Raw genomic sequence first — 92570 nt, forward strand, 5'->3', positions numbered from 1 at the left:
ACTAGCACACCTAGTACAAACTGTCAAGAAAAAGTTTTAAAAAAAAGCCGTCGAACGAAGGACGGGGCTTTAAACCCAATTTTTTTGGTAAGACATCTATACGATACCAACAAATCCTGACCAGTGGCCTGATTCCCCTAATAGCGCTGAAAAAGAACCCTGACTTCAACACGGTAAGCCAGGGCTCTTTCTCAGTCAAATCTTCTGGTTTTCCCAACCAAACTAACTTCTGTTAGGATTGGTCTCCCTTAGAATTATCCTCTGGATCATCGATCTTTGGTACCCAATTAGGAGTGTCTGACCCTTCCCAACCAGCAGGACGTTTAGAGTTGTACCAAGCAATCGAGCCAATCACAACTGCTGCCACAAAACCCACAACATACACTAGGGTAAACCACAAGGGAAAACTGCCTGCTTCCATCAATACATACATAGCCAGTTTAGATTTTCTCGTATTTCGGTTATCGTACCATCCAGCATGATGGCTTCGATACCTACTTTCTAGCTGCTGGGGGAGCTAACGGACCTCCTGCTGGCTTGCGTTGAGGCTTAGGACGAGCCACCGGCTTGGGAGCAACTCTGGGTGCTGGTGCTGGTCTGCGCCTTGCTCGTGCTGGTGCATACCTGCGCTTGGCTGGTGCTGACCGTCTCGGGGCAGTGTTTCTAGGCGTATAGCGTCTGGTGGTACTTTTACGGGGATAAGACCGTTTAGTTGTAGCTTTGCGACGGTAATACCGTTTGGGTTGAGAGTTCTTCCTAGACACCCTGACCCGACTACTACGCCGCCGTGTAGAACTGGCTCTTCTGGTTGAACTAGCTCTTCTTGAACTAGTTCTTCTCCTTGACCGAGTTGTGGAAGCGGTAACGGTAGTGGGAACAAATTTTTTGTTAATAACTCGTTTGGGTTTAATCGGCTGAGCTTCAATGGTAGCTTCCCGACCTGATAACTTCCTGGGGCGCTCAGTAAAGGACTCACGGTCTAAGTCTTCGATTACCTCCAACATGAACTGACGCCAGGTGGCAGCAGCAGTTGCACTAGAACCCTTGGTAGGCTTATTATCATCATTACCTAACCAAACCCCAGCTACTAATTGGGGAATATAGCCCACAAACCAGAGGTCACGGGCATCATCCGTAGTACCGGTTTTTCCAACTGCTGGTCGTCCAATTTGAGCCGCTGTTCCGGTACCCCCGGTAACCACACCCCTGAGCATCCAGGTCACAATGGCTGCTGTTTCTGCATCAATAGCTCGCTCACCCTCGAGTTTGTGGTCATAAATCACGTTACCGTGCTGGTCAATAATGCGGCGAATCCCATGAGCATCGTGGTGAATGCCTTGGGCGGCTAAGGTGCCATAGGAACTGGTAAGTTCTAACAGGTTTACCTCAGATGCTCCTAAGGCTAGGGAGTAGGTGGAATGGAGTTTGGATTTAATCCCCATTTTCTGAGCCAGTTTGATGATCGGCTCCCAGCCCACATCCACTAGGGTTTTGACGGCTACTACATTCACCGAAGAAATCAGGGCATCCCGCACTGAGATCGAACCCCGGAATCTCTCACTGTAGTTTTTAGGTTCGTAACCATCTACTATATATCCCGCATCCATATAGCCTTTATAGGGAGACATCCCTGTTGCTACTGCTGCGGCATACACGAATGTTTTGAATGTAGAACCGGGCTGACGCTGAGCTTGGGTGACCCGATTGAGGTAATTATTGCTATCTAGGTCATTAAAATCCTTACCCCCGACCATGGCTTTGATCTGACCATTGCGGGGATCGACGGCAACTAGTGCAGCTTGTCCAAACCGTTGGTACCGACCATAGGTTTTCATGGTCTTTTGGACAGCAGTTTCAGCAGCATCTTGCCACTCTAAATTAATTGTAGTTTCAATAGTCAGCCCTTTCTGAGCCAGTACTTCTTTGGAAACGTATTTGGGCAATTCTTGTTGGATGTATTCAGTGAAATAGAATGCTTTACGCTCCAGTCGCTTCGGTTGGCTTGGCTTAATACTCAGGGGCTCGGCCATGGCTTTGTCGGCTTCAGCCTGGGAGATGTAGCCATTTTCCAACATCCGCTGCAATACTACATCACGACGCTCTTTGGCTGCTTTTTGCCTAGAGCTATTGATTTTGCCCTCAAACAATGGCGAGTAAACACTAGGAGCTGGAGGTAATCCCGCCAGTGTTGCTATTTCTCCCAAGGTCAGGTCTTTTACGGGTTTACTAAAATAGACCCAAGCCGCATCAGCAATGCCGTAAGCACCGGAACCCAAATAGACTAAGTTTAAATAGCGCTCCAGGATTTGATCTTTGGTCAAATCCTGCTCAATTTTCTGCGCCATGCGCATTTCTTTGAGTTTCCGTACGATGCTGCGTTCGTGATCAAAGTAGACAATTCTAGCGAGTTGCTGGGTAATCGTGCTACCTCCTTCTACTACTCCCCCAGCTTTCAGGTTAGCCACAGTAGCACGGAGAATACCCTGGGAATCTACCCCTTTATGCTCTTTAAAGCGTTGGTCTTCAATAGCAATGAAAGCTTCCATCAGGGTTTCGGGTATTTCCCAAATCTTGAGGGTCTCATGGGTAGCTGGCCCAATTTGCTGGATAATAGTGCTATCGGCAGCTTTGATGGTGATGGTGTCATCTCGAACATAGGTCAAGACATCCTTAGTAGAATCTGGCAGAGAGCTTTCTAGCTTTTGCCAACCCCAACCCAATGCGATCGCACTGCCACCCACCCCTAGTCCGATCCAAAACCAGGAGCGACGATAGATTGCTTTTGGTCCGATTAGCGGTTTGATAACTGTAGTAGATACACGCTTGATTCCGTTGAGAGTTTGGGCAACTACCCTCGACCGCTTCCGCCGTCTTGGCTTTGATGAGGGGGGCTTGCCATTATTAGACACAGCACTCCTATTCAAATCCGATTTCTCCGTCAGTTTCTTTGAGGGATTCGGAGGGTGGTGGCTATGTCGATCTTGGGGCTTCGGGGAAAATATTGACACATCAACTCCTTAGCAATACAAAAGCAGCCATAACTTGTTGTCTTATAACTTGTTGTCTATTTTAGGGCTATAAATCTTAAATTTAGTGAATCTGTCACTTTTTTCTTTCTGCTTGCCTAAAATCCGGATTTCTACGTACTAGGTAAGCATTCAGCTATCAGCATTCAGCTATCAGCTTTTGAATAAAACAGGTAAGCATTCGGATAATGCTGAGTTACCTCTGCTGGGATGGGATTCATAGTCTTTGGCTAATAGTTAAGTTAAGATCTTCTGCCAGTAACAGGTGATCTTCAAGTTCACTGGCTGAACCCATAGCAATTTGAAGGAAACGGGCTAGTTCGGCAACTCCGTTGCCTTAAGCATTAAGCTAACTGCTGACAGCTGACGGCACCTCAAGTAGCACCATCTGTAGCGCATATGCTTACTCATGAACCAAAGCATAATGGAAATAATAAAATAAACGTTATTTTTTGCTATTGTTCAACATGATTCGTCAACTTTAAACCCTGTGGTATTTTCCTCCGAGCGTCTTCTGTTTACACCAGCCACTCCTGACTCCAATGCCATTCCTACTATCTTTGCCTTTCCTAATCAATACAACGTCGGTATTACTAGTCTTGGCTATCAGATAGTGTGGGCATCTTTAGCCTTGCGCCCTGACCTAATGGTCAGCCGCTTATTCACCGATTACCATGAGCCATTACCGAGACAGCCAGAATTACTAGGTTATTCTATATCATGGGAATTGGATTATGTCAATATCTTAGCGGGATTGGAATTTTTGGAGATACCCCTATACTCAGCACAACGAGACTCTAGCCATCCCCTAGTGTTTGGTGGCGGTCCCGTGTTAACGGCTAATCCAGAACCCTTTGCTGACTTCTTTGATGTGATTTTGCTCGGAGATGGGGAAATCCTGCTAGATAATTTTATCGATGCTTATCAAGAGGTTCGCACTGCTGAACGTAATACTCAATTGCAGCATCTGGCTCAAGTCCCTGGAGTTTATATACCCAGTCTATATCAGGTAACCTACCATGACCTAACGAGTGCGATCGCATCCATTCAACCAGTGTCTGATCAGATTCCTGCCACGGTATCTAAACAGACCTATCGGGGCAATACCCTGTCTGCTTCCACAGTGGTCACCGAAAAAGCCGCTTGGGAAAACATCTACATGGTAGAAGTGGTGCGCAGTTGTCCAGAGATGTGTCGTTTCTGTCTGGCCAGTTACCTGACGTTACCATTTCGTACTCCTAGCGCTATCGATTCGTTGATTCCAGCTATAGAAAGGGGATTAAAGGTAACAGACCGGATTGGCTTACTGGGAGCATCCGTCACCCAGCATCCCGAGTTTGATGTTTTGTTAGATTACCTAAATCAGCCACAATACAACCATGTGCGCTTGAGTCTTGCTTCAGTGCGAACCAATACAGTTACCGAAAAGCTAGCCCAAACCCTAACTAAACGGAACACCCGTTCCATTACGATTGCAGTGGAAAGTGGCTCACAACGGTTGCGCGAGATTATTAATAAGAAACTCACCAATGACCAAATTATCCAGGCAGCAGTCAATGCTAAAGCAGGGGGATTAAAACGTCTGAAACTCTACGGGATGGTAGGAGTTCCCGGAGAGGAAATAGCAGATGTTGAAGAAACTGTAGCGATGATGGAACAGATTAAGAAAGCAGCCCCCGGTCTAGGCTTAACCCTCGGTTGCTCCACCTTTGTTCCCAAAGCTCATACACCCTTTCAGTGGTTTGGTGTCAATCCCCAAGCCCAGAAGCGCCTCAAGTTGTTGCAGAAAAAATTGCGATCGCAAGCCATAGACTTTCGACCAGAAAGCTACAACTGGTCAGTAATTCAAGCACTGATTTCCCGAGGGGATCGTCGCTTATCCCAACTCTTAGAACTAACCAGGCATTATGGGGATTCCCTAGGCAGTTTCCGCCGTGCCTTTAAACAATTGCGAGGACAGTTACCTGAACTAGACTTCTACGTCTATACCGACTGGTCAACAGAGCAAGTCTTGCCTTGGAGTCATCTGCTTGGGCCACTTCCTATGGCCACCTTGCTTAAGCACTTAGGTGCTGCGACAGCCCTGGGGGTAGGGAATGGGGAATAGGGCGTGTGGGAAGTGTGTGGTGTCAGTTATTTTATTTGATAGGATATCTATTTGATCCGAAGTTCGCTATTCCCTACTCCCTACTCCCTACTCCCTACTCCCTACTCCCTACTCCCTGTTCCCTTTACTATTTATTACTGTTACTAATTACAACCTATGCTTGAGATATTCAATGAAATACAGAATACATGGCAGGATCTAGTCCTACCTGTAGATAAAAGTAAAGATTGTTGGACAGTTAGCCAACAATTCCGTGATCATGTAAAACAATTTTTCCCGAAAAAAAAATCTACTTTATTAGAGGTGGGATGTTACAAGGGCTTGACCGCAAAGCACCTAGCTGATCACTTCACTCAATATCTGGGTTTAGATGTTAACGATAGGTACCTGAGAGTAGCAAGACTAAACAATCTTTTGAATTTTAATGTAAAATTCAAAAGATTTGATGTGTATAATTCTGATTGGAATGAGTTAACCTTTCCTGCTGATGTGGTTTTAATAGATGCACGTCACAAATACGAGTATATCAAACAAGATATTGATAACTGTTTAAAGCGATTTAAGAATGCATTGATCATTTTTGATGATTACGGAGCATGGGAAAGCGTCTTTAGGGCAGTTAATGAAGCGATCGATGAAGGTAAGTTAGAGGTAGTTAAAGAAATTGGAGTTGAGAAAGGCCAGCAACTGTGGCCAGATCAGAATAATCCATACTCTTACACACATTTTGGATCAGAAGGATTGATTTGCCGTAGTAGTAGAGCGGTTTTCAATTAGGTTAGGTTTTGAGGGAGTAGGGAGTAGGGAGTAGGGAGTAGGGAGCAGGGAACGACGACTGTTCCGAAGATTCCTGCTCCCTAAAACCTAGGATTAAATTACCTCACTCGTCCTGAGAACTGCTATATTATTCTTCAGCCAATCTTCTCCTGAATTTTTAATTTTGCAATCAAGGTTTGGCGTAAGTTGAATGCATGGAAGATGCTTAAAATATCACATTGCCACTCAGGCAAGAGCAACGTCATCCCAATCTCTTCTAAACTATTGAGCAGACAAAGGGCGATTGCGAACCACAGGGTTTTAGCATAGTCAAAACCAAATAATCCCACCGTGGCCACCAGTAGCGTTAACCCCCATATTTTCGCAGTGTAGGTATGGAAGCTAGGGAATTTTCTGAACTTGATTAGACTGATTGTGAACAAAGTAACTTGGGCAGCGATCGCTAACAATAAAGGGATTTGGAAATCTTTGATAACCTTGGGGTATACCAAGCAGGTGCTAATGGCAACGCACAAGTATAGACAGATATCTGCCCAACTATCTGCTTGACGAAGTTGGACTGTACTAACCTTTAATCGACGAGCAATGATGCCATCAAAAATGTCTGACAGTACGGCAATGATATAACCAATAATAAACCAATAGCTGATGTTACGATCCAGGGCATCTAAAAGGAGTAAGGGAGCAATTGCAAAGCGAATCCTAACTAGAAGGCTAGGAATATGTACTAGTTTGATCATCATCCTAAATTTGCTACCTCTAATTTTTACATTAAGACTCTAGGGAACCTAGTATCTATAACACGCCCTTATTGCCCACTAATTATGATTGGGCGCTGGCTTGATACTCCCTTATAAAGTATTAGCAGCACAGTTTACTCACAATAGGATCATAGACCAATTTCTCAATTGTCTGTACTAGCAAAGTGTTAACTATGGAAAAATAAGGTTTTATTTCCGTCAGCTTTAGAACTGCTGATCAACTGGCACTGTCTCCAATTACTCCAACTGTTATTTCGGTTTTACTACTAAATCAGAACCGTTGATGATTGAAGAAAAGAAATGAAAAAAGCAATGTTCTGATTAGCTACAGCTGCTGCAATTGCCGCTATTTCAGAGCATCGCGTTACTTTTGAGAGGGTAATCATGGGTACGCTTTACTGTGGAAAGGGTAATCATGGGATCACATTCCAGTTGACAGGGGAATTATGCGTTCGCGTAGCGGCTCTTTGCTGAGCATCGCGTAGCGGCTCTTTGCTGAGCATCGCATTCCAGTTGACAGGGGAATTATGCGTTCGCGTAGCGGCTCTTTGCTGAGCATCGTGTAGCAGATCCATTGGAGTTACCCCAGCCAAGCTGCGTGACCAAAGCAAAACGGATTCAACCGTGTCTAGCAAAGTGCGAGAGCTACTCGATTTTTGGCATTGCTGAGGGGCGGAATGAATATGAGTGGGGTGGGCATCCTGCCCGCGCGAAAATGAAACGGGCAAGATGCCCGTTCCACGGCAAGATGCCCGTTCCACGGCAAGATGCCCGTTCCACGGCAAGATGCCCGTTCCACAAAACTATTAAAATCATTCCATTATTAAGCAACGCCCAAAAAAAAGGTACCCTCAAGGGTACTGTGAAGCCAGAGTTAGATCTGACATTCTAGAAATGTGTTGATTGAAATGAATTGCACCAAGAGGTAAACCCCATGGCTTACAAATACCATAAACCCTGTGTGTTCCAAGTTCCGATCAAATTAGAAGTACCCATTGTTCTCGACATCGCTGTCGCTGCTAAGCGCAAGTGTTTTGACAAATATGAGGAAATGGAGCTCGAAGAGGCCGAAGGTAGCGAAACTACTGAGTCACCCGAACCCGTTGGCACTTAGTACCTTTAGGAATATTTGACAGGAATCTCTGACGGCTGGCTTTGAAGTAGCTCATAGTAATTAATCCCTGAAACCCCCCTAGGCTGATCAAGCCAGGGGTTTTTTTTACCAGTCTCCTGCTGATATAGCGCTACGCGCAAGGGCATTGGCAAGAGGCATGCATGCTAGAGTTAATCAAGTAGCGATGCAGCATGGTTTTAGCGGTTTCCACTGCAGTTGCTCATCTCCCCATCTCCCCATTCCCCTCCTGGGAGGGGAATGGGGTGGGTCCCCATCTCCCCATCTCCCCATCTCCCCATCTCCCCACACTCCCTACTCCCTATTCCCTACTCCCTATTCCCTACTCCCTACTCCCTATTCCCTATTCCCCGCCCACAAGACCAGCATAGACCAGTTTCTCAACTGTCTGTACTAGCAACAGTGTTAACTATGGAAAAATCAGGTTTTATTGGTGTCAGCTTTAGGACTACTAATAAACTGACACTGTTTCCAATCACTCCAACTGTTATTTCTATTTTACTAGTAAATAAGAAACGTCGATGATTGGAGAAAACAAATGAAAAAAGCAATCTTATTCCTAGCTACAGCTGCTGCAATTACCGTCCCGACAACTGAGGCTTTTGCTCAGCATACTTTTCCTAGTGAGCGTTCCCACTGTCTAGCCACCCTAACTGCTAACAACCCCAATTCTCGGATCACCTTACGTTCTGGAGCAGGAACTAATTATAGAAGCTTGGGTTATGGTTTAGTGGGTGATAATGTCTACGTCCTGACAGCAACTCCTCCAGAGCCAGATTACAAAATAGACAGCTTTGGCTATGGTTGGCACAGAGTAGGTTTTCCAGTAAGTGGAGCCAAAGGATGGATTCGCGACGATTTACTCAAGGTCGAATGTGCTCCCATTAATGATTAAGTAGGTCTATAGGGAAAAAAGGTACCCTCAAGGGTACTGTGAAGCCAGAGTTAGATTTGACATTATATAAATGTATTGAAATTAATTAAAGCAAGAGGTAAACCCCATGGCTTACAAATACGATAAACCCTGTGTGTTCCAAGTTCCGATCAAATTAGAAGTACCCATTGTGCTCGACCTAGCTGTAGGTGCTAAGCGTAAGTGCTTTACTAAATATGAGGAAATGGAAATCGAAGAGAACGGAGCGGTTACTGAGCCAGCTGAACCCGTTAGCACTTAATCTCTTTAGCAATCTTTAACAGGAAGATCTGGGCATAAATTAATTCCTATATCTCCTCTCTATCCAGGGTAAGCGCATCTTGTTGGGTAACCGGGGGTAGTTCTCAATAAACCCGGCCTTGTCTTGATGCAGTCGCTCATGGGGGAAACCCCCTTTGGCGGCGCTGCATCGCTATTGTGCTTATTGACAATAAATTGCCTATATATAGTGTTCATTGAATTCAATAAAAACTATATATAGGAATAAAAAAATTAGATGTGTTTACCCTGTTCTAGCTGTAGGGATTATAAAAATAAAAGTACAAGAGCTGTTGTTCGTATGTTCTACTTGGAATATTCAGTTTTTGCTCACTTAGAGACAGTTCAAGTAGCTTGCCACTTGAATGTCAACCAAGCTAGAAAAATGCGTTACTTAATTACACTCAATCTACCGCCTCCTAACAATTCTTTGGAGTTCGTGAAGCAACTAGATGGAATCAAAGACTTAGAGATTGATGAAGATTATGGTCTAATTCTCATAAGTCCGAAGCGGGATTTGTATGTCATCCGTGTATCGGGTGACATGGATTCTCAAAAACTGATAGCAATACAACCGTTAGTCAAGGGAGTTCACGGTGATATAAAAATAGCTCCCACAGAATCTCAAGAAGAAGAGGATAAATAACATGCGTGTGTTAATTCAGATGCGATTTATGCCGGAACTCCGTGCTGCAATGACTGCCGAGAGTTTCACTATGACAACAGAGGCTGTTTCTATTGATGGCTTTTCACTGGATCAAAGTTATACACCTGTTTTGGTGCCTAATCGACAAAGACGAGAAGAGGTTGGAGTCACAGAAGTGGGACGACTATTTTCCTTTGATGCTCGCCCTGAAGTTTCCACTTATCTGTTAAGAGGTGAGGTGGCAGATGAGGCACTAGAGCCTTTAATAGCGGCAGTTGAACAAGACCCTAATGCGATTGGTGTGTTTTCAGATCCACGAATTAGTGCGATCGCTATTTGTCCAACTGCTTCAGTGGGAACCCATCGAAATGTGGAGAATTTACTGCAATTTCCACAACTTCAAGCAAAAGGAATGGATGGGTCTAACGTAATGGTGGCGATCGTTGATAGCGGAGTCAATCTATCCCATCTAAACAGTAAGGGTAAAACACCTCAATTCGATGGGAGCAAAAGCTGGACTCCAGTATCTGGACTTACCCCAGGTAATATGCCTGTCGGTCATGGAACAATGTGTGCCTTTGATGTCTGCATTGCTGCGCCAAACAGCACTCTTCTCGACTATGCCCTTCTCCGATCGCAGACACCAGGTGGCTCGCTAATGGATGGGTTTTTGAGTGATGCTGTCAAAGCTTTCAGTAACTTGCTGCAAATACTCTCAACAGCCCCAGAACCTAAACCAGCTTTGGTAGTTAATAATAGTTGGGCAATGTTTCATCCCTCTTGGGACTTTCCGGTGGGCCATCCTGGCAATTACAGTGATAATCCCAATCATCCCTTTAACATCATTGTTGAAAGTTTAGAGGATGCTGGTGCTGATATTCTTTTTGCTGCTGGTAATTGTGGTGCAGAATGTCCTGATGGAAGATGCCAAGGCGTTACTAACAGACCCATTTATGGTGCGAATTCTCATCCAAGTGTCCTTAGCATTGCTGGGGTGACAGTTAATAAAGAGCGAGTTGGCTATTCTAGTCAGGGACCAGGACATCTCGACTCTCAAAAACCCGATCTTTGTGCCTATACTCATTTTGTTGGCTCAGGAGTTTATCCAGCAGATATTGGCACTTCAGCAGCTTGTCCTGTTGCGGCTGGTGTTGTAGCATCGATTCGGACGAAGTATCCGCCTTCGGTTCTCTCTCCCGCTGAACTTCGTCAACTGTTGCGCCGAACTGCCGAAGATTTGGGTGTGGCAGGTTTTGACTACGATCATGGGTTTGGGCTGATCGATGTTCCAGCCATCCTCAATGCCCTAGAGCGGATAGAAATACCGGAATTACAAATAGGAGAGGCGGTTTCAGGGCATTTAAAGCAGACTGGCGATTCTAGCTTATATCGGGTGAGGGTCGGCACCTCATTGAGCCTTGAGCTAGATGGACCCGATGGTGTAGATTTCGATCTCTATGTCAGAAAGGCATTGCAGCCAACTATCAGTGAGTTCGACTATCGTGGGTATACCAGTTTACCTGACGAGAAAATTAGTATCCGACCTTCAGAACCAGGTGAATATTTTGTTATGGTTCGTTCTTTTCGTGGAGCAGGAGATTTTTCTCTGAAAGCTAGTGTGGAATCCATCTTGAACGTGTAGGTGTTTGAGTAACAACTGTACCTGAAGGGGCGACGAAACAGGCTGAAATACTTGGTATCTAACGCTATAGCATTTTTCAATTGGGTGAGGTACAAAGTTCTAGGTTTTAGGGAGTAGGTAGATTCTTATCATCCCTTGTGTCAAGCCTGATTGAGATGCTCTTACCTTGCCTCTATATCCTCCATTCTGACCTCAGGATGGAGGAGTTTTTATTTATTCGTTAAGCGATAATAATCCCCACCAATACCGAGGCTAAGTTATGCCATCTTATTATCAGCTGCTAAAAAGGTACCCTCAAGGGTACTGTCAAGCCAGGGTTAGATTTGACATTATATAAATGTGTTGATTGAAATTAATTACAGCAAGAGGTAAAACCCATGGCTTACAAATACCATAAACCCTGTGTGTTCCAAGTTCCCATCAAATTAGAAGTACCCATTGTGCTCGATCTAGCTGTAGGTGCTAAGCGTAAGTGCTTTACTAAATATGAGGAAATGGAAATCGAAGAGAACGGAGCGGCTACTGAGCCAGCTGAACCCGTTAGCACTTAGTCTGTTTAGGAATCTTTAACAGCTGGCTTTGAAATTTTGGGCATAAATTAATTCCTATCTCTCCTCTGTTTCCTCCCTCCTGAGCTCAGGATGGAGGAGTTTTATTGTAGAGCTTAACCTATAATCACCCCTAAGTTATGGGAGACTATCATCAGTTGAAAAAAGGTACCCTCAAGGGTACTGCCAAGCCAGGGTTAGATTTGACATTATATAAATGTGTTGATTGAAATTAATTACAGCAAGAGGTAAAACCCATGGCTTACAAATACCATAAACCCTGTGTGTTCCAAGTTCCGATCAAATTAGAAGTGCCCATTGTGCTCGATCTCGCTGTAGGTGCTAAGCGTAAGTGCTTTAGTAAATATGAGGAAATGGAAATCGAAGAGAACGGAGCGGCTACTGAGCCAGCTGAACCCGTTAGCACTTAATCTCTTTAGCAATCTTTAACAGGAAGATCTGGGCATAAATTAAGTCCTATCTCTCCTCTATATCCTCCATTCTGAACTCAGGATGGAGGAGTTTTTATGGTTAACCGATAATCACAGCTAAGTTAGGCTATCTTATTATCAGTCAAAAAAAGGTACCCTCAAGGGTACTGCCAAGCCAGAGGATTATTTGACATTATATAAATGTGTTGATTGAAATTAATTACAGCAAGAGGTAAAACCCATGGCTTACAAATACCATAAACCCTGTGTGTTCCAAGTTCCCATCAAATTAGAAGTACCCATTGTGCTCGATCTCGCTGTAGGTGCTAAGCGTAAGTGCTTTACTAAATATGAGGAAATGGAAATCGAAGAGAACGGAGCGGCTACTGAGCCAGCTGAACCCGTTAGCACTTAATCTCTTTAGCAATCTTTAACAGGAAGATCTGGGCATAAATTAATTCCTATATCTCCTCTTTAGCCTCCATTCTGAGCTCAGGATGGAGGAGTTTTTATGGTTAACCGATAATCACAGCTAAGTTATGGGAGACTATCATCAGTTGAAAAAAGGTACCCTCAAGGGTACTGCCAAGCCAGAGGATTATTTGACATTATATAAATGTGTTGATTGAAATTAATTACAGCAAGAGGTAAAACCCATGGCTTACAAATACCATAAACCCTGTGTGTTCCAAGTTCCCATCAAATTAGAAGTACCCATTGTGCTCGATCTCGCTGTAGGTGCTAAGCGTAAGTGCTTTACTAAATATGAGGAAATGGAAATCGAAGAGAACGGAGCAGCTACTGAGCCAGCCGAACCCGTTAGCACTTAATCCCCTTAGGAATCTTTGACAGGAATTTTTAACGGCTGGCTTTGAATTAGTTCATAGAAATTAGTTCCTCGAATCCCCCTAGGCTTATCAAGTCAGGGGGTTTTTCTTAACCAGTCTCCTGCTGATAACCATAACATTTATATCAAGTCTGGTTGAATAGCCATAATTAAGGAGAGGGTGGGGAGGGTGGGAGGTCTGGGGAGATGGGGAGATGGGGAGATAGGGAGATTTTTATTAAGGGTAATTATCCTGACATGATATTACAAATAGAGCAGGACTCTACATAGGTAAAAGTGACCAGCTATCAAAAAGTTCATACTCATGAGGTACATAATTTTTTCCACTATCACCCCCTTTACCGCGCCCGAAATTACCACTCCAAAAACTTTTAAACCTAATCCCTGCTCCCTACTCCCTGCTCCCTACTCCCTGCTCCCTACTCCCCCAAATTTTGTATCTCACTAAACTGAAACATGCTATAATAAACGTTAACTAAAAGGTACCCTTAAGGGTACCGCAACCTGTTAGTAAATTATGAGACCATTGGGAGAGATTAAGACTACCTGCTAAACTACCTGATGGAGGGCAAATCATGCCTGACGAAAATATCCACGAATCCTCTTACAACTGTGAATTTGAGATTCCGGTCAATTTTTTAGTTCCCTTCTCATTCAAGCCCACATTTGCTCCACAAAAGTGTACTTTCCAACTTTGCAATCACCCTGGTGCTAGTGCCAGTCCGCCACCCTATGGCTTGCGTCTTGATGGACTGCTCACTGGTAATGCCAGAGATATCTATACCTTTGATTTTGAGTACGAGGGGGCAGAAGTATTCCTCGACTACACCAGCACAGGTGAGATCCACATCTACGGAAAAGCCTTCGGTGGACAAAAAGAAGGGAAGAATTACAAAAAAGGGACAACTGACTACTGGGATATCGACTTTAGCTACAAGATTGTGGGACATAAAGACAACGATGCCTATGTCACGGAGAAAGCCTATGGCAAGTACAACATTGGCATGGGTAAGGGGACAATCAAGTCTAAGAAGTTCAAGTCCTTTGATTTAGTAGACTACTTCGGTAAACATCAATACTCCTTCCGGTTTGGTGATGATACGGAGCACCGGGGCTATAAAGGTATCTCTGGCTGGGGCTGGCTGAATCATAGTGGTGCCAAAGATGGTATCTATGAGCACCTAGATTACTCTGACTGGCTATTCGTTGCTAAAATTCCTAAACTATCCATGGCTAAATGGAAGATGATCTGCTGGAGTGGCTTAGCCAGTGGAGTCTGGTGTGAGGATGAGCCTAAGAAGTCCGATGATGATTAGGGATTAATTATAGCGCCGCGCCCAGTGTGGGGAGATAGGGAGATGGGGAGATGGGGAGATGGGGAGTGTGGGAAGTGTGGGAAGTGTGGGGAGATGGGGAGATGAAGAGATGGGGAGATGGGGAGATGGGGAGATGAAGAGATGGGGAGATGGGGAGATCAGCAACTGGCTCCCCAAGACGGCGGTACCTTCCGACTCCCGACTCCCTACTCCCGACTCCCGACTCCCGACTCCCGACTCCCGACTCCCGACTCCCGACTCCCGACTCCCTACTCCCGACTCCCTACTCCCGACTCCCGACTCCCTACTCCCTACTCCCTACTCCCTAAAACCAATAATAACTAACCACTAATAAATTTCTTGATCTGTTCCAGTTTGTCTTTGTAGGGAGCATAGCGCAACTGCAAATCCAGCCAGAAGGACTTCTTCAGCACGCTTTTTTGGTGAGAAAAGGTATCAAAACCAGCTTTCCCATGATAAGCACCCATGCCACTATCACCAACCCCACCAAATGGTAGGGAAGGAACATTTAGATGCATAACTGTTTCATTCAAGCAAACACCACCAGCAGAGGTCTGTTGCAAAACCTGCTGTTGCTTTGCTTTGTCTCTGGAGAAAAAATATAGCGCTAATGGTTTTGGTCTTTGGTTAACTATCCCAATCGCTTCATCTAAATTACTGTATTCAATCACAGGTAGAATCGGACCAAAGATTTCCTCTTCCATCACTTTATCCTCTAAGGAAATATTGTCGATGACCGTGGGAGCAATATAGCGGTCTTCTGGATTAGTTTGTCCACCAATTATGATCTCACCATCCTTGAGTAAGGTACTTAAACGGTGATAATGCTTATCACTGATAATCCGAGCATAATCTGGACTTTTGGCGGGATCGTCTCCATAAAATTTATGGATACAGGCTTTGATTTGTTCGAGTAAATCAGATTTAATCTCCCGATTGACCAGCAGATAGTCTGGTGCAACGCAGGTTTGACCGGCATTGAGAAACTTACCCCAAACAATTCGTTTTGCTGTAGTCTCTATCGGCACATCTGTCTCCACAATGCAGGGACTTTTACCCCCCAACTCTAGGGTGACTGGGGTTAGGTGTTTGGCAGCAGCAGTCATGATAATCTTGCCAACTTGGGTGCTGCCGGTGAACAAGATATGGTCGAATTTTTCTGCTAACAGTTCCTGACTGGTTTCTACTCCCCCTTGCACTACAGCAATATAGCCAGGGTCAAAGTTTTTCTGGATAATCTCTGCGATCGCACCAGAGGTGTGAGGGGAGATTTCAGAGGGTTTGATCACGCAACAGTTTCCGGCTGCGATCGCACCCACTAAAGGAGCAATGGCTAGAGCAAATGGATAGTTCCAGGGACTGATAATCAGTACTACTCCCAAGGGTTCGGGATAAATTTGACCCGAGCCTGGAAAATTTGCCATTGAGACCGGGACTCTTTTGGGCTTGACCCAGGATTTAATATGCTTGAGGGTGTGATCAATTTCCTGCACCAGGATAATTTCGGTAGCATAAGATTCAAATTCCGCCTTGTGCAGGTCGGCTTTCAAGCCTTCTAAAATGGCAGCATCATTTTCTAAAATAACTTCCTTGAGGCGCTTGAGTTGGGCGATCCGGAATGCCACATCTTTGGTTTTACCGGTGCTGAAAAAATTGCGCTGCTGAGCCAAAATATCTTTGACTTGACTGGTTTGTAGTTCAAGCATCTTAAAATTTAACCCCTGAACGGAAAAAAAAAATCATTTTCTTCTGGTTCAAGGTTAGCAATTATTTGATAGGATAGTTTATTGCTAAATACTTGCAAGAGTTTAGCGTAGGGTGGGTTAGGCGGGGAGTACTTTAAAAGCTCACCTTTGAAGAGAGCTGTCCGCCGTAACCCACCAATATTAAGCAACTCATCGCTGTCTATACATTGACTGTATAAACAGCCTCTGAGTTCAGCTCCTTGAAAACATTCCTCAAAACAATCATTTGCCTGAAAACTCCCGATGCCACTAAAAATTTCAGCACTATTGAGCGGTAACAAACCATGGCATCGTCTGGGTTTGCCTGGTTGGACAGTCTCGGTAATTGCGATCGCACTCCTAATTTGCGCACCAGTCCTATTTGTGCTGGGCAGTATGTTCTCCGATTCTTCAGAAGTATGGACTCATTTAGTCTCCACTGTCTTAGGCAGTTACATTGTCAACTCCCTGTGGTTAATCCTAGGTGTAAGTAGTGGAGTCTTAATCCTTGGGGTTTCAACAGCATGGCTAGTAACCATGTGTCGCTTCTGGGGAAGCCGGGTGTTTGAATGGGCGCTACTACTGCCTCTGGCAGCACCAGCCTATTTACTTGCCTATACTTACACCAATATGCTGGACTTTTTTGGACCCGTACAGACCTGGCTGCGGCAGCTGTTTGGCTGGACTAGCGTGCAGGATTATTGGTTTCCCAATGTCCGGTCTCTGTGGGGTGCGATCGCCATGTTGTCTTTGGTGCTCTATCCCTACGTTTACCTAATCACCAGGGTAGCTTTCCTAGAGCAATCCGTCCGTACCCTAGAAGCTGCTCGTTCCCTCGGATGCACCCCTTGGCGTGGCTTCTTCACCGTGGCTCTACCCCTAGCTAGACCAGCGATCATGGCAGGTTTGGCCTTAGCACTGATGGAAACCCTCAGCGACTTTGGGACAGTAGAGTATTTCGGTGTCAGTACCTTCACGACAGGGATATATCGTACCTGGTTAGGAATGGGTGAGAGGTCAGCTGCTGCTCAACTAGCCGCCTGTTTGCTACTATTCATAATTGTTTTAATTCTACTAGAACGCTGGTCTCGTAAGCAATCTCGCTATTATGAGACTGGCAGTAGTTACCAACGAATCAAGCCATTTTCACTAACTGGGGGCCGAGGCATACTGGCGCTGTTAGCCTGTTTCCTTCCCATTGCTCTTGGATTTTTAGCACCCGCAGCATTTTTGCTGCACATGACCATTAAAAATGCCGAGGAAACCTTAGATGATAATTTTTGGCAGCTAGCTACAAATAGTTTACTATTAGCCATTACAACAGCTGCGATTGCCATGGTCTTAGCATTAGTCATGGCTTATGGGCAACGTCTAGTGCCCAAACTAGGGATGCGCTTAGCAGTACGCACTGCTGCCATGGGTTATGCTATCCCTGGTTCAGTGATTGCAGTTGGTGTCTTAATGCCCTTAGGTCAGTTGGATAATACCATTGACAGCTGGATGCGGGCAACCTTTGGCCTATCCACCGGTTTACTTTTCAGTGGCACCATCATTGCTTTAGTATACGCCTATCTTGTGCGCTTCCTAGCAATTTCATTCAATACCGTTGAATCCAGCCTAGGTAAGATTAAGCCTAGTTTAGATGATGCCTCTCGCAGTCTCGGTTATGGTCCTACGCTTACCCTAATTAAAGTTCACGCCCCATTAATGTGGGGAGGATTGTTGACAGCAGCGATGTTGGTGTTTGTGGATGTGATGAAAGAGTTACCAGCAACTCTGATCATGCGACCTTTTAATTTTGATACCCTGGCAGTAAGAGTTTACCAGTATGCCTCCGATGAACGATTAATACAGGCATCAGCACCAGCCTTAGCGATTGTTTTAGTAGGGATTATTCCAGTAATTTTATTGAGTTTAAAGATTGCTAAATCTCAGGGATAATAATGCAGAATGAAGAATTAAGAATGAAGAATGGAGAAGGCAGAATGAAGAATGGAGAATGGAGAAGGCAGAATGAAGAATGGAGAATGGAGAAGGCAGAATGAAGAATGGAGAATGAAGAAGGCAGAATTCTAAATTATAAATTATAAATTATAAATTATAAATTATAAATTATAAATTATAAATTATAAATTCTTAATTCTTAATTCTTCATGGTGTTGGATTCAAAAAAAAGGTAATAGGGAACAGAGAAAAGAGGAGTTTTTGCTTTCTGCGCGCTACTCCCCACTCCCTACTCCCTACTCCCTAATACGACAGTACTTCACCTAATTTACAACTGTTATACCCAACCAGCAATATCCATCAGTTGAACTGCTGTAGCACTATTAGGTCCATATTGGGAAACACTGGTTGGATCTTCCTTGAAGGGAAAACCAAAGCCCGCAAGTACCGGATCAATCGGTGTTCCAGGAACCACTGGATATTCGCTATTAGCTTGAGCAAAGAAGGTCTGAGCCGTAGGGCTGGTTAGATATTCTAAGAATTTGATAGCATTTCCTGGATTAGGAGCTGTTTTCACCAAGCCGCCACCACTGATATTAATGTGGGCACCCCGGTTTTGCTGATTTGGGAAAAATACACCAACTTTCTTGAATATCCCCTGCTTGGCAGGGTCATCGGATTTAATATAGCGAGGTAGATAATAAGTATTTGCGATCGCAATATCCGCAATCCCAGCAGCAACCGCTTCAATTTGGGCTCGATCATTACCCTGAGGCTTGCGAGCAAAGTTACCCACAAAGCTCTCGACCCATGATTTTACTGCTGGTACACCCAGGCTGGCAATCAGTGACGCAACCAGAGATTGATTATAGACGTTGCTTGATGAGCGGATAGCAATGCGACCTTGCCATTTGGGATCAGCCAGATTTTCGTAAGTTGACAGATCCGCAGGGTTGACTCTGTTTTTATTATACATAATCACCCGCGCTCGCTTAGTGAACCCAAACCAGTGATTTTGAGGGTGTCGCAGGTTAGCGGGAATCTTGGCGTTGAGTTCCGATGAATTAACCGGGGCAAAAATACCAGCCTGGTCAGCTTTCCACAGACGACCAGCGTCAACAGTGATTAAGACATCAGCTGGGCTATTCGCCCCCTCACTTTTAATCCGTTCTATTAATGGATTTGCTTTCCCCTCAATCAGATTCACTTCAATACCAGTGATGCGGGTGAAGTTGTCGTACAAGTCATCATCGGTCTTGTAGTGACGAGAGGAGTAGACATTGACTACCTCATTCTGGGCGGCTGCTCTACGAGGTTTACCCAGTTCACCCAAGGTGTAAGCCGCCATGGCTGTACCACCTGCTAGTAAGATATTTCTTCTATTGATGTTCATCAGCAACTACTACTTTCTCTCCTTAGGATTGTCGCTAAACTTATGCAGTAGGTATGGTAATCCAGCACCTGAGTTACCATACCTACTGCTATCGAAATAAATTATCGATTAGTTTGGGAATTTTGTAAACTACCTTAGACGGTCGAATGCCAGATAAATCCTTTCAATTACCTGATTTGACTATATACTTGACCCTATAGTAGATGATTAGGTCAGTGTGTAGAAGAGGAACTTTACTCATTATAATAGAATATTTTTAATGGCTTATCAGAAATTTATCCAAAAATTTTTCAGAGGAATAGAGCTGAAAGTTATAGCGCTGCACCCAGGAGGGAACTTCCGCCCTTAGGAAACAGGGACTGAAAAACCTTTTCAGATAAAGGGTTTAGCAATTCTTCGTGCCTGAAATTTGGCAACACCCTTACCAGCATTACTACAATTGATAAGATTTAGCGGCTACTGACTACTGAGCGAGTCGGGAGTCGGGAATCGGGAGTCGGGAGTCGGGAGTCGGGAGTCGGGAGTCGGGAGTCGGGAGTCGGGAGTCGGGAGTCGGGAGTCGGGAGTCGGGAGTCGGGAGTCGGGAGTCGGGAGTCGGGAGTCGGGAGTCGGGAGTCGGGAAGAGAAAATAGTCGTTAATTTTCAGGTGGGCAGTGCCTAGCAACCTGCATTGCCAGCTTGGTGAATCTGTCTGCGACCCTGCCCACCCTACAGGAACTTTAAACCCAGAATTTTTGGTAATAGGGAACAGCGGATCTGGGAACAGGGAACAAAATTATCACAATTACTACACGGATTGCTATTAGCCTTTTAAGGCAAAATGCAAAATGCAAAATGCCATGCTCAAGAGTGGTTTAAGCGATGCATCGCTTAGTCTATTAATCCTATGTTTACATCTCAAATAAAAATGCTATAGCGTTTTTCCTAGCTATGAGGTACACAGAATTTTTGCCCTATTCCCTATTCCCTGTTCCCTATTCCCTGTTCCCTATTCCCTACCTATTTCGTGAGCGCTGCCCTATAACCCGTCGCCGAGTCTGGAACCACATAGAAATACCTGTAATTGCTAAGGTTAATAAACCAAAGGCATTGAGAAAGGGATAAATCATTTGTAAGTTAATGGCACCAAATTTTCCTTTGTGCAGATCCAAAAGCCAAATAAATTCACTACTTTTATCAGTAATAACTGCCACCTGAAACAAGGAACCTGTAATCACAGTCAACAACACTGGCAAGACCATAATTGGGGCAAACCAAGCGTGCAATTGACGTAAACGGAATCTCTTAATAGCCATAGTAATTATCAATTATCAGGGCACTTTAAGTACAAATAAATATCTATCTTGGTTTTAGGGAGCAGGGATCAGGGAGCAGGGAGCAGGGAGCAGGGAATAGGCAAGAGGCAAGAGGCAATAGGGAAAAAATAATGTGTAGGTCATAGCTATGATAAACGCTATCTAATAGTAATATAATAGTAATCTAAATTCTAGAGAGTAGCTCAATGAATTGTGATAATTTTTGATTCCCTACTCCCTACTCCCTACTCCCTACTCCCTACTCCCTTTGTTATAGTAATAGTATTAGAATAATGGTTGCCAAGTTTTGCCGCTATCTTTAGATTGTAAAATTCCATTCTGATCATTAGCAGCGTATAAAAAATCGGGATTAGACGGGGCGATCGCCATATACAAAAATAAGTCTCCAGTTTCTGCGCTTATGGCTTCCCAAGTCCTACCCCCATCGGTACTTTTAAAGAATCCTCCGGAATCTTCTGAAAGGATGTGAAATCCATAAATTACTGTTTTTTCTGCTTCGGATTTCAGAGCCAGACTAGCAACGAGGGACTCTTGAGAATTGGGGACTAAAATCCAGCTTTTTCCACCATCCCTACTCTCAAATAATCCCAGAGTTGTAGCGGCAAACACGTGCTCAGGATTGCGCGGGTCAACTACTAAGTTATGGGGATTATCCTCCAGTCCCTGCGCTGGTAATTGATTCCAGGTTTTGCCACCATCCTTTGAAACCAACAAGCCTTGTTTTCCAGAAACCGCCCATCCATAAATTACTTTGGGGTTAGCTGGTGCGATCGCTAACGTCAAAAAGTCTACTCCGAGCAGGGATTGGAGCTGCCAATGTTGCCCTTGATTGTAGCTAGTCAGAAAACCGAGCTTGCCTCCTGATGGTGGATGTAAGCTAGCATAAAAGCGTCCGCTATCCTTGGGATGAGCCACAAAGCTGGTGAAATTAGAACGAGTTTTGCCAACTTGCAGCCATTTCCCTGCTTCAGAACGCTGGAGTAACCCATGATGGGTGGCTACGTAGAGAATTTCTGGATTCTCTGGACTGACAGCCATAGCGTGAATATTAGTTTTCTGCCACCACTTCTCAGGAGCATCACTAAGAATAACGTTATTCTTAGTGACATCATTGGTCACTCCTGTTATGGTTGACTGAGTGATATTGGTTTTAATTGTGGTGGGTTGACAACCCATCACCGTAATAGCGACAATACTGTAAATAAACCAATTTTTAACCATATCGTTTATCTCTACATTCATCTATACATCAATTGCTTGATTGAAGCGGGTACAAGTGGCCCTACCACCAGTAATCCTAAGATGAATTCTCCCAATCCCAGGGTTGGACTGGTAATTTCAGTTCTGGTAGTTAACGTTTTACTATCCACTGTTGCTGCTTCGGAAACTGTAGCGGTTGCCACAGGAATAATTATTGATACTGATACCGATTCTAGACCAAGCTGGTTTGATGGTGATGGCGTAGTTGCTGCTCCTGGGGTTTGTTTAGCTATGGTTGTTGCTGATAATCTCCGGTTTGGGCAAGCAAAGGTTCTTTAATGTATTATAGGTCTGGTGTATAACTCCATTATTTGGGAGTTGTCGGTCAGGAGTGGCGAGCTACAATATCTTAAAATATTAGTTAGACATTCCTTGTCTTTCTGTATCCCTTAGGATACAAGCCATGATCGAAATCCGGCAGACCGAAGCTTATTCCAAGTGGTTCAGTGGCTTGCGCGATCGACAAGCAAGGGCACGTATTGATATTCGTATTCGTCGTTTGTCGATGGGCAACCCCGGTGATGTGAAACCAGTGGGAAGAGGAGTTTCGGAACTACGTATTGACTATGGACCTGGCTACCGAGTGTATTTCTTGCAGCGCGGGAGTACCTTGATAATCCTCCTTGCAGGTGGTGACAAGCGCACCCAAGACCGGGATATCAAGACAGCCCTAGATCTAGCACAAAAGTTATAGGAGATGGTGATGACCAACATCAAAACCCATCCTTGGGATGTGGCAGAACATCTGGAGACCAAAGAAGATATGGCTGCCTATCTCGAAGCTGCTCTTGAAGATGGCGATCCTGCCTTGGTGGTGGCTGCTCTAGGAGATATTGCTCGTTCCAAAGCAATGACACAAATTGCTCACGAAACCGGTCTCGGACATGAGAGTCTTGATCAGGCGTTGTTGATGGAAGGTAATCTAAAGTTAGCCACTTTTCTCAAGGTAATACAGGCACTTGGTCTACGGTTGCGGGCTACTCCGATATGAAGTATTGCATTTTTGTTGTTGTGTCTTTTGACTAACTTAGAACGTTTCTTCCTAAACCAATTGGTTACCAAGTTACTCAGAAAAGATTTCAAAATTAATAATCATATCCAGTAGGGATTTCAAAATAAGATGGGTTTCCCCTGGATCAGGCAAGAGATAATAAGTCTTGACCCTGCAGCTTGCTTATTTCCATGGAAACCACTACTCAAGATATGCGTTCGCTTCCATTGCCCCCTGGTAACGTCTGTTTACCCATTATCGGTGAGACCATCAGCTTTTTAACCGATCGAAATTTCCACAAAAAGCGGTTAGACAAGTATGGGCGCATCTACAAAACCCACATTTTTGGTAGTCCTACGGTGACGATGACTACTGCAGAAGCGAATCAATTTCTGTTTACTAACGAAAATAAGTATGTTGCTGCTAGCTGGCCCAAAAGCACAGCAACCTTACTTGGAGCCGCCTCACTAACCAACCAAACTGGAGAATTCTACCAGAAGCGCCGCAAATTAATGTCCCAGGCGTTTCAACCGAGAGCATTAGCTAGTTATATTCCCACCATGGCCAACATTACTAGCAACTATCTGCAGAAATGGGAACAGATGGGAAGCTTAACCTGGTATCCTCAACTGCGAGACTATACCTTTGATATCGCTAGTACCTTGCTGATGGGAACTGATGCAGGTTCCCAAACCGCTCTGGCTCAACTATTTAAGAACTTTTGTCAGGGATTGTTCACTATTCCGATCTCTCTACCTTGGACAAGATTTGGTAAAGCCTTGGGTGCTCGTCAAGGATTGCTGACCCATATCGAAACCATTGTCCGACAGCGACAGCAACAGAAAAATCCCGGAAAGGACGCCTTGGGACTATTGTTACAAGCTGAGGATGACGAGGGGAATTCCTTAAGTTTAGATGACATCCAAGACCAAGTAATTCTGTTGTTGTTTGCAGGTCACGAAACCTTAACCTCTGCGATCGCATCTTTTTGTCTGTTGACAGCGCAGCATCCAGATGTTCTTGCCCATCTCCGTGCTGAACAACAGCAGTTTTCTGCTTCAGAACCCCTAACCATGGAACATCTCAAGCAGATGACCTATCTAGAGCAAGTTCTCAAAGAAGTGCTGCGCATAATTCCTCCGGTTAGTGGTATTTTTCGGAGGGTTATTCAGTCTTTTGAATTTAACGGTTACTTGATTCCTCAAGGTTGGACTATACTGTGCCAAATTACCGAAACCCACAAAAATGAGGAAATTTATCAATATCATCAACGCTTTGACCCAGATCGGTTTGGCCTAGATAGGAAAGAAGATAAACAAAAAACTTTTGGATATATCCCCTTTGGGGGTGGTTTACGGGAATGTTTAGGCAGGGAGTTTGCCAAATTAGAAATGAGGATTTTCGCGGCTCAATTGCTCCGGGATTATGACTGGAAACTAGTGCCAGGTCAAGATTTAGAAATGGTGGTGATTCCAACTCCCCATCCCCGGGATGAACTTAAGGTTAAGTTTAGTCGTAGAGTAAACTCTTAAGGTAAGCATATGCGCTACGCGCACGCTACGCGAACAGACGTGAGCTTTTAGCTCACGCTACTTGAGGTGCCATCAACCGTCAGCTTATTTTTTTCAAAAACTATTCCCGTAGCGTAGCCACAGGCCAAAGGCTGATATCGCGGCGCTACGGGAAAGGCAAGAGGCATGCATGCTAGAGGCAAAAGTTGATGGCAACAGCTTTTGCTGGTTGTATAAATCTCAAACACCTGAATCGGTAGTGCTATATCATCCTTAAGTTAAGCTTAAATCTCAAGTTGTTTAGGGTTTATTTGGTAGAGTAATTCACTATTAGTGCTTAAAAATGGCTAGTCTTCCCTAACCATTGCCATGGAGTGATCCAACACTGAAGATTTTAGTTTCACTGATGATCAATTCAATGTCGAAAGCTGACCATAGCCTGTCTAGGAAAACTCCCGGTGATTTATGGTATTCAGATCAAGAACTTTTGGCTCCATATTTATATCTCGAAAAAGATGGATACCTGGTTTATGTCATGGGTGTTAATGACCAGACTAAAAATTGGACTGAACAGGTTCGCGAAGTGCATAAAATGCACTTAAAAAAAGCAGGATATGATGGATTTAGTAATCGAATCGACAATGAATATCATTTAGTAGGAACCTATTTTTTTGTCATCAAAGACAATGAAATAGTACTAACATCACGAATTAACGATAGAACCAAGTCGAGTAGGTTCCCTTTTGAAATGGGGCAAAGACCTAATGGTGAACATTACGTTTTTCAAGACAAGATTCCGGCAGTCGATATCAATACATACAGCGTGATGCTCAGACACTACAGGCGAGCCATGCCATTACTATTAGCAGCTTTTGGTAAATATATTGATGACTTAGGAGCTAAAAGGGCTTTCTGTTTGGTTGATCGTGAAAACAAAGTTACTCAGAGGATGTATCATGATGATTTCCACTTCTTATACTCAACTACATTTGAGGAGCCGATAGTGTTCCCTTCTTTCCTCAATGGATTGAACCAGCAGCCAGTTGAATGGAAGATGATGGAATGGAATGAACAAACGATTAAGTATTATTCTGAATTGCACCGAATGATAACTATAGAAACGAAATAAAGCACCTAATAGTAAGTATTTATATGGCGGTGGTGCCCAGAAAACATCGTAAGGATTCAGTTCAATAGCTGTAAGTATATCCCTGACGTATTGTTCAGTAATTTGCTGAATTTGAACTCAGCTGGTAATGCCATCGATGTAGCACAAAGATTATTTTGTGAAGGCAAAAAATTAACGAGACTATGGTAGTATAGTTTTGTCAGCTAAAGGTTTAGAAGTTCTTTATGCTGAACAGTAGCAATGCTGTTGTGTAGTAGGAATTTACCTAGCCTTGAAGCTACCTTGGTGAATTGCACCAGTCAAATCTTACTTTTTTATTGATGGAGATTAGCCAACATGCTTACTGAATTTCAAACCAAGAAATGGACGCATTTGTTTAATATTTATGATACTAATAATGATGGTGTTGTAACCAAAGAAGACTTTGAGATTAAAGCCCAGACAGTGGCTAAATTACATAATCTTGAGCCGGGATCCGCTGGTTATGACAAGATGTATGCCGAAGTCATGGCTGATTGGGATCATCTCCAAAAAGATGTAGATAAAAACAATAATGGTGAAATTAGTTTAGATGAGTGGCTCGAACATGGTTACACTCGAATTACCAGCAACGAAATGTACGAGACTGTAAAAAAAGAAGCTGATGAGGTTTTCGAGCTGTTTGATCAGAATGGAGATGGTGTTATAAGTCCTGAAGAATTTTCTAATTTGATCAAAGCCTGGGGAGTTAGCGATGAAGAATTAGAGATTGCTTGCTCTAAGCTAAATCTGAAAGCAGGTAACACTTTGTCTAAGGATCAGTTTAAAGACTTGCTTGAACAATTTCACAAAAGTGATGACCCAGATTCTCCTGGTAATTATCTTTTCGGTTCTTTCTAAGCTCGATCGCTTTTAGCGTGGCCGTAGGCCAATCGCGTAGCGTGACCAAAGGTCAATCGCTTTTAGCGTGGCCGTAGGCCAATCGCGTAGCGTGACCAAAGGTCAATCGCTTTTAGCGTGGCCGTAGGCCAATCGCGTAGCGTGACCAAAGGTCAATCATTTGATATTGTAGATCTCGTAGGGTGCGTTAGGCGAAGCCGTAACGCACCATTATTTTAAGCCGTAACTAACTTTTTGAGTTCACAGACCCTGAAGTTTCAGAACTACCCTTACCTTCTAAGAAGCAACCACAACCATATTTTTCGGTAAAATTAAGCTAAATTTCAAAGGTAAACGTCAGGATAAATAATCGATGCTCAAATTCTACTACAATCCCCTCTCGCCCAATGTTCGTCGTGTCTGGCTAACCTTACTAGAAAAAAACCTTACCTTTGAAACAGTATTAGTTAAATTAGATGGCGATCAATTTCAACCAGAGTTTTTAGACATTAACCCATTTCATCACATTCCCGTTCTGGAGGATGACGGTTTGCGGTTAGTAGAATCCTTGGCAATTATGGACTACTTGGAAGCCAAATATCCCACACCTGCGCTGCTGCCAACTTCACCAGAGGCATTAGCCAAAGTACGCATGGTACAATTGTTGACAGCTAATGAGCTATTTCCCCCAGTAGTTCAACTAATCTGTCAAAAGGAAGACTCACCACAATTTACACGAGCCAAGCAGAAGCTAGATACAGTACTCAAATTTTTATCCGAGTTATTAGGAAACAGCCCTTACTTTGCTTCGGACCAGTTAACCTTAGGAGATATCGTTGCTGGAGCAGCAATATCGTTATTGCTGAAGTTAGAGATTAATCTTACTGATTATCCTAACATGGATCAGTGGTTTAAAAGATTGATGCAACGGGAACCATGGCAGAAAACAGAATTGAGTGCAGAAGATTTTGAAGAATTTAAGCGGCGAGTAAAAGTTCTGGTAAAACTCCGTGCTCGTGAACTGATTGGGGGAAATAAAACACAGTAAACTCAGCTTGCGATAGGGTATAGCGCTATGGGCAAGTCAGAAGTCAGAAGTCAGAAGTCAGAAGTAAGTTATGACTAAGTTTTGGAGTTTAGGAATGTCAAACACCCTAATGCGTAGTGCTATATGAGCTATCAGCTATCAGCCATTGGCCAAGCTACACCGAACAGCTTTTGAATAAGATAAGCTGACGGCTGACCACTGACCACTGACCACTGACTGCTGACCGCTGATAGCTTACCCACTAACACTCATCCCCTTGACTCTCCACTAAACTAGAGAGTTTATCCTTTAACCGTAGGGTTAGAGGATATCATGACACAACAAAGCTTTCGTTTACAAGGAATGAGCTGCGCTGGTTGCGCCAGACGCATAGAAACCCTGATTCAAAGGGTTCCAGGTGTAGTAGAGTGCAGGGTCAATTTTGGTACAGAAGAAGCTAGTATTACCTACAATACCGAGGAAAGTAACCCCCACAAAACTAACCAGCAACTAACCAAACTGATTCAACAGACAGTGAGTGATGCTGGCTACCAAGCTTTCCCGATCGAGGATATCAGTAATGAGCCTGATGATCTCGAATGGCAACGTCAAGCCGAAACCCTTGACCTAAAACGAAAATTCATTGTCGGTGCTGTGCTTAGTACTGTGTTAGTGATTGCTTCACTACCGATGATGACAGGATTATCTATCCCCTGGATTCCATCTTGGTTACATCACCCTTGGCTACAGCTGGTCTTAACCACACCGGTTCTGTTTTGGTGTGGACAGTCTTTTTTGACTGGAGCATGGAAAGCCTGGAAACACAAAACAGCAGATATGAATACCCTAGTCACCCTTGGGACTAGTGCTGCCTATGTCTATTCTCTGTTTCCCACGGTGTTGCCCCCGGTTGTTTTGAAATCATTCCTACCCCAAGGGGTAACTCTCCCTGTGTACTATGAAACCACTGCTGTAGTGATTACCCTGATTTTGCTAGGGCGATTGCTAGAACACCGGGCTAAAGGACAGACATCTCAAGCAATTCGTAAGTTGATGGGATTACAAGCTAAAACCGCTCGTGTGATTCGCCATGGTCAAGCGCAGGATATTCCCTTGGCCCAGGTGCAAGTTGGAGATGTGGTATTAGTGCGTCCAGGAGAAACTATTCCGGTAGACGGCATAGTTATGGAAGGAGCTTCTAGTGTGGATGAAGCCATGGTGACAGGAGAAAGTGTTGCGGTCAAGAAACAGCCGGGGGATGAAGTGATTGGAGCAACGATTAATAAAACCGGTAGCTTCCAGTTCCAAGCGACTCGGGTCGGGAAAGATACCGTACTGGCACAGATTGTTAAGTTAGTACACCAGGCTCAAGGGTCTAAAGCACCGATTGAAACCTTAGCGGATCAGGTGACAGGTTGGTTTGTGCCGGTAGTGATTGCGATCGCAATAATCACTTTTGGAGTTTGGTGGATAACCACGGGAAATCCTACCCTAGCCATGATTAATATGGTGGCAGTGTTAGTGATTGCTTGTCCCTGTGCTTTAGGTCTAGCTACTCCAACCGCAGTGATGGTAGGGACGGGTAAAGGTGCAGAAAACGGGATTTTAATAAAAAATGCCGAGAGTCTGGAATTGATTCATCAACTGCAAACTATCGTGCTAGATAAAACCGGAACCCTAACGGAAGGGAAACCTACGGTAACGGATTTTATTACAGTTGGAGGCATCTATGACTCTTCGTCAGAACTGGGCAGCTTTACCGGCAGCAATGAAATCAACTTGCTGCAACTAGCGGCAATAGTGGAAAGTCATTCGGAACATCCCTTAGCTGAAGCAGTGGTGCGCTATGCCCAATCTCAGGGAATAGGATTGCAATTACCAACACCAGAGAATTTTACTGCTGTTGCTGGCAGTGGGGTACAGGCAATGGTTGATCACAATCATCCCCTCTTATCTTCCGAACCAGCAGGGGGTGGGCTAAAGGGCAAGAGATTGGTGCAGATTGGGACAAAACGATGGATGGAAGAATTAGGGATTGACACAGATGTGACGGTGCAACCGAATCGGTCTTTAGCAGACTATCAGGGGGATTGGGAGGCGAGCCGTAAGACGGTAGTTTGGATCGCAGTTGATGGTAAAATTGAGGGGATTTTGGGTATTGCTGATGCCCTCAAACCTGCTTCAGCTGAGGTGGTGAAATCCTTGAAGCGGTTGGGATTAGAGGTAGTAATGCTAACGGGAGATAATCAACAAACTGCTGATGCGATCGCAAACGAGGTTGGCATCCATCGGGTATTTGCTCAAGTCCGACCAGATCAAAAAGCTAGCATGATCTCTACTCTCCAAAAAGAAGGCAAAACTGTAGCAATGGTAGGGGATGGGATTAATGATGCCCCAGCTCTGGCTCAAGCAGACGTGGGGATTGCCATTGGTACAGGTACTGATGTTGCGATCGCAGCCTCTGATATTACCCTAATCTCGGGAGATTTACAAGGCATCATTACAGCCATTCAACTAAGTCGTGCTACCTTCAGCACCATTCGCACTAACCTCTTTTTTGCCTTTATCTACAATGTACTAGGAATTCCGATTGCGGCTGGTGTGTTATTCCCGATCTTTGGCTGGTTACTCAATCCCATTATTGCTGGTGCAGCGATGGCATTTAGTTCAGTATCTGTGGTAACTAATGCATTGCGATTACGGAATTTTAAGCCCATTTCTGGGTTATGAGACACTGTTATTGGTGGGTTACGGCGGATAGGTCGGTTAAAAGGTCAGCTTTTAGAGTATTCGCCGCCTAACCCACCCTAGCATTGGATGTAAGTAATCTAACCAGCTGTTTGTGTGAGCTACTGTCTCAATCCCAACTGCCCTAAGCCTTACAATCCTGATGGCAACAAGTTTTGCCAAACTTGCGGCACTAAACTCTTGTTAGGACAGCAATACCGCCCTATTAAGCTGATTGCAGCAGGAGGCTTTGGCAGAACGCTTTTGGCCATCGACGAGGGAAAAGCGTCTAAATCCTACTGTGTGATTAAGCAATTTTACCCCCAAGGTAATAATCATCCTACCAAAGCTGCTCGATTATTTCACCAGGAAGCCTTGCGCTTAGAACAGTTGGGCAAACACCCCCAGATTCCTGAACTCTTCGCCCATTTTGAACAAGATCATCACTGGTACATAGTTCAGGAATTTATCCATGGGGAAAATTTAGCTCAAGAGTTGGCAGCAACTGAACCATTCCGAGAAAGTCAGATTCGTAGACTCCTGAGTCAGTTGTTACCAGTGCTGCACTTTATCCACCAAGGTAAGGTAATTCATCGGGATATCAAGCCAGAGAATATCATTCGTCGTCGTATCCTCCGCCCCAGTGCTAGGCAGGAGGTTATCACTCCCCCAGACCTGGTACTAGTAGATTTTGGTGCAGCGAAGTATGCCACAGCCACTACCTTAGCCAAAACTGGCACAACTATTGGTAGTGCTGGTTATGCGGCTCCGGAACAAATCTTTGGTAAAGCAGTATTTGCCAGTGACATCTATAGTTTAGGAGTCACCTGCATTCATTTATTGACCCAAACTCAGCCATTTAATTTATACGATCCGATGGAAAATGGCTTTGTCTGGCGGGATTTTTTGGTCAATAATCCCGTCAGTAGACAATTGAGTCGGATTCTCGACAAAATGATTCAGAGTTCCATCAAGCTCAGGTATCAATCCGCGATCGCAGTGATGGACGATTTAGGAATCACCCAAGAAACCGAAGCTGGTCTTACCTGGGAGCCATTCCACCGTAATCAACTAACTCCCCAATCCACTGGTAAAACTAATCTAAAAACTAACTCTAGGCCACCAAGAGGTAATCCCAGGATTATCGTTTTTGCAGCAACCACTCTCAAAGGTCATTCCGATGAAATTTATTCTGTAGCCTTTAGCCCTGATGGACGTACCCTAGCCAGTGGGTGTAGGGACAAAACTATCAAGTTGTGGGAGTTGAAAACAGCCTGGGAAATCCTTACCTTTGGAGGTTGGTTTTCTAAGCATTCCGCTGAAGTACGTGCTGTAGCATTTAGTCCTAAAGGCAGGAGTCTTGCCAGTGGTAGCGCTGACCACACCATCAAACTCTGGAATGTCCGTACTGGTAAAGAGATGTTCACCTTCACAGGGCATTCCGGTGAGGTTAATTCCATTGCCTTTCACCCCCAAGGATACCACCTTGCCAGTGGCAGTAGTGATGGCACCATTAAGCTTTGGGATGTTCGTAGCCTTACGCAGCTCACTACTCTGACCGGACATTCATCATGGATTCATTCAGTAGCCTTTAGGCCAGATGGAAAAATCCTTGCTAGTGGTAGTGCTGACGCTACCATCAAGCTGTGGAGTGCCTTAAGTGGTCAGGAAATGCACACCTTTGAAGGGCATTCAGACCAGGTGCTTGCGATCGCTTTCACTCCCAATGGACAGACCCTAGCCAGTGCTAGTGCTGACGGTACTATCAAGCTTTGGGATATTGGCACTGCCCAGGAAATTACCACCCTCAACGGACATCTAGGTTGGGTTTATGCGATCGCATTTGACCGTAGTGGCCAAATACTCGCTAGTGGTAGTGCAGATACTACTATAAAGCTATGGGATGTTGATACAACTCAAGAAATTGGCACTCTCAACGGTCATTCAGACACCATTCATGCTCTTGCTTTTGGTCCGAATAACAGAACTCTTGCCAGTGGTAGTTTCGATAACACCATCAAGATTTGGCGCTAGGTAGCTAGGGGGCAACAGGCAATAGGCATGCAGGCAAAATACAAAAGGCAATAGGCAATACGATGATTAAGAACTAATAATTATACTTACGGTAAACATAATAACAAAAGCAAATTTTAAATACCAATGCAACTAATATCTGAAACCAAATATTATTCTACAGAAGACTATTTAAAACTAGAAGAAACAGCAGACTACAAGATTGAATATCGGGATGGAGAAATTATACCAATGACTGGTGGTACTACCAATCATAATCAAATTGCCCTTAATATTGCTACCCTTTTCAAACTTGGTTTAAAGGGAAAACAGTACAAAATTTATATTGGTGATGTGCGTTTGTGGATACCTCGTTACCGTCAGTATACCTATCCAGATGTTATGGTGATTCAAGGCGAACCGGTTTACACAGGTAAGGGGACAACTACAGTAATGAACCCGATGTTAATTGTCGAAGTTTTATCAAACTCTACTAAAAACTATGACCAAGGTGATAATTTTTTATACTATCGTTCTATCTCAGAATTCAAAGAATATATTCTAATCGAACAAAGTGAGTATCGTCTACTGCAATATAATAAAACTGCTACCAATCAATGGCAGTTCACTGAGTATGAATCAGAAAATTCCGTTATTTCTCTAAATTCCTTAGAGTTAAGCGTTTCTTTTCAAGATATTTACGAGGGAGTAAATTTTCAACTTACTCAAGATTAATTTTTTGATTAATCATTAAACTTGCTCCCTTCTGTACTATTTAAATAGTAAAGCTACCCTAAACCAAACAACCTTCAACCTTGGCCAAAAGGCCACGCTACGCGAACAACCAAACAACCTTCAACCTTCAACCTTAAACTGTCAACCTTGATAATGACTAGTAATTTTTTTAGCACAAAAGAAAAGTTCTTTGATCTGTGGGCACCAAACTACGACATCCTGTTCACCACAGTATTTTACCAAGCACTCCATAAACGGCTGTTAGAGTTTGTAGAACTCACAGATCACCCCAATGTATTAGACCTTGGCTGTGGTACAGGTCGTTTACTGAATCGTCTTGCTCAAGAGTTTCCCAATCTTCGAGGCACTGGGGTAGATTTATCTACTCAAATGCTCGCTCAAGCCCGACAAAAAAACCAGCATCGGCAGCGAATAATCTATAGAAAAGGCAATGCTGAATCTCTCCCCTTTGCTGACAGGGAATTTGAAGCAGTATTTAATACCATCAGCTTTTTACACTATCTCAATCCTCAACAAGTTTTTTCAGAAGTTAGTCGGGTCTTGGAACCCAAAGGACATTATTACTTAGTAGACTATACTGTTAGAAAGAGAAAAAAGTCTTTACCAATTTCCCCTAACCAGATTCGTTTCTATAGCCGACAGCAACGGGAAGAATTTGGCCAGGTAGCGGGTTTGTCATGCTTAGGACATCACCATCTCCTCGGACCCGTTGTGCTAAGTATCTTTGAAAAACATTAATAACTATTCCCTCTCCCCATACCTCCAATACATTCCAAAACTCCCTACTCCCTACTCCCTACTCCCTACTCCCTACTCCCGATTCCCTACTCCCTACTCCCGACTCCCGACTCCCTAACTAAAGCGCTATAACTACTGAATCACCTCATAGCACTCTGCCACAGATGCCCGTTTTTCCATAGCAGCCACCAGTGCTTCATAAGATTCCCAGTGTTCAGTAATCATACTAGTCGCTTGACGCTCAGCCCATCGTGCTTTCACTGAGTACTCACTAGCAGAAAAACCTAACCCTTCCAAAGCATCTCGGAGTTTTTCGCAGTCTTCTGCTCCGCCCTCAACACTCTCATAGACTATAGTTTCCGCAGCAATGCCTGCCATCCAAACCGTGCAAAATCGATCTAAGGTTAATCGCATTTCCCGAATACTAGAAGCCTTAGCCGATAGTGCCTCAGTATCAAACGTCACACCACCATTACCCAGTTGTCCCTGCTTCAAAGCTTCCCAAGCACTTAAGGTGTAACCAGTGATTGGAATACCAAGTAAGTAAGCCACCAGAAAATGACCCGCTTCATGGCGAATTATGCGTCCGCGATGTTCAGGATTGGTACTCGCCAATACATCTAACAGCAGCGTTAACCCTTTCCCTTGGAAGCTGAAGCCATCTAGGGTAACAAGACTCAAGACACCAAAAGTAGTTACCGCAGGGATTGCCGGAGAAATATTCAACAGTGGTCCTAGCAAAACCGAAAGGGTCATGCCAAAAACACCAATAGCAATTAAATTCAGCGCAATTTGTTGCATTTGTTCTTGGTTACTTGTTACTTCATTGTTAGTTATATCATGTTTTTGGTAACAATTATGAATAGTAGGAAATAGGAAACAGGGAACAGGGAACATGGAATAGGGAATAGGGAATAGGGAACATGAAACAGATAACCGACAAATAGTAGGGATATTAACTACTTTTTATAAACAAATTTTTTGGATAAATGTTTATATAAACATGAGATAAAATTTTTATGATTAATTGCAATTTTTACTGTCCATCCAAGTATCCAAGCCTTTCATCCTTGATATTTAAACCTTGGCCAAAAGGCCACGCTACGGAACCAGATAACCTACCCTACGGGAACCCTAAAGGTGAACAACTTTTAAGAATTAAGAATTAAGAATTAAGAATTAAGAATTAAGAATTTTACATTCTGCATTCTACATTCTTAATTCTGCATTCTACATTCTTAATTCTGCATTCTACATTCTTAATTCTGCATTCTACATTCTACATTCTACATTCTGCATTCTACATTCTGCATTCTACATTCTACATTCTACATTCTACATTCTGCATTCTACATTCTGACAGACAACCTTCATACTTGATCCTCAAACTTTGGTGTATCCGATGGAGGAGAAGGAGCAGGAGTAGGTTTCTTACCTTTGTAGAACGTTTCCAAGCTCTTGGTATCTCCCACAAACCTCCAGTGCCAAGGCTCATAACTAATTCCTTGGGGATTGTCTCTAGGAAAAGACAACTCAAAGCTGTAGAAAGCCGCATTCTTTTCCAACCACTTAAAGGCTGCCGTATTCTCAAACTCAGGATTAAGGTTAGTAGCTGGTGTCATGCCATCCCCAATATCGATCGCATAACCAGTGTGATGCTCACTGTAGCCAGGAGGAGCACTTACTTCAGCCCGTTTACTAGCCACCTGTCCTCGCTGTTCCTTTACTTGAAAAAACAGGTACTTTTGCTGTTCCACAGAACGGAAACCGGAAATTGGCACTAGGATTATCCCCTGTCTTCTTGCTGCTGCTGCCATTGCTTTGTATTTCCGAGCTGCTGCAGCCTCCAGTTTGATCCGGCCATCACGGGTAATTGGTTGCAGTTGTGAGCTTAGGACTTCAGAGTAGGGTAAGTGTCCCAGAATGTTATTACCATCATTCCCCCTAGTGTTTAGACTAGCTTGTGGATTCTGTGAACTAGCTTCTGTCTCACTTTGAGTCGATGTTGCTTCACCAGACTTGGACTGAGCTTCAGGAGTTGGTTCCATTGGAATCAGGCTAAAGGCGATTCCTCCTATTGCTAATAGTCCAATAATGAGTAAGGTAACCTGCCAACGAGACCGGGGTTTAATATCCTGTCTATCCCTTACTGCCTCGGGAATATCATCTACTGGTACCTCTGTTACCTCAGAAAGGTTTGCTGGTTCGCCCGGGAGACCTGCGTTATTCAATAGTCCACTCCTGCACTGACATCCAAATTATTACATTTATTTATTACATACTTATAGTTACTGAAAATCCCAGCAGTGTCAGCGGATCAACTGGATTACTTGACCAATCGTTCCAGAATTGTTATCGTAAAGATACGAGTTCAGCAACGGTAATGGCAAGGCACAAAACCTTTGACCCAGAAGATGTCCTAGAAAAAGCCATGGAAACCTTTTGGCTTTATGGCTATGAAGGGACCTCAATGCAGGACTTGGTCAAAACCATGGGGATTAACCGAGGCAGTCTATACGACACCTTTGGTGACAAACGTTCCCTATTCCTCGCTGCGATCGCTCATTACAACGATACCTGTGTTAAAAATGCGATCGCATCCCTAGAAGCCCCCACAGCCTCAAAGCAAGCCATTATCGACTTTTTCTACAACCTCATCGAAGGGGCTGTAGACGATAAAGACCATCGAGGCTGCTTGCTCACCAACACCGCTGTTGAACTGTGTCCCCACGATCCACAGACTAAATCCCGGATTACTGCTAATTTGCGCTCAGTGGAAAACGCTTTTAAAAAAGCCTTATCCACAGCAAGGGAGCAAGGGGAAATCACAACCAACCATGACCTTCAGGCATTAGCCCAATATTTCACCAGTAGTATACAAGGGTTGCGGGTTATCTCCAAAGTCAACCCAGACCCAGAAACCCTAAGAGCTATTGTCAAGGTCATACTTTCCGTTCTCGATTGAGAGAGTAAATTGACAGAGTAAATTGACAGAGTAAATTGACAGAGTAAATTTTTTTGCTCTTAATTGGAACGATTGTTCAAATATCATCTAACCAGGAGGAAATCATGACCTTAAGCCAAGACTTGATTAACCTAAATACCCAGCTTCGCGCTAAGCAACCAGAAGAAGCCAAAGCCATCATGGCAAAAGCAGGGGAAGACCTCGCTAATTCTGGCATTGTAGACAATAGCCTCAATGTTGGCGACAAAGTCCCTAACTTTACCCTGCCTAATGCTGTAGGTAAACTGGTAGAATTGCAAGACCTACTAGCCATCGGAGCCGTAGTCATTTCCTTCTACCGGGGTCAGTGGTGTCCTTACTGCAACCTAGAATTACGAGCATTGCAGCAATTCTTACCAGAAATTCAGAAATTAGGTGCAACCCTAGTCGCTATTTCCCCTCAAACTCCCGATAATTCCCTATCCACTACAGAGAAAAACCACCTAACCTTTGAAGTACTAAGCGATGTTGGGAATAAGATTGCCAAAGAGTTTGGTCTAGTCTTCACCGTACCAGAAGAACTCCGACCAGTTTATCAAAGCTTTGGCATTGATTTACCTGCCCACAACGGCGATGAAACCTTTGAATTACCCATTGCCGCCACCTATGTGATTAATTCCGATGGAACCATCACCCATGCCTTCGTTGACCTAGATTACACCAAGCGACTTGACCCAGAAGAGATTGTCAGGGCATTACAAACCCTGGCTGTAGCCGTATAAGTAGCTCAATAAAAATCGTAAGCATTAGCTGACGGCTGAATGCTTACGACACAGCAGCAATTCTTGATATCAAACTACTTAGTGCCAGCCTGTCTTCATACAGCAAATCAATAATGCTGAATTCATCAATATTTCAGTCAACAGTCAACAATCATTCCTAGTTTAGGAGAAATTGAACTATGTCAGAAACAGCCAAATATATTACCCTAAATTACGATAACTTTGAAACCGAAGTGCTCAACAGCTCCATTCCAGTCATAGTAGATTTTTGGGCACCATGGTGTGGTCCTTGTCGGGTAATGAATCCAATCGTCACTGAATTAGCCACAGAATTTGATGGAGTTGTCAAAGTAGGCAAATTAAATGTTGATGACTACGAACAACTAGCCAGCCAGTATCACATTGAAGCAATTCCTTCCCTATTGTTCTTCAACCAAGGTAAAGTAGTTGAACGGTTTGAAGGTCTTGTGCGTAAAGCGACTCTGGTTGACAAAATTAATGCCCTAACTAATCTCATTTCTGTTTAAGGAGGTAACATAGGATTATCGGATAATGGGTAATGGTTAATAGTTTAAAGGTAATAGCTAATTGTCCATTACCCATTACCTTTAGGGAGTCAAAATTTGTGGCAAGCACTTAGATAAATTCAGGGATAAATTGATAGAAAATAATCATGATTGAGCTATATACCTTTTCCACACCTAACGGACGGAAACCTGCTATCATGCTCGAAGAAGTAGGACTTCCCTACACCGTTCACAAAATTGACATAACCAAGGGAGAACAGTTTACTCCCGAATATGTAGCAATCAATCCCAATAGTAAAATTCCTGCTATCCTTGACCAGGATACTGGTATCAAAGTTTTCGAGTCAGGAGCAATCCTAATTTATTTAGCAGAGAAGACAGACAAGTTGTTGCCAACTGATACAGCAGCAAGAATACAAGTGATTGAATGGTTGATGTTCCAGATGGCAAGCGTTGGACCAATGTTTGGTCAACTGAGTCACTTCCGACGCTTTGCCCCAGAACAGATTCCCTATGCTATTGATCGCTATGAAAAAGAAACCCTACGTCTGTTTGGTGTCTTAGATCAGCAATTAGCAAAACAGGAATTCATTGTTGGAGATTACTCCATTGCCGACATAGCTACCTATCCTTGGGTAGCTGCCTATGAGTATTTGGGAGTCACCCTAGATAACCATCCCCACCTCAAACTTTGGGTCGAGACAATGCAGCAGCGACCCGCTGTGGAAAGGGGCATGGCAGTTTAAAGGTTTGTTGAAAGTTGAAAGTTGAAAGTTGAAAGTTGAAAGTTGAAAGTTAAAAGTTGAAAGTTAAAAGTTGAAAGTTCAACCTTGGCCTTTCGGCCACGCGTTCGCGTTCAACCTTCAACGTTATTAATCCTAGGTGGGCAGTGCCTATCAAGCCTATTAACAGCTGATCTGATCTGTCTGGTGCACTGCCCACCCTACATGAACTTACTGAAACTCAAGGATCTACTTTGATTGAACAATTTAAAAGTAATAATTCTGAGTTAAAACTCTTTGAAATAGGGGATGATAAGAGCTACTTTATAAAGTAACTATAAAGAGCTCAAATCCCTTGACAGATATGGATTTCAGGGAACAGGGCTAAACCGAGGCCGAATTCTTGAAAGCCTTGCAGCGCCATGGTTATAGCTTCGTTTACCAATCAGCTCTGAGAACTGTGATAATTAAGCGAATTTCGTTTAAAATTAAGAGCTGATAAACTTTGCTTACAAATATTACAAAACTTAGGTGTTTTTTATTACGCTGTAGATGTAGTAAAGCTCAAAAAAATCAAGTTTTTAGGCTAATTTATATTTCTTTTCACAGAGAAAAAAAGTCAGGAGTGAATCATGGTTACTTTCGCGGATTTAGGCACTTTCACCAGGAATTTCATCAGCCGCAATGGGGAGTTTAGGCTCTTAGACCGCACTGATGTGTTTAAGTTTAGGGTCTCAAACAACGGTCAAATTAAACTCAATCTATACAATATTAGTGCTGGTGATAATGCTAACTTCAGACTCTACCGGAACACTAAGAATAATGGCATCTTGGACTTTGGCAAGCAAAAGGTGGCTAGCTTTTTACAGGGTAGCAATGCTAACGATGTGATCAACTACAGTGCTAGCAGTGGGACTTACTTTGCCCAGGTCAGACCCTACGCTTCTGGTAGCAATGGCATTGTTTCCGATGATTTAGAGTTACCTGAAAGTACTACCACTACTGGAATTACTGCAACTACTAAACCAAATACCTATCAGCCCTTGAGCCCGAACCAAGTCTTTTCCCTCAACAGCAATCCAGACGCAGACCACGTTATTTACCTTGACTTTGATGGTCATACTACCACAAATACCCCATGGAACCAGAACTTCGGGAATTCCATTGTGACCCCTGCCTATGACACGGATGGGGATACTTCAAATTTTTCCACTGCTGAAACAGAGACCATTTGGCGCATTTGGCAACGGGTGGCCGAAGACTTTAGTCCCTTTAATGTCAATGTGACTACTGCCCAACCGTCCGATGACCAACTCAAAAAAACTAGTAATAGTGATTCCCAATGGGGCATTCGCGTTGTGATTGGGGGAGATGGTTCCTGGTTTCAAGAAGGTACCGGTGGTGTGGGTTATATTAATTCATTCAACTGGAACAGTGATACCCCCACCTTTGTTTTTTCAGAGAATCGCGCTGGAGGCAGTGAGAAAGCGGTGGCTGAAACTATTAGCCATGAGGTAGCTCATACCTTGGGTCTTACACATGACGGTAATTTAACCAACGAGTACTACAATGGTCATGGCAATGGCAGTGTCGAAACAGGGTGGGCTCCTATTATGGGAGAGGGCAACGATAGAAATCTAACTCAATGGAGCAAGGGTGAGTATATCGGTGCCAGCAACCAAGAAGATGACCTAGACATCATCACTGGGCAAAATGGTTTTGGCTATCGCCTGGACGATTATAGTAACAGTCTCATCGGTGCAGCAGCGCTATCTTTCAATGATGGTCAGGTGGAAACTTATGGCATTATTGAACAAAATAACGACATTGACTGGTTCACGTTCAATTCAACAACGGGCAACATAGCCCTAGATATTCAGCCTTTTGAGCGAGGACCTAATTTAGACATTCTGGCTAGGCTATATAATGCTTCCGGTCAACTGATTAGCTCTTCTAATCCCATCGGTTCTCTGTCCGCTAGCTTTAATCTTAACCTCTATCCAGGACAGTATTATCTAAGCATTGATGGTACTGGCCAAGGAAACTTAGTTACCGGATATAGTGATTACGGCAGCTTAGGACAATACTCTATTACTGGGACGGTTGCTTAGACTCTGCAATCTAATGCTTTAGAAACTTTCTTCAACATCTTCTGATATCAAAGGGGATGTTGAGAATTTAGACGAGTTTAACGCTTCCTCACCCAACTCCGAAATTATGCTACCAACTGCAAATAATCTTTGGTGTCCACCTCTGCTAAAAATACCTCAATTTACCCTATAGGTAAACCAGGAAAAGCCAAACTTTATTGACAAAGACTATATTCTCGATATCGTAACTGATAAATCTCAAAAGATTCACCATCATAACGCCAAACTTCTGAAACCCCTAACTCTGCATACACAGCAAAACGGTTCATAGAACTACTGGTAATATCAATTTATACTACTAAATCTGGAGCTGGAGCGGGGGAGCATGTCAACTTTGTAATTAGGTACATAGATCCCCCCTAACCCCCCTTAAAAAAGGGGGGAATTAGATTGAAAAGTCCCCCTTATTAAGGGAAACGGGGGATCTGAATCAGGGATTAACAAAACTGACATGCACCCCTGTAGCGGTTTCTAAGTTAATCCTTTTTTTGCCCTTAATTAGGCTAATCTTTTGGATATAAAAGTTTTTAGAGAACTTCGGAATAGGGAATAGGGAATAGGGAATAGGGAATAGGGAATAGGGAATAGGGAATAGGGAATAGGGAATAGAGCAGTTGGCATTCAACATAAGTATTGATTATTGCAAATATATAAGTGGACTGTATCTTTTTTGTCCAATTTTATTAATTAACTTATAGGCAAATGGCTAGATCACCTACATTCAATGTTCTTAACCCTACTCCCTACTCCCTACTCCCTACTCCCTAAAACCCAGAACAAAATTACCTCAACCAATTGAGAACTGCTATCTTACTTCAGCGTCTCCTTAAACCTATCCTCAAACTGATCTTTAGTGATCTTGCCAGCTTCTAGGTCTTCATAGAGGGTTTGAATTTTTTCTGCCAGCTGCTGATCTGCATCTGGGTCTTCAAGCAGGGCTTTTTGCTTTTTCTTAAGGGGACGAAACAACCAAGGCTCGATAAATCCTGACTTCGGTTCTTGCCATAACCCTTTTCCTTGGCGTTCCGCATCTGCCTCTGCCAACAGAAGAGAGATAGCCATCTCACGAGGGCACTTACTAAAATAATCGTAATAAATCAGTGCTAATCCTTCTTTGACTAAACTATGCTGAAGAAATGTGCCATCCAATAAGTAAACTTCGCCAATCCTACGATTGTAGCGAGTGTCGATGTCGGTAATTCTCAATTTAACTTTATTACCATTTTCTTCTACCAACTGTTTGACCCAGTCTTTACCTTCGTTGCCCCACTTAAATTGACTTTGATAGAGGGCATTGTCCTGATTTTTATCCTCAAGTTTTTTGTAACCCCACCCCTTAGGAGTTTCTGGTGCATCAATGTAAACGAAGCGCACTGTAATCTCTTCTCCGGAGCCATCAATCACATCAATGGTGTCAGCATCGGAAACTTTCTTAACAGCGTAGGTCTCTAGGGACTCAAAGTATGGCGGTACTTGAGGAGCAACTGACCCTACTTTACTTAAAATTTCACTAATCAAGTCTGTCATGGCGTAAATCGTATCAGGACTCAGATAAAAGTAATCGGTGAACAGGCCATCAGTGCCTCAAATCAACAGCCGATGCTATTCTAGATTTAAGACTAACCATAGCAAAACACTTACTGGCTGTCCATTCCCTTCAATAATCCCACAACGGGAGCAACGCCAGATGAGGGAGGTCACTTATTTCCCTGTCCGTTCCACCAGTAACCTTCAAGACAGGTGTTACCAGATTGATATATCATAGGAATTCGTGATAATTGTTAAAAACAACACCAAATCGAGAAGCGTTGCTGGTGATCAGGGATTTCTTGATCTCAAACCCAGTTGAAACCCCTTGTGTACAAGCGGCGGGGATAAAAACAAGTTAGGGGCGTGATTCCCCTTGTCTACTAAATTTGTGACGAGGAATCATACACCTCAAAAGCTAGTTGACTAGATAAGGATTTTCTAGCAGTGTTTGGTGCTGAAAAAAAAACCTAGCTGGCTCCCCATCAGGCACTACATCAAGGCTTAAGTCTAATCAAAGTCAGCCTTGGAGTTTTGCTCCGGAGCGAACGGTACGATGTTTTCAATTATATGAAGACTTGATATCGTAGCTTGTTTCCTTCTTGCTTTAGCTGAGGGAGAGTTCAAGTTGGCAGTCGCCAGTTTTTCATCAAGGCTCTTAACTAACTGCTGCTTCCGGTTTTTTCCCATTTGCTCAATGGGTGATTCTGCTGTTTCTAGAACGTTTATCTATAGTTCTGTAAAGTACTCAACTGTAATACCCACTATTGGAGGAAAAACGATGATTCGAGAGTTCATGAACAGAAATTTTCGACACTTTAATGCAGCCGTGTGTGTTCAGGCGGCTGAAGGATGGGTGAAACACCTGGAATCTGGTAATAAAATGTTTCTGACTATGGCTGGTGCCATGAGTACAGCAGAGCTCGGTATCTCTCTGGCTGAAATGATTCGCCAAGACAAGGTACATGCCATTTGCTGTACCGGAGCCAATCTTGAAGAGGATATATTCAATCTGGTTGCCCACGCTAAATATAAGAGATTACCGGATTATCGTTCACTGAAACCAGAAGAGGAAAAGGCTCTTTTTGAGTCCGGTATGAATCGAGTTACTGATACCTGTATTCCTGAAGAAGAAGCGATGAGGAAAATTGAACGGCATCTGCTGAAACTGTGGAAAGCAGCTGATCAATCTGGCCAAAGCTTTTTCCCATACGAGTTCATTTATAAACTTATTGAAAGTCAAGAGCTTAAAGACTATTATGAAATTGATCCTCGTGACTCATGGGTGATGGCAGCATGGCAGAAACAAATTCCTATTTTTGTTCCTGGATGGGAGGATTCAACTCTGGGAAATTTCTTGGTTTCTGAAGTTATTAAAGGAAATATCAGTCGCTTGAATGTTGTGCGGAGCGGTCTTGAGCTGATGGTATTTCTTGTTAATTGGTATAAGGAAAATACCAGAGATTTTTCCATGGGATTCTTTCAAATTGGGGGTGGCATTGCTGGAGATTTTCCCATCTGCGTTGTGCCACTGATCCACCAGGATCTCAAGGAAGACTGTAAGTTGTGGAGTTACTTCGCCCAAATTAGCGATTGTACCACCTCATACGGTTCCTACAGTGGCGCACTACCTAGTGAAAAGATTAGTTGGGGCAAACTTGATACGGACACCCCTAGTTACGTGATTGAATCGGATGCATCAATTGTAGCTCCGCTGATTTTTAATTACGTCCTGGGTCAGTAAAATCATGTCCGGTTGAATACTTACACGCTTGTGCCCAATCGAAGCCATTTGGCAGAAGTAAAGGAATAAGGTTTAATCGGAGATGGTTTTTTATCACTAATTATCCGGACATGATATAAACCTAGAAGTGATTATTTAGGGTAGTTGCGTCAAAGCCTTTACCCCGCCTTCTTTCGTGAAGCGATCGCGTATGGGTTGGGTAGCGCTAATCCCGTTATATAGCACTAAGGTGGTTTGCAGTATAGAAATTTCCGTAGATAGGGCTATTGACCTAACACCTGCTGGAAATTTTCCCCATGGCAATTTCCTTATCCCCACTGCCCTAATAAATTGTATGATAATAGTTTTGGGAAATCTTTAGTAAAGATAGTACACAATATAGTACAGAGGAACTTATATGGCTCGATATAGAGGCCCGCGTCTGCGGGTGGTTCGCCGCCTGGGTGATTTGCCCGGCTTAAGTCGTAAAACACCCCGCCGTGCCTATCCCCCAGGTCAACATGGTCAAAACCGTAGGAAACGCTCAGAATATGCGATCCGTCTCGAAGAAAAGCAGAAACTCCGCTATAACTACGGAGTGACTGAAAAGCAGTTAATTCGCTATGTCCGTAAAGCTCGTCGAGCCACCGGTTCCACTGGACAAGCTTTGCTGCAACTGCTAGAAATGCGACTGGATAACACAGTCTTCCGCATGGGTATGGGAGGTACCATCCCAGCTGCTCGTCAGCTCGTGAATCACGGTCATGTTACTGTAAATGGTCAAGTAGTTAATATTGCTAGCTATCAGTGTCGCCCTGGGGATGTGATTGCGGTTAGAAACCGTGATCAATCCCGCCGTCTAGTAGAACGCAACTTGGAATTTCCTGGCTTAGCAAACCTTCCTAGCCATTTAGAGTTTGATAAGAACACCTTCACTGGGAAGGTGAATGGGATTATTGATCGGGAATGGGTAGCATTACAAATTAACGAGCTACTGGTGGTTGAGTACTACTCCAGGAAAGTCTAACCCGGGTTGAAAGTTAACAGGTTGAACGCGATCGCGTTCAACCTGACTAACCTGTAACCTAAAAAACTATCCGCCAATTTGTGACATCGTCCTTGTATATAAACCATCGGTACCAGAGTCTCTCTCCTTGAAATTGATTTCTGGTTTAATCATCAGCAACTGTCTGACCTGCTCTCTTAAGTCAGCGGTATCAACGCCGCTGCGTAGAGCAGTTTTTAAGTCAACTTGACCTTGTTCATTAAGTAGGCAGGGACGCAGCCAACCATCAGCAGATAGACGCATCCGATTGCAGCGATCGCAAAAACATTCTGACATCTGACTAATAAATCCCAGGGTGCCCTTGGCACCAGAAATCTGGAACACATCAGCTGGGCCATTACCCCGGACACTTGATTCTATCAAACCCCAGCGTTCACGAATCCGTTGCCGTAATTCTTCCGAAGGTACCCACGCCCGCTCACCAAATAGCTGGGAGTTCCCGATGGGCATAAACTCGATAAATCGAACGTGCCAGGAGCGGTCAATGGTTAGAGCAGCTAAATCCAGCACTTCCTGGTCATTAACTCCTGGAATTACCACCACATTCAGCTTTAACGGGTCAAATCCAACCTGATGGGCAGCTTTTATCCCTTCCCAAGTCTGTTCCCAGCGCGAACGTCCCCGATTGCCAATAATTTTGTGAAATGTCTCTCGATTGAGGGAGTCCAGACTAATATTAATCCGCCGTAAACCCGCCTGGTAGAGTTCCTTTGCCATACCAGCCAGTAAAAAGGCATTGGTAGTCATGGCTAAATCTTGTGTTTCGGGTAAAGATGCGATCGCTCTAACTAACTCCACTACACCTGGACGCAATAGGGGTTCACCTCCGGTGAGGCGAAACTTTCTAAATCCTACCGGGATAAACACCTCCTTGAGCAGAGTCAGCAGTTCTTGATCAGTGAGTAATTCTTGCCGTAGGATATAGTCAAGTTCTGCTCCTTGAGGCATACAGTACTGACAACGGAAGTTGCAGCGGTCAATCAAGCTAATCCGGAGATAGTCTACAGTATTCATAATTGCTGGGAGGATGGGGTTTCAAAGGGTTTTGGTAATAGGTTATACGTATTCCGGAATCTGTCTCTTAGCCCTTGTAGCTAATGCTATGCAGCATCTCTTCCCAAGAATCCAGTGATACTGCAACGGTTAGGGTGCATTCCTTTTCTTGCAAAGCCTATTATGTGACCCTCAAGGGATTGTCACAATTGCTTACTCATGGTGTCCTCCCGTACCTAAAATCGAGAAGAAACTACCAGTATCCTAGATTTAGGGGAAATGACCGACAAACCAGATTTTCTTCTATACGCACAACACGGATGGGCGGATAACTCTAAAGCGATGGCAAGCCTTGCCCAATCCTTAGCCACATCCCGCACTGCCATCATTACTCCCGATCTCGGTTGGTTCAAAACTTGGCTCTGGATAGAACCCCTAATCAACCAACTCGAACACATCGTCTTAGATACCATTGTCACTTATCCCCAAACACCAATCCGAATTATTGGTCATTCCATGGGTGGCTTAATTTGGCTAGAACTCCTCAGCCGTCACCGAGACTGGTGGTCACAAGTAGAATCCTTAGTGTTGATTGGTTCTCCTATTGGTGGTGCAGATCTAGCTAGAATTATAGACCCCTTTGGCATTGGTATTGGTATCGCAAAGGATTTAGGTATCAACCGCCGACAACTAGCAGAGTCCATTGGCGCAGTGATTCCCACATTAGTAATAGCTGGTGATAGTGATCATGGTAGCGACGGCACGATAACAATAGAGACAACCAAGTTTTCTCCTAGTCAATTCGTTTGTTTACCTAATCTGCGTCATGCTGCTCTCAAAAATCATCCGTTAGTCGCAGCAGAAATCCAGAAATTTTGGGCGAATCCAGTTATCACACAATCTCCTCCACCAGGAGACTTTATTACTAGCTTAATTCGACAATTACACTCAGTCCCAGGTATGACTGATGGTCATGGTCGAAATTTTAAGCGAGCCAAAACTTATATAACATTTAAAAATGGCATTTCCATTCGGACTTGGCAGAATCCTTTACTAATACACCATGTATTTGTGGCTAGCCCTGAAGGAGACTGTCTCTACAGTGGTTTTGTAGGTTGGATACATACTCAAGCCTTATATCAAACCCTTGGAAATATTATAGCAAAGGGAACAGGGAGCAGGGAGTAGGGAGTAGGGAGTAGGGAGTAGGGAGTAGGGAGTAGGGAGTAGGGAATAGGGCATCAAAAATTATCACAATTCCTACACGGATTAGTATTGTTAGTTTAAAATTGTTACTAAAAAAAATAATTAAAAAATTTATAATAAATCAATATTTACCTGGAATAATACCTTGCCGATAGTGAATGTAAGCAGAAACAAATTAATATCACACTGGATATTATAGGGATAAACAAATCTCAACAGACAGCAAATTAAATAGATTTTTGCCTCTTATTTATAAAAAAAAACTACCGCTAATGTAGATTTTATTAACATTACATAATAAGTAGGTTAAACACTATATAATACAAATAAAGTTAATCACTTATCAACTAGTTTGGGGATTTTTGGTAATTGGTAATCGGTAACTACAAATTACCAATTACCAATTACCAATTAGACAATGAAGAACTAAGCGATCGCAAATTTTACCTGGTTACATGACCACCTCCCTACCTAAATCTGGATATACCTTACCCGTATTCGCCTGTGCCTCAGCAATAGCCGCCCTCCATAAGTTACGCAACGACCAACCTGTGGAAACGGTGTCAGTGGACTTAATTAACCCTCCTGAAACCGTAGACATTCCCATTGAGCAAGTGGCTAGGATTCGAGAAGGGGTAGCGCTAGCTATCACTCACTCTAACCCTGGTGATAACCTTGACCTTACCCGTAATACCCCGATTTGGGCAGTCGTAGAATGGGGTTCCTCCGAGCAAACTAAATCGATACAGTTATTAGGGGGTGAAGGAATTGGACGACAAATCAATGCCGGAGGGAAACCAGCCATCTATGCTTACGCTAAGAAACTATTGCACCATAACTTGAGTTGTCTGCTAGTAGCGCCAGAGAAAATTCAGGTGACGATTATCTTGCCGGAAGGGCGGAAGTTGGCACAGCGTACTTCTAATTCTGCCTTTGGTGTAGTAGAAGGACTTTCCCTACTAGGAACTACTGGCATTTCCCAGCCTCTGAGTGCTCCTGGTCAATTAGCTGCTTACCAGGAGGAATTAAAAGCAAAAGCCAGCAAATTGCTAAAAGAGCAATCCTCCTCACATTCATCAACACTAGTGTTCTGTGTGGGAGAAAATGGCTTAGATTTGGCGCGAGGCTTGGGGATTAATCCCGAGCGGCTGGTAAAAACAGCTAATTGGCTTGGACCGTTGTTGGTAGCAGCTGGGTACTGCCAGGTGCCAGAAATTTTGTTATTTGGCTATCATGGTAAGTTAATTAAACTGGCAGGAGGAATTTTTCATACTCACCACCACCTAGCTGATGGACGACTGGAAATTATCACCGCTCACTGTGCGCAGTTAGGAGTACCAACCCCACTGATCAGGCAAGTATTTGGCAGTCAAACCACTGAAGCTGCTCTCAATTGTCTGCGTCAATGGGATCAGACTCAGGGCACTGATTGGGTCAATCAGGTTTATCATGCGATCGCATTAACCATTGACCAACGCTGCTTTGACTACATCCGCAAACACAGTGAGCACCATATCCAGGTAGGCTCTGTATTGTTCGATCGCGATCGCAAAATTATTGTTACCAGTCCCACAGGTTGCACATTAATTTCAAATTTGTGATAAATTTTTATAAATCTTAATACATTGGCGGGCGGATCTTGTAGCCGAACCCAATGTATGATAAATTAACTTGATTATCAGCTGAAACTTCGCATTTCAGGACATATAGACTGAAACCCTGAAAAATCTCATGACTAGAAGTCACGAGATTGTCAACAGACATACCACTGCCAGGCAGGTCTATGAAGTGCGTGTGGGAGTGGAAACTGACATAACCGTAAACAGATTGAGTTCTGTATCGTCGATGAGAGTCTACGACTCAGACTAACTGGTTAATGCCAGCGCTACCATCCACATCAAAGTGTTGGGGCGTTGAAGGATTAATTTACGGAAACCATCAGCTTTCAACCTATCTGTTCATAGCAATCAATTTATGCTGCCAAGAAGAACACCTAGGCAGCGACCTGTTCGTACATTCACACAACTAAACATGACGAACACAGCAGTAACCCTAAGGACCAACAAACTATCTTACCAGAAAGAGGCATTGGCTGTAGCCTCTCTAGCAGAGCAGTTGAATCGCCAGATGATTGTGATTCTGGACTTCGGCTCTCAATACTCGGAACTGATTGCTCGTCGCATTCGCGAGACTAACGTTTACTCCGAGGTGCTATCCTATCAGACCACAGCTGAACAGCTACAGCAGCTTCATCCCAAGGGCATCATTCTATCTGGAGGCCCCAATTCCGTCTATGACGATGGTGCTCCCCTATGTGACCCAGAAATTTGGAATCTAGGTATACCCGTGCTAGGGGTTTGCTATGGGATGCAGTTGATGGTGCAACAACTAGGTGGAACAGTTACCAGGGCAAAAAAAGCTGAGTATGGTAAAGCCGCCTTACTAATTGATCACCCCACTGACTTACTGAGCAATGTGCGAGACCACTCAACCATGTGGATGAGCCACGGGGATTCCTGTGTGACTTTGCCAGATGGGTTTGAAGTCCTTGCCCATACTCAGAATACCCCTTGTGCGACCATCGCTAACTATCAGAAAAAACTTTATGGCGTGCAATTCCATCCAGAAGTTGTGCATTCAACCGATGGTATTGCCCTAATCCGTAACTTTGTTTACAGCATCTGCGAGTGTGAACCCACTTGGACCACTGCTGCTTTTATCGAGGAAGCAATTCGAGAAGTGCGTGCCAAAGTTGGGGAAAAACGGGTTCTGCTGGCTCTGTCTGGTGGAGTAGATTCGTCTACCCTTGCTTTCTTACTCCATCGCGCCATTGGGGATAAACTAACTTGTATGTTTATTGACCAAGGCTTCATGCGCAAAGGCGAGCCAGAGCAGTTGGTGAAGCTATTTGAGGAAGAATTTTCTATTCAAGTAGAGTATGTAAACGCTCGCGATCGCTTTTTGGATCGCCTTGCTGGTGTCACTGACCCAGAAGAAAAGCGTCGCCGCATCGGTCACGAATTCATTCGCGTCTTTGAAGAAGAATCCCAACGTCTTGGTCCATTTGATTATTTAGCTCAGGGTACCCTATATCCGGATGTGATTGAATCAGCCCATACCAACGTTGATCCCAAAACCGGTGAGCGGGTAGCTGTGAAAATCAAGAGCCATCATAATGTCGGAGGCTTACCCAAAAACCTACGCTTCAAGCTGGTAGAACCATTACGCAAGCTATTTAAAGACGAAGTGCGCCAACTCGGTCGTGACCTCCGCTTGCCAGAAGCGATTGTGCGCCGACATCCCTTCCCCGGACCAGGATTGGCGATTCGCATCATTGGTGAAGTGACCCCAGAACGGTTGAATATTCTGCGGGATGCTGATTTTATCGTTCGAGATGAAATTCGCCGACAGGGGATGTATAACGACTTTTGGCAAGCCTTTGCCGTGTTGCTCCCAATACGCAGTGTGGGAGTAATGGGGGACAAGCGCACTTACGCTCATCCGATTGTATTGCGCTTTGTTTCCAGTGAAGATGGTATGACCGCTGACTGGTCACGAGTACCTTATGAGTTACTTGAAACTATTTCCAACCGGATTGTTAATGAAGTCAAGGGAGTTAATCGGGTAGTCTATGATATTACCTCCAAACCCCCTGGAACCATAGAGTGGGAATAGTTTCTTCAAAGCGTGATTAGTGATTAGTGATTAGTGATTAGTGATTAGCCATTCTTCATTGGTCAGATGACGTAAGCATTCAGCCGTCAGCCCTGAGCCATTCGCGTAGCGTGGCCATAGTCCAAGGCTCACGCTACTTGAGGTGCTTATTTTATTCAAAACCACCTCAAGTAGCGTGGCCACAGGCAAATGGCTGATACGCGACACGCTGATAGCTGATAGCTGATACCAAATCCGGTTATTATAGGTTACTTACCTAAATCCTCAAATCAAGTCTAGGCAAAGACTTTGATGGTTTTGAATATAGTCTTATTAAACCGGATTTGGTATGATAGCTGAATGCTTACCAGATGACTAATCACTAAACAATATAAAACCAAAGTTTCCAGTTTAGTGGAACTTCGGTTGATACACTATGGCAAAAGCAATAAGTAGTCGGACAAAATAAATCGCACTGTATTAAGTTTTGTAAAGGATTGATAAGTCTAACATTACGTGACCCGATGTCAATTTTCAAAAAGCAAGACCTAGAGCAGTTGAAAATCGTAAAAATCTTCAAAAAAACCGGCCATGAAACAAATTAAATCACTTCAATATAACCAGAATCAGACCGAAGCAAAATGACAGAATACTGAGCACATGAGAGTGATTAACTATCCAGTCATTTTCTTAAATCAAACCTCAAAAATTAATTAAATCTAAATCTTTTGACCGCCAATCCATTCCGATTTTGTCTCGTCTGAATACCTGCCATTACAGCGACTGCGCGCTTCGTATTCATCCTCAAACATTTGACCAGCTAATTCATCTTCTTTCAGTCGTTGCTACTCCTTCTCAATTCGATTGAGTTCAGGAGAATAACTAGGTAACAATAATATATAGCGCTACGCGCAAGTCAGAAGTTATAAGTCAGAAGTCAAAAGCAAGCTAGGACTAGGTTTCGGAGTTTAGGAATGTCCTAACAGTAGCGCGTAGTGCTATATAAAGTCCAAGACTCTCCCATTTATCATAATTAGATTTCGTTAATTTACTTGTATGAATAGAACCTTGGTCTTGAACAACAACAGTTATTTTTCCAGTTTTATTTAATCTTTATTCTGCTTGTACTGCTTGCCAATTCATTAATTTGATCTAACTTTCGCTCTCTTGGTGCGCGTTCACGCTTAGCTTTGAAAAAGCCCTGGGTCGCACCGCTTTTAAAACTTTTGAAAGCCAATCCATACTCAAAACTTTTTCCTCTTTATAATAGTCCACATATATTTAATCTTTTACCTTTTTTTTTACCCGGCTCGTAACTACTCAGAGCAAAAAGTAGAGCTTGTTGAGAAAGATGTAAATCACAAGCTCCATCAAGTTAATGGTATATGTATATTGCCAGCTGTTGCAGACAGCGACCAGCCAAAATTAGGGCTTGAAAAGATTGAGATAAATTACAAGCCCTTGAAGTATTAAGTAGATGGCAATCCAGGCGGATCGCGACCAGCATTAGACAACAGTTCACACAAACTGTTAATCGCCGACGAACCTTTTAACCGCTTAGTTTCTAAGAAGCTAAACATTTGAGCAACTAACGAGCGCGCCCCAATCACTTCTAGCTCCACCACTAACTTTGCGATGTACTACTACAGGACGCAACCCTCGCTCGGCATCATTGTTGTCCGGTTTAACTTCGTATGGGAGTTAAAAATGTCAGGGTAAACGCATCTAACTTAAGTAAGTTTTCAAAAATCTATATTTCTCAATTTTAACTAGTAACAATCAAGCGATTGGAGCTGACTAAAAATTTTTGACCGCGTCCTCCCTTAGTTCCCGAAATGTTAACTCATAAATTTGGGTGCATATTCGGCTTATTCTCTTGGATAAAACTTGACTAACAAGTCCCTAGTTATTTACTGGCAGATGCTAAAATTTTGACTAAATAGTTATTGTCCATAGCAGCACGAAGCGCGTTTCATCTTTAAACTTCCTTTAAAGCTGGCTTCTTGTTTCATTATATAGCAATCCTAAATGAATTGTGATAATTTTGTTCCCTGTTCCCTACTCCCTACTCACTACTCCCTGTTCCCTGTTCCCTGTTCCCTGTTCCCTTTGGTATATTTAAAGCTAAACGACTTAGTAAAGCCAAGTTTTCATGAGAATTATCCTTGCGAATACGACTACTCTCTTCAGAGAAGGTGACATCTAATATCCAATGTAAGCTGTTTTAAATCCCCCAATGACTGCGGATAGCTTTAGCAATTTTATCAGCATTATTTTCCAAACTACTTATGTAAAAACGAACTTCAGTGGTTGTTTTATTCCACAAAAGTCGCTCACTGTCTTGATGCAGTCGCGTTCAAACCATGAGCGGCTGCATCAAGACAGAGCCTTTCCTATATATTTTGAATTACTTCCCAAATTAGGGTAAGCGCAATATTAATGAACAGAAAACTGCCCTATCTTCAGTGATGCCACTTTTAAAAAATTATAAAGGTCTATTAGGGGATAGATAATTTTGCTCACTCAAGCTGGCGCAGCATCTCCAGTCGTTGGGTGTATATTTCTGCTTACGTCTTAAGAATAACGAATTTATCGAAGTGAAAAATTATCTTTGGATTCAATTAAATAATTTAGGCGTAACACCAGGATTATCTTTGTTTCTCCAAGGAGTTAAAGTGACAAAAACCCGTGGGTTTATAAGTTTTAATGTCCCTTGTAAGTGGCAACGTAAAATTAAGGGAATAGCCCCAAAAGAAGCCTGGTTTATTCTGACAAATCTTGAGAGCTTAGAGTTGGCGATTTCAGCTTATAAAAAAAGATTTGATTCGTTGGCGAAGCCTGGTGAGCGAAGCGAGGCATGGAAATGTTTAGAGATTTTAAGACAGGTGGTTATAATATAGAGGAGACTAAGGTTGAAGGTAAACGACTTATTTCTCTAGTTTTATTAATTGCGATAGCTTACACTTCCTCAACTATTCAAGGTCAGCATATTAAAGCGATGCAGCAAGGGAACAGGGGAGGCAGCGCGGTCTTGGGGGTCTCCCCCGGAGACGAAACCTGATTACGTTGAGCCTTTATGGTTGGTAGGCTATGCAGATGCATGGTTAAAACTTATTGATTAAGGCGAGCCTGTCTTACGGTAACTATCGTCAAAGGCGACGCTTGGCCGTAGGCCACGCCAAAGGCGAACGCGAACAAACCATGAGCGACTGCCGTGGTTTCCCCCGGAGACAAAACCTTAGATAGTGGAGCCTTTATAGTTAGCAGGTTATGCAGAAAAGGGTTAAATATTTTTTAATAAGGCGACCCTATCTTACGGTAAATTCAAACCATGAGCGACTGCATCAATACACCATTTTTCATTTGTCAGACACGCCAACGAGTTCTTAAAAATTAGTCATGAAGTCATTATCTCATATTTGGTGCTCAACTTAACCTGGGTTGTGTTTAGCACATTTTTGCTTATTTGTCAATCTAATTTAGATGCGTTTGCCCTGCAACTTATCCCAAGTTTACTTAAAATTAATACTTAAAATTAATAGGGCTCTCCTAGAGTGGCTATGATAAATTCTGATCAAATAAGCGCTATAGTGCTTGCCCAGTAATGCTTTGAGTGATTGAAAAATGCAATTTCAATAAAAATGTATTTTTATAGCGGTTTTTCCCCTAATGAGGTACACATATTTTTTTACCTTTTCCCTCTTCTGACTTCACTGCTCCGAAGTCCCTGCTCCCTGCTCCCTAAAACCCGAAAACTTGTACCTTACTAGCTTAAAAAACGCTATAGTTGATTGAATCCCTTGCTATTTAAGGGGTTAAGCTCATTTCAACTACTAATTTACTATAATCAGTCTAGGAGAGCCATTAATACTTAAAATTAATCAGTAGTAACTGCTTACCCTATTAATCATTAACTCCATCACCCGTCATCTCTTCAAAGGGTAATATCTTTTCTGGACGCGCAACTTAGTATGAGGATTAGGTATAGCAGGTGTTAGAAGTCTTAGCCGGATCATTTCTTAGTAACTTATTCAGCTGAAGTTGAGGCGTTGAAATAGGTGTTGCTGGCAGACCCAACAGACAATCTAGACTTTCTGGTGAGACTGTAACAAACTGTAAACCAGCTCTATAGTTTGCTAGGGAATTTCCTTTAGATTCTTTGCACCACATGACTTTAACTGTAGCATTCACTGTGTGATTTTGTGGCAAGAAAAACTGTATTTTGATAACTTGACCGACTGGAATAGCTTTTTCACTGTAAATGCTGCAACCTCCTCGACTAATATTAACGACTGGATGACGAGCTGAGAAGAGACCAGCCAATCGATAAGAAATGGAGGTCTGTTGGCGAGGTGATCTTCTTTTTTCTCGCATGCTGTTGGCATTAATCATACCCTTGACATTGGTTAAGTAAAACGTTTCCCTGTCTTGATGCAAAGCGCAAGTGGGGGTTTACCCCAAGACCGTAATGGTGCGTTTACAGTCGTCGAATTAAATTCGCCACGGGTCGCACCTCTGCATCGCTTTTTATTTGTCCATTGTCTCAACCCCAGGTTTACGCTATGGTTCATCTATCTGTTTGAATCTGTATGGTTTTTGTATGAGTTTAAGAAGACATGAGATAATCGTAAGCATTTAGCGATCAGCTCTGGTCTACTAAGCTTTTGAAGCAAGGAAAACTTAGGCATTTGGCTGAGGACCGTGAGTATATGATTATTCGTGGGACTTCCCTCAAGAACCTGATAGCTGATACGCGACACGCGCTATAGCTGAAGTCAGGAGGCTAGACACTGCTCAGCTGCATGACGCTGTTGTAATAATGGAGGACACAATCTATGGCTTATTTCTGGTTCAAGGCGTTTCACTTCATTGGTGTAGTGGTTTGGTTTGCCGGTCTGTTTTATCTGGTGCGTCTGTTTGTCTATCATGCAGAGGCTTCACAAGAGCCCGAACCTGCCCAAACCATTCTCAAAAATCAGTATGAGATTATGGAAAAACGTCTCTATCACATAATTACTACCCCAGGTATGGTGGTAACGGTAGCGATGGCAATTGGTTTACTGCTAACAGAACCAGAAGTGCTCAAGCAAGGTTGGTTACATATCAAGCTGGCTTTTGTAGCCCTTTTACTGGTCTATCATTTCTATTGCGGTAGGATTATGCGACGGCTGGCTGCCAATGAATGCAGTTGGACTGGTCAGCAGTTTCGTGCTCTCAATGAGGCACCTACTGTCTTGCTGATGGTAATTGTTTTACTGGCAGTGTTTAAGAACAGTTTGCCTACAGATATTACCTCTTGGTTAATTCTTGCGATGATTATAGTAATGGCTGCCTCAATTCAGCTGTATGCCAAAAAGCGGAAGCGGGACAAAGAGAAAAGCTTGGCTACCACGTCCCAAGCAGAGCCTCAGCTTTGATTATCAGCTTTGATTAATAGTCATTGGGGACCGATGTTAGTCCCCACAGCAAAGTATAATCCCAATAGGAAAGTATAATAAGGACTTAATGTTTTTCCCCTTGAAGTTAACCGTTTACCGTTGACTTGAACTGCATCGGCTGGGTAGAATGTCTCGTTTATTTTTACCGACTTAACTTATCAACCACGATTAACAAACAATCGATTACATCTTAGAGTTGCCTTATGTCTGCTATACCACTTAAATTAAATCTTAATGATGGTTCGGTGTCTTTTCCATTCACCGCCGATGCTGCCAAAAAATTGCAAAGTGAGCTTTACCAACTGATGCAGAGTCTGAAAGCTGCTGCTCAGGTATCTAGTGGTGGTAGACCCAAGCCTCAAAAACCGATGGAGTACCAATTTACTGGGGATGTCTTTCTTGAGATTTTCTGCAATCCCAATATCTATCCTTCTCCATTTGCGGCTATTGTCTTAATTACTCTCAGAGATGATCGCATCCGCTTGAGTACGGAAGCTGAACTGACTCGTGTGGTAGAAGATGTTAACCTGTATTTGGAACAAGTCAGCTGAAGGCTTGGGTGTCATTTCCAGCAACTGTTGTCGTGTCAGATCCTGCCTAATGTCTCTCAAGAAACTAAGGTCAGAGGCAACAGGCGGGTCAGAGGCAACAGGGGGAGATGGTTAAGATGGGGAAGAATTTGTTAACCGTTTCGGCTCTTCCATAGCAGATGCACTGCACGTCCGTGGGACGTTCTTAAGAAAAAATTTATGGGAAATCGTTAGTATAAATGAACTCCAACAATCTCCTGGAATTACTGCAAACTGGGTTTCGCGCCTCCTTGGGGGCAACAGCCTCTTTCGTTGAAACCCTGCAAGACCCTGACAAGCGTGAAGAAAGTCTGGCTCAGTTTCAGTCAGATTTCAATCAACAGATGACTGAGTGGGCGGAAAAAGGAGAGACTACTGAACTTGAAGCCCGACGTTTTATTGAGCAGATGTGGAATCAACCAGGTAATTCCGTGGATCCACCGACAACAGGTACCTCCAGTGATCCTACTGCACCATCATCTAACAATCCTGTTCAGTCCAATGCACAGGATGATATTGAGGAACTGACAACACAACTTGCTGATCTTCGTAAGGAGTTAGAGGAGTTGCGTAAATCAGACAGTAATAGTTAGATTTACGCGGAGCGTGAAAAAACTCAGGTCTGAGTGGGAGACTAGAGCGGGAGCCTAATAGGCAAGAAATCAAGCACGGGAAACAGAAACTCCGCTCAATCTCTGACATTTCTGTTCCCATCTAATAGATTTACCCACTCAGCGCTGAGATACCATCAACTCAAGGCTTTTTACTAAAAATGGCAGCTTTGTTACTCCCCAACACCATTCCCTGAAGTTTGCTGAGATCTACTCAACCGCTGACGGTTGCCCAACCAATCCGGTAAGTCACTATAGCCTTTATCGGTGGCATTGATGGGGTTTTGCTGGTTACCGACTTGATCGCACTTTTTTGTCTAAGGATCAGCTTCTATGCTGTGTCACTGAGGTCCCTTAGTCATTTTCCCATTGTTGAGAACCGATCAGGTCAGCAATGCGGTCTCTTAGCAGGAATTCGCACTGCTCTAGCTCACACTCCACACACAGCCATTCTCGAGCTGGAATATATTGGCAAAGAACGTAAATGGGCTGTTGACGACTGACAAATCCTTTATCCACCAAGCGACGTGCTTCGTCTTGGATCACATCGATTGAGTAACGGATAGAAGGGGTAGATGGCACTGTGTTAACACTCATGGATATCTTATCAGCTTGATCTAAAAAACGGGGATACGATTATATTAATCCAAATTTATTTACTGTGAACTAAAATTATTTCAGTATAAGAAGTTACCATTGACCAAGATTTGTTGATAAGGATCTTCAAATACCTTGGGCAAGTTGTCAAAGTCTAACCCATGCTCAGCTAAAATGCCTACTGGGTTATGACTGAGCCATTGGTCATTGGCTGTAGGAGCTACCTTTCTCTCAAGCCCCCTATCTCTATATCGACCACCTGGCTGCCAAACCCTTCTGATCAACCCAATCAGATAACATTGGTTTGGTAATCAGAATATGGGATATATTTTAGAGACTGTTTGTTAAATAAAGCTTAAATGGGTTGGATCGGGGGCGAGTACTTTAGCAGTGCGACCTTGGTCGGGTTTCCCGACAAGCGTGAACGCGCACCAACAGAAAAGCTTATCTTCTAACAGAGCTGTCCGCCGTAACCCACCCATATTCATTACTCTAGCTGTCTTAAGATTTACTTTATAAATAGTCTTTTATAAAGAGTCTCTCAATAATCAGGGAATAGGGGATAGGAGTAAAGCTGGAATTCTCGGTGTTTTTTGAGATTGGATTGGGTATTTTGTCAACTCCTATTAATTGACCAGAGCTATATGGTTATGTTATATTTCCGTCTTTTTTAAAAAAAATCTTTACTATCGGTATTGCAGTAGTTCATATCCATCTTGTCCTCTGATCAAGCTGTAGAGGGGCAAATTGGCAAAAATTAGCTTAAAACTCCATAAAAATTAAATAAATCTCACAAAAGTATCTATTGTTGAGCTTTCGGGTAACAATGCTTCAAGAGCGATCGCTTGAGCTGCTGGCATCTGCCCGTAAGAAAATACATATGGTGTTTCCGGTGGCAACTCGGGCAGGAACTGCTCTAACACATAAGGACTACCGTAAATCACCAGAGCTTGTAAATTCCCAGTTTTTAACAACATCTTAAACCATGCCCTAGCTACTGCTGTCAATCCAGCACTACCCCGAAACGGGTTACCTCGGATAAATAGCTGTAGCAGAGTAGATTTAGCACCAACAAAATTATCTACTACTTCCGAAGGTAGGGTAGTGTGACTATCAACCAGTTGGAGTTTGTAACCCAGCCTTCTTGGTAAAGCGACTGCTGGTGTGTGCTGTCCCAAAAAGTTACAAGCTAAGAGATCATCGACCAAAATTAGATTACGTAACGGTTGATTACTGCTGCTTGGTATTGATGCTGAAGCTAGAAAACCTCTAGTTATCTGGGAAGCCTGGAGAATATCGGCTACAGTCGTTAGGGTGGTTGGTTGAGCTAGTTGCGAGAGCCAATTGGGGTTGGGTTGAAATGTTATCGGTTGTTGAGCTGGATCATCGTCTAAGCCCGACTCCAGGACAGGTTGTGAGGGTGGGTTTTGTAGAGATGGTATTTGTTGTGCAGCGGAGTGTTCGTCTAAACCCTCTCTTTGACAGTGATAGCCCACTTTACGTTTTGCACGACTGATGCGCTCTACTGATGCCTGAATCCGCTCCCGTGAGATCCGTCCTTGTTCGACTGCTTGACAGACTGCCTCAATTGCTGTCTCGGGATTAACGGGCATCAAGAGAATATCAGCACCGGCTTCTACAGCCATGACTGTGGCTTCATCGGCACCATAGCGATTAGCAATTGCCCCCATCACTAGAGCATCGGTCACAATCAATCCTTCAAATCCCAAGTCTGTGCGCAACAGTTGAGTCAAAATTCGCTCAGAGAGGGTGGCTGGGTGTTGGTCATCCCAAGCTGTAATTAGGAGGTGAGCGGTCATGATGGCATCTACCCCAGCAGCGATCGCATTGGTAAAGGGAGGCAATTCGACGGTAGCTAGTCGGGGGGGTGAGTGGGGCAAGACTGGTAAATCCAGATGGGAATCTGTCGCGGTATCCCCATGACCGGGAAAATGCTTGGCAGTTGTTAAGACTGGATAGGGTCGGGTTCCTTGGATAAAGGCAGAAGCCAATTGGCTAACGATTTGAGGGTTATCACCAAAGGACCGGACATTGATCACAGGATTTTTGGAATTGTTGTTGACATCAACAACTGGTGCCAGGATCCAGTTAATCCCAATGGCCAACGCTTCAGTAGCGGTGATTTCTCCCATGGTACGGACATACTGCAAAGCTGGCTCAGGATCGTTTTGGGCAATCGCTCCCAGTGCCATCGGTGGGGGAAACCAGGTGGCACCGGCAAACCTTTGACCCACACCTTCTTCAATATCAGCAGCGATCAGTAAGGGAATTTTTGCCCACTCTTGGAGTTGTTTCGACCTGAGGGCGAGTTCCACAGCACTCCCGCCTAGTAAAATAACACCCCCAATACCTAACTCTTGCAACCAACGCTGCAATTGTTCAGCTGGGGGTTCCCAAATCGGATACTGAATTTGGTGATCAAATAGGTAGCCGGATGCTCGAACCACTACCATTTGCGCTACCTGTTCTGCTAGGGAAAGGTTTTTTAGATCAGGCAGTGACTTTGGGAGAGAATTCAAGCTTGTGCTCCAGAAATATCGTCTTCGAGTTGCTTGCTCTGGCGTTCTTGAGAAAGCTGATTCAGTAAGTTCAGCATCTGATCGCCTCCTTCGAGACCACGGTCTTCAATAAACATGACCTCTGGTGTGCGGCGCAGGCGAATCCGCCGACCTAGTTCTCGGCGGACATAACCTGTAGCTGATTTTAATCCAGCCATTGTTTTAGATCTTGCCTCATCAGTTCCATAGATGCTGACATAGATCTTAGCGTGCTGCAAGTCACCAGAGACATCAACGTTGGTAATGCTAACCATTCCACTACCGACCCGGTCATCTTTGATATCGTTAAGCAACATTTGACTAACCTCCTGCTGAATTAAGGAGGAAACCCGAAAAACACGGCGATTTGTAGTCATGACGTTCCCTTTGTTAAAGTATGGGCATCATCGAAAGCTGCGCGCACCCAGTCTAAACCTAGTCTAAACCTAGTCTAAACCGGACTGAAGCCGAGCATCCCACGTAGGGTGAAAACCATGAATAGAGAAACTCCTACGGCTATGCCAATTAATGCGATCGCAGTTAGGGGGCGGTTCAGTAGTGGTTTTACCAGCAAAAACACGGAATAGAATATCCCTAGAGTAATACTGATTAGATAGCGTGGGTAACGAGATACATTTTTAAAAAAGTCTTCCATTATCCTATAAACTCTTATAGTGCCATTTTTAATACTGGTAGCACTTTTTTAGCTTCTTCCGTACTTATTCTGGTAATTTGTCATAAACAATGCCAAAAATTTCCCCCCTCTTAGTAAGGGGGGATTAAGGGGAGTTAGCACAGGATAAGTAGGGGCTTTACCCTACAATCACTTACTCAACTCCTTGAGGCAAAAGCTCTCGGTTTTCCTTACGACTGACTTGCACCTTACCCTCTTCATTGACATCAACATAGGCAATATCTCCTTCCTTAATGCGACTGGAGAGAATTTCTTCTGCCAGCACATCCTCCAACAACCGCATGATTGCTCGGCGTAATGGTCTGGCCCCGTAGCTGGGGTTGTAACCCTCTTCGATCAAACGGTCTTTGAATTTCTCGCTGACTTCTAGAGTAATGCCTTGTTCGTACAAACGACCAAACACTTCTTTTAACAGAATCTTGGCAATGTCCTTGACTTCTTCTTTGGTCAACTGACGGAAGACGATAATCTCATCTAAACGATTCAGGAACTCTGGGCGGAAGTACTGTTTAAGTTCTTCGTTCACTAGATTCCGAATTCGATTATATTGGGATTCCGCTTGATTATCGCTGAACTCGAAGCCCAGTTGTCCGCCACCCTTTTCAATAACCTTGGAACCGATATTCGAGGTCATGATCAGCAGGGTGTTTTTAAAGTCTACCGTCCGACCCTTGGAGTCAGTCAACCGCCCATCCTCTAGGATTTGCAGCAGCATATTGAACACATCTGGGTGTGCCTTTTCAATTTCATCGAACAGCACTACTGTGTAAGGACGACGTCGCACTGCCTCAGTTAGTTGACCACCTTCGTTGTAGCCCACATATCCAGGAGGCGAACCTACCAACTTACTAACGGTATGGCGCTCCATGTATTCGGACATATCTAGGCGCACCATGGCTTCTTCAGACCCGAAGAAGTAAGCTGCCAATGATTTAGCTAATTCTGTCTTACCGACCCCTGTAGGTCCAGAGAAGACAAAACTGGCAATCGGACGGTTGGGATTCTTTAAGCCTACCCTAGCTCGACGAATTGCTCGGGAAACGGCTTTAACCGCATCTTCCTGACCAATCAGGCGTTGATGCAGGGTATCTTCCATGTGCAGTAGTTTCTCTGACTCTGATTCAGTCAGTTTTTGTACCGGCACACCAGTCCAAGAAGCAACAATGTGAGCAATGTCCTCTTCATCTACAACTGGGCTGTCATCAGTACCCCGAGACTCGCTCTTCTTGCTTTGGGCAATTGAGCGAATTTCCGCCTTTATTTCCATTTCGCGATCACGTAGTTCCCCAGCTCGATCAAAGTCCTGGGAGCGTACCGCATCATCTTTTTCTTTTAGGACCTGACGCAGTTCTTTATCTAGCTCTTTTGCTGCTGGGGGCAACTGGGAGTTAATCAAACGCACTCGGCTTCCTGCTTCATCGATCAGGTCAATTGCCTTATCTGGCAGGTAACGGTCGGAAATATAACGGTCTGAGAGGTTTGCTGCTGCTTCGAGAGCCTCATCGGAAATTTTCAATTTGTGGTGTTGCTCGTAGCGCTCCCGCAAGCCGTATAGAATCTCAATAGTTTCTTCTACTGACGGTTCACCGACCATTACTGGTTGGAAACGACGTTCTAAGGCTGCATCCCGCTCAATGTGTTTGCGGTACTCATCCAAAGTTGTCGCTCCAATGCACTGCAATTCTCCCCTTGCTAAGGCTGGTTTGAGGATATTTGCCGCATCAATTGCGCCTTCAGCTGCACCTGCACCAATCAGGGTATGAACCTCGTCAATCACCAGGATTACGTTAGATGCCTGACGAATTTCATCCATAATTTTTTTCAGGCGTTCTTCAAACTCACCCCGGTATTTGGTTCCAGCGACCAGTAAGCCAATATCGAGGGTAACGACTCGCTTTTCTTCCAAAATGTCTGGAACATCATTGTTAGCGATTCGTTGGGCTAAGCCTTCTGCGATCGCCGTTTTTCCTACCCCTGGTTCTCCGATCAATACTGGGTTATTCTTGGTACGGCGTCCCAATATCTGGATTACCCGTTCTATTTCCTTTTCCCGTCCTACTACTGGATCTAGCTTGCCTTCACTAGCCATCTGGGTTAGGTTCGAGCCAAACTCATCGAGAGTAGGAGTCTTTGTACGACCTTGAGAGGCTCCTGCTGTGACTTCCGCCGTTTCACCCAACATTCGGATAACTTGGGTTCTGACTTTAGACAGGTCTACTCCTAGGTTTTCCAAAACCCTAGCCGCTACGCCTTCTCCCTCCCGTATTAGCCCTAGTAGCAGATGTTCTGTACCAATGTAGTTATGGCCTAGCTGGCGAGCTTCTTCTAGGGATAGCTCCAGAACCCGCTTTGCTCTGGGGGTAAAGGGGATTTCGACAGCAACGAAGCCGGAACCCCTGCCAATAATTTTCTCAACTTCAATCCGAGCGTCTTTGAGATTTACGCCCATAGATTTGAGGACCTTGGCAGCTACGCCAGTTCCTTCTCCGATCAGACCCAGGAGGATTTGCTCTGTGCCTACGAAATTATGACCTAGGCGACGTGCTTCTTCCTGAGCCAGCATGATCACCTTAATGGCTTTTTCTGTAAAGCGTTCAAACATGGCGTATTCCCATCACCTGTTGCATGCCCGTGTAAGCTGATTCTAGCACAGGTAAATCAGCCCACCGTTTATTTTTACACAACTCCCAGCAATTGAAACAGTTATTTACTTACTTCCGATGCCATTTCTAGTTATTAGCCATTAACCAATTTCCAGGTCAATAGCTGCCAAGCGCTGTTTAATTTCCTGGTAACAATCGGCCATTGTTTTCTCAAATTCAGGGCTTTTCAGACCCCCTCGCCATAGAATCAGAGCATCCTCCCCAGTGTCTTTGTAATAGTTTCTACGTCGTCCAGCTTCAGTGAAGCCGAACTTTTGGTAAAGAGCTAGTGCTGCTTGATTAGATGGTTTCACCTCTAAGGTTGCCCACTCTAAATTACGCTGTTTAGCATCCTGTAGCAATGAATAAAGCAGTAATTGACCCAAACCTTGACGTTGGTAGTCAGGATGCACTGCCAGAATAATAATATGGGCTTCCTCCAAAATTGACCAAAAACAACCTAAGCCTACCAGGCAATTGGGTAATGAGGTGATGGGAACACCTGTGCCTTCAAGCAAAGTTTCTTTTTTGTCCCCTTTTGGAGGAGCTTCCAAAGCCAACAACTGACTGTTGGGGCTATCCAACTCTCGCTCGTAACCCGACCGAGTCCAAAGTCCACCAAAACACAGCTGATCCAGTGCCACTGCAGCACTTAGGTGCTCTGCTTTGAGGGGTTTAAGTTTTAAGACAGTCACAGCCTTCAATTGTACACTGATTAACGAGACGCAAGTTCCAACTGTAAAGCAAAATCAGGAAAATAATTACATAATGCTATCGACTCAACCCACTCAGGTTCAGAATTCAGGGCTTCAGTATCTCAATTCATCTATCACTCCAGACCCAAACAATGGTGGGTCAAACCCCTCACCGAATCATAAACTGCTCCCTCTAACCGCCAAAGTTAACAGCCGTGACTGCTTGGAAATTGGTTGTTGCGATGTGACGACTCTAGTCGAGCAATTTGGCTCCCCCCTTTACATTGTGGACGAAGTAACCTTTAGAACTGCTTGTCATCAGTATCGGGAAGCCTTTGCTAACTACTACCCCGGAGAATCTCTAGTCCTCTACGCTTCTAAAGCCTGGAATTGTTTAGCAATTTGTGCGATCGCAAACTCTGAAAGCCTCGGAATCGATGTGGTTTCTGGTGGTGAACTCTACACTGCTCTACAAGCTGGTGTTAGTGCTGACAAACTCTATTTCCATGGCAATAATAAATCTACCAGTGAACTGGAGCTAGCTACCGAGAGTGGCTGCACCATCGTAGTGGATAACTGGCTGGAGTTAAAAGCCCTGGCTTCGTTACCACAAGAGAGTATCCGGATCATGATTCGATTGACCCCAGGGATCGAGTGTCACACCCACGATTACATTCGCACGGGTCACCTAGACAGTAAGTTTGGCTTTGATCCCGATACCTGGGATGAAGTTTTTACCTTTATCAGCCAACACCCAACCCTCAACTTTGTTGGTTTACACGCCCACATTGGCTCTCAGATTTTTGAGAGCCAACCCCATCAAGATCTGGCGAAAGTGCTAGTCGAGTGTATTGTTAAAGCGGCTGACTACGATTTGCGAGTAGAACAGATCAATGTAGGAGGAGGCTTAGGGATTTGTTATCTAGAATCCGATGACCCTCCTACTATTGATGATTGGGTCAAGGGAGTCTGTGACTCCGTTGTTGCTGCTTGCACTTCTCGGCAACTCGTCCTACCGAAACTGCTATCGGAACCCGGGCGTTCCATTGTTGGTCCAGCCTGTGTCACCGCCTACACTCTGGGGAGTTCTAAAGTCATCCCCGAAATCCGGACTTACTTGACAGTTGATGGAGGTATGTCAGATAATCCGCGTCCGATTACCTACCAATCCGTTTATCGCTCTGTGATTGCCAACCGGATGTCAGCTCCCCTAACCGAAAAAATCACAATTGCTGGTAAACATTGTGAATCAGGGGACATTTTGATTAAAGATGCTACCTTACCTCAAACTCAGCCAGGAGATATTTTGGTGGTAATGGCTACTGGTGCCTACAATTACAGCATGGCATCTAATTACAATCGGTTACCCAGACCAGCAGCAGTTTTAGTCAAGGACGGAGAAGCCCAGGTGATTGTGCAGCGGGAAACTTACCAAGATTTAATTCGCCTAGATCGTTTGCCCGAACGACTCAGACCCAGAGCAGAAATTAGCTAAAAGCTAAAAGCTAAAAGCTAAAAGCTATTGGTTGTTGGTGGTTGACTTTTGGCTAACCGCCAATCATTAACCATTAACTTTTTAAGAGCTAATCACTTAGCTGACGCTAAAATCAAGCCAGTTCGACTCCATCTCCATCCTTAATTCTTTCCTGAACGTTCAATGCCTCCGTTGCCGGGTCCTGTTACTGACCATAGCTGGGCTCAGTCATTGTTGCTTCACAGCATCGATGTTGGGTTGGTTCTAGCCCTTACTTATCTTGTGCTCCTCATCATTGGGGAGCGCCGCACCTTATGGATGGTGCGAGGGCTAATTGTCCTGATGTTAGCCGCAGCAGTAAGTAATAGGTTAGGGTTGACGCTATTGAGTTTTGTGCTAGAAAAGTTGGTGGTTGGCTCAGCTGTGGCAATGGCTGTCATCTTCCAGTCAGAGTTTCGTCGATTTCTTGAACAGTTAGGTCGAGGAGAGATTGTGCAGTTGTTTCAAGGACAACGACGTCCCACTCCTAAGCCTGACAGTGTAATCAATGAAATCGTAGACGCGGTCAAAGAGTTGTCTCAAAATCGAGTTGGCGCTTTGATAACTTTAGAAACTAATGGTCCAATTGATGAGCGGGATGTTTCTGTACCGGGTGTTCAGCTAAATGCTGAAATTTCTAAAGAACTACTGCAAACCATTTTCCAAACAACTACGTTGTTACACGATGGAGCGGTATTAATTCGTGGCTCTCGGGTTGTAGCTGCGGGGGTAATTTTGCCTCTTTCTGAGCGCACAGCCTCTCGGAAGCTGGGGACCCGCCATCGGGCTGCGATGGGAATTACAGAACGTGTCGAAAATTGCCTTTGTATTGTTGTATCTGAAGAGACGGGTTCAATTTCTTTGGCGGAAAAAGGAGGATTGTACCGACCACTAACTAGCACGAGACTCAAACAATTGCTAGAGGAACGATTTTCCCCAGTCGTGGATCGTGAGGTAGTTGCTCCAGGTCTACGCAACCTAGGTCGCCAATTCAAGTCCCAGGGACGGGTGCTAGTTTCACGTTTCCTCCGTCTTCCATCATCAACGTCTCAAGAGAAAAAATAACTGCTATGCAAACTATCCTAAACAAATTACCAAGCGACCTTTCACCAGACCGTTTGCCTAGGCATGTGGCAGTGATTATGGATGGTAATGGTCGTTGGGCAAAACGCCGGGGACTACCTCGAGTTATAGGACATCGGCAAGGGGTGGAGGCTCTCAAAAAACTACTTCGTTGTTGTGATGATTGGGGAATCAAAGCCCTTACCGCCTATGCATTTTCTACAGAAAACTGGGGACGCCCCTTAGAAGAGGTGGAGTTTCTGATGACCTTGTTTGAGCGGGTTTTGGCTAGAGAACTTCAAGAAATGATGGAGGAGAATGTTCGGATTCAGTTTGTGGGAAATTTGACCGCCTTACCGCAATCGTTGCAAGCACAAATTGAGCATTCTATGAATGAAACTCTCAATAATACTGGCATTCAGTTTACTGTGGCTACTAACTACGGGGCCCGCCAGGAAATTATACAAGCCTGTCGAGCCATTGCTACTCAGGTCCAACTTGGTCACATCCAACCAGATGACATTGACGAAGCCCTATTTTCACGCCATCTCTACACTGCCAATATCTGTGACCCAGACTTGCTAATTCGCACTAGTGGGGAAATGCGCTTGAGCAATTTCCTACTTTGGCAAATGGCTTATGGGGAACTTTACATCACAGATACCCTATGGCCGGATTTTGACCGTGGACAGTTTCACCGTGCTTTGTCTACTTATCAGCAGCGTGAACGTCGGTTTGGAAAAGTCTAAGATAAGAATGGTGAAAGGTTTTTTAGTTGTTCGCTTTTGGCGTTCCTTGTAGGGTAGGTTTTTTAGTTGTTCGCCTAGGGAACAACCTTATAACTTTCAACCTTCTAACCTTGGCCAAAAGGCCACGCTACAAGGGACAACCTTATAACGTTCAACGACCGCAGACCCTTCACCTACTAAGGACCACAGAAAACTGCATCTTCTATATCTTTGCGGCTGAGGGAATACTTGAAAGATCGTTGAATATCTTGTCCATCTTCCCCAGACTTGACGTAGCGCACGATTAACTCCTCTACCTCAAGGCAAAGTTCTGCTTTCCAGGTAGGTCGATCAACACGCCAGCAATGTAGATCATTACTGTCTTGTTCACATCCTAGTATTTTCAGCCACCTCTCTATTTCAGGTAGAGGGTGGTTATACAAGGGGGTATCACCTGGCGGAAGTGTCATATCGAGTCCGATTAACTATTTATAATTCTTGGTGGTACATCAGTAGAAAATTGAACATTGTCAATGGTCACGTGACAATTTTCAATTAACAATTAAGACAATTAACAATTAAGACAATTAACATTTATGGGATAAACCCTATTATAAGGGATTAACATTATAAGGGATTAAACAGACTTAATATTATAAGTTATTCTTGATCAGTTATTCTGAGAGATGGGTTATCTGGGTATTTTGGGCTGATTGGTTATTAACCGGTATTTGACTATCCAAATTATCAGGTTTCGCCTGTTGAATAAAATTAATCTCGGGTAAGGTAAGCAAATCATTGCCACTGGGTTTAGAAATTAGCAGAGCAGATTCACCTTGGGTTAATCCAATCGCTATGGCTAGTAGTAAGCAGCCTAAAAAGGTTAGTCCTAAAATGAATAAGACAAAAATCTCCCCAGCTGAAAGGGGGCGGTCAGTGGGATCAAGGTAAGCTGAGGACGAGGAGCTTGGTGGCTTTTGATTAACTGGATTGTTTAAACTAGGGGGTGGCTGAATCACATTGAGGCGGGAATAACCAATTTTTTGGTCATAGATTGCTCGTCGCTCTGGATTACTCAGGGTAGCATAGGCTTGGTTCAGCTTTTGGAATTTAATCGTGGCAGTTTCAGTGGGTAAGTCGGTTGTATCAGGATGATAGCGCTTACTGAGTTGCCGATAGGCACGTCGGATAGCTATGGGTGATGCACTAGGGTGCAATCCCAGTATTTCGTAATAACTCGTGGAGTTTGGGCTTTCGCGATTCCTAATGTTTTGTCTGACCCGATCTTGTGCCACTGCAGTTTTATCCTAACTGGTTAGACAACGCTTTCGATTATTGTGACATTTGGAAGGATCCTGATCTTCTAATCATCCCACAAAATCCGACAATTTCGGTAAACTAAGCTTAACTTCACCTATTCTAGGCAACATGGGAACGGTTATCCTGACTCGTGCTTAGACGACTCCTTTTCAACTAAGGTTTAGCTAATTGCAATATCAAGAACTAAATTAGGTTAAATGTGACACGCCACGCCACGAATTGCTGACAACAACAGCCACCCCAAGGTATTAACCCGAAAATCAAACAGAGTTACATCCAGCAGATTGAATAGAGTACAGCTGCCAAAAGCCACCAGATAACTGAACAGAATTAAGTTGTCTTGATGCCCATCTTGTCTAGTGGTAGTGGTCGCAACGGTTGACCAAACCCTTAATAGTTGGATACCTTGTACTATAATCCAGCCAACTAAGCCACTCAACATCAGTGTGCCTGGGATGCCAGTTTCAGCAGTCAACATTAGAGGTAGATTATGGGGATGACCAAGCCAGACTTCCATTTGTGACTGGTAAAGAGGAGTGAAATTGCGTAACCCCCAACCAAACCAGGGACGCTCCTGAATCATTGACCAAGTAAATTTCCACTGGGTTGTCCTCAAGGTAGCGATGGGTCGGTTGGGATACAACTGGTCAGACAATCGCATCCAAAAGTATGCTGGGACAATACTACGCAGCCATTGACGCCCTAGGATTGGACCAAATGATGCCCACAGAATACTACCAACAGCAGCAGTAACTGCTGTCACCAGCCAGTACCAACCTAAGTAAAGGGCAAAGGCAAGGCAAGCCAAAACAGCGATTATCCAAGCATTGCGGGAGTTGGTCAAAACTAATGCGATCGCATTACCGATCACCACCACACTCAAGAACAACAGCGGATAATCGAATCGATGCCAGCTCCAACCCCTAGCTTGAAACCTCTCAATCCACAGCCCTATTCCTAAAATTAATGGTATTTGTAGATAAGCGGCTAGGATATTGGCATACGAAAACACTGAATCCATCCGATCTGGAGGATTACCGTTAGCTACCAAGGTTGAACCAAAGACTAGTGATAATACTTTTGGGCTAGTCCAACCCAAAACCATCTGAGCAAAACCCAGTATAGTTACTGCTAGGGAAGGAATAACTAGAATCCAGGCTAATTGCCTCAGCTGTGCTGGGGTTTTGATGAGGGTAGAGAAAGCAGCGAAAACGGCGAAGAAGGGGATAAAATTCCCTAAACCTAGGAACGCTTCTGTGGGGTTAAAGGCTAAGCTAGCAGTAATGAGCAACCAGATACTCAAAATAGCCAAGCCCCAGTTTAGGGGTTTTGAGATCATACTGGCGTAATTTTGCCGCCAAGTATCTCCCACAGCTAGAACTAACCCCACTGCCCCTAAAGCTGGAAACAGGGGAAAGATAAGAGTTCCCAGCTTAGCGCAGTTCCAACCTATTTGTAGGTGATTGTCTGAATGTCTATTCTTTCCCAATCTAGCCACTAAGCATTACTATGAATAAATCTAAACTGGTTCCCAGCACTCAGCACGAGTCAGGCGGATTTGTGCTAAGGTTAAGATTGTTGGAATAATCCGACCGTAGTTGGTTGCGATCGCTCTCCAGCCTAAGTCAACAAAGAAATAGCTCCACATGATCGGACCTAGGCAGGCAAAAACACTCCTAGTAACTCCATAACGAGCAGCACTTAGTGCCATTCCCTGTCGTGCTGTTTGTAGTGTAAAGTAGTTCTGAAACTGAGCTGCTGCTGCCAAACCTCCCTTCACTAGGGCTTGTTTAGCAACCTGATAGCGAGCGAAATGTAGGGCAAACTGGCGTGCAACCTGTTGTAGTATTATTGGCTTTAGAATCGAGGTCAATGCTAGGGCGCTACCACCTTTGAGTAAAAACTCGATAGGGTTGTGCTGGATTTGTACAGGTAAGGGTTCAGGGAGTTTTGACTTAGCTAAGCATTTCTGTACCTGTACTGTTAGGGATTGCTGCTCTTGGGTTGGTAAGCGTTTCCAGGTTTTCTCCATGAGGTGAAGAAATATTTCTGCTTCCAAGTCAGTTGTAGTCAGACGTTGAGAGTAAGGAATTTTGAGGTAACGACAAACTTGAATCAGGGCTTGTCGGTAGGTTACTTCCCTCGTCCGTCCCTTGAGTACTGTTACTCCATCTGCTGCCAAGAAGCGAAATCGCTCTTCCAGGGAATCCAACCAAGCTTCACGGTTTTGGCTTTGGATATCGATTGGCTCAGGGAGCTGAAGGTAATCTAACGGATTAAACCTACGACAGAATAGAATGTCTGTCACTTGTTGTAATTCTTCAACGGTTGCTAACTCTAACGCAGTTCTCAGCTCATCCAACGTTCTTCCCTCCACAACCCCGTTTTTTGTGCTGTCCTCTATTCTACTCCTATCAGTTTTCTAGTAGGAGTTTGAATCTACTTTGATGTAGTAAGCTGTTAGGCATTTGGCAGCTATGCTGAAGCGACGGGTTGGCCTTTATGGGGGGATTTGTCCCACTCGCGCTTTGCATCAAGACACGGACAAGAGTTTCAGCTTTTTTTTTGATTTAATAAAGCAATGCAGTCGGCTCCACTAGGACAAGGAGGGAATAAGGGAATTCCCGCCATGGGATTCTTGGGTATTGGCAGGTTTTAGAGGTGCAACTATTAGCCTTATAGCTCTCTAAACCTTGTCAAACATTATCCACTGTTTTATAATGAAATAAGTTAGTAACTTGTTTAACTTCGGAACACTACCGCCCAACGAAGAACTAAAAGCTTTGGCAGCTGGTCGTAAGTTAAGCGACGTAAAATAATGGACTGAGTGAAGTTACAGTGCGGTTTGAGAGTAGGCAGCAGAGCCTCCATTAAGAAAATTAGCGCAATGCTTTTGGCATTGCTTTGTCGGCAACAACCATTAGTTAAAACTAATGCTATACCATCGTCCTATCTGCTTGTGAGTAGGTTTGTACAGGTTAAATGTTGCACAAGCAATCGGATATGCTTAGTTTTGGTGTATTAGTATTTTATTGAAACAACACAAGTGTCAATCTCTTCATCTACTTCCCCAGAAGTTAGCACACTCCAGAAAACTTTAGTTACTATCGTTATCGCCATCTCCCCTTTGGGAGTAATTGCTGCGATAGTAGTTATGTTCCTTGAGAAACTGAACGTCCAGCCTCTCGATATTGGTCTTTTTCTCGGGATGTACATCCTGAATTTTATCGGGATTACCGTCGGGTATCACAGGCTTTTTAGCCATCGTGCCTTTCAGACTGGACCATTTATAAGGGCATTCTTAGCCATTGCTGGATGTATGGCAGCTCAAGGACCAGTAACTAGCTGGGTTCACCATCATCGCTGCCATCATATTTACTCTGACCAAGACGGAGACACTCACTCACCCCATCTTCACCAGGGAGGATTTTGGGGATTTATCCAAGGGTTTTGGCATTCCCATATTGCTTGGATTGTGAATGTGGATTGGCAGCCTCCCTATAAGTATGCTCCTGACCTAATCAAGGACAAGCTGATCCGAAGAATAGACAACCTCTACGTCTTTTGGGTATTGCTTTCCCTGTTAATTCCTGGTTTCCTGGGTGGAGTCTTGACTGGTTCTGTATCAGGAGTCTTAGGTGGTTTAATCTGGGGCGGAGCATTTCGGATTTTTCTGGTCCGTCAAATCACCTTTTGTGTCAACTCAGTTTGCCACCTGTGGGGAAAAGAGCTGTTTACTACCTCTGATATGAGCAAGAACAATCCTATCGTCGCCATCTTGACCCTTGGTGAAGGGTGGCACAATAATCACCATGCTTTTCCCAACTCAGCAAGATTTGGACATTATTGGTGGCAACTTGACCTGGGTTGGTTCTTCATCCTGCTGCTTCAGCGCTTAGGACTAGCCTGGAATGTCAAATTACCATCAAAAGACGAACTGCAACCTAGAAGCATCTAATCCCAGGATTAAGAATTTCAGGTGAACTACCCCTCGCTGCGCACGCCCGCGAGGGGCTTTCTAATTCACGGGGGACTGTCTTGTAGACACTTGATAGATAATCTCTCTAGATGTTCCCTCCCCCTGTTAAACTAGAAAAGGCTATGTTGCTCAAAGCTAAGGTTGTAAAGCCTTGGAATTCAAGACCAAGCTGCGCTATGGTCGTGGCTAGGATGTCAAATCCAGGAGAAAAACATTAGTGCTAACACTTGGCGTAAATATTGACCATATTGCGACAATTCGTCAGGCACGGCGCACTGTAGAACCTGACCCAGTGGCAGCAGCGGTTTTGGCAGAGCTTGCTGGTGCGGATGGCATCACCGCACATCTAAGAGAGGACCGACGTCACATTCAACAGAGGGACATTGCTCTGTTGAGACAAACGGTGCGAACTCATCTGAATTTGGAAATGGCACCTACCGATGAAATGGTAGCGATCGCTCTAGAGGTTAAACCCGATTACGTTACCCTCGTACCAGAAAAACGAGAAGAAGTGACTACCGAGGGAGGGCTAGATGTAGCAGGGCAAATGCCTCGCCTTAGTGAGGTTGTAGCCCAGTTACAGAGCGCTGGTATTCCCGTTAGCTTATTTATAGACGCTGATCCTGCCCAAATCGATGCTTCTGCTCAAACAAAAGCTAAATTTATTGAGCTTCATACGGGGAGTTATGCAGAAGCTACTGATGAAGTCAGTCAGGCTAAAGAATTAAAAGTTTTGGCCTCCGGATGCCAACAAGCGATTGCTGCTGGCTTACGAGTCAATGCTGGTCATGGTCTTACCTACTGGAATGTTTACCCGGTTGCTTGTATCGAAGGTATGGAAGAACTCAATATTGGTCATAGCATCATTGCTCGGGCATCTCTGGTGGGTATAGAACGGGCGGTTAGAGAAATGAAACAAGCGATGCAAGGTAAATTTTGAGCTTTCCTCAGTAACTGAAACTATGCAAACTTACTACTACGTTTTAGCCAGTCAAAAGTTCCTTGAAGAAGAACCATTGGAGGAAGTACTTCGGGAACGTACCAGGCACTACCATGAACAGGAAAAAGAAATAGACTTTTGGTTAGTCAACCAGCCAGCATTCTTGGAAAGTTCCCAAATGTCCCAGGTCAAGCAGGAGTGTCCGCAACCAGCAACGGCGATAATTTCTACTAATCCTAAGTTCATCACCTGGTTAAAGCTGCGCCTAGAATTTGTCAAAACTGGTGAATTTCAGGCACCATCAGATAGTATACCTGACCCTCTAGCGTCTCTGGCATCAGTTTGATGGTTAGTTTTTTGCTTCCAAGACAGTGGCTATAGGTCTACTTTCTAATCATCTATGACCAGGGAAACAATACAGTTTATTTTACAAATTTTCTCGATAGCACTGGCTGCTTTAGTTGGTGGTGTCTTTGATTCGGTTTATGCTCAACCAATAACTCCTCAATGCCAACCACCACAAAACGGCGAGTACATTTTGTTAGTGCTTAGCCGAATTAGGAAAAATCACGAACAAATTCAAAGAATTTTACCCAATAGCGCAAAAACTGATTTTTGTCAATATTTGGAAGACACAGTAACTCGGGTTGGCGGTTTCAGAGGCATTAACGATGCTAAAGATTGGGCACGCTATCTGGATCAGGTAGTGGGATACTCAGCTTTTGTAGTTCAATCTCCACCGTCAAGCCAACCTAGTACTACTATACAGCCTACTAATAGAGGTTATACTCCTCAGGGATTGGGTGATGGTTATGCAGTTCTGGTGGACTACTTCAATCAACCAGAAATGGCATCCCGACTAGAGCAACTACTGGGCGTCAATGTTGGCTTGGTTTCTTATGCTCAGCGACCTTACTTACTGACAGTACACACAACTAGTGAAACCCAAGCTAACTCAATCTTAAGGCGACTGAGCGCAGGGGGGTTTTGGGCAATGGTTGTTGATAGTCGCCGAGTTACCCTACTAAAACGTAAGGTGGTTCGCTTTTAACTAGTTCCGTTTGAACTAGGTAATGGCAAATTACTAATTAAAATTACCAAGAAGCGATGGTGAAAGCCCCTGTCTTTTTTGAAGCAGGGGATGAAACCGAGCGAGCCGTCACAGCAGACACATTTATGTGTCCTGTTTATAGTATAATCAGCAATTAGCGAGGAGGTGATGCCAGTGTACGGCTGTCAGCAAGTTTTATTGAGTCCAGATCTTGAGTTATTGGCGATTCTCAACTTTTTATGCACACAATCCCAGAGATTGACAAACATGGGAATCTACTTTGCCCGTCAACTCTACTTTAAAGCCAATCGCTACATCAGCAAGTTTGAGCTAGAAAAAGAATACAAGCCCAATCGTCACTATCAGGCACTTCACTCCCAAGCAGCACAACAAATACTTCGTTCGGTCTACGAGTCCTTTAAATCCTACAAAAGGCTGCAGGACGCATACCGAGAAGGAAAGATTGAGAATAGACCAAGACTACCCAAATATAGAAAAAAAGGAGGTTTGGCATTAGTTAGTTATCCAAAGCAAGCCTTAAGATTAATAGATGGAACCATAAGAATACCATTGGGCAGACAGGTAAAATCCTGGTTTGGCATTGATAGTTTTAGGTTGCCGATGGCGAGCAACCTGGAATTTGATGACATCAAAGAATTAAGAATACTGCCAAGAAATAAGTGTTTTTATGTAGAGTTTGTTTATCAAAAAGAAATAGAAACGCCCAGTGGTGAACCCGAGAATGTACTTGGGATTGACCCGGGATTGGATAACTGGCTAACCTGTGTTTCTAATGTAGGAACTAGCTTTATTATTGATGGCAAGCACATCAAATCGATGAATCGTTGGTATAACAAACAGATCTCAACAATCAAAGAAGGCAAGCCACAAGGGTTTTGGTCTAATAAATTAGCTACGATCACCGAAAAACGTAACCGTCAGATGCGCGATGGAATTAACAAAGCCGCCAGACTAGTTATAAAACATTGCTTAGAAAATAAAATCGGTCGGGTCGTTTTTGGTTGGAATAAAGGAAACAAAAACTCGATCGAGTTAGGAAAAAAAACTAACTCGGAATTTGTGCCAATACCTACAGCTAGACTGAAAGAGAGAATAGCCGGGCTTTGTGAACAGTATGGAATCGAGTTCATAGAAACAGAGGAAAGCTATACCAGTAAAGCATCGTTCTTAGATGGTGACTATCTGCCTAATTATGGTGAAAAACCCAATGATTGGAAACCGTCAGGGAGAAGAACGAAGCGCGGTTTATACCGAACCGCAATGAATTGGTATGTCAATGCGGATTGTAACGGTTCTGCCAATATAATACGCAAAGTAAGCAGAACGCTAGGTATTAGCCTAGACCGACTGGGTAGGGGCGTTTTGACTCGTCCCCACAGGGTATTCCTGTGGTCAGCTAATAAGAAAACAGTGTGGAGTGATGCGGATTCATCCCATCACGAAACATCCTTATTAGAATCCCCCGTCTTTTAAGCGGGGGAGTAGTCAACAATTAACACGATCAATAAGCCGTTGCTGCTATGCAAGAAATAGCGATACCTAACACCAAACCAACAAGCACCTGAAAGGGTGTATGACCTAATAATTCCTTAAGGCGGTCTTCTTTCAACTCTTTGTCTTCGCTAAACAACTCATCGATAATTTGGTTGAGAATTCGAGCTTGCTTACCGGCAGCTTGCCGGACACCAGCAGCATCATACATGACTATGATCGCAAACACTAAAGCGATCGCAAACTCTGGAGAAGCCCATCCTACTGTTTGTCCTACACCAAATGCCAAGGCAGTGACGAAGGCTGAGTGAGAACTAGGCATTCCACCAGCAGTCATCAGTACCCGAAGATTAGGTTTGCGATTTTTGGTTAGATCAACCAAAAACTTAAATAGTTGAGCCACCAGACAAGCAATGAGCGCAACCAGCAACACCTGGTTGTTTAGGATGTCGCTAAAGTCCTGCATAATTATTTACTTTAAATTGGTCATTGGTCATCGATAACTCAGCATTGGGGAAACGATGAAGTATGAAGGATCAAGTATGAATTATGAAGTATGTTCCCTGGATAGCGTCCCTTCTATGGTATAATTAAGGATGAAGTTTGTTTTTGGTGTTCCTGTAGGCTAGGATTAAACACTTCATCCTTTAACTTTCGTTGGCCTTACCCCAATACCAAGTACCTTAATGAGTGCGATTCACAATAAAGTCAGCGATCGCAATCAGGGGTTGAGCCTTTTCCCCAAAGGATTCCATTTGAGCTTTTGCCTCATTCACCAGCTCCTGGGCTTTTGTTTTTGATGCCTCTAGCCCCAAGAGACTAGGATAAGTTGCCTTTTGTGCTTTAATATCCTTACCTGCCGTTTTACCCAGTTCCTCCTGAGTAGCAGTTATGTCTAGGATGTCATCGACAATTTGAAATGCTAAACCAATATTTTGGGCATATTTGGATAACTTTTGTAAGTTAGCTGTCGTTGCCCCTGCCAATATTCCACCACAAACTACACAGGCTTCTAGCAAAGCACCAGTTTTATGAGTATGGATAAAGGTGAGGGTTTCTTCTTTAATATCCAACTTACCTTCTGATTCGAGGTCAAGCACTTGACCCCCAACCAATCCGGATGCCCCGACTGCTTTACCCAACCAAGCAACTACCTGCAAAACTTGGGGAGCTGGTACATTTTTAGTTTGAGCCGCCGCATATTCAAATGCATAAGCTAATAAACCATCACCTGCGAGGATGGCAATGTCCTCACCAAATACTTTGTGGTTAGTTAGTTTACCGCGACGGTAATCGTCATTGTCCATTGCTGGTAGGTCATCATGAATCAATGACATGGTATGGATCATTTCCAGAGCGCAGGAGGTTGGCATTGCCATCTCCACCGTGCCACCCATCAGTTCACAGGTAGCTAAGCACAGAATCGGGCGCAAGCGTTTACCTCCAGCCAAAAGAGAATAACGCATTGCCTCGTAAATTTTGTCGGGCTCCATTCGGGGCAGAGCCTGGTCTAAAGCTGACTCAATTAGAGCCTTTCGCTCTTTTAAGTAAGTTACTAAGTCTAAACTTGGGGATTCCCTCTTGGGGGTAGGTCGCCCCTCCGTCGCTACCATGCCTTGATTCCTTGATTATCTGATTCCTCTAACAATTTTACGGGGCTGGGGGTCTTCTTGAAAGAACCTTCTCTAATTCTCCTGCTTCTCGTTTTATGGACAAAACTCTTTACTGATGGTACTTAGGATTGTCGAGTTTTGAAATTTATCAGTGGCGCTAAACTAAAGTCTAACCCTCTCAAACCCAACATTTAATCTATTCTTAAACAAACAACACAGATTTATAATAATCTTATATTTTATAGCTTTCAGTCTTCTTAATTAGTTCTTTTGTTGACCTAGCCTGCTGTAAACTGAAATTATTTTAATCATAAACAACGGTTTTATTGATTGATTGTTGTCAATTTTAACCAGAGCAAAACTGTTCAAGAATACCTATTTGTATAACTAAGGATCGTGTTATTTAGTAGCATAGCCACTGTCATCGGTCCTACGCCACCAGGGACAGGGGTAATATATCGGGCAGTTTCCTGAACAGAGTCAAAGTGGACATCTCCTACAAGACGAGATTTTTCTTGTTGATCACTAACGCGATTGATACCAACATCAATTACGACAGCACCTGGTTTTACCATGTCCCTGGTAATCAGTTGAGGTTTTCCGACGGCTGCTACTAAAATATCAGCGCGACGTGTCAGCTCCCCCAGATCTTGGGTGCGCGAATGAGCAATTGTGACTGTAGCGTTGGCTTCTAGTAGCATCAGTGCCAGAGGTTTACCTACTAAAATACTACGTCCTACCACTACTGTCTGTTTACCAGACAAATTAATCTGGTACTCTTGCAACAGGTGCATGATCCCTGCTGGTGTACAGCTACGTAAACCAGGCTCTCCCCTGAGCAGACGACCTAGATTAACAGGGTGTAATCCATCAACATCTTTATCCGGATGGATTTGGTGCAGTAATGAAACAGCATCTAGGTGGTCGGGTAAGGGCAGCTGGACCAGAATTCCATCTACACGCTGATCTTGATTGAGGGCGTTAATGGTTTGCTCGAGTTCTGCTTGGGACGTGTTACTGGGAAAATGACGACCAAAAGAAGCAATGCCCACTTTAGCACAGGCACGCTCTTTATTACGAACATAGGCAGCGCTAGCCGGGTTGTCACCTACCATCAACACTGCTAATCCAGGTGGTCGTCCATGTTTCAACGTCAGCTTCTGTGTCTGTTCTTGCAGCTGGGTCTGAATTTTTTTAGCTATGGTCTTACCATCGAGTATGTTGGTCATTGGTCAATTGGGTTAAACAGTGTAGACGGGTGTACAGATGCTGCCTACTTGGGTTAGAACATTGTAGATGCTGTAGATGCATGGAGCGACTTACTTGAGGCTGGGGAACGAACATTTATGTTTCAACCTACTTCCTTTTTCACTCCTCCAAACAGAGTTCATTGGCAACTGACAACTGAAAACATCATAGGATTTCAATATGCCAACTAAGTATTGGTCAACTCTTTTACCGTTTTGGGTTTTACTTGTAGGAGCCGGGACTGTTGGCTGTAGTCCCTTAGCCCATAATGGCATTCATCAGCTTAATATTAGCTACCCTGGTGTAAAGGTCACAAAAATCCGTGATCTACCACAAAATCAGAATACTATCGATACAGTCTACCTTCGGGGTAAAGTTACTAATCAAGCACCACTTTTAGATGCGAATGCTTATGAACTCCAGGATGCTACTAGTACCATTTGGGTAGTCTCTCAGGGAACTTTGCCCAATATCGGTGATCAAGTCTTGATCCAAGGTAAGCCTCAATTTCAAAGCATTCCCATTGCTGGACAAGATTTGGGTGAATTATTTATTCAAGAGCTTGAGCAGCTACAACGGCAAGTCTATCAACCTAAGTCCCCCTTACTTCCAGCACCAACAGATGAGCAGTAAGCAAGTTCAAGTAGCGATCGCTATTCTCTATCGGCAAGGTCAGTTCCTGATGCAGCTACGGGACAATATTCCTAGTATTCTTTACCCCGGTTTGTGGGGTTTATTTGGGGGACACATCGAACCCGGAGAAACCCCTATCGAAGCTCTGAAGCGGGAATTGGTGGAGGAAATTAGCTATGCACTACCCTCAGCATCTTTGTTTGGCCATTATCCTGAACCCCATGTGTTACGTCATGTGTTTGCAGTACCCCTGACCGTGGAACTTTCACAGTTGGTCTTAGGGGAAGGCTGGGATATGGGCTTGTTGACTCCTGAGCAGATTCGTCAGGGCGAGTCTTATTCTGCCAAGGCTGGTCAGGTGCGACCCCTTGGTCCTGCTCATCAGCGTATTCTACTGGATTTTCTGGAGAAGGGATCCAGCCTGGTATAAGCTACTCTATACCGCACACCTGGGCAAGAACAACCGGATAACCTACCCTTCACCGAACGTCAAAGGCGAACAACTGGATCACCTTAAATCTTCAACCCTTCACGGACAGCAAAGCATTATCAAGAATGCTTGTTGTCCTTTTTGTTATTTTGGGCATCTCTCTGCACAACGGCCACTGAAATGCCTTCGCGTAGCGTGACCTACGGTCAATCGCTTTTTAGTACTCACTAATTTGATGTTCTAATTTGATGTTAACGATTGATTAATTGCAATGTGATTAAATAATTAATTCCTTTAATGGGCGTTATTGGTACTTCAGTTGACCTGTTTACACAATAGTTTTACGCAATAGTTTTGAGTCTGGTGGGAAGTAGCTCCGTTGTCGGGATTCTGGTAAAGGAACAGAGTTGAGTCCTGGAATTAGAACTAGGTAATGTATCGGTTATATTTCCAAGTACATAAAGTTGACAGGTCTGCTTACACACCTGAGTTTTTTTTGCATAGGGGTAAAAAAAGACCTATTGTCAACTATCTTTTTAGTTTTATTGCAGGGGCTGTTTTAGGTATATCGCTCGATATCTAATAATTTCTGGTCGATGTTAGCTATCGCATGTTCCCAGTCTGCTATACTAATCATCCGCAAGTCATCTATAGATCCTTTTTTGCAGACTTTGAGCGCGAACCGTTTCTTAGCGAGCAAACCAGTTAATTGAGTGAATTGCTGTCTTACTTCCTTGAGGGACTTTCTCCTAGCTGCCTCACTCGAAGAACTGTTAAAATCTTCGGATCTCGAATTTTTCCTTGAGTCTCTTACGGTAGACATAACGGACGTATACCATTGATCAGAATATCTATAGAACGAATAAATATCATAGATGAGTTTCACTACGTCTGGTTCGGAATGGCGATCGACAGACCACTTAGCATAATTCTTTGCTATACCTTTCAGGTATTCAAAATATGAGTACAGTTTGATTTCTACTCCACATCTTTCACTGAGTCTCTTTGCCACATTTTTTACTTCTCTAGAAGCCCCTTTTGAAACAAAAATAAAGAAAGTAAAATCATCTAAATGTTTTTCTGCTAGTTCGATGTAACCACGAGTAACTATACATTCATTTATGTCATCTATCGTTAGCCAGTCTTTTTTGTATTCGACGACTATGGTTCCTGGCTTGGAGGCAGGATTGACTGAATTTATTACTTCATCGAATTCTCTTTCGCTTACGAGACTAAACCTGCGATCGTCTTTTACTCTGTAATGACGCCTCGAATCTAACGCATCTTGAAAATCCTTGGGAAACAATTCATAATATGAATCAATACGATCCGTCAGCTCTTCCTCTGACAGTTTGACATTAGAATTCCCCAGAATCTCCATAGTCAGAGGGGTTGTCTCTGAAGATATCTTCGATCTGCTCTTCTTTTGAGAGTGGTTGTCCTGATGATAAATCATAACCTTGTTGTTCCAATTTATCTCTTACGTTATTTAGTATCTTGGAAACTGACTCAGCTTTATCCTTAGGAAGTTTGCTGCTATCCGGATGGAACACTTTTATTAATTTCATGTAATTTCCGACTTTGATTTCAGCCTCTGCGATCGCTTCAGCAATGTACTCGGGTTGAGTGCAAATTAATTCGTAAGTAGATGCAACCCTGATTTCGGACTCTTCTGTAGCTGCTTGTTCCGGCTCGGGTTGACTTGCCACAGGAGTAGATTCGTCCACATCAACCAACCTCTTTTTGATCTGCGAGATCGCGTGTTCCCAGTCTACGATGCTCATCATCCGCCTGCCTTCAAGTGAGCCTTCCTCGCAGACGAGTAAAGCTGATCTCTTATTAGCTGGAACCCCGGTTAATTCGGTGAACTTTTGCTTTAATTCTTTCAGTCTGCTAGCCATGGACTTAGAAGGTGGTTTGGGAGATTCTTCAGAGGGTGGTTCAGGAGTTTTCTCCGTGGACTCTATTTCCTCGCTGTTGGGCACATTTTTCTTGAGCCTCTTGATAGCATACACCCAGTCGTTAATGCTATTCATTCGCCTACCTACAAGCGCACCCTTTATACATGCATGGATAGCAAACTTCTTCTTAGCCGGTAGGCCGGTTAGTTCCCTGTATAAAAGGGTTTCAGGTACTTTGGCACTTCATGACAGCTTCTCTAGCATTACGCCAACATCCAGAAGTTGTCTTTTGGGAATAGAGAATTGCTTTCCGGAAATCGTTGGCAATTTTTCTGCCTTGCCTTTGTGGCGTTCAAGGTCAAGAATGGGTTGTGGCTGTGTTGTCGTTTGTGATACTTTCCGGAAAATGGAAGGTTTGGCCACCCTACACCCTATTCCCTACTTCTCACAACCAATTTCCCAGCAAAATAAAAGCCGACCAGTAAAGGGGGAGATTAAATGCCTCGCTCTGCAACAGCTCCAGTTGAGCAAGACGCAGAGCTTCAGCCTTGGTAACCTTGCCTCGTAGGAACCTTATTCGGTATAGTCTAGAAAGAGCTTTGAACAGGTCATACCGATTTGGGAGTGTCAAACTCCCTCTACCCACCTTGGTGAGGTTCCGTAATCACAACGGATACCAGCCCCGGTCAATCTTCACTCCCCTGAGCCTTTCACAGTCACTGCGATCGCTAAAGAACGATACAAAGGAGAACAACCTAGGCTTGCCATACGTCTACCTAATAGCAAAGATAAACCCTAGTAGTGGGCACTTTACCGGCGCATTCAAAATAGGAAAAACAAAGAGGAGTCCAGAGATAAGACTGAAAGAACTCCAAACTGGTAACGACTTCCCTTTGACCATCGAATATGTAATAGAAACAAGCCGACCGAGTGAAGTGGAGTCTAAACTCCATGCAATATTGCGATCTCATGCCAGCACTGCCGGAGGAGGTACCGAATGGTTTTATTTCAGTAACGACGTTGAACTTTCTCGGGTAAAAAGGCTGATGTATAAGCACAGTGATAACTATCGCGTGCCAGAACCAGAACCAAGACCACCACGACCAAGACCAGAAGAAAAACCGTATGTACCCTCGCGTAGACGAAGCAATCCTATTGATCTGACTGATCCCTCATCTATTTTCCTTATGATTCTGGCTGATCCCGTATCTGCTTTATTTATGATGCTGCTTTCTGTAGCTGTGATTACAATACTTTCGTTAGGACTAGTAAACTTATTGATGGTTGATAGTTATCAACAACTCCCACTTGAACGAACACCTCAAAGGAGCCTGATACGCTAGACGCGCGACCAACAAAAGCAAGATTGACACCAGGTGGTTCACGCCATCCAATCCCCAATCAATCGGAATTTATCAACCCAATGGTGCCAATGAACAGGGCAGGGACAAAACAGCTGTTCCCTGAGGCCGTTTCAATCAGGTCGGCATAGGCTCTAATGCCTCCCTCAAAGTCCACACCATCCAGCACTGCATCAATTCCATTGTTGAAATCCTCGTTCAAGGCGTAATGCTAGAGAAGCTATCACGAAGTGCCAAAGTACCTGAAACCCTTTCATACAAGAAACTTCACCATCACTTGGTCATAAATTTCTTGAACTTCCCCTATACTCAGTCTTGAATACACTTCCAATGACTGTCGAGAAGAATGCCCGGAATAGGGTTGGATGAGGGCATCATCAATCCCTTGTTTTTTTCAACCAAGTGAGCAGAAAGTGACGCAACTGATGGGGTGAAATGCGCTTACTGAGTCCCACCTCTTCTGCATACTTTGCCAAATCTTTCTGATTCCCCGGTCGCTATACTTACCTTTCCAGGACTTCCGAACATCTTAATCCCCAGGAGTATTAGTTATACCAAATCCTGTTCCCATACCCCCCTTATCCGCATAGCCATAGATTCCTGGCATACAAAGATTTTGTCGATTTTTATAAAGGGGTTTTGACAAACGGATTTGGTATTACATTGAGAAACGCTTGTATAACGCCGAGTTGGGGGATTATCGGTACTTAAATAGGCTATAATAGTATTAAATGCTTAACAACTTCACGTTAATGGCACCAATGGCACCGTGGATAGTCATACCCCAAACCAAATCACCCCTCAACCTGACCACCTGACCATTACTACAGCAAACCTACTAGAAGCTTTTGCTGATTTCCTCGATATCGATGTGGCAGCAGGAGATGCTGCAGCTGATACCGTCAATACCTACCGCCGCCAGGTTCAGCAGTTTGTGAACTGGTGCGATCGCATAAATCTTCATCCAGCCGCAGTTACTAAAGACGACATTAAGCGTTACCGCCGCTGGATGGTAGAAACTAAAAAATTTAAGCCAGCAACAGTATCACTAAAGTTGTCAGTTGTCAAGCGTTTTTATCAAGCTGCTGTGGAAAAAGGACTGATTACGATTAATCCAGCCCTTGGAGTGAAACCGCCACGGGAAAAGCTGGACCCGGCGGCAAGGATTACCTATTTGGAAAAGCCTGAAGTTGAAAAGTTGTTAGGAGCGATAGTGAATGATGGTAGCCTTAAGGCCAAGCGGGATAAACTTCTGCTGGCAATCATGATATTGGAAGGTCCCCGTAGCATTGAGTTACATCGGGCAAATGTCTCTGATGTAGTTAAGCAGGGGGGTAATCTGGGAATTCGGGTCGAAGGGAAGCGTAATATTAGAATAGTGCCATTAACACCAGATCTTGCTGACTTGCTAATGGCTTATCTTGAAGCAAGGACAGAAAATGGGGAAGTGGTCAAACCATCGAGTCCTTTATTTATAGCTGTTGGAAACAGGGCGGGTGGCAAGCGGATTTCCCGGCGGGGGATTCGGCTAGTTGTGGATAGTTATCTTGAGCAAACTAACCTTAAGCAAACACCAGGAAGAACTATATCAGCCCATAGCTTGAGACATACGGCAGGTACGTTAGCTCTCCGTTCTGGTGCTGAGTTACGCCAAGTGCAAGATTTGTTGGGACATGCTGATCCCAGAACAACTTGTATTTATGCCCATGTAGCAGATCGCTGGGAAAATAATCCAGCATTGAAGTTGGGCATTAACCTGTCTTGATCATCTAGAGGTTCAATGAATAGCTAATTATTCTGGCAACTGGGGAACAGTAACTGGCACTCCTCCTTGGTGAAGGGATTGGCTTAAACAACTGAGAATGTGTACCAATTGAGCACCAACCCAGCCAGATGATATTGATGAAGGTTGGGACAAGCGGACACTGTTAAGAAAGCGATCGCATACTGAATAAAGTGGTTCAAATGATTCGAGATCAAGAACTTCACGATGTTGACCAGCAGGGATAAAGTACTCCCCGTTCTGTTCAAAATAACCATGTTGAATAGTTAGGGGTGCTTGAGCAACCATTTCATCAAAAATCAAGGTTCCCTGTGTTCCTACAATCCCAAGCCGCCGCTGTTTATCTGGATTGAGCCAGCACAGATGAATGAATGCTTGGAAGCCAGTGGGATAGGTAAGTGTGACCTGAACTAAGTCAGCTAATCCTTGAGGAGTTGAAGGTTTAAGGTTATTGGGTTGAAGGTTAGCAGGTTGAAGGTTAGCAGGTTGAAGGTTGGCAGGTTGAAGGTTAGGAGGTTGAAGGTTAGGAGGTTGAAGGTTAGGAGGTTGAAGGTTATCGGGTTGTTGAGGGGTAAGTGATTGACTGCAGCCTTGGTTATCTTCAGAACTTTCAACCGGCAAGTTGCTAACTTGAAACTCTTTTTGAAACTGTAGCCACACCCTACCAGTAGCTTGGACTTGAACAGGTGGCTGTCCTAAGCAATGGTTAAAAATAGCAATGTCGTGAATGGCTAAATCCCAGAGAGAATCGACATCTTGACGTACTGGTCCTAAGTTAGTACGGGCGGCGTATCCATAGCGTAAGTCTCCTAAGCATCCTGAGTTGACAACCTCTTGAGCTCGCTTGACCGCTGGGTGAAATAGATAGGTATGGTCAACCATGAGCTGTAGCTGCTTTTCTTGAGCCAGGTGGCACAATTCTAGACACTCAGCTACATCAAGGGTTAAGGGTTTTTCTGCTAGGACGTGTTTCCCCTGCTGTAGAGCATCCTTAATTAGGGTGTAATGGGTAACTGCTGGAGTAGCAATTACCACTGCCTCAATTGTCGGTAGATCCCGTATCGATTCCCAATCTGTTGCCAAACGTACCTCAGGAGCGAGGTTATATTTATCTTTAATAGCTGCCAAGGTTTCTGGGTATGGATCAACCACTGCCACTAAGCAAGCATCAGGGTGTGCCAAGAAATTCCTGACCAAGTGTTTCCCCCAGCGACCTGCTCCCAATATCGCTACTCCAGTTTGTTTCATTTTTGCCCTCTCAATTCCAGAAATGCCTGTTTGGCTGCTGCTTGTTCCGCAGCTTTTTTCGATCTTCCTGTACCTTCACCTAATTGTCGATTTTGTAGCCAAACTTGGGCAGTGAAGCGGTTGTTTGCCCCATGCACTTGTAGGTTTTCCGTCAGATGATACTTTGGGAGCAGTTTGTAGTGAGCTTGAGTCCATTCCTGAAGAGCATCTTTGTAGTTTTGGCGGGCGGGGTCTTGACGAATTTCAGTAGTCAGTTTTTGTAAGTGAGGGTCTAGCCAAGGACGGACTAATTCTAGGGTATGGGTACTTAAATATAATGCTCCCAATACTGCTTCAAAGGCATCAGCTAACCGGGATGTTTCCCCAGCTTTGTCACCAGCGGCACTATTGGAAACCAGTAAATAACGCTCTAGACCATAGCTGCGAGCGAGTTGAGACAGAATGCGATCGCTTACCAGTACGGAACGAATCGCAGCAAACTCACCAACGGAAGAGTTAGGATAATTTTCCCATAGCCATTCTGAGCTAGCTAAACGTATTACAGCATCACCAACAAACTCCAACTGCTCATAGTTGTGTTCTGCTGAGATACTACAGTGAGTCAGTGCTAAATCTAGCAACGACCAATTCACAGCTGTAGTTTTAGATAGTCCTAACTTTTGAACTAACTTCTCTAATTGTTTCTGACGACGGGGGTCTTTGATGGTCATGGCTGTCTGTTGTCGTGAGTCGGAAAGTCCTTTGTTACTAACCAGAGTCTGGGAGTACTAATGACTAATAGACCTCTTGCAAAAGTAGTTTTCTGATAGTGTTTGGATCAATTCTTGTCCACTGTTCCCTGTTCCCTGTTCCCTGTTCCCTACTTCTGCAAGAAGTCTAATGACTAACGACTAATAGCTAAATTGAGAGAAAGTCGGACATAAGCCGGGTTCTGTTCTCCCTAGCAACCATCAAGAAGCTACTAAAGAGGGTGGTTATCTATCTAGGACGGCTGTTACCAGACGCCTCATGCGGTTCTCCATATCCGGAACTGGTAAAAGACCAACCGTAGTTCCTCTCGACCTTGCTCCCAACCGGGGTTTACCGAGCCAGCACCTCTCGATGCTGCTGGTGCGCTCTTACCACACCTTTGCACCCTTACCTGTGAAAGAATTAGGAAAAAGGCAGGAAGAATAGATTCATCCTGGAGCCTTCTACCTTTATCCTTCCCATCGGCGGTATGTTTCTGTGGCACTATCCTCACGGTCACCCGCACTGGGCGTTACCCAGCAAGTTTGGTCTTTCGGGAGCCCGGACTTTCCTCAGACTCGCAGAAAAATGCGAATCCGCAACCACCTGCGCCTACTTTCTCTCTACTCTAGTTTAGACTTGATTAGGGGTTGGTTGTTAGCTGCTGGAGTTTGAGTTAATCCAGAGGCAGAGAGCATTATCTGTCCCAAGAGCAGCAACTAGGGAAATGGAATGGGCCTTGGAACCGCTACGGGAACGCAAAAGCTAATCCTCTAGAATTTGTTGGATTACACTGTTAAGAGGGTTGTCATCTTTCTGTCTTCCTTTCCAAGGAAGAATGACTAATTTGTTTAGTTAACATTTCACAAGGAATACTTTACAATGTAAGCATGGTAGAAAAAGCTTACCGTTACCGTTTATACCCAACCCCTGAACAGGAGACTCTGTTGAGGAGAACCCTAGGCTGTGTAAGACTTGTTTACAACAAAGCATTAGATGCTAGAACAAAAGGATGGTACGAACATCAAAAACGAATTAGTTATAAAGAAACTTCCGTATGGGTTGACAGGATGGAAACAACAGGATGACTTGTTTTTTATGAATGAAGTCAGTTGTGTTCCACTTCAACAAGGATTGAGGCATCTACAAAATGCTTTTACTAATTTCTTTGCAGGTCGTGCTAAGTATCCGAACTTTAAGAAGAAACGCAACGGTGGTAGTGCAGAATTTACAAAATCAGCATTTAAATGGAAAGATGGTCAAATCTATCTTGCTAAATGCAAAGAACCTTTGCCTATTCGTTGGAGTCGTCAATTACCTGCAAACTGCAATCCAAGTACCGTTACAGTCAGCTTAGATCAATCCGAACGGTGGCATATCTCAATTAGGTTCAATGACCCTAGAGACTTGAGCTTGCCTTTAACGGATAAACAAATTGGTTTTGATCTAGGAATTTCCAGTCTAATTACAACCAGCGACGGAGATAAAATTACCAACCCCAAGCATTTTAAAAGGCTCAAAAAAAGACTGGGTAAATACCAAAAAGCTTTGTCGCGAAAACAAAAAGGATCTAACAATCGTGAAAAGGCAAGGTTAAAGGTGGCCAGGATACACGCAAAGATCAAGGACGCTAGAAGAGATTTTACTCACAAGCTAACCACTCAACTGGTCAGAGAAAACCAATTGATTGCGTTTGAGGATTTAGCTGTAAAAAACATGGTCAAAAATCACAAACTAGCTCAGGTAATCAGTGATGCTAATTGGGCAGAAATAATCCGTCAGGTTAAGTACAAGTCAGAGTGGTACAACCGGAAAGCTGTTTCGATTGATAGATGGTTCCCCAGTAGCAAGTTGTGTTCTGCATGTTTGAATTGCGTCGGATCTTTACCACTAAACATCCGGGAATGGGACTGCCCATCTTGTAACACTCACCATGTTCGCGTAGCGTAGCCCTTCGGGCTAATCGCGATATCAACGCATCAATTAATATTTTGGCGGCAGGGCTTGCCGTGTCAGTCTGTGGAGCGACTGTAAGACCCGTTCGCGTAGCGTCGCCTACGGCGAAAGAGAGTAAGTCTCGGAAGGCTAGTGCGAAAAACTCCCCCAAGGGGAGAAGGAAACAGAAACCTAAGTCGTGAGTCGCGAGGTACCCCCGCTATAATCTACAATTTAGCGGTGGGAAGATGTCAACGTGAGCTTTTACGATGAAGTAGCGAGCCGCATTGAGACAATCAACCATAATTAGACTCGCAAATCTAATGTAAATAACCTTTAATGGTAGCAATTTATAATAATTGCTTGTGTATATCATTATAACTAAAACTACGTCAATAGTACAATTATACTACTAAACTAGGCAAGCTGTTCGCGTAGCGTGGCCGTTCGCGTAGCGTGGCCAAAAGGCCAAAAGGCCATCGATAGCAATCGGATTTGAGTGGTGTAACACCAGAAGAGGGAGAGAGGGGTAAGAAGGGAAAGAATATCACTATTTTTATTAACAAATTAATTTCCTTCGGGTTTGATCAGGTACAGGGAAATCTAGCTTGATGGGATTACTTTCAAATAACTATTGCGGTGACAATACTCTTCGAGGAAAATGCTTCAAGTAGTGCCATTGGTGAATATCGGAATCCAAAGGATAGTTGCGTCAGTGACCAATTAAGAAACAAAGGTTTTGATAACTGTGTTAACTTTGGTTAAGTTAACTGAAACCTGATTAGCAGTAAAAATGGTTCGTATTTTACATTTCTTAATAAATTGATATAAAACTAATTACCAAGTACTAATTACCAAGTACTAATTACCAATTACCGATGAGTCTTGGAGCAGGTACAAAAGCATCTAGACTTGAGTCAGCACTGAAAAACAAGTAAAACCTACTCAAGAGGAGGGTTTGCATTGACTGAAAACCAAATTTCCCTCCAGACAATCTCGCGTAGTGAACTGCGACAGCTGGTGCGTTCTCAGCTGCAGATACTGCTGGAGCAAGGTAATCTTCAGGGTGCTAAGCAAGTGCTGGTACCAGTACAACCAGTAGACATTGCGGAAGCGATTGAAGGATTACCCGAAGCAATGCAAGTGATTGCCTTCCGCTTATTGTCTAAATCTGAGGCCATTGAGGTGTATGAAAATCTTGACTCCAGTGTCCAACAGTCTCTAGTTGAGAAGTTTAAACATCAGGAGGTACTGGATATCGTAGATAAGATGTCGCCAGATGATCGAGCCAGGTTGTTTGATGAGTTACCAGCTAAGGTCGTCCGACGCTTGCAGTCACAGTTAAGTCCCAAGGAGCGCCGAGCGACAGCCCTGTTGTTGGGGTATGAGGAGGGAACAGCAGGGCGAATCATGACCCCTGAATATATTTCCCTCAAGGAAAACTTGACGGTTAGCGAGACCTTGGAGCAGATTCGTAGCTTAGCCAAAGCCTCGGAAGTCGTATATTACCTATATATAACCGATAACTCTCGACACTTGACTGGGATTGTTTCCCTGCGGGATTTGGTGATTTCTGCCACCGAGACCACCATGGGTGAAATTATGACTCGTGATGTGGTATATGTCTATACCTATGCGGGCCAGGAAGAGGTAGCACGGATGATCCAACGCTATGACTTTCTGGCTGTACCAGTGGTTGACCGGGAGCAGCGTCTAGTGGGTATTGTCACTGTGGATGATGTGATTGATATCTTGGAGCAGGAAGCAACAGAAGATATGTACGCGGTTGGTGGTGGTGTCCAATCGGAGGGGGATAATTATTTTCAAACCAATTTATTCACAGTTGCCCGCCGACGGGTAGTTTGGTTATTTGTCTTGTTACTCACTAATACGGTTACGGGTACGATTATAAAGTCTCAAGAGTCTATTTTGCAGCAGGTTGTTGCCCTAGCAGCTTTTATCCCTTTACTCACTGGCACTGGTGGTAATGTGGGCGCTCAGTCTTCTACGGTGGTGATTCGTGGCTTAAATACTGATGAAATTCGTGACTTAGGCCCCGGTCAAGTGATTTGGCGAGAGGCACTGGCGGGGTTATTACTAGGAGTAATTTTGGGTACAATGGCTACTGGATGGGCTTACTGGTTACAAGGAGATTTTTCAGTTGCCCTATCGGTGGGAGTGAGTCTGATTGCGATCGCACTTTTAGCATCAATTGCCGGTTCAGCCCTACCGTTTCTGTTCCGTCACCTAGGCTTAGACCCAGCTCTGATGTCCGCACCATTCATTACAACAGTTGTTGATGTCTTAGGTGTGCTGATTTATTTCAATATTGCTAAATCAGTCTTAGGGCTTTAGCATGCATGCTAAAGGGAACAGGGAACAGGGCACAGGGAACAGTCAACAGGCAACAAAAAACCATAATTTGTACTTAAAATTGTCGCAAATCGCTAAAATTAACTGTATTATTAAATTTATAATTAGGGCGAGCTGAATAAGTCGTAACCCTTGAGTTATTAAGGTTTTGAGGAGATACTCTTAAACCGTAATTAATCGGGATGAACCCGTACAAAACGGTCAAGGTGCAATTTATTGTTGCCTGAGGGAGGAGTGGTCATGCAGTAATTGGAGTTAAACCTGCCACTCGTCTTTCTAG

At 43.9% G+C, this 92570-nt stretch carries 97 protein-coding genes, 1 other RNA gene and 4 pseudogenes; 62 read left to right on the forward strand and 40 right to left on the reverse strand.

Features of this window, described 5'->3' with window-relative positions:
* Positions 1–232: 232 nt before the first annotated feature.
* The 3 genes and pseudogenes from F6K53_RS02635 to F6K53_RS45685 form a co-directional block, all read right to left on the reverse strand.
* Complete coding sequence (locus F6K53_RS02635; RefSeq protein ID WP_293019959.1) at positions 233–433, reverse strand: hypothetical protein; 201 nt, start codon at positions 431–433, stop codon at positions 233–235.
* Positions 434–494: 61 nt separating this feature from the next.
* Entirely contained in the window at positions 495–2924 is a 2430-nt protein-coding gene (locus F6K53_RS02640) for a penicillin-binding protein 1A (RefSeq protein ID WP_293068267.1), read from the reverse strand.
* A 319-nt stretch (positions 2925–3243) separates the two neighbouring features.
* Positions 3244–3342 (reverse strand): annotated as a pseudogene (locus F6K53_RS45685) (four helix bundle protein); the annotation flags it as partial.
* A gap of 174 nt (positions 3343–3516) precedes the next feature.
* Between F6K53_RS45685 and F6K53_RS02645 the strand changes: the two are divergent.
* The 3 genes from F6K53_RS02645 to F6K53_RS02655 are packed head-to-tail and all read left to right on the forward strand — an operon-like array spanning position 3517 to position 5910.
* The gene (locus F6K53_RS02645; protein WP_293068269.1) at positions 3517–5133 is read left to right on the forward strand and encodes a radical SAM protein; all 1617 of its coding nucleotides are present in this window, start codon (positions 3517–3519) and stop codon (positions 5131–5133) included.
* Between the two features lie 5 nt (positions 5134–5138).
* A complete protein-coding gene (locus F6K53_RS02650) occupies positions 5139–5297 on the forward strand; it encodes a hypothetical protein (protein ID WP_293068271.1) in 159 nt (52 codons plus the stop codon).
* Positions 5290–5910 carry a class I SAM-dependent methyltransferase gene (locus F6K53_RS02655; RefSeq protein ID WP_293068273.1) on the forward strand — a complete coding sequence of 207 codons (621 nt, stop codon included), beginning with the start codon at positions 5290–5292 and terminating at the stop codon, positions 5908–5910. Before F6K53_RS02650 ends, F6K53_RS02655 begins: the two co-directional genes overlap by 8 nt.
* A gap of 134 nt (positions 5911–6044) precedes the next feature.
* On the opposite strand, the gene F6K53_RS02660 is transcribed toward F6K53_RS02655, so the two are convergent.
* Positions 6045–6653 (reverse strand): CDP-alcohol phosphatidyltransferase family protein, encoded by a 609-nt coding sequence (locus F6K53_RS02660; RefSeq protein ID WP_293019955.1) that lies wholly within the window; start codon positions 6651–6653, stop codon positions 6045–6047.
* Between the two features lie 431 nt (positions 6654–7084).
* Positions 7085–7246: a hypothetical protein gene (locus F6K53_RS02665; protein ID WP_293046509.1), complete on the reverse strand. Its 162-nt coding sequence runs from the start codon at positions 7244–7246 to the stop codon at positions 7085–7087.
* A 23-nt stretch (positions 7247–7269) separates the two neighbouring features.
* Here F6K53_RS02665 and F6K53_RS02670 point away from each other — a divergent pair, with 23 nt between their 5' ends.
* The 14 genes from F6K53_RS02670 (at position 7270) to F6K53_RS02735 (ending at position 14777) form a co-directional block, all read left to right on the forward strand.
* Positions 7270–7563, forward strand: coding sequence for a hypothetical protein (locus F6K53_RS02670; protein ID WP_293046512.1), 294 nt, complete (start codon positions 7270–7272; stop codon positions 7561–7563).
* Positions 7564–7605: 42 nt separating this feature from the next.
* Positions 7606–7785 carry a hypothetical protein gene (locus F6K53_RS02675; RefSeq protein ID WP_293019951.1) on the forward strand — a complete coding sequence of 60 codons (180 nt, stop codon included), beginning with the start codon at positions 7606–7608 and terminating at the stop codon, positions 7783–7785.
* Between the two features lie 258 nt (positions 7786–8043).
* A complete protein-coding gene (locus F6K53_RS02680) occupies positions 8044–8328 on the forward strand; it encodes a hypothetical protein (RefSeq protein WP_293068276.1) in 285 nt (94 codons plus the stop codon).
* A 13-nt stretch (positions 8329–8341) separates the two neighbouring features.
* Positions 8342–8698 (forward strand): SH3 domain-containing protein, encoded by a 357-nt coding sequence (locus tag F6K53_RS02685; RefSeq protein WP_293019947.1) that lies wholly within the window; start codon positions 8342–8344, stop codon positions 8696–8698.
* Positions 8699–8804: 106 nt separating this feature from the next.
* On the forward strand, positions 8805–8978 hold the full coding sequence (locus F6K53_RS02690; protein ID WP_293046518.1) for a hypothetical protein: 174 nt from the start codon (positions 8805–8807) through the stop codon (positions 8976–8978).
* 318 nt (positions 8979–9296) lie between these two features.
* Positions 9297–9641: a hypothetical protein gene (locus tag F6K53_RS02695; protein ID WP_293046521.1), complete on the forward strand. Its 345-nt coding sequence runs from the start codon at positions 9297–9299 to the stop codon at positions 9639–9641.
* A 1-nt stretch (position 9642) separates the two neighbouring features.
* Complete coding sequence (locus F6K53_RS02700) at positions 9643–11283, forward strand: S8 family serine peptidase (RefSeq protein WP_293068279.1); 1641 nt, start codon at positions 9643–9645, stop codon at positions 11281–11283.
* A 377-nt stretch (positions 11284–11660) separates the two neighbouring features.
* Positions 11661–11834 carry a hypothetical protein gene (locus F6K53_RS02705; RefSeq protein ID WP_293046527.1) on the forward strand — a complete coding sequence of 58 codons (174 nt, stop codon included), beginning with the start codon at positions 11661–11663 and terminating at the stop codon, positions 11832–11834.
* Positions 11835–12088: 254 nt separating this feature from the next.
* Complete coding sequence (locus tag F6K53_RS02710; protein WP_293046529.1) at positions 12089–12262, forward strand: hypothetical protein; 174 nt, start codon at positions 12089–12091, stop codon at positions 12260–12262.
* A gap of 241 nt (positions 12263–12503) precedes the next feature.
* Positions 12504–12677, forward strand: coding sequence for a hypothetical protein (locus F6K53_RS02715; RefSeq protein WP_293046527.1), 174 nt, complete (start codon positions 12504–12506; stop codon positions 12675–12677).
* A gap of 241 nt (positions 12678–12918) precedes the next feature.
* Positions 12919–13092 carry a hypothetical protein gene (locus F6K53_RS02720; RefSeq protein ID WP_293046527.1) on the forward strand — a complete coding sequence of 58 codons (174 nt, stop codon included), beginning with the start codon at positions 12919–12921 and terminating at the stop codon, positions 13090–13092.
* Positions 13093–13413: 321 nt separating this feature from the next.
* Positions 13414–13557 (forward strand): hypothetical protein, encoded by a 144-nt coding sequence (locus F6K53_RS02725; RefSeq protein WP_293068281.1) that lies wholly within the window; start codon positions 13414–13416, stop codon positions 13555–13557.
* Positions 13558–13684: 127 nt separating this feature from the next.
* Positions 13685–14425 carry a hypothetical protein gene (locus F6K53_RS02730; protein WP_293019934.1) on the forward strand — a complete coding sequence of 247 codons (741 nt, stop codon included), beginning with the start codon at positions 13685–13687 and terminating at the stop codon, positions 14423–14425.
* A gap of 58 nt (positions 14426–14483) precedes the next feature.
* Complete coding sequence (locus F6K53_RS02735) at positions 14484–14777, forward strand: hypothetical protein (RefSeq protein WP_293068283.1); 294 nt, start codon at positions 14484–14486, stop codon at positions 14775–14777.
* Here F6K53_RS02735 and F6K53_RS02740 read toward each other — a convergent pair.
* On the reverse strand, positions 14767–16152 hold the full coding sequence (locus tag F6K53_RS02740) for an aldehyde dehydrogenase (protein ID WP_293068285.1): 1386 nt from the start codon (positions 16150–16152) through the stop codon (positions 14767–14769). The genes F6K53_RS02735 and F6K53_RS02740 overlap by 11 nt on opposite strands.
* Before the next feature lie 282 nt (positions 16153–16434).
* Between F6K53_RS02740 and F6K53_RS02745 the strand changes: the two genes are divergently transcribed.
* Positions 16435–18111, forward strand: coding sequence for an iron ABC transporter permease (locus F6K53_RS02745; protein ID WP_293019928.1), 1677 nt, complete (start codon positions 16435–16437; stop codon positions 18109–18111).
* A 340-nt stretch (positions 18112–18451) separates the two neighbouring features.
* Here the strand turns inward: F6K53_RS02745 and F6K53_RS02750 are convergent, their stop codons facing one another.
* Both F6K53_RS02750 and F6K53_RS02755 read right to left on the reverse strand, forming a co-directional pair.
* Positions 18452–19507, reverse strand: coding sequence for a Fe(3+) ABC transporter substrate-binding protein (locus F6K53_RS02750; RefSeq protein WP_293046137.1), 1056 nt, complete (start codon positions 19505–19507; stop codon positions 18452–18454).
* Positions 19508–19970: 463 nt separating this feature from the next.
* The gene (locus F6K53_RS02755; protein WP_293079827.1) at positions 19971–20171 is read right to left on the reverse strand and encodes a hypothetical protein; all 201 of its coding nucleotides are present in this window, start codon (positions 20169–20171) and stop codon (positions 19971–19973) included.
* 266 nt (positions 20172–20437) lie between these two features.
* Here F6K53_RS02755 and F6K53_RS02760 point away from each other — a divergent pair, with 266 nt between their 5' ends.
* A complete protein-coding gene (locus tag F6K53_RS02760; protein WP_293043017.1) occupies positions 20438–20611 on the forward strand; it encodes a hypothetical protein in 174 nt (57 codons plus the stop codon).
* Between the two features lie 476 nt (positions 20612–21087).
* On the opposite strand, the gene F6K53_RS02765 is transcribed toward F6K53_RS02760, so the two are convergent.
* Positions 21088–22044, reverse strand: coding sequence for a F510_1955 family glycosylhydrolase (locus tag F6K53_RS02765; protein ID WP_293065892.1), 957 nt, complete (start codon positions 22042–22044; stop codon positions 21088–21090).
* An 81-nt stretch (positions 22045–22125) separates the two neighbouring features.
* On the opposite strand from F6K53_RS02765, the gene F6K53_RS02770 reads away from it, so the two are divergent.
* From F6K53_RS02770 to F6K53_RS02825, 12 genes are all read left to right on the forward strand, one after another.
* Entirely contained in the window at positions 22126–22362 is a 237-nt protein-coding gene (locus F6K53_RS02770) for a hypothetical protein (RefSeq protein ID WP_293065894.1), read from the forward strand.
* Positions 22363–22486: 124 nt separating this feature from the next.
* Positions 22487–22777, forward strand: a complete 291-nt coding sequence (locus tag F6K53_RS02775; protein ID WP_293053070.1) for a type II toxin-antitoxin system RelE/ParE family toxin — start codon at positions 22487–22489, stop codon at positions 22775–22777.
* A 9-nt stretch (positions 22778–22786) separates the two neighbouring features.
* Complete coding sequence (locus tag F6K53_RS02780) at positions 22787–23074, forward strand: addiction module antidote protein (RefSeq protein ID WP_293065897.1); 288 nt, start codon at positions 22787–22789, stop codon at positions 23072–23074.
* Positions 23075–23286: 212 nt separating this feature from the next.
* A complete protein-coding gene (locus F6K53_RS02785; protein ID WP_293065900.1) occupies positions 23287–24606 on the forward strand; it encodes a cytochrome P450 in 1320 nt (439 codons plus the stop codon).
* 385 nt (positions 24607–24991) lie between these two features.
* Entirely contained in the window at positions 24992–25714 is a 723-nt protein-coding gene (locus F6K53_RS02790) for a hypothetical protein (protein WP_293029954.1), read from the forward strand.
* 336 nt (positions 25715–26050) lie between these two features.
* Positions 26051–26593: an EF-hand domain-containing protein gene (locus F6K53_RS02795; protein ID WP_293065903.1), complete on the forward strand. Its 543-nt coding sequence runs from the start codon at positions 26051–26053 to the stop codon at positions 26591–26593.
* 352 nt (positions 26594–26945) lie between these two features.
* On the forward strand, positions 26946–27620 hold the full coding sequence (locus F6K53_RS02800) for a glutathione S-transferase family protein (RefSeq protein WP_293065906.1): 675 nt from the start codon (positions 26946–26948) through the stop codon (positions 27618–27620).
* A gap of 312 nt (positions 27621–27932) precedes the next feature.
* On the forward strand, positions 27933–30329 hold the full coding sequence (locus F6K53_RS02805) for a heavy metal translocating P-type ATPase (protein WP_293065909.1): 2397 nt from the start codon (positions 27933–27935) through the stop codon (positions 30327–30329).
* 114 nt (positions 30330–30443) lie between these two features.
* Positions 30444–32360, forward strand: coding sequence for a WD40 repeat domain-containing serine/threonine-protein kinase (locus F6K53_RS02810; protein WP_293065912.1), 1917 nt, complete (start codon positions 30444–30446; stop codon positions 32358–32360).
* A 126-nt stretch (positions 32361–32486) separates the two neighbouring features.
* Positions 32487–33074, forward strand: a complete 588-nt coding sequence (locus tag F6K53_RS02815; protein WP_293065915.1) for a Uma2 family endonuclease — start codon at positions 32487–32489, stop codon at positions 33072–33074.
* 153 nt (positions 33075–33227) lie between these two features.
* Positions 33228–33833, forward strand: coding sequence for a class I SAM-dependent methyltransferase (locus F6K53_RS02820; protein ID WP_293065918.1), 606 nt, complete (start codon positions 33228–33230; stop codon positions 33831–33833).
* On the forward strand, positions 33820–33951 hold the full coding sequence (locus F6K53_RS02825; RefSeq protein ID WP_293065921.1) for a hypothetical protein: 132 nt from the start codon (positions 33820–33822) through the stop codon (positions 33949–33951). Before F6K53_RS02820 ends, F6K53_RS02825 begins: the two co-directional genes overlap by 14 nt.
* Before the next feature lie 14 nt (positions 33952–33965).
* On the opposite strand, the gene F6K53_RS02830 is transcribed toward F6K53_RS02825, so the two are convergent.
* Both F6K53_RS02830 and F6K53_RS02835 read right to left on the reverse strand, forming a co-directional pair.
* A complete protein-coding gene (locus F6K53_RS02830) occupies positions 33966–34634 on the reverse strand; it encodes an ATP-dependent Zn protease (RefSeq protein ID WP_293065924.1) in 669 nt (222 codons plus the stop codon).
* A gap of 569 nt (positions 34635–35203) precedes the next feature.
* Entirely contained in the window at positions 35204–36064 is an 861-nt protein-coding gene (locus F6K53_RS02835) for a M15 family metallopeptidase (RefSeq protein ID WP_293029336.1), read from the reverse strand.
* Positions 36065–36216: 152 nt separating this feature from the next.
* Between F6K53_RS02835 and F6K53_RS02840 the strand changes: the two genes are divergently transcribed.
* The 5 genes from F6K53_RS02840 to F6K53_RS02860 all read left to right on the forward strand — a co-directional run bounded on the left by F6K53_RS02840 (position 36217) and on the right by F6K53_RS02860 (position 40919).
* Positions 36217–36798 carry a TetR/AcrR family transcriptional regulator gene (locus F6K53_RS02840; protein WP_293065927.1) on the forward strand — a complete coding sequence of 194 codons (582 nt, stop codon included), beginning with the start codon at positions 36217–36219 and terminating at the stop codon, positions 36796–36798.
* A 104-nt stretch (positions 36799–36902) separates the two neighbouring features.
* On the forward strand, positions 36903–37559 hold the full coding sequence (locus F6K53_RS02845; protein ID WP_293065930.1) for a peroxiredoxin-like family protein: 657 nt from the start codon (positions 36903–36905) through the stop codon (positions 37557–37559).
* 179 nt (positions 37560–37738) lie between these two features.
* Complete coding sequence (gene trxA, locus F6K53_RS02850) at positions 37739–38086, forward strand: thioredoxin (RefSeq protein WP_293079831.1); 348 nt, start codon at positions 37739–37741, stop codon at positions 38084–38086.
* 146 nt (positions 38087–38232) lie between these two features.
* Positions 38233–38832 (forward strand): glutathione S-transferase N-terminal domain-containing protein, encoded by a 600-nt coding sequence (locus F6K53_RS02855; RefSeq protein WP_293065936.1) that lies wholly within the window; start codon positions 38233–38235, stop codon positions 38830–38832.
* Between the two features lie 608 nt (positions 38833–39440).
* The gene (locus F6K53_RS02860; protein ID WP_293065939.1) at positions 39441–40919 is read left to right on the forward strand and encodes a hypothetical protein; all 1479 of its coding nucleotides are present in this window, start codon (positions 39441–39443) and stop codon (positions 40917–40919) included.
* A gap of 469 nt (positions 40920–41388) precedes the next feature.
* Here F6K53_RS02860 and F6K53_RS02865 read toward each other — a convergent pair whose 3' ends face one another.
* Both F6K53_RS02865 and F6K53_RS02870 read right to left on the reverse strand, forming a co-directional pair.
* Positions 41389–41586, reverse strand: coding sequence for a hypothetical protein (locus F6K53_RS02865; RefSeq protein ID WP_293065941.1), 198 nt, complete (start codon positions 41584–41586; stop codon positions 41389–41391).
* Positions 41587–41768: 182 nt separating this feature from the next.
* Positions 41769–42485, reverse strand: coding sequence for a thermonuclease family protein (locus F6K53_RS02870; protein WP_293065944.1), 717 nt, complete (start codon positions 42483–42485; stop codon positions 41769–41771).
* A 781-nt stretch (positions 42486–43266) separates the two neighbouring features.
* Here F6K53_RS02870 and F6K53_RS02875 point away from each other — a divergent pair.
* Positions 43267–44229, forward strand: coding sequence for a deoxyhypusine synthase family protein (locus F6K53_RS02875; RefSeq protein WP_293065946.1), 963 nt, complete (start codon positions 43267–43269; stop codon positions 44227–44229).
* A gap of 135 nt (positions 44230–44364) precedes the next feature.
* Here the strand turns inward: F6K53_RS02875 and F6K53_RS02880 are convergent, their stop codons facing one another.
* On the reverse strand, positions 44365–44547 hold the full coding sequence (locus F6K53_RS02880; RefSeq protein WP_293017902.1) for a hypothetical protein: 183 nt from the start codon (positions 44545–44547) through the stop codon (positions 44365–44367).
* A 79-nt stretch (positions 44548–44626) separates the two neighbouring features.
* Here F6K53_RS02880 and rpsD point away from each other — a divergent pair, with 79 nt between their 5' ends.
* A complete protein-coding gene (gene rpsD, locus F6K53_RS02885) occupies positions 44627–45235 on the forward strand; it encodes a 30S ribosomal protein S4 (protein ID WP_293017903.1) in 609 nt (202 codons plus the stop codon).
* A 66-nt stretch (positions 45236–45301) separates the two neighbouring features.
* On the opposite strand, the gene moaA is transcribed toward rpsD, so the two are convergent.
* Entirely contained in the window at positions 45302–46288 is a 987-nt protein-coding gene (gene moaA, locus F6K53_RS02890; RefSeq protein ID WP_293065949.1) for a GTP 3',8-cyclase MoaA, read from the reverse strand.
* Between the two features lie 258 nt (positions 46289–46546).
* On the opposite strand from moaA, the gene F6K53_RS02895 reads away from it, so the two are divergent.
* The 4 genes from F6K53_RS02895 (at position 46547) to guaA (ending at position 51148) form a co-directional block, all read left to right on the forward strand.
* Positions 46547–47455, forward strand: coding sequence for an alpha/beta hydrolase (locus tag F6K53_RS02895; protein ID WP_293017905.1), 909 nt, complete (start codon positions 46547–46549; stop codon positions 47453–47455).
* Positions 47456–47928: 473 nt separating this feature from the next.
* On the forward strand, positions 47929–49074 hold the full coding sequence (gene cbiD, locus F6K53_RS02900; protein WP_293017906.1) for a cobalt-precorrin-5B (C(1))-methyltransferase CbiD: 1146 nt from the start codon (positions 47929–47931) through the stop codon (positions 49072–49074).
* Between the two features lie 130 nt (positions 49075–49204).
* On the forward strand, positions 49205–49342 hold the full coding sequence (locus tag F6K53_RS02905) for a hypothetical protein (RefSeq protein WP_293017907.1): 138 nt from the start codon (positions 49205–49207) through the stop codon (positions 49340–49342).
* Between the two features lie 162 nt (positions 49343–49504).
* Complete coding sequence (guaA, locus tag F6K53_RS02910; protein WP_364301620.1) at positions 49505–51148, forward strand: glutamine-hydrolyzing GMP synthase; 1644 nt, start codon at positions 49505–49507, stop codon at positions 51146–51148.
* A 30-nt stretch (positions 51149–51178) separates the two neighbouring features.
* Here guaA and F6K53_RS02915 read toward each other — a convergent pair whose 3' ends face one another.
* Positions 51179–51355, reverse strand: a complete 177-nt coding sequence (locus tag F6K53_RS02915; RefSeq protein WP_293040708.1) for a hypothetical protein — start codon at positions 51353–51355, stop codon at positions 51179–51181.
* 1241 nt (positions 51356–52596) lie between these two features.
* Positions 52597–52819: pseudogene (locus tag F6K53_RS02920) on the reverse strand (transposase); the annotation flags it as partial.
* Positions 52820–53155: 336 nt separating this feature from the next.
* Between F6K53_RS02920 and F6K53_RS02925 the strand changes: the two are divergent.
* The 3 genes and pseudogenes from F6K53_RS02925 (at position 53156) to F6K53_RS02935 (ending at position 54373) form a co-directional block, all read left to right on the forward strand.
* Positions 53156–53326, forward strand: a complete 171-nt coding sequence (locus F6K53_RS02925; protein WP_293017909.1) for a hypothetical protein — start codon at positions 53156–53158, stop codon at positions 53324–53326.
* A 184-nt stretch (positions 53327–53510) separates the two neighbouring features.
* Positions 53511–54122, forward strand: a pseudogene (locus F6K53_RS02930) (IS4 family transposase); the annotation flags it as partial.
* A 119-nt stretch (positions 54123–54241) separates the two neighbouring features.
* The gene (locus F6K53_RS02935) at positions 54242–54373 is read left to right on the forward strand and encodes a hypothetical protein (RefSeq protein WP_293065957.1); all 132 of its coding nucleotides are present in this window, start codon (positions 54242–54244) and stop codon (positions 54371–54373) included.
* A gap of 732 nt (positions 54374–55105) precedes the next feature.
* Here F6K53_RS02935 and F6K53_RS02940 read toward each other — a convergent pair.
* Positions 55106–55564, reverse strand: coding sequence for a PilZ domain-containing protein (locus F6K53_RS02940; RefSeq protein ID WP_293065960.1), 459 nt, complete (start codon positions 55562–55564; stop codon positions 55106–55108).
* A gap of 398 nt (positions 55565–55962) precedes the next feature.
* On the opposite strand from F6K53_RS02940, the gene hemJ reads away from it, so the two are divergent.
* The 3 genes from hemJ to F6K53_RS02955 all read left to right on the forward strand — a co-directional run bounded on the left by hemJ (position 55963) and on the right by F6K53_RS02955 (position 57727).
* Positions 55963–56544, forward strand: a complete 582-nt coding sequence (gene hemJ / locus F6K53_RS02945) for a protoporphyrinogen oxidase HemJ (RefSeq protein WP_293017911.1) — start codon at positions 55963–55965, stop codon at positions 56542–56544.
* Between the two features lie 224 nt (positions 56545–56768).
* Positions 56769–57116, forward strand: coding sequence for a hypothetical protein (locus F6K53_RS02950; RefSeq protein WP_293017912.1), 348 nt, complete (start codon positions 56769–56771; stop codon positions 57114–57116).
* A gap of 218 nt (positions 57117–57334) precedes the next feature.
* Positions 57335–57727 (forward strand): hypothetical protein, encoded by a 393-nt coding sequence (locus F6K53_RS02955; protein WP_075903958.1) that lies wholly within the window; start codon positions 57335–57337, stop codon positions 57725–57727.
* Between the two features lie 372 nt (positions 57728–58099).
* On the opposite strand, the gene F6K53_RS02960 is transcribed toward F6K53_RS02955, so the two are convergent.
* The 6 genes from F6K53_RS02960 to rimI all read right to left on the reverse strand — a co-directional run bounded on the left by F6K53_RS02960 (position 58100) and on the right by rimI (position 64931).
* On the reverse strand, positions 58100–58342 hold the full coding sequence (locus tag F6K53_RS02960; RefSeq protein ID WP_070395448.1) for a DUF4327 family protein: 243 nt from the start codon (positions 58340–58342) through the stop codon (positions 58100–58102).
* Positions 58343–59121: 779 nt separating this feature from the next.
* Positions 59122–60882: a glycoside hydrolase family 3 N-terminal domain-containing protein gene (locus F6K53_RS02965; RefSeq protein WP_293065966.1), complete on the reverse strand. Its 1761-nt coding sequence runs from the start codon at positions 60880–60882 to the stop codon at positions 59122–59124.
* Entirely contained in the window at positions 60879–61277 is a 399-nt protein-coding gene (gene rbfA, locus F6K53_RS02970) for a 30S ribosome-binding factor RbfA (RefSeq protein ID WP_008179934.1), read from the reverse strand. Before rbfA ends, F6K53_RS02965 begins: the two co-directional genes overlap by 4 nt.
* A gap of 74 nt (positions 61278–61351) precedes the next feature.
* Positions 61352–61555 carry a DUF751 family protein gene (locus F6K53_RS02975; RefSeq protein WP_075903966.1) on the reverse strand — a complete coding sequence of 68 codons (204 nt, stop codon included), beginning with the start codon at positions 61553–61555 and terminating at the stop codon, positions 61352–61354.
* Positions 61556–61727: 172 nt separating this feature from the next.
* Positions 61728–64196: an ATP-dependent Clp protease ATP-binding subunit gene (locus F6K53_RS02980; protein ID WP_075903969.1), complete on the reverse strand. Its 2469-nt coding sequence runs from the start codon at positions 64194–64196 to the stop codon at positions 61728–61730.
* A gap of 141 nt (positions 64197–64337) precedes the next feature.
* Positions 64338–64931 (reverse strand): ribosomal protein S18-alanine N-acetyltransferase, encoded by a 594-nt coding sequence (gene rimI / locus F6K53_RS02985; RefSeq protein WP_293035787.1) that lies wholly within the window; start codon positions 64929–64931, stop codon positions 64338–64340.
* Between the two features lie 73 nt (positions 64932–65004).
* On the opposite strand from rimI, the gene lysA reads away from it, so the two are divergent.
* From lysA to F6K53_RS03000, 3 genes are all read left to right on the forward strand, one after another.
* Positions 65005–66426 (forward strand): diaminopimelate decarboxylase, encoded by a 1422-nt coding sequence (lysA, locus tag F6K53_RS02990; protein WP_293065971.1) that lies wholly within the window; start codon positions 65005–65007, stop codon positions 66424–66426.
* Positions 66427–66588: 162 nt separating this feature from the next.
* Positions 66589–67509 (forward strand): diadenylate cyclase CdaA, encoded by a 921-nt coding sequence (gene cdaA / locus F6K53_RS02995; protein ID WP_293017924.1) that lies wholly within the window; start codon positions 66589–66591, stop codon positions 67507–67509.
* A gap of 5 nt (positions 67510–67514) precedes the next feature.
* Complete coding sequence (locus F6K53_RS03000) at positions 67515–68255, forward strand: isoprenyl transferase (protein ID WP_293017925.1); 741 nt, start codon at positions 67515–67517, stop codon at positions 68253–68255.
* 176 nt (positions 68256–68431) lie between these two features.
* On the opposite strand, the gene F6K53_RS03005 is transcribed toward F6K53_RS03000, so the two are convergent.
* The 4 genes from F6K53_RS03005 to F6K53_RS03020 form a co-directional block, all read right to left on the reverse strand.
* Entirely contained in the window at positions 68432–68704 is a 273-nt protein-coding gene (locus tag F6K53_RS03005) for a DUF3143 domain-containing protein (RefSeq protein WP_070395455.1), read from the reverse strand.
* A gap of 204 nt (positions 68705–68908) precedes the next feature.
* Positions 68909–69529: a DnaJ domain-containing protein gene (locus tag F6K53_RS03010; protein WP_293065976.1), complete on the reverse strand. Its 621-nt coding sequence runs from the start codon at positions 69527–69529 to the stop codon at positions 68909–68911.
* Between the two features lie 218 nt (positions 69530–69747).
* On the reverse strand, positions 69748–71052 hold the full coding sequence (locus F6K53_RS03015; protein ID WP_293065979.1) for an O-antigen ligase family protein: 1305 nt from the start codon (positions 71050–71052) through the stop codon (positions 69748–69750).
* Between the two features lie 21 nt (positions 71053–71073).
* On the reverse strand, positions 71074–71916 hold the full coding sequence (locus tag F6K53_RS03020) for a YaaW family protein (RefSeq protein WP_293017931.1): 843 nt from the start codon (positions 71914–71916) through the stop codon (positions 71074–71076).
* Positions 71917–72600: 684 nt separating this feature from the next.
* On the opposite strand from F6K53_RS03020, the gene F6K53_RS03025 reads away from it, so the two are divergent.
* The 5 genes from F6K53_RS03025 to F6K53_RS03045 all read left to right on the forward strand — a co-directional run bounded on the left by F6K53_RS03025 (position 72601) and on the right by F6K53_RS03045 (position 77018).
* Entirely contained in the window at positions 72601–73512 is a 912-nt protein-coding gene (locus tag F6K53_RS03025) for an acyl-CoA desaturase (RefSeq protein WP_293017933.1), read from the forward strand.
* A 238-nt stretch (positions 73513–73750) separates the two neighbouring features.
* Positions 73751–74473 (forward strand): pyridoxine 5'-phosphate synthase, encoded by a 723-nt coding sequence (locus F6K53_RS03030; protein WP_293043811.1) that lies wholly within the window; start codon positions 73751–73753, stop codon positions 74471–74473.
* A gap of 22 nt (positions 74474–74495) precedes the next feature.
* Complete coding sequence (locus F6K53_RS03035) at positions 74496–74819, forward strand: MgPME-cyclase complex family protein (RefSeq protein WP_075903987.1); 324 nt, start codon at positions 74496–74498, stop codon at positions 74817–74819.
* A 54-nt stretch (positions 74820–74873) separates the two neighbouring features.
* Positions 74874–75524, forward strand: coding sequence for a hypothetical protein (locus F6K53_RS03040; RefSeq protein ID WP_293017937.1), 651 nt, complete (start codon positions 74874–74876; stop codon positions 75522–75524).
* 168 nt (positions 75525–75692) lie between these two features.
* Entirely contained in the window at positions 75693–77018 is a 1326-nt protein-coding gene (locus tag F6K53_RS03045) for a transposase (RefSeq protein ID WP_293066065.1), read from the forward strand.
* A gap of 28 nt (positions 77019–77046) precedes the next feature.
* On the opposite strand, the gene F6K53_RS03050 is transcribed toward F6K53_RS03045, so the two are convergent.
* From F6K53_RS03050 to folD, 3 genes are all read right to left on the reverse strand, one after another.
* Positions 77047–77502 (reverse strand): divergent PAP2 family protein, encoded by a 456-nt coding sequence (locus F6K53_RS03050; RefSeq protein ID WP_293017938.1) that lies wholly within the window; start codon positions 77500–77502, stop codon positions 77047–77049.
* Positions 77503–77719: 217 nt separating this feature from the next.
* Positions 77720–78649 (reverse strand): geranylgeranyl diphosphate synthase CrtE, encoded by a 930-nt coding sequence (crtE, locus tag F6K53_RS03055; protein ID WP_293065987.1) that lies wholly within the window; start codon positions 78647–78649, stop codon positions 77720–77722.
* Positions 78650–79014: 365 nt separating this feature from the next.
* Positions 79015–79878, reverse strand: a complete 864-nt coding sequence (gene folD / locus F6K53_RS03060) for a bifunctional methylenetetrahydrofolate dehydrogenase/methenyltetrahydrofolate cyclohydrolase FolD (RefSeq protein ID WP_293065990.1) — start codon at positions 79876–79878, stop codon at positions 79015–79017.
* Positions 79879–80077: 199 nt separating this feature from the next.
* On the opposite strand from folD, the gene F6K53_RS03065 reads away from it, so the two are divergent.
* Both F6K53_RS03065 and F6K53_RS03070 read left to right on the forward strand, forming a co-directional pair.
* Complete coding sequence (locus F6K53_RS03065; protein ID WP_293017942.1) at positions 80078–80530, forward strand: hypothetical protein; 453 nt, start codon at positions 80078–80080, stop codon at positions 80528–80530.
* Positions 80520–80960: an NUDIX hydrolase gene (locus F6K53_RS03070; RefSeq protein WP_293065995.1), complete on the forward strand. Its 441-nt coding sequence runs from the start codon at positions 80520–80522 to the stop codon at positions 80958–80960. Before F6K53_RS03065 ends, F6K53_RS03070 begins: the two co-directional genes overlap by 11 nt.
* Positions 80961–81519: 559 nt before the next feature.
* Here the strand turns inward: F6K53_RS03070 and F6K53_RS03075 are convergent.
* The 4 genes from F6K53_RS03075 to F6K53_RS03090 form a co-directional block, all read right to left on the reverse strand.
* Positions 81520–82341, reverse strand: coding sequence for a hypothetical protein (locus F6K53_RS03075; protein WP_075903923.1), 822 nt, complete (start codon positions 82339–82341; stop codon positions 81520–81522).
* Entirely contained in the window at positions 82319–82996 is a 678-nt protein-coding gene (locus F6K53_RS03080; protein ID WP_075903925.1) for a hypothetical protein, read from the reverse strand. Before F6K53_RS03080 ends, F6K53_RS03075 begins: the two co-directional genes overlap by 23 nt.
* A 108-nt stretch (positions 82997–83104) precedes the next feature.
* Entirely contained in the window at positions 83105–83284 is a 180-nt protein-coding gene (locus F6K53_RS03085; RefSeq protein WP_143727848.1) for a hypothetical protein, read from the reverse strand.
* A gap of 22 nt (positions 83285–83306) precedes the next feature.
* Positions 83307–83507 carry a CHAT domain-containing protein gene (locus F6K53_RS03090; RefSeq protein WP_075903926.1) on the reverse strand — a complete coding sequence of 67 codons (201 nt, stop codon included), beginning with the start codon at positions 83505–83507 and terminating at the stop codon, positions 83307–83309.
* Here F6K53_RS03090 and F6K53_RS03095 point away from each other — a divergent pair.
* The gene (locus F6K53_RS03095) at positions 83461–84204 is read left to right on the forward strand and encodes a GIY-YIG nuclease family protein (RefSeq protein ID WP_293079835.1); all 744 of its coding nucleotides are present in this window, start codon (positions 83461–83463) and stop codon (positions 84202–84204) included. The genes F6K53_RS03090 and F6K53_RS03095 overlap by 47 nt on opposite strands.
* 58 nt (positions 84205–84262) lie before the next feature.
* On the opposite strand, the gene F6K53_RS03100 is transcribed toward F6K53_RS03095, so the two are convergent.
* Entirely contained in the window at positions 84263–84424 is a 162-nt protein-coding gene (locus tag F6K53_RS03100) for a hypothetical protein (protein WP_158069812.1), read from the reverse strand.
* A 567-nt stretch (positions 84425–84991) separates the two neighbouring features.
* Between F6K53_RS03100 and F6K53_RS03105 the strand changes: the two genes are divergently transcribed.
* The gene (locus F6K53_RS03105; protein ID WP_293066002.1) at positions 84992–85987 is read left to right on the forward strand and encodes a tyrosine-type recombinase/integrase; all 996 of its coding nucleotides are present in this window, start codon (positions 84992–84994) and stop codon (positions 85985–85987) included.
* 27 nt (positions 85988–86014) lie between these two features.
* On the opposite strand, the gene F6K53_RS03110 is transcribed toward F6K53_RS03105, so the two are convergent.
* The 3 genes from F6K53_RS03110 to rnpB all read right to left on the reverse strand — a co-directional run bounded on the left by F6K53_RS03110 (position 86015) and on the right by rnpB (position 88602).
* Positions 86015–87253: a Gfo/Idh/MocA family oxidoreductase gene (locus tag F6K53_RS03110; RefSeq protein WP_293066005.1), complete on the reverse strand. Its 1239-nt coding sequence runs from the start codon at positions 87251–87253 to the stop codon at positions 86015–86017.
* Positions 87250–87963, reverse strand: a complete 714-nt coding sequence (rnc, locus tag F6K53_RS03115) for a ribonuclease III (protein WP_293055154.1) — start codon at positions 87961–87963, stop codon at positions 87250–87252. Before rnc ends, F6K53_RS03110 begins: the two co-directional genes overlap by 4 nt.
* Positions 87964–88157: 194 nt before the next feature.
* Positions 88158–88602: RNase P RNA component class A (rnpB, locus tag F6K53_RS03120), an RNA gene on the reverse strand.
* A 270-nt stretch (positions 88603–88872) separates the two neighbouring features.
* Here rnpB and F6K53_RS03125 point away from each other — a divergent pair.
* Positions 88873–90120 (forward strand): annotated as a pseudogene (locus F6K53_RS03125) (RNA-guided endonuclease TnpB family protein).
* Positions 90121–90321: 201 nt separating this feature from the next.
* Here the strand turns inward: F6K53_RS03125 and F6K53_RS03130 are convergent.
* Positions 90322–90468: a hypothetical protein gene (locus tag F6K53_RS03130; RefSeq protein WP_293066010.1), complete on the reverse strand. Its 147-nt coding sequence runs from the start codon at positions 90466–90468 to the stop codon at positions 90322–90324.
* 412 nt (positions 90469–90880) lie between these two features.
* Between F6K53_RS03130 and mgtE the strand changes: the two genes are divergently transcribed.
* Positions 90881–92272: a magnesium transporter gene (gene mgtE, locus F6K53_RS03135; RefSeq protein WP_293066013.1), complete on the forward strand. Its 1392-nt coding sequence runs from the start codon at positions 90881–90883 to the stop codon at positions 92270–92272.
* Positions 92273–92570: the final 298 nt, after the last annotated feature.

It is taken from the genome of Moorena sp. SIO4A1, from assembly GCF_010672065.1.
Taxonomy (GTDB): Bacteria; Cyanobacteriota; Cyanobacteriia; order Cyanobacteriales; family Coleofasciculaceae; genus Moorena.

What these genes read in the sequence shown, in the direction of transcription:
- F6K53_RS02635 (WP_293019959.1), bottom strand. Translation starts at nt 433, where the DNA reads ATGTATGTATTGATGGAAGCAGGCAGTTTTCCCTTGTGGTTTACCCTA.
- F6K53_RS02655 (WP_293068273.1), top strand. Translation starts at nt 5,290, where the DNA reads ATGCTTGAGATATTCAATGAAATACAGAATACATGGCAGGATCTAGTC.
- F6K53_RS02660 (WP_293019955.1), bottom strand. Translation starts at nt 6,653, where the DNA reads ATGATGATCAAACTAGTACATATTCCTAGCCTTCTAGTTAGGATTCGC.
- F6K53_RS02665 (WP_293046509.1), bottom strand. Translation starts at nt 7,246, where the DNA reads ATGGATCTGCTACACGATGCTCAGCAAAGAGCCGCTACGCGAACGCAT.
- F6K53_RS02675 (WP_293019951.1), top strand. Translation starts at nt 7,606, where the DNA reads ATGGCTTACAAATACCATAAACCCTGTGTGTTCCAAGTTCCGATCAAA.
- F6K53_RS02680 (WP_293068276.1), top strand. Translation starts at nt 8,044, where the DNA reads ATGGGGTGGGTCCCCATCTCCCCATCTCCCCATCTCCCCATCTCCCCA.
- F6K53_RS02685 (WP_293019947.1), top strand. Translation starts at nt 8,342, where the DNA reads ATGAAAAAAGCAATCTTATTCCTAGCTACAGCTGCTGCAATTACCGTC.
- F6K53_RS02690 (WP_293046518.1), top strand. Translation starts at nt 8,805, where the DNA reads ATGGCTTACAAATACGATAAACCCTGTGTGTTCCAAGTTCCGATCAAA.
- F6K53_RS02695 (WP_293046521.1), top strand. Translation starts at nt 9,297, where the DNA reads ATGTTCTACTTGGAATATTCAGTTTTTGCTCACTTAGAGACAGTTCAA.
- F6K53_RS02700 (WP_293068279.1), top strand. Translation starts at nt 9,643, where the DNA reads ATGCGTGTGTTAATTCAGATGCGATTTATGCCGGAACTCCGTGCTGCA.
- F6K53_RS02705 (WP_293046527.1), top strand. Translation starts at nt 11,661, where the DNA reads ATGGCTTACAAATACCATAAACCCTGTGTGTTCCAAGTTCCCATCAAA.
- F6K53_RS02710 (WP_293046529.1), top strand. Translation starts at nt 12,089, where the DNA reads ATGGCTTACAAATACCATAAACCCTGTGTGTTCCAAGTTCCGATCAAA.
- F6K53_RS02715 (WP_293046527.1), top strand. Translation starts at nt 12,504, where the DNA reads ATGGCTTACAAATACCATAAACCCTGTGTGTTCCAAGTTCCCATCAAA.
- F6K53_RS02720 (WP_293046527.1), top strand. Translation starts at nt 12,919, where the DNA reads ATGGCTTACAAATACCATAAACCCTGTGTGTTCCAAGTTCCCATCAAA.
- F6K53_RS02725 (WP_293068281.1), top strand. Translation starts at nt 13,414, where the DNA reads ATGAGGTACATAATTTTTTCCACTATCACCCCCTTTACCGCGCCCGAA.
- F6K53_RS02730 (WP_293019934.1), top strand. Translation starts at nt 13,685, where the DNA reads ATGCCTGACGAAAATATCCACGAATCCTCTTACAACTGTGAATTTGAG.
- F6K53_RS02735 (WP_293068283.1), top strand. Translation starts at nt 14,484, where the DNA reads ATGGGGAGTGTGGGAAGTGTGGGAAGTGTGGGGAGATGGGGAGATGAA.
- F6K53_RS02740 (WP_293068285.1), bottom strand. Translation starts at nt 16,152, where the DNA reads ATGCTTGAACTACAAACCAGTCAAGTCAAAGATATTTTGGCTCAGCAG.
- F6K53_RS02745 (WP_293019928.1), top strand. Translation starts at nt 16,435, where the DNA reads ATGCCACTAAAAATTTCAGCACTATTGAGCGGTAACAAACCATGGCAT.
- F6K53_RS02750 (WP_293046137.1), bottom strand. Translation starts at nt 19,507, where the DNA reads ATGAACATCAATAGAAGAAATATCTTACTAGCAGGTGGTACAGCCATG.
- F6K53_RS02760 (WP_293043017.1), top strand. Translation starts at nt 20,438, where the DNA reads ATGAGGTACACAGAATTTTTGCCCTATTCCCTATTCCCTGTTCCCTAT.
- F6K53_RS02765 (WP_293065892.1), bottom strand. Translation starts at nt 22,044, where the DNA reads ATGGTTAAAAATTGGTTTATTTACAGTATTGTCGCTATTACGGTGATG.
- F6K53_RS02770 (WP_293065894.1), top strand. Translation starts at nt 22,126, where the DNA reads ATGAATTCTCCCAATCCCAGGGTTGGACTGGTAATTTCAGTTCTGGTA.
- F6K53_RS02775 (WP_293053070.1), top strand. Translation starts at nt 22,487, where the DNA reads ATGATCGAAATCCGGCAGACCGAAGCTTATTCCAAGTGGTTCAGTGGC.
- F6K53_RS02780 (WP_293065897.1), top strand. Translation starts at nt 22,787, where the DNA reads ATGACCAACATCAAAACCCATCCTTGGGATGTGGCAGAACATCTGGAG.
- F6K53_RS02785 (WP_293065900.1), top strand. Translation starts at nt 23,287, where the DNA reads ATGCGTTCGCTTCCATTGCCCCCTGGTAACGTCTGTTTACCCATTATC.
- F6K53_RS02790 (WP_293029954.1), top strand. Translation starts at nt 24,992, where the DNA reads ATGATCAATTCAATGTCGAAAGCTGACCATAGCCTGTCTAGGAAAACT.
- F6K53_RS02795 (WP_293065903.1), top strand. Translation starts at nt 26,051, where the DNA reads ATGCTTACTGAATTTCAAACCAAGAAATGGACGCATTTGTTTAATATT.
- F6K53_RS02800 (WP_293065906.1), top strand. Translation starts at nt 26,946, where the DNA reads ATGCTCAAATTCTACTACAATCCCCTCTCGCCCAATGTTCGTCGTGTC.
- F6K53_RS02805 (WP_293065909.1), top strand. Translation starts at nt 27,933, where the DNA reads ATGACACAACAAAGCTTTCGTTTACAAGGAATGAGCTGCGCTGGTTGC.
- F6K53_RS02815 (WP_293065915.1), top strand. Translation starts at nt 32,487, where the DNA reads ATGCAACTAATATCTGAAACCAAATATTATTCTACAGAAGACTATTTA.
- F6K53_RS02820 (WP_293065918.1), top strand. Translation starts at nt 33,228, where the DNA reads ATGACTAGTAATTTTTTTAGCACAAAAGAAAAGTTCTTTGATCTGTGG.
- F6K53_RS02830 (WP_293065924.1), bottom strand. Translation starts at nt 34,634, where the DNA reads ATGCAACAAATTGCGCTGAATTTAATTGCTATTGGTGTTTTTGGCATG.
- F6K53_RS02840 (WP_293065927.1), top strand. Translation starts at nt 36,217, where the DNA reads ATGGCAAGGCACAAAACCTTTGACCCAGAAGATGTCCTAGAAAAAGCC.
- F6K53_RS02845 (WP_293065930.1), top strand. Translation starts at nt 36,903, where the DNA reads ATGACCTTAAGCCAAGACTTGATTAACCTAAATACCCAGCTTCGCGCT.
- trxA (WP_293079831.1), top strand. Translation starts at nt 37,739, where the DNA reads ATGTCAGAAACAGCCAAATATATTACCCTAAATTACGATAACTTTGAA.
- F6K53_RS02855 (WP_293065936.1), top strand. Translation starts at nt 38,233, where the DNA reads ATGATTGAGCTATATACCTTTTCCACACCTAACGGACGGAAACCTGCT.
- F6K53_RS02860 (WP_293065939.1), top strand. Translation starts at nt 39,441, where the DNA reads ATGGTTACTTTCGCGGATTTAGGCACTTTCACCAGGAATTTCATCAGC.
- F6K53_RS02865 (WP_293065941.1), bottom strand. Translation starts at nt 41,586, where the DNA reads ATGTTGAATGCCAACTGCTCTATTCCCTATTCCCTATTCCCTATTCCC.
- F6K53_RS02870 (WP_293065944.1), bottom strand. Translation starts at nt 42,485, where the DNA reads ATGACAGACTTGATTAGTGAAATTTTAAGTAAAGTAGGGTCAGTTGCT.
- F6K53_RS02875 (WP_293065946.1), top strand. Translation starts at nt 43,267, where the DNA reads ATGATTCGAGAGTTCATGAACAGAAATTTTCGACACTTTAATGCAGCC.
- rpsD (WP_293017903.1), top strand. Translation starts at nt 44,627, where the DNA reads ATGGCTCGATATAGAGGCCCGCGTCTGCGGGTGGTTCGCCGCCTGGGT.
- moaA (WP_293065949.1), bottom strand. Translation starts at nt 46,288, where the DNA reads ATGAATACTGTAGACTATCTCCGGATTAGCTTGATTGACCGCTGCAAC.
- F6K53_RS02895 (WP_293017905.1), top strand. Translation starts at nt 46,547, where the DNA reads ATGACCGACAAACCAGATTTTCTTCTATACGCACAACACGGATGGGCG.
- cbiD (WP_293017906.1), top strand. Translation starts at nt 47,929, where the DNA reads ATGACCACCTCCCTACCTAAATCTGGATATACCTTACCCGTATTCGCC.
- F6K53_RS02905 (WP_293017907.1), top strand. Translation starts at nt 49,205, where the DNA reads ATGACTAGAAGTCACGAGATTGTCAACAGACATACCACTGCCAGGCAG.
- guaA (WP_364301620.1), top strand. Translation starts at nt 49,505, where the DNA reads ATGACGAACACAGCAGTAACCCTAAGGACCAACAAACTATCTTACCAG.
- F6K53_RS02925 (WP_293017909.1), top strand. Translation starts at nt 53,156, where the DNA reads ATGAATTGTGATAATTTTGTTCCCTGTTCCCTACTCCCTACTCACTAC.
- hemJ (WP_293017911.1), top strand. Translation starts at nt 55,963, where the DNA reads ATGGCTTATTTCTGGTTCAAGGCGTTTCACTTCATTGGTGTAGTGGTT.
- F6K53_RS02950 (WP_293017912.1), top strand. Translation starts at nt 56,769, where the DNA reads ATGTCTGCTATACCACTTAAATTAAATCTTAATGATGGTTCGGTGTCT.
- F6K53_RS02955 (WP_075903958.1), top strand. Translation starts at nt 57,335, where the DNA reads ATGAACTCCAACAATCTCCTGGAATTACTGCAAACTGGGTTTCGCGCC.
- F6K53_RS02960 (WP_070395448.1), bottom strand. Translation starts at nt 58,342, where the DNA reads ATGAGTGTTAACACAGTGCCATCTACCCCTTCTATCCGTTACTCAATC.
- rbfA (WP_008179934.1), bottom strand. Translation starts at nt 61,277, where the DNA reads ATGACTACAAATCGCCGTGTTTTTCGGGTTTCCTCCTTAATTCAGCAG.
- F6K53_RS02975 (WP_075903966.1), bottom strand. Translation starts at nt 61,555, where the DNA reads ATGGAAGACTTTTTTAAAAATGTATCTCGTTACCCACGCTATCTAATC.
- F6K53_RS02980 (WP_075903969.1), bottom strand. Translation starts at nt 64,196, where the DNA reads ATGTTTGAACGCTTTACAGAAAAAGCCATTAAGGTGATCATGCTGGCT.
- lysA (WP_293065971.1), top strand. Translation starts at nt 65,005, where the DNA reads ATGCTATCGACTCAACCCACTCAGGTTCAGAATTCAGGGCTTCAGTAT.
- cdaA (WP_293017924.1), top strand. Translation starts at nt 66,589, where the DNA reads ATGCCTCCGTTGCCGGGTCCTGTTACTGACCATAGCTGGGCTCAGTCA.
- F6K53_RS03000 (WP_293017925.1), top strand. Translation starts at nt 67,515, where the DNA reads ATGCAAACTATCCTAAACAAATTACCAAGCGACCTTTCACCAGACCGT.
- F6K53_RS03005 (WP_070395455.1), bottom strand. Translation starts at nt 68,704, where the DNA reads ATGACACTTCCGCCAGGTGATACCCCCTTGTATAACCACCCTCTACCT.
- F6K53_RS03035 (WP_075903987.1), top strand. Translation starts at nt 74,496, where the DNA reads ATGCAAACTTACTACTACGTTTTAGCCAGTCAAAAGTTCCTTGAAGAA.
- F6K53_RS03040 (WP_293017937.1), top strand. Translation starts at nt 74,874, where the DNA reads ATGACCAGGGAAACAATACAGTTTATTTTACAAATTTTCTCGATAGCA.
- F6K53_RS03045 (WP_293066065.1), top strand. Translation starts at nt 75,693, where the DNA reads ATGCCAGTGTACGGCTGTCAGCAAGTTTTATTGAGTCCAGATCTTGAG.
- F6K53_RS03050 (WP_293017938.1), bottom strand. Translation starts at nt 77,502, where the DNA reads ATGCAGGACTTTAGCGACATCCTAAACAACCAGGTGTTGCTGGTTGCG.
- crtE (WP_293065987.1), bottom strand. Translation starts at nt 78,649, where the DNA reads ATGGTAGCGACGGAGGGGCGACCTACCCCCAAGAGGGAATCCCCAAGT.
- folD (WP_293065990.1), bottom strand. Translation starts at nt 79,878, where the DNA reads ATGACCAACATACTCGATGGTAAGACCATAGCTAAAAAAATTCAGACC.
- F6K53_RS03065 (WP_293017942.1), top strand. Translation starts at nt 80,078, where the DNA reads ATGCCAACTAAGTATTGGTCAACTCTTTTACCGTTTTGGGTTTTACTT.
- F6K53_RS03070 (WP_293065995.1), top strand. Translation starts at nt 80,520, where the DNA reads ATGAGCAGTAAGCAAGTTCAAGTAGCGATCGCTATTCTCTATCGGCAA.
- F6K53_RS03075 (WP_075903923.1), bottom strand. Translation starts at nt 82,341, where the DNA reads ATGGAGATTCTGGGGAATTCTAATGTCAAACTGTCAGAGGAAGAGCTG.
- F6K53_RS03080 (WP_075903925.1), bottom strand. Translation starts at nt 82,996, where the DNA reads ATGAATAGCATTAACGACTGGGTGTATGCTATCAAGAGGCTCAAGAAA.
- F6K53_RS03110 (WP_293066005.1), bottom strand. Translation starts at nt 87,253, where the DNA reads ATGAAACAAACTGGAGTAGCGATATTGGGAGCAGGTCGCTGGGGGAAA.
- rnc (WP_293055154.1), bottom strand. Translation starts at nt 87,963, where the DNA reads ATGACCATCAAAGACCCCCGTCGTCAGAAACAATTAGAGAAGTTAGTT.